The following is a 113,700-nucleotide window of genomic DNA, read 5'->3' on the forward strand; positions in this document are numbered from 1 at the left end:
CCGCTACCATCAGGTCTGGACCTGAACACTACCAGACAGCTAAGTCATTGATTTACAAGACTTTTTGCCGTTCCGTTGCAGCGGAAGTGGGCGCATTATAGGCCCCTGAAGCAGCAGGTCAAGCTTTATTTGAAACATTTCAGTAACTTAAGCTTTATTGGCCTTTATACAGCTCAACAGGAGCGAGATAGTAGCCTTGCTCGCTCTGAACGACGCGATACTGCTTTATTTCGCCAGGTGTAAGCAGCAACGACTGGCTTTTTGTTGAAGCCATTGGTGTGGAGCAATAGCCAGCCCCTAACGAACGTAGCGCAACGGTGGTTTCGCCAGGCGGAAGGTTAAAGGAAACGCTTTCCCCAGCCATTAAGCGTGCCGCCAGCTCATTCTTTAGATAAATACCTACATCACATGCAGATGTAGTAGCAGTATCACCTCGTGTAATCATCAACACGGAAGGAGAACTGCCTGCCACGCCTGGGTTATTGATTATCTGGGCACAGGCGAAGCTGGCATAAAGGGCTAAAGTGCCTGTTAACAACTTTAGTGGACGCCGCATATTGGTTTCTCCTGCTCACCCTTGGTCATGACTTTTATTGCTCTGCTCAGGCTTGGAACAGAGCTTTCCCTATATATCGACAGATTGCCTGAGTTCTGATTACCCACAAGCATGTTTTTCCATTTCGATAAGCGCGCTTGTCTATCTTACCTACCGCCTACCTGATTAATTTAAAAAGCCCTTTTGCTTGGCTTTTACCTCTGTAGAATGCCGCCGCCCAAACCTTGGCTCTGTTCTTGCTCAATGGGAAAAAGCCTGACCGAGCGGACAGGTTTGGAGCATTTATTAATACAAAACGATTACTCTCTAGGAGCAGACAATGAGCCGCGCCCTTTCTTCCTTTGTATTAGCCAGCGGCCTGTTGTTAACAGGAAACGCCATGGCTGATGGCATGCTGCAGTGGCAGGACAACAGCCTGACCTATCTTTATGGACAAAATTACAAGGTCGATCCTGATACACAGCAGACCATTACCTTCGAACATGCCAGTGCCTGGTCGTGGGGCGATCTCTGGTTCTTTGTGGATAACAGTTGGTACAACGGAGTAGGCGGCTCCAATGCTAACGGTCATCATAGCTATTATGGTGAATTCAGCCCTCGCCTTTCGCTAGGCAAGCTGACGGGTACTAAGTTTGAATTTGGCCCGATTACTGACGTGCTGTTGGCAACCACTTATGAGTTTGGTGAGGGTGATGTTGACAGCTACCTGATCGGCCCTGGCTTCGATCTCAAGGTGCCTGGCTTCAACTTCTTTACTTTAAACTTCTATTATCGCAAAGCTGAGGGTAATCGAGTTCGCTCTGGAGCCTGGCAGGTTACCCCTGCATGGTCCATTACGTTCCCAGCAGGTAGATCGGATATTTTGTTCGACGGCTATATCGACTGGGTCGTTAATAACAGAAACGATAACAACAATCCCAGTCGTAGTTATCACGCCAACTTTCACTTTAATCCGCAGATCAAATATGACCTTGGCAAAGCGATGGGTTACGAAGCCAAGCATATGTATGTAGGCGTGGAATACGACTATTGGTCCGACAAATACGGTATCAAAGACAGTCAAGCCTTTAGAACAGATCAGAATACCTTTAGCGTAATCGCTAAATACCACTTCTGATGACTCAGGCGCGGCGCATATCTAGTGCGCCACGCCTGCTTGTGGTGCATCCTGGGCTTATCTAGCTGTATATAAGTGCCATAAGATCCAGCATTTCTCTCTCGCCTGCCATTCCTGAACATATGGTCAGCTTTTTGCACTCAAGCGTTACAGAGCCTAGCCTTGAGAATGATGCCATGCCTTCAGACAAGCCGAACGACCTGCTCTATGGTCTTGAAGACCACCCTTCCCCTCTCATTGCTTTTTGTGCAGCTTTTCAGCATGTACTGGCTAGCTTTGTAGGGATTATTACGCCTCCGTTAATCATTGGTAGCGCACTTGGTCTGCAGGAGCATTTACCCTATTTGATCAGCATGGGGCTTATGGTTTCAGGCGTAGGTACTGTTCTACAGGCACGAGGGGCACTTGGCATAGGTGCGGGAATGCTATGTCTTCAGGGAACAAGCTTTGCATTTCTTTCTGCCGTGTTGGCTGCGGGCATGCTCGTAAAGCAGCGAGGCGGCACGCCAGAAGACATTCTTGCCATGATCTTTGGTGTGTGCTTTTTCGGCGCCTTCATCCAGTTATTTCTCAGCCGCTGTATAGGCTTATTGCGTAAGGTCATTACGCCACTGATAACAGGTATCGTCATTACCCTGATAGGCGTCAGTCTGATACGTGTGGGCATTACCGATTTTGGTGGAGGCGCACAGTCGAGTAATTTCGGCGCTCCTATCCATTTGGCTCTAGGGACGCTGGTGCTGGGCGTAGTTATTGCGTTGAATCGTTCGACTCAACCATGGTTACGCCTATCCGCTGTGATTATTAGTCTTGCCATAGGGAAATTAGCTGCCTGGCTGAGTGGCGTTTTAGATCCGAAGCCTTTGCCTGCGCTTCCCTTGATCAGCATACCGGAGCCCTTTCGCTTCGGTTTTTCTTTCGATTGGACAGCCTTCTTACCAATAGCGTTGATCTATCTGATCAGCACTATCGAGACCACCGGCGATTTGACTGCCAACTGCATGTTGTCGCGACAGCCTATCGAAGGATCTTCTTATATGACGCGTATTCGGGGAGGGATTCTGGGCGATGGCGTAGCGTGTCTGCTCGCTTCCGTCTTTAATACGTTTCCTAATACAACCTTTGCTCAAAATAATGGGGTTATTCAGCTTTCCGGCGTGGCCAGCCGTTATGTCGGTTATTACATCGGCGGCATACTTATCCTGCTCGGACTCTTCCCAATACTGGGCGCCATTTTCCAGCAAATACCCAAGCCCGTACTAGGAGGAGCAACCCTGGTGCTTTTTGGAAGCGTAGCTGCTTCGGGAATTCGATTATTGGCACACTGCTCATTGGATCGGCGCAGCCTATTGATTATCGCGACTTCATTAGGTGTAGGTCTTGGCATAGCTAATCAACCCACTTTGCTCGACCAACTACCTCATCTCGTGAAAAGCCTGTTTGACAGCGCTATTACTAGCGGCGGAGTCACGGCTATCATCTTGAACCTGATACTTCCTGACGATAAGCCAACACTGGCAAGCACAACACAGCATGCAGATGCCTATCTTGAGAGCAAGACGCGTCCTTAGAATGCATTTTTCCTGTAGTGCTTGTTTCAGGCGGAACAGTGCGTTATTGAAGACTCAATACGACAACAAACGATCCCTCCATGAACCTGCTAGTACCTGCGCACCATCCAAGCGGCGAAAAGCCCGCCGGCCGAATACGCCAGAAGAACGAAGAGCTGATTCTGGCAGCAGCTGAAGAAGAGTTTGCTCGGCATGGCTTCAAAGGCACCAGCATGAATACGATTGCTCAGCGAGTCGGCTTACCCAAAGCTAATTTGCATTATTACTTCAATAACAAGTTAGGCCTTTATATGGCTGTGCTGGGCAATATTCTTGAACTTTGGGACAGCACATTCAATACGCTTACCGTTGAAGATGACCCTGCCGAAGCGCTGGCTCGTTATATTCGAGCCAAGATGGACTTCTCTCGGCAGTACCCTTTGGCCTCGCGTATTTTTGCCATGGAGATCATTGCTGGAGGTACGTGCCTGTATGAGTATTTTGATCAGGACTATCAGCACTGGTTTCGGCAACGTGCGGCTGTCTTTGAAGCCTGGATTAAACACGGCAAAATGGATCCCGTGGACCCTGTACACCTTATTTTTCTGCTATGGGGCAGTACTCAGCACTATGCTGACTTTTCCAGCCAAATCTGCCATGTAACAGGACGCGAGCAATTGACTGACCCGGATTTTGAAGCGGCGACACAAACGCTGACTCACATTATATTGAAAGGCTGTGGCTTGCAGCCGCCAACCCGGACATGAGCGAAACATTAGCTGTTGAAACGGAGTTTCAGGAAGAGATACGCAAAAGCCGCTTTCTAGCCTTTGCCGCGCCCATTTCAAACGCTGCCGAAGCACAGACATTTATCAATCGGGTGAGCAATCCTGGCGCTACTCATAATTGCTGGGCCTGGAAGCTTGGGCAGCAGTATCGCTTTAATGATGATGGCGAGCCAGGCGGGACTGCTGGCCGGCCAATTTTAGCGGCCATCGAAGGGCAAAATTGCGACCGCATCGTTGTGGTAGTAACGCGCTGGTTTGGTGGTATCAAGCTGGGTACCGGTGGGTTAGTACGTGCTTACGGAGGCTGCGCTGCCAAATGCCTCCAACAGGCTGAGCGCGTAGAGTTGGTACCGCGGATCTTGGTGGCCTGCCAGTGCAGTTACTCTGAACTGCCACTTCTCAAATCCAGGCTACATGATTTTGAAGCCCTCTTAGAAGACGAAGCGTTCGGTGCCTCGGGCGTTGATATTCGCTTGGCACTACCAGAAGGCTATCTGCCTACACTGGAACGCTTTTTGGCTGACATCAGTAGAGGTCGAATTTCATTAAGCCGTCTCCATGAATAAGCCTTACCTGAGCGAACCTTGCTTCATCCTTATAGCCCGAGCGGCACAGGAATTGCTTTGTGATGGTGCGTACGAGCGAGGCCTCGCGCCATAAGCGTGCAGTTACTGCTTAAGGGTCTGCCTCCTATGCCATAAAGCCTACGCACTAAAAATCCAATCTGGGTTGATAGCACCAGGTGAAATGCACTTTTTCAGTGCACATCTATCGACCGCTGACTATTTTTGGTGCTGCCATTTATTCTTGTGTAACTACCGATCATGAATGAACTGCAAAGTGCTGTAAGCCTCTTGGTCCATGGGTCCAATACATTATTTATTCTGGTAGGCGCTGTTATGGTTTTGGCCATGCACGCTGGTTTCGCTTTTTTAGAAGTAGGCACAGTTCGCCAGAAGAATCAGGTAAATGCGCTATCGAAAATTCTGGCCGACTTTGCTATTTCAACCTTGGCCTATTTCTTTATCGGATATTGGGTAGCCTACGGCATCAACTTCTTTGGGCCAGCTGAAGCACTGATGGCGGACAACGGCTACGCGTTAGTGAAGTTCTTCTTCCTGCTGACCTTTGCGGCAGCTATTCCAGCCATTATCTCTGGCGGCATTGCCGAGCGTGCCCGCTTTGCACCACAGCTATGCGCAACTGCACTTATTGTGGCCTTTATCTATCCTTTTTTCGAAGGGATCGTCTGGAACAATAATCACGGCATACAAGCCTGGCTTGAAGCATCATTTGGCGCCAAGTTTCATGACTTTGCCGGATCGGTCGTAGTACATGCCGTTGGAGGCTGGCTTGCACTGGGAGCTGTCCTTTTGTTAGGGCAGCGTAACGGACGCTATCGCGATGGAAGATTGGTGGCTTTCCCCCCATCCAATATTCCTTTTCTCGCACTAGGCTCGTGGATTCTGATCATTGGCTGGTTTGGCTTTAACGTCATGAGTGCTCAGACTTTGGATGGCGTCAGCGGCTTGGTTGCCGTGAACTCACTGATGGCAATGGTTGGCGGCGTAGTGGCTTCGCTTATCTTTGGCCGCAATGATCCAGGCTTCCTGCATAACGGTCCGCTGGCGGGATTGGTTGCTGTGTGTGCGGGCTCGGACCTCATGCATCCCATTGGTGCGTTGATGACAGGCTTAGTTGCCGGTGGGCTCTTTGTATGGGCATTCACCGCAACTCAAGTGAAGTGGAAAATCGACGATGTATTGGGTGTCTGGCCACTGCATGGCCTGTGTGGTGTTTGGGGCGGTATCGCCTGTGGCATCTTTGGACAGACTCTATTTGAAGGCCGTGGCGGTGTCAGCTTTATGAGTCAGCTAGTAGGAACGTTCATGGGTGTAGCGATAGCACTGGTAGGCGGACTGATCATCTATGGCGTAATCAAGAAAGCACTTGGACTGCGTCTGACCCAAGAAGAGGAATACTATGGGGCGGATCTGTCCATCCACAGGATTTCTGCCACTAATCAAGAATAAGTGCTTGATTTACAAGTGCATGTAGAGCCTATGTGTGCTTTTTAATGTTCGGTTTGCTCACACTTAGCGTGGATGGGGCTGTGGATAAGCCAAGGATATGTACCTCAAAGGCTTATACCGTATGGCTTGCAGAGAACTGATCAAAAAACGATCAACTCGCTACTATTCCCCTTCCCTTTAGCTCCCTTCGAATCTTTAACTGTCTTTGTATGTAGCACATACGGCAAACCAGGTGATGGAAGGCGAGCCTCAAGCGGCTCGCCCTTATCCATTAAAGGCCGATTACTGTCAGCATGATAAAGGTCAGGAATAGGACAAAATGCGTCATGCCCTCAATGGCATTGGTCTCGCCGTCATTGAGGTTAATGGCGGCGATGATCAAGGTGACTCCCATCATTACAGTTTGCACCGGCGTCATGGCCATCTGTATAGATTGCCCGGTGTAAAGCGCAATGGCCTCAACAACCGGTACGGTTAGAATTACCGTAGAGAGCGATGCACCCAGGGCAATATTGATGACTGATTGCATACGGTTAGCCATGGCCGCACGCAAAGCCGTGAGAATTTCCGGACTCGCTGAGATAACTGCAACTACAAGCGCAGACACCATTGGCGGAACTGGTAGGCCTTCAAGACCAGCGCCCAGGGACTTGGACATCACCTCGGCTAAAGCTCCTGTTACCACAACCCCTGCGATTAAAAGGCCAACCGATAGGGCTGTACTTGTCGGAGCGTCGTGCTCAATGGCAGTGGCCTCGCCTGCTGGCTTCTTTTTCTTCTTTTCCGGGTAGTTGTAGCTAAAGAAATAGCTGTGCGGCCCGGTTTGCATGCGCAAGAACAAGCCGTACATCATCACCATGACCACAATGGTGAACCCGGAGTACAGGTGCCAATGCTGGACTGGGATGAACTCCGGCACCAGCATGGAAATACTCACCGCGGTGAGAATCATCACCCCATAGCTGCGGCTGGAGTCATCGTTGTAGCGCTGCTCACCGTGCTTGAGCCCTCCTAATAGCGCAGCCAGGCCAATCAGACCATTGATATCAAGAATAACTGCCGCGTAAATCGTATCCCGTGCCAGGGTTGGCGAATGATCATGACCCATCATGATGGCCAGAATGATGACCTCTACCAACACGGCAGACAGTGTCAGGATCATCGTGCCATAAGGATCGCCGACCTTTTCAGCCAGTACCTCGGCATGGTGCGCGACACGCATCGCTGCGCAGATGATGGCAGCAATCAGAGCGGCTGCCCCAACCAGAGCAATCGTCTGGCCACTTCCCACCAGCTGATGTTCGAAGATGTAAGCCAGCACACCAGCTACGATGGCGATAAGCAGAAACGCTTCGCCTTTGAGTGTTGAAATCATGTAAGTCGTATCCTTTAAGGGCTCGCTCGATACGGCGAATGGCCAGTCAATTGACGGCATGTTTTTTACGACATGTTTCAGCACGTAGTTTCGCCAGACATTTTGAAAAATCTTCACACTGCTTTTGCGGTATCTCACAAGCCCATCTACACCGTTTGGCTTCATTGTGATATCGATCCAACAGCACTTATGCCGTATTTGAACCATTCGGAGGATGTTGTCTGCTTAATCAGCTTTTTATTTGCACACTGTCTTTGGCAGGACCAAAAGACAGAACCCTTACAGAAGCACTCTCAAAATACTGACTTGCGGTGTTGTCGCCGCTTTAGGGTTGGTCGCCACCCTGAGTGCTCGTGTAGCCGATCTGCTCAAGGTCGGATTTGTCTATGCCCTACGTTGGGCCGGTAGGTGATCACAGCTGGACATACCCACAGCAAGGGGTAAAAAGAACGGGTTACTCGCAATATGGCTATGTCGAAAGCCAGCACAGGTATAAGCCACTAGATTGCTGACGTGGCAGTAGGTCATCGGCTCGCGTTTCCTGGCGCTTGCGTTAATAGCGTTTTGCCTGCTTCAAATCCCCGTTCAGGCAGTAAAGGCCTGCGCAACGCCAGAGGGCATGACATAATTCCAGCAAATCGCTGTTAATGAGTAACTCCACCATGTACGACTGGCTCAATGCCCTCCCCAAAGCCGAACTTCATCTTCACCTGGAGGGCACGCTCGAGCCCGAGCTCATGTTCAAGCTGGCCGAGCGCCATGGCATTCAGCTGCCCTTCGAGAATGTCGAGGCGCTGCGCAAAGCCTACTCCTTCAACAATCTTCAGGAATTCCTGGATCTGTACTACCAGGGCGCAAACGTTCTGCGTACAGAAGAAGATTTCTATGATTTGACCTGGGCCTACCTGCTCAAGTGCAAGGAGCAGAACGTCATTCATACCGAGCCGTTTTTTGACCCGCAGACACACACGGACCGTGGTATTCCATTCGAAGTGGTCCTGCGTGGTATCCAGCAGGCGCTTAAAGATGGCGAGCAAAAGCTGGGCGTAACCAGCGGCTTGATCCTGAGTTTCCTGCGTCATCTGTCCGAAGACGAAGCCCAGAAGACTTTAGACCAGGCACTGCCATTCCGTGATGCATTCATTGCCGTAGGCCTGGATAGCTCGGAAATGGGCCATCCGCCAAGCAAGTTCAAACGCGTCTTTGACCGTGCACGCAGCGAAGGCTTTGTTGCCGTGGCACATGCCGGCGAGGAAGGCCCACCCGAATACATCTGGGAGGCTCTGGATTTGCTGAATGTAGTCCGTATTGACCATGGCGTACGAGCAGCCGAGGATGAGCGCCTGCTGCACCGCCTGATTGACCAGCAGATTCCGCTAACGGTCTGTCCGCTGTCTAATACCAAGCTGTGCGTGTTTGATGACATGAGCCAGCACAACATTCTCAAGCTGCTTGAGCGTGGTTTGAAAGTCACTGTGAACTCAGACGATCCCGCCTATTTTGGCGGCTACGTCACCGAGAACTTCATGGCCCTGCATGAAAGTCTGGGCATGACTCAAGACCAGGCTAAGCGCCTGGCTCAAAATAGTCTGGACGCCCGTCTGGTCTAATAGATACCACCGGCCGCTTCTATGCGGCCGGTTTTCATTGTGTTATCCGTAATGGCTACCGAGAACCTCAATGCCCTTGAATGCCGCTGAAATAACCCAGTATCAATACTTTGCCGAGCGCCTTGCAGATGCCGCCGCCGTGGCCATCAAACCTTATTTTCGCTCTCAGCTTCAGGTGGACGATAAAGGCGGACGGCTGTTTGACCCTGTCACGCTAGCCGATAAAGCCGCCGAGCGTGCCATGCGTGAGTTGATCCTGAGCGAGTTTCCTGAGCACGGTATTCTGGGTGAAGAAGAAGATGCGGTCGCCGGCAGTGTTCCGCTGACCTGGGTACTAGACCCTATCGACGGCACGCGTGCATTCATCACCGGACTACCGCTCTGGGGTACGCTGATCGCATTGAACGATGGGGCTCGCCCCGTCATTGGCGTGATGAACCAGCCCTTTACCGGTGAACGGTTTGTTGGTACGCCAGAAGGTGCCTGGCTTAACGGGGCACCCTTGAAAACCCGAGCCTGCGCCAGCCTTTCCAAGGCCCGCGTGATGTGTACGAGCCCACAGATTCTCGATACACCAGAGCGCCTGGCCGCGTTCGAACGAATTGCCGAACAGGCCCAGCTGGTTCGATTCGGTGGGGACTGTTACGCCTATTGCATGCTGGCGTCAGGTTTTGTCGACGTGATCATCGAGGCGAGCCTGCAACCTTACGATGTGCAGGCGTTGATTCCGATCATCGAAGGGGCTGGCGGTGTCATAACAAGCTGGAACGGCGGTGACGCACAGAACGGCGGCGCAATCATCGCGTGCGGCGATAAGGCATTGCATGCCCAGCTCATTCAGCAGCTCGCCCCCTACGCCTGATCTATATCCCTTTCAGTGCTGCCAGGGCGCCTTTTCAAGGAGCTTCTGGCAATGCTGACGAACCAGATCCCGCAGCTGTGTAACTGCGCTGGATAGTTGAGCACGGTGCGGACAGAGCAGGTTAAGCGGTGTTACCTCGCCCTGCCATTCAGGTAGCGCCAGCTCTAATCGTCCCGCTTCAACGTCGCTTGCTACATCCAGCCACGATTTATAGACCAGCCCCTGCCCTGCAACAGCCCAGCGCCGAATGACATCGGCATCATCGCTCACCCGATCTCCTTGTACAGTTACCATCACCTGTCGTTTGCCATCGTCGAATGCCCATCGGTCATGGACCTTGGAACCACGCATGTAACACAGGCAGTTATGCTGGCGCAGCTCATCTGGCTGCTGGGGGCGCCCCCGTCTTGTGAAGTACTCAGGCGAGGCACACAGTACACGACGGTTAAGCGGTGCCAATGACAACGCTACCAGGCTGGAATCTTCAGGCGCGCCATACCGGATAGCAATGTCTACGGACTCGCGAAACAGATCATTCAGATGATCAGACAGGAGCAGACGAAAACTCACTTCAGGGTGTAGAGCCTGAAACTCATCAAGCCATCCCAACAGATGATTACGCCCTAGATCCGAAGGTGCTGACAGGTGCAGCACGCCTTTGATCCCAGCCTTGCCGCTCTCCAGAAGACGCTTTCCTTCCTCCAGATTCAGTAAAGCTTGCCGTGCATGCTCCAAGTACATTTGCCCCTCGGGGGTCAGCCGAAGACTTCGAGTCGAGCGGGCCAGGAGCCGAGTATCGAGCGTGTCCTCCAACCGTTTTAATGCCGCGCTTGCCACCGCAGGCGACAGGCCCAATTCTCGTGCTGCTGCGGAAAGACTGGCGCATTCCACAGTCCTAACAAACAGTTGTAAGTCAGCTAGACGGATCATTTTCAATATTTTATTGAAAGAGCCTTGCTTTATAACGGCTTTTATCGCCTGCCGAAAGAGAACACTATTATTTCACTTCACAGGAGAAATACGATGACTACTCCCTTGACCCTGGTTGCTACCCTAGTTGCCAAAGAAGGTTCCGAAGCTGAACTGGAGCAAACTCTTCGTGGGTTGCAGCCCCAGAGCCGTGCCGAAGACGCCTGTATCCAGTATGACTTCCATCGCGATGCCGAGCAGCCCCGCACTTTCCATATGATCGAGCAATGGCGTGACGAAGCGGCCTTGTCTGAACATGAGGCTACGCCCCATTTTCAGGCTGCATTACCCGTTATCGAGCGTACCGCTGAAAAATTCAGCGTAACCAAGATGTACCGAATCTCTTGAGGAATAGCGCATGAAAGCGGTCGCACATTATAAATGCCTGCCTGTCGATAATCCCGACAGCTTGCAAGACATCGAACTGCCTGAGCCAACACCAGGCCCGCGTGATCTGCTGGTTGAAGTCAAAGCGGTCTCGGTCAACCCAGTAGATACCAAGGTTCGCCAGGGCTATGTACCGCATGCCGACGAGTCTCAGCCGCGTATTCTCGGCTGGGATGCTACAGGTGTAGTTAAATCGGTAGGCAGCGACGTCAGCCTGTTTAAACCGGGCGATAAGGTCTGGTATGCCGGATCACTGGTACGCCCAGGCAGCAATAGTGAGTTACAACTGGTTGACGAGCGCATCGTGGGCCGTATGCCTGAGTCGCTTGAGTTCGCCCAGGCTGCTGCTCTGCCATTGACATCCATCACTGCCTGGGAGCTGCTGTTTGATCGCCTAGGTGTTGCACGCGACAAGACCGACCGGGGTGAAACCCTGCTGATCGTGGGCGCGGCAGGTGGCGTGGGTTCGATCCTGACTCAGCTAGCTCGCCAACTGACTGGAGTGACCGTCATCGGTACGGCTTCTCGCCCTGAAACCCAGGCATGGGTGACTGAGCTTGGTGCACACCATGTAATCGACCACAGCAAACCGCTGAGTGAAGAACTCAAGCGTATTGGCATTCCACAGGTTACTTATGTGGCCAGCCTGACCCAGACGGATCGTCATTATGAGCAGATCGTCGAATCCCTGATGCCCCAAGGTAAGCTCGGCCTCATAGACGATCCGGAAACCCTGGATGCCGTACCGCTCAAACGCAAAAGCCTATCGCTGCATTGGGAGCTGATGTACACCCGCTCGCTGTACGAGACGCCGGATATGCAGGAACAACACAACCTGCTCAACGACGTTGCCCAGCTGATCGATAGCGGTGTGCTACGTACAACCTTCGGAGAGCATTACGGAAAGATCAACGCCGAAAATCTTCGTCGCGCCCATGCCCTTCTGGAAAGCGGCAAGGCTAAAGGCAAGCTTGTGCTAGAAGGCTTCTAATCGCTGGGGGCCCGGTATCAATGCCATTGCCGGGCCCGCTTCCATTGGCAATTAAGGCCATGACCAATGGAGTGACAGTGAACCTCGTCACACCCTGCCCTGTCCACTGTGAATATCAGCTTTCGCTGTACGCGAACGATGGGGACACGGATGCGGACATTTCATCCATTTCGCTTGGCTGGTCTGTATGCCCTGATCGGCATTGCGTGGGTAGGTGTTACCGACTACCTTCTGGATCATGCGTCACTTAGTACCAGTACGCTGAGTGCCCTGCAAACAGTCAAAGGCATCGTCTTTGTTTGCGGCATTGCCGTTCTGCTCTATTTTCATATTCGTCGAGAGCAACGGGCGCGCCAGCAGCTGATTGATGAGCTGCAACGGCATGTAGAGCAATTGCAGCAAACGCTAGGCACGACCGCACAGACGACTAATGAACAACCGCCACTGCAGCCACCCATTCAAACGGAGGCTGAGGCACCTCATTATCAAGACATTCTTGATCATCTACCTCTAGTAGCCTTTCTCATCGACCTGGATGGTCATTGGCGCTTTCTCAGCTCTGCCTGGGAGAGACTGACCCAAAAGGCTATTTCGCAGACCGTAGGCGGCTCGGTTTTCCAATGCTTCCACAGTCAGGAAAATCAATCTATCCAACAGATGCTCAACGAGTTTCGTGATGGCACACGGCATGACTGGTCAGCAACGCTGCGCCTCTGTCAGGTAGACGGCTCGCATCGTTGGATCTCGTTCAAGATCCATAAGGTTATCGATGAAGGCCTGCAAGGAACCATTACCGACATTCACCATCAGTTCCAAGCCGATGAGCTGCAGCGTGCGCGCAATGCTGTGCTTGATGAGTTACTGCAGGGACACACTAAAAGCAGCATTCTTACGGGTATCGCCAAGCGCCTGGAGGGTATCTTTCCAGAGATGCGTGTCATCATTCAGCTAGCTGATGGCTCGCGTAAAAAGCTATCCGTCAGCGCTGCGCCAAGCTTGCCTGATACCTATATCAAGGCCATCGAAGACTCACCCATTGCGCCAGACTCAGGCACGTGTGGCGCAGCGGTCTATCGTAACGGGCTCGTCGTTAGCGAGGACATAGAACAAGATCCCAACTGGATAGGTCTGCGTGAAGCCGCTTTGCAAGCCGATATCCGCTCTGGCTGGTCTTTGCCGATTCGCGATGAAACCGAAAGCGCCGTTGGGGTGTTCGGTATCTACTATTACACGCGCACCTCACCGGAGCAGGCCACCATTGCACTGGTCAATGAGTTCACCCGACTGGCAGCACTGGCTATCCGGCAACAACGCTACACGCAGGAACGGGATGAGATCGAACATCGATTCCGCGCAACATTCGAGCATGCTGCTATCGGTATTGCTCTAGTAGGGCTGGACTACAAATGGATGCGAGCCAACCGATATTTTTGCCAGATGGTGGGATATGCCCATGATGACTTACAGAACTTAACCATTCATGACATTACTTACCCTGAGGACTTGCCCCTAGGAGCCAAGCAGGTCGAAGAGCTGCTTGCGGGGAAAAGGGACAGTTACGAGCTTGAAAAACGTTATGCCCGGCAGGATGGACGCGTCATCTGGGCAGATTTGAACGTAACGCTGATTCGAAGTACGCAAGGTGAGCCGCAATACTTCATTGCGGTAATCGAAGACATTACCTTGCGTAAAGCGCAGCAAGAGTCGTTGCGCCAAGCAGCGGCGCTGTTCGAGAACAGCCGTGACAGCATTGTAGTGCTCGACCAGCAGCGCCGTATCCTGTTGGCCAATCCAACTTTTCAGGCACTATGCAACCGCTCCATTGCAGACTTGCAGGGCCAGCAACTGCCACTGCCGCAAGGTGGTCGTCAGGATCATAACTTCTACCGCACCCTATGGCGCACGCTGTTACGGGAAGGCCATTGGGAGGGTGAAGTGCTATGGCGCCGCCCTAATGGCATGAACTTCCCTGGCTGGCTTACCATCAGCCAGATCTGGCAGCAGGATCAGCGCCAGTTTGTCATGGTGTTAAGCGATACCAGCCAGCTTAAAGAAAGCGAAGCACGACTGGCACACCTTGCCCACTTCGATCCACTGACGGACCTGCCTAATCGCCTGCTTGCCCGTACCCGCCTTGACCACGCCTTGAAACGCTTACAGGGCGAAGGCCAATTGGCTGTATTGCTACTCGATCTTGATCACTTCCGTACGATCAATGAAAGCTATGGTCATCCGGCTGGAGATGATTTGATCAATGCGGTAGCAGACACTCTCAGATCCGGTCTGAGGCCAGAAGACACTCTGGCGCGTATCGGCGGAGATGAATTCCTTGTCATCCTCGAGCAATTCGAGCGGCTCGATGAAGTGGCAACGCTCGCACAGAATTTACGTCAGCTTTTCGAAGCGCCTTTGCGTCTGGCAGATGGCCAGGAAGTGTTCCTTAGCCTGAGCCTCGGCATTAGTGTCCATCCCAGCGATGGCGCCACTGCCGATGAATTGATACGTAACGCGGACGCGGCCATGCATCTGGCAAAAAACCAAGGCCGTAACACCTATCGCTTCTATACGCAGGCATTAACGGATCAGGCTCGCCGACGGTTAAGTATGGAGTCTCGTCTACGCGTAGCACTACAGCGTTGCGATTTCGTGCTGTATTACCAACCCCTTATTGATGTGGCGACAGGCCAACCCATTGGCGCAGAAGCCTTGGTACGTTGGCGCGATCCGGAGTTCGGGATGATATCCCCGGCCGACTTCATTCCCCTGGCAGAAGAAACCGGACTGATCATACCGCTGGGTTTCTGGATCCTGGAGCAGGCCTGTCATCAGATCCGCGAGTGGCTCGACAAAGGGCTTGAGCTCGACATTATGGCCGTCAACCTCTCTCCCCGGCAGTTTGCTCAAGCAGATCTTGCCGAACGTATTACCAAAGCCCTGAATCGGCAACGCCTTCCTGCCAATAAATTGGAGTTGGAGATCACCGAAGGCACACTCATGGAAAATGTGGAAATGGCATTGACCAGTCTGGCGGCCTTAAAAACGCTTGGAGTACGCATCGCCGTTGATGACTTTGGCACCGGATACTCATCTCTTGCCTATCTGCGCCGCTTTCCGCTGGATAAACTCAAGATCGACCAGAGCTTTATGCGTGATATCCGCACTGATAATGGCGAGCATGGCAATCAGGCCATTGCATCCGCCATTATTGCCTTGGGGCACAGCCTGCATCTGGATGTTCTAGCTGAAGGCGTCGAAACCGACGAACAGTTGGAAGTTATCCGTAAACTGGGTTGTCAACAATGCCAGGGTTATCTGTTCAGCCCTCCGCTTCCACCGGAAGCCTTCGAGAAATGGTATTACGATTACCACCGATCACTAACTTGATCCAAGTCACGCTTCTGTAACCTAATTGAGGTCTACACTAAGCGCCCACCGACAACCGAAGAAAGGGGGAATATGCAATGAAAGTTGAAGTCCGCCCGTTGACGCGCTCGCCTCAGAGCAGTTGGCAAGTTCGTCTGGATGATCAAGCCATCATCTTTAAAACCGAGGCCGAAGCGCGTACGTACGTTGATAAACTTAATGCTCGATTAAAAGCCCCTCATAAACTTCCGGAAAGCCTTCCAGCCTGATCGAATCAGTAGGGTACTGGCCTTGTGCGCGTTGTCAGCCAGGCCAGTACCGCTGCTGCTACACCACAGATCATAATGATGCCTGCCATTGGCCGGGCTGTATCGTCATGCAGCATACCTACCGCCGCCGAAGAAAAGGCCGCGATGGAAAACTGAAGGCAGCCCAGTAGTGCTGAGGCACTGCCAGCATTGCTACCTTGACCAGCCATTGCACAGGCAGAAGCGTTGGGAATGATGCCGCCTAGCGAAGCAATGCAGCAAAACAGCGGAACCCCGATCCACCACAGCGTAGCCGGTTGAAACGCAGCTACGATCAAGAGCAATACCCCTGCCAGACCATAGAAACGTGTCGCCCGCGCCAGTAGCCAAGAGGGCCCATGCCGGCTCAAAAGACGCGCATTAATCTGACTAAATAGAATAAAGCCCGCCGCATTGCTGCCAAAGACCCAACCGAAATGCTCTGCCGGTACGCCATAAAGATTAATGAACACAAACGGCGAGCCTGCGATATACGCGAACATGCCTGCCATGGAAATGCCGCCAATCAAGGCAAACCCCATGAAGGTCTTATCACCCAGCATGCGCCAGTACTGACGCAGCGCGTTGCGCAAAAGAGGACGCGGCGCTTCAGGCGGCAGGGTTTCCGGTAACCACCGGGCAACTGCACTGCCACAGAGTATGGCAAAGACCACCAGACTGATAAAAATGGCTTGCCAACCTACATGGTTGAGCAGGAACCCTCCGCCAATGGGCGCCAAAATCGGCGCAACGCCGGTCACCAGGACGATCTGGGAAAAGGCCTTGGCCGCGTGAATGGGATCGCACAGGTCACGAACCACTGCCCGCGAAATTACCATGCCTGCGCAGCCGCCCAGCGCCTGAACAAAACGTGCTGCAATCAACCACTCCAACGTAGGTGCCATGGCGCACGCCAGCGAAGCGATCGTAAATAGAGCGATACCGGTCAACAGCGGTATCCGCCGACCAAACCGATCCGCCAGCGGTCCATAAAACAACTGGCCAATGGACAAGCCTGCAAAGTAAGCCGAAAGGCTCAATTGGACATGCTCTATGTCTGTCGAAAAGGCCTGAGCCAATGCTGGGAACGACGGCAGATACATATCGATAGCAAAAGGAGCAAACGCGCTGAGCGCGCCCAACATCAACAAAATATGAAATGTCATTGAGCAAATCCGGAGAGGCCTGCGGCCCAAATGCGATGAACTGTCATGTAGTTACATACAACAATGTTTGTAAATACATAACCAACCGTTAAACTATTGTTTTGAACTCTGATTTCCTACGAAACTTATGCGCAGAACGAAAGAAGAAGCCGAGCAGACGCGACGCGACATTATCGAAGCCGCTGAACAGCTCTTTCTCGCCAATGGCGTGGCGCATACAAGTCTTGAGATGATAGCTCGTGAATGCGGAGTCACACGAGGAGCGGTGTATTGGCATTTTCAGAACAAGGCGCACTTGTTTTATGAAATGCTCAATGAAGTTCGTACCCCCATGGAAGTGTTGACCCAGCAACTCTGTAGCTGCCAGGGACGGGACCCTATCGTCTCCCTGAGAGATCTATGTGTGAATGGTATGATGCGGATGACGCAGGACGAGCGTACCCGCCGGATCATGACCATCCTGCTGCACCGCTGCGAATTCACGGAGGAGTTGCGCGAAGCGGAAGAGCGCAATAACGTTTTTATTTCCCAGTTTATCGAGCTGTGTGAAAAGATCTGGATGGATCAGAAGAGTCGCTTGCAACCGGGTGTCACACCACGTTTGGCCGCCCAGGCTGTTCACTCGATGTTTATTGGCTTGATCAGCGACTGGCTTCGTGATCCTAAGCTGTTTGATCCCACTAAAGAATTAGAGATCCTGATCGACGCCACCTTCCGTGGTTTGGCACGAGATTGGGATCAGGCGATGTCTGCGGTATAGCCTTCTTCGCGAATAGCCTCGAGCAGCGGTTCGGGTGCTTCACGACTGTCTACAGTAACCTTGCCGTTTTGCAGGTCCACATCGACTTTGGCCGCTTCGTCTATTGCTGTAACCGCCTGGGTAACCGCCTTGACACAGTGGCCACAGCTCATGCCTTGTACGTTAAAGGTATGCATGGTGTCTCTCCTTACCAGAAAATTTCATTTTCAACCTTTCCACGAGGTCAAGGTCAAGCGCGGCGACTAATGTTGATTTGGATCACCCGAGCATGATGGTCTGGCATGCTGCCGTTAGCTAAATAACATTAATGGGCGGCAGCGCTTGACCTTAACACAAGGTCAAGGTTGATCCTCTACGCTGAGACGAGGAGATTAACCATGACCGAATTCGACCTACCCGTACACGGCATGACCTGCGCCGCCTGCGCCGGTCGGGTGGAGCGCGCCCTAAAGAAAGTCGAAGGTGTAGAGAGCGCCAGCGTCAACCTGGCCAGTGAGCGTGTCCGGGTCAAAGCGCCTGACGGCTTGCTTCCCACACTGCAGCAAGCCATTGCCCGCGCCGGCTACAGCGTTCCTACCGAGTCACTCGAACTTGCCGTTACCGGCATGACCTGCGCCAGCTGCGTCAACCGAGTAGAGCGCGCACTGCGCAAGGTCTCAGGCGTCAATAACGTAAGCGTAAATCTGGCTTCCGAGCGGGCTCATGTTGAGCTGTTACCTGGAACGGATTCAAGCCTGCTTCTGGCCGCGATAAACAAGGCGGGTTACACGGCCAACCTTGCCAACGAGCACAATACCGCCTCGCCTGACCAACGTCTGGCTCGAGAGCGAGGCGCCTTGATTCTCGCGCTACTGCTGGCCTTCCCTCTTGTTGTGCCCATGCTACTGCAGCCGCTGGGCATTCACGTCATGTTGCCGCCTTGGGCGCAATTTGCACTGGCTACACCCGTACAGTTCCTGCTGGGGGCTCGCTTTTATGTTGCCGCCTGGAGAGCCATACGTGCTCGCTCCGGCAATATGGATTTGCTGGTTGCCCTCGGGACCAGTGCCGCCTATGGCCTTAGCCTGTATCAATGGTGGAGCGCGCCACAAGGCAGCATGCCGCACCTGTATTTCGAGGCGGCAGCCGTGGTCATTGCGCTGGTTCGCCTGGGTAAATACCTGGAAAGTCGAGCCAAGCAACAGACCGGCGATGCCATCCGAGCTCTGCAAGCACTGCGACCGGAGCGGGCCTTAAGGCTATCCGCAGACGGTCAGGAGCATGACGTCAGTCTGGCTGAGCTCAAGATAGATGATCGGGTACGTATCCGCCCGGGTGAGCGGATTCCGGTAGACGGCCTCGTTGAATCAGGCGATAGCCATGCCGACGAAGCGTTGATCAGCGGAGAAAGCCGTCCGGTGCCCAAGGGGCCAGGTGATCATGTAACCGGCGGCGCTATTAATGGCGAAGGTGTACTGACCGTTCGCGTTACGGCGCTGGGTAGTGAAAGTGTATTGGCGCGGATCATTCGGTTAGTGGAAGACGCACAAGCGGCCAAGGCTCCAATCCAGCGTCTGGTTGACCGTGTGAGTGAGGTCTTTGTCCCTGTTGTGCTGGGAATCGCCGTACTGACGTTAGTCGGCTGGCTGTTGGCAGAAGCAGGTTGGGAAACATCGCTCATCAATGCTGTTGCTGTGCTGGTTATTGCCTGTCCCTGTGCCCTGGGGCTGGCGACACCAACTGCGATTATGGCAGGCACAGGAGTCGCAGCCCGTCACGGCATTCTGATCAAGGACGCCATGACGCTGGAGGTCGCTCATGCGGTCGATACCGTCGCGTTCGACAAGACTGGAACATTGACTTCCGGACAGCCTCGCCTGATTCATCTGGCACCTAACGGCATCAGCGAGCAAGAGGCGCTGATGCTGTCGGCCCGATTACAGCGAGGCAGCGAGCACCCCCTGGCCCAAGCAGTTCTTGAAGCTTGTAATCAAAATCAGCGGGATGCTCCAGTCGCTGACAATGTCCGCGCTTTGCCAGGACGAGGCATTCAAGGTCATATCGAAAATCGGCTATTGGCATTGGCCAATGGTCGGCTACTCAATGAACTAGGGCTTGATAAGGGCACCTTAACAGCACAGGCCAGTGCCTGGGAAAAGGAAGGCCGTACCTTGTCCTGGTTGATCGAGCAGCAACCCGAACCAAAGATATTGGCACTCCTGGCCTTTGGCGATGAGCTCAAACCCGGGGCTAGCCATGCTATTGCCACGCTTGAAAAGCATCACGTTAGCAGCCATCTGATCACAGGCGATAGTGAGGGCAGCGCGCGAGCGGTCGCCCAGCAGACCGGCATCCGAGACGTCTATGCGCAGGTTCTGCCAGCCGACAAGGCCGCCGTGGTGCAGCAGCTTAGATCGCAGGGTCGCTGCGTAGCCATGGTGGGTGATGGAGTTAATGATGCACCAGCGCTGGCCGCAGCCGATGTAGGCATTGCAATGGGCAGCGGGACCGATGTGGCGATGCATGCTGCCGGGATTACCCTGTTGCGCGGTGACCCCGCGCTGGTGCCGGGCGCGCTGGATATCTGCCGCCGTACGTATCGCAAGATCCGCCAGAACCTATTCTGGGCTTTTATCTACAATGTCATCGGCATTCCGCTGGCAGCGTTTGGACTGCTCGACCCTGTTTTTGCCGGGGCTGCCATGGCCTTTTCCAGCGTGAGCGTAGTCAGCAACGCCCTGCTGCTCAAACGTTGGCAACCGGAGAACATAAGCCTGTCATGAATATCAGCCAAGCAGCCCGTGAAAGCGGGCTTACCCCCAAGATGCTTCGCTATTACGAAAATATCGGACTGCTCGACCCTGCCGGACGCAGCGCGAGTGGCTATCGACAGTACCGCACCAGTGACTTGGATACACTGGCTTTCATCAAGCGCTCCCGCGATCTGGGTTTTTCGCTTGAGGAAGTCGGCAAACTGTTGGGGTTATGGCGTGATCGCCACCGTTCCAGTGCCGAGGTAAAGGCCCTGGCCAGCGCGCATGTGGAGGAGTTGAATCGTAAGATTGCCGAACTGGCCAGCCTGCGCGATACCCTGCAGCAGTTGGTCGATCAATGCCCGGGCAATGAGCATCCTGAATGCGCGATTCTGGACTCGTTGGACAAAGCTCCCTGTCGCCATTGCAGTTCCTGACCTGAGGCTAGTAGTCCTGAAGGGCGACGCCCTCTCTCATGCTAGAGCTCGTGGTTGTGCTTGGTTGGAGTAAGGCGTTCAGCTGCATGCTAGACGCTAATCACAAACTAGCCTTACCCGCGTCTGATCCAGCCTTCTGTGGAACTAACGAAATCGCCTGCGTTCAGGACATTACGCCTAGTTACATGAGGAGCAATGCGAATGTACGGAAGATTCAGTGTATCGGACATTCCGATTCACGAACCCATTATCATGGGAGCCATTGGCTTTATTATTCTGGTGGCCCTCTCCTCCCTTGGTGCCCTTACCTACTTTCGCAAGTGGCGCTGGTTGTGGTCGGAATGGCTGACATCGGTCGACCACAAGCGAATTGGCGTGATGTACATCATCGTTGCCATGGTAATGCTGCTTCGAGGGTTCTCGGATGCGCTCATGATGCGCGCCCAGCAGGCCATTGCTGCAGGTGGTGCAGAAGGCTACCTGCCGCCACACCACTATGATCAGATCTTTACCGCTCACGGCGTGATCATGATTTTTTTCGTGGCCATGCCGTTGGTGGTCGGCCTGATGAATGTCGTCGTACCGCTGCAGATTGGAACGCGTGACGTGGCCTTTCCGTTTCTCAACTCGCTCAGCTTCTGGCTGTTCGTTGTTGGAGCGTTGCTGGTCAACCTGTCGCTCGGCCTGGGAGAGTTTGCCAAAACAGGCTGGGTTGCGTACCCACCGTTGTCCGGGATCGAGCACAGCCCTGGCGTTGGCGTGGATTACTATATCTGGAGCCTGCAGGTTTCAGGGCTTGGCACGCTGCTGACAGGCCTCAACTTCTTTGTCACGATCCTGAAGATGCGTACCACCGGCATGACGCTGATGAAGATGCCGATCTTTACCTGGACGGCCTTTTGTACCAGCGTACTGATTCTGGCAGCCTTTCCGATCCTGACGGTAACCTTGGGCCTTCTAAGCCTGGACCGCTACCTGGGGATGCACTTCTTTACCAATGAGCTGGGCGGCAACGCCATGATGTACGTAAACCTCATCTGGGCCTGGGGCCACCCTGAGGTGTACATCCTCATTCTGCCTGCATTTGGAGTGTTCTCCGAGGTAACCGCAACGTTTACCCGCAAGCGTCTGTTCAGCTACAACATGATGATTTGGGCAACGGTTGCGATTACGGTTCTTTCGTTCCTTGTGTGGTTACATCACTTCTTCACGATGGGTTCGGGCGCCAACGTCAATGCATTCTTCGGGATTGCCACCAGCATCATTGCCATCCCAACGGGCGTGAAGATCTTTACCTGGTTGTTCACCATGTATAAGGGGCGGATTCAATTCACCACGCCTATGCTATGGACGGTCGCCTTCATTGTGACCTTTACCATTGGTGGTATGACCGGTGTGCTACTGGCCGTACCGGGTGCCGATTTCGTATTGCACAACAGCCTGTTCCTGGTAGCGCACTTCCATAATGTGATCATTGGCGGAGCCTTGTTTGGCTATTTTGCCGGTATCACGTACTGGTTCCCGAAGATGTTTGGCTTCACGCTGAACGAGCGGCTTGGCCGCTACGCGATGGGCTTCTGGGTGGTCGGCTTCTACCTGGCCTTTATGCCGCTATATGTGCTGGGCTTTATGGGCATGACACGCCGCCTGAATCATTATGCCAACCCGGACTGGCACCCTTGGCTCATTGTGGCCGCTATCGGCGCACTGACGATCCTGTGCGGCATCATCTGTCAGATTGCACAACTGTTCGTCAGCATTCACCAGCGCGCCCACAACCGGGACCTGACCGGTGATCCCTGGGATGCCCGGACGCTGGAATGGTCAACGTCCTCTCCTCCGGCGCCCTATAATTTTGCCGAGCTTCCGGAAGTTCAGGGGATCGATGCTTATCTGGACATGAAGGAACATGGCGTCAGGGAAAAGCACCAGGCGGATTACAAGGATATCCATATGCCGAGTAATACCGGCGCTGGACTGATCATTGCCGGCTTCAGCTTTTTGATGAGCTTCGGCTTGATCTGGTACATCTGGTGGATGGCTATTCTGGGACTCCTCGGCATGATCGTCACGGCCATCCTGCATAGCTTCAAGGACGATAATGGTTACTACATTCCTGCACAGGAAGTGGCCCGTATAGAAGAGGCGCACAAGGCGCAGCGGGAACAGTGTACGGGCGTGAGCCAGGATGATGCAGCGTCATCCAAGGCATATACGATGGTTTAAGCGGCCCGCCTGCTGAGTGGAGTTTCTCCGTTCAGCAGGCAGTTGGGCTCACTGGAGTCTGACGCGTAGAAGCGTCTTACTCTTCCACGTTCATGTAGTCACGTGCCCAGACACGGTACTCATCAAGCGTGGAGTACTTCGTCGAAAGCTCAGAAGCGCTCAGGTCGGAAGCGTGGATACCACGTTGCTCACGCAGGCAGTCGTAAGTGGCCTTGATAGCCGCAAAATAGGCTGCATGACCATTTAGAACAATGCGCACGCCCAGGCTGGCCAAACGCTCGAAATCCCGCAACTCGGGATTCCCATAGGCAACCAGCATCAGCGGTACGTTCAGGTGTCTGGAAATCTGCTCCAGATGATCAAAGTTCTTGATCCCTACCATGCAGATGCCATCGGCTCCTGCCTCTTGATAAGCCTGGGCGCGCTCAATGGTTTGCTCAACGTTCAGCACGCCTGCGTTGGTTCGGGCAAAGACACTTAGTGCAGGATCAATACGGGCTGCCAGAGCGGCCTGGATCTTGCCAACAGCTTCATCCAACGGAATCAGGTCAGTAGACTTGCGACCATACTGAGCGGGCAGCAGAGTGTCTTCGATGGTCAACGCCGCAACACCGGCGCGTTCGAGTTCAACAATGGTACGCATGACGTTGAGAGCATTACCGTAGCCATGATCGGCGTCGGCAATGATAGGCAGTGTCGCAACACGACCGATACGGGTCGCCTGCTCAACGAATTCGCTTAAGGTAATGAGGGAAAAGTCAGGCGCTGCCAGAACCTGTAGCGACGCAACCGATCCACCCAAAATGCCCATTTCGAAGCCTAAGTCGGCCGCGATACGGGCAGACATCGGGTCGAATACCGAGCCAACGTCATAACACTTATTAGATTCAAGCAATGCACGAAACTGCTTTCGCAACTCATGCTGCGAAGGTGTGGCCATAAGACCTCCATAGGACAGGACTGATGGATTCGAAGCAGATGATGAAGCATGAGTGCAACACCTATACCTCTATGACAACTGCGCTAGAAAAGATTGCTTCATGGCAGTTGCCACTCCTCGGGCGCATCATCATACACCCTACTAAGGTCTAATCGCCTATTGGCTTAACACCTGCGCGCTGATGGGCACGTGTATAGGGGTTTGCGCCGTTGGCCAGTTTGGTCGCCACATCCTCCATGAAGTGCTGGGTCGGTGCATTGAGCCCATAAAGTACCAGCAGAGGTGCCAGAAGGCTTGCAATGACTGCCAGGTTGGATTTTACCTCTACCGTGCCATCACGCATAAACCAAAGAAAGGCGCCGCTGGCGGCCAGGCCGATCGGAACCCCGGTAATCACCTCAGAGACCGAATGAAACCCCAACTTGATTCGAGTGATGGCAATAACCAGTGCGAACAGCGCCCCTGCACTGGCACACGCCCAGCGGGCCACAGGCCGAGCCTTGGCCGCCAGCAACCAGAACAATACAGGTATCACACTACAGGCCAGCATGGAGTGACCGCTAAAACCGGTAAAGTCATAAGCCCGAATACCAATGCCCCAGCCAAAAAAGGCCATCTTGGAAACGGCTACCAGCAGACAGGCACCGCCGACCAGCGACAACCAGAGCAATGCAGTACGGCGCGAAGCGCCAAGCCACAACCATATGGCAATAATGAATGCACATGGCAACATGACCGAGGAATCACCAAAGTTGGTAATGGTTGTCAACGCATGCATCGTTCAATCCCTTCAATTACAAAAACAATCCTCAGACACCCTAGGATAACGAGATGCCGTCACGCTTTCCTGCCAGATGGCCAAGGTGTGTTTTTCTGCAAATAACAGACATTGCATTACGGTAAAGACGAGACGTGGATCAACACTCACTACTTGAGGCTGACCTCTCACGGTTTGTTCTGGAGGGTAAGCAGAGCTCTACTTACTGTGCCTTCCTGCTCAAGCTGCTTAAAGGCAGTACGCGTCTTTTCGACTACAGCATCATCTGTCGACACGCTATAGGCCATGTACAGTTCCGCTTCCATAAACCCTAGAGCCTCAATCCGTTCCAGCTTGGTACAGTCGAACTGTTGTCTGGCACATTCATGAGCCACGCTACTGTCTGTCATAGGGATTAGCTGCACTTTTTCATTGAGCAGCTTCTGGAAGTTTTCCTCTATGCCAGCAGAGAGAACCAGCCGGGAAAAATCATGGTGCAGCAGGTAATGATGCCGAAAGTCATTACGCATGACGCCAATACTATACTGCCGCGCATCATCCAAATTCTGAGGGTTGATATCCGTACGAGCCCTCAGCTTGTAAAAGTAATATTGCGCAGCCGCTACCCGCCCTACCCACTTGAACAGAGCTTCACGCTCTGGAGTTCGAGCAACCAGGTAGATCAGAACATTTGGCTGGTTAGTTGCAATGTCATAGGCGCGAGCCCAAGGGTAAAGGTTTATTTTATAATCCGTTTGCCCGGCCCGGTTCAGCGTAAGCTCAACCACCTCGGTTGCGGCACCGCCAATGCGCCCATTTCTTAGCGTAATAAACTGACTTTCCTCGGTAACTACCTGGATCGGCTCAGCCATGACCTGAGCAGTCACCATCCCCAACAGCAGTACCATCCATTTTCTGGCTTTCATGATTAATCCTTGAGTGTCGCGCTTACAACGCGGTTACGCCCATCTCCTTTGGCCTGATACAAAGAGCGATCAGCCAGTTCGAGCAATTCATGGAAAGTTGTGGAGGCGCCTGTCTCGAATGTGGCCGATCCAATGCTTAGCGTGACGACAGACGCTACAGAGGATCCGCTATGCGAAATGGCCAGGTCATAAACCGCCTGGCGCAGTCGCTCTGCCAGCAAGTGAGCCATAGCCCTGTCCGTAGCAGGCAACAGAACAGCAAACTCCTCACCACCTAAGCGAGCTACCAGGTCGCCTGCTCGCGCAATGCTGCCTCTCATGGCCGAGGCCACCAGACGCAGGCACTCGTCCCCCTGGGCATGTCCGTAGGTGTCGTTGTAGCGCTTGAAGAAATCGATATCGCACATCAACACAGACAACGGTTGACCTGAGCGCTGGGCGCGGCTGAACTCGATATTCTTTACTTCATCGAAGTGCCGTCGATTGGGTAACCCTGTCAGTGGGTCGCTCCGGGACAACTCCTTCAATTGAGCATTGGCTTCTCGTAACGCCTCCTGGGTTTGCATGATGTCGCCCAGCTGCACCCGATGCCGGGTACTGTGCAGGAGCATTTGAGCGGTCATGGCCAGCAGGGCGTGTTCATCGGGCCGCCAGACGTCAGCGACTTCCTTACGAATAAACACCAGAAAGCCCAGTTGCTCGTCACCTGCGCCTACCGGAACAAACGCAGTGGCTTCGGCATCCAGTAATTGGAAGGTGGCAGCACCATAGGCTGAAAGTACTTCACTCAGCGCCTTGCCCGAGGTAAAGGTGACCGGCCCGCCCTGATCCAGAAGCACGTCCAGATGCGCCAGTTGTGCAGCGTTGATCTGGCTTTCCGGGGCGATGCATGTTTCACAGCGCCAGTGCATGGCCAGACGAAAGTAAATGCCTGACTCCTCGCGCACATACCAGAGGGCATAACAAGCGCCCAAACGCTGAGCAACCTCACTCAGACAAGACTGTTGATAGAGCTCCAGCCGCTCATAGGGCGCGCGGATCAGTCGGTTGGAAAGCAGCAAAACCATTTGCTGCGCCTCGGTCAGGCTTTGCAGCTCAGCCGTACGGACCTGTACACGCTCAGCCAACTGATCGCGGTGCGCAGCAAGCTCCTTTTCGTACATATGCTGCCGCCCCAGATACCCGGAGAGGTTGCTTTGCAGTTGATTGATGCCCTGAACAAGCAGGGTCAACTCATCCTCGCGCTTGGCGGACCGGGAAAGCCGTAGAGGAAGGTCAAGCCGTTCGGGCGTCAACTCCGTCAGATGAAGCGCAATCCGCCGGATATGCACAGTAACCAGACGACTGAACATGAGGATGATCAAGCCGGCCAGCAAGATCGATTGCAGGAGCTGAAACCCGACGATTGAGACCACGACCGATCTCATTTCAGACCAGAGCAGGTCTTCATTGCCATACAGTATCAACTCACCGACGGTTTCCTTACTGCCGGCGTACGGAGAAAAGACCAACGGAACACGGCGGACCGGAGCCAGGTTCGAATCTACCCACCCTGTGCGGGAACGAACCTGAACCACTGGAATGTGCTGAGCTGAAAGCACAGTCAATTGAACACGCGCCACGGACTCGATATGAACAGCACTGTCCAAATGTGCTTCGACCGCGTCCTGGTCCATATCCCAAACGGCCTTGGTTAGCGTGCGTCGGTAAACCTGCTCGATCAATCCCAGTTCGATGTCCATCTGCTGGACATGCTCATGCCACACCGCCCAGGTACGAACCCCTACGGTAACCAGCGTGAAAAAAAAGCAGAATCCCAGCGTGACAATCACTAAACGCCAACCTAGCGAATGGCGACCCTGTGGCCAGCGCTCCAGCAACTCCACATGAGCGTTATCCGTTTCTACAGCCATTTCTTTTTCAAGGCCTCATAGATACCGTTACGCTTGATCTGCTCCAGTCCCTCACGAGCACGGGCCACCACTTCATCGGACGTTTGGTTGCTGAAGGCCATGTACAGTCCTTCGTTGCGTCCGAAATCGGTAAGCGGATAGGCGAGGGTCATGACATCATTCCAGTCTTCCCCTGCCTGACGGGCCAAATATTTCCCCATGACAGCATTGGCAATCCACAAATCCACTCGTCCATGCTTGAGCTTCCGGTAATTCTGCTCATAGGTGTTGCTGGACTGAAGGTTCAAACCAGTAGAGAAACCCTGTGACTGCAAATATTGCTCGCCTACATCGCCAAGAACCGTAGCGATCTGGTAAGACCTGGCCTCTTCGAGCGTACGAAGAGAGATGTCCCGAGCGCGAGTGCTGAACAGCCCCCACTCGGCTGGCGCAATCACGCCGACCCATTTGAACAGCAGGTCTCGCTGGGGGATGCGTGCAATGGAATAAATCAGCACATTCTCATCGTGCAGTGCCGTGTCGTAAGCCCGAGCCCAAGGCATTGACTGAAACGTGCCCTTGAGCCCCGCCTGGGCCAATACAGCTTCTACAACCTCTGTACTAAAGCCGGTCAGCTTGCCGGAAACAGTCATGTTGTAGGGAGGCAGCTCTTCCGTGACGACGCGCAGCGATACCTCTTCGGCATGAAGAGGCTGCAGACCGCCTATGAGAAGCGTCAGCAAAAATAATACGGTCTTTATTTGGCTCATCGCCCGGTTCCAGGAAGCACAAAGGCTTGTCACGTTTTGTCTAATAGTATTTATCGCTCAGGCGATACAAATCTTTACTGGGCCCGGACGGAGCGCTAGTGGAGTTTGAAAGCGCGAAGTGGATTGCTTGCCTTTGCTCACAGGTCGACAATCACATAAACCCTGATGAGATCACTGCCATGCTCGACATCGACCTCTGCTGGAGCGCCGTCTGTGCTCGTGATGCGACCCATGACGACCGATTCGTGTTTGCAGTCAAGACCACGGGTATTTATTGCCGTCCCTCCTGCCCTGCCCGCCGCCCACTTAAGGAACGCGTGGCGTTTTACACTTCACCACACGAAGCAGAAAAAGCCGGCTATCGCGCCTGCAAGCGTTGCCTCCCGAACCGGGAAAGTCCCGACAAGCAGCAAGATGCCTTGATTCAGGCAGCGTGTACTCTGCTTGACCAAGCTGAGCAGCCCCTACCCTTGGAGCAACTGGCCGCTCGCATTGGGCTTTCGCCTTCACATTTGGCCCGGTTATTCAAACAGCGTACCGGACTTACGCCCCGTGCCTGGGCTGAGGCCCGCCGCCAGCAGCGCCTGCAAGCCAATCTGCCCAAGTCGGACACCGTCCTGGAGGCCGCACTGGCCAGTGGATATGGCAGCAGCCGCGCCGTCTATGAACATCCCCATGCACTGGCCCTGGCGCAACGTCGACGCAAGGGTGCAGGTGAACACATTCGTTATGGTATCGCGGCATGTACGCTTGGGCAGGTATTGGTCGCCAAGACTTCTCGCGGTCTCTGCGCTGTATTGTTTGGAGATGAGCTACCCGCCCTGGAGCAGGAATTAACGGAACGCTTCGCCGCTGCCCATTGCGAACGTGATGACGCAGCCCTGGCCGATGAGCTTGTGCATGTTCATGCACAGCTTGATGAGCCGACCCACTTAAGCGCGCTACCCCTGGATATGCAAGGCAGTGCTTTCCAGCAGCGCGTCTGGCATGCCCTCATGAAGATTCCGCCCGGAGAGACGCGCCGCTACGGAGAGCTGGCCGTAGAGCTGGACAGTCATCCACGCGCTATCGCTCGAGCCTGCGCCAGTAATCCCCTAGGGCTGCTGGTGCCCTGTCACCGTGTGGTCGGGGCTACTGGAGCCCTTACCGGATACCGCTGGGGGATTGCACGCAAGGAAGCACTACTCAAACGCGAGGCAGAAGTGATTGAAACGAGTAGAGAGCGGTCGCGGTCCATCTAGATAACAGGAACATCCAAGGAGACCGTTATGCACAACCTGCATCGCTATGCCATTCGTTATCGCTTCAATGGCGAGCCGCTTGAAGAACAGATGGAAAGTTTCGAACCTATTACTCAGGAGCAAGCCATCATGCAGCTGCTGATCAAGCATGTCCCTGAACCCACGGGTGTGGTGGATGCGCCCTGGGAGCTACATGCCCAACCTAGCATCGAGCGGCGTGCCGTTGAGGTCGGGCTGAGTGATGTCTGTATCCAGGAAGTAGCCTGAGGCGCCAGGCGGCGCCTCGAACCCGATGCCTTATACGGTCTCGGAAGGCTCCACGGCCTTCATCTGGGATTGTAAATAATTTTCCAGTCCCAGCTTATCGATCAGGCGCAGTTGCTGTTCCAGCCAATAGGCGTGGTCTTCCTCGGTATCCTCAAGCTGTACTACCAGGATTTCGCGGCTGACAAAATCGCCTACGCTGTTGCATAACTCGATGCCCTTGGCCAAGGCTTCGCGCACCTCATATTCCAGCGCCAGATCGCTACGCAGCATGTCCGGCACCGTATGGCCCACGTTAATCTCCTTGGGGCGCATGTCAGGTTGCCCTTCCAGAAAAAGAATGCGGCGCAGTAGGGCATCTGCGTGTTGGGTTTCCTCTTCCATCTCATGGTTGATGCGCGCATACAGGCGCTGATAACCCCAGTCTTCATACATTCGGGAATGAATGAAGTACTGGTCGCGCGCGGCCAGCTCGCCACGGAGCAGGTCCTTCAGATAATCGATAACGTGCGTGTGACCTTTCATGGGTTACTACCTAATCAAATAGTCGCACCGGGCCGAGTATTGGGGTCAACTCAGCCATGGCGGTGGTGGAGGCTCATCATTGGACGAAGGGGCATCAGCCTCCTTGCGAGCGGCCTGACGACGTGCTTCTTCGCGGCGAGCATCTTCGATCTCGCGCATGACGGACGAAACATCGGTCTGTCCTTCCGGTTCAGCATAGACGCCTGTAAGTGGCGTATCGGGATGCAACTCGCCCTTTTGATAAAGCGCCCACATCTCCGGTGCATACCGGGTCTGCTTCAGCTCAGGTGCGAAGCGTCCAAAATACTGAGCCATGTTTTCTACATCCCGGGCCAACATACGGAAGGCATGGTTGTTGCCTGCCGCATCGATGGCCTGTGGAAGGTCGATAATCATGGGGCCATCAGTTGCCAGCAGTACGTTGAACTCAGACAGGTCACCATGTACCAACCCGGCACATAGCATAAGTACAACCTGCCTGATCATTAGCTCATGATATTCCAGAGCTTCATCGGGCGTCAGGGTCACGTCGTTCAGACGCGGAGCAGCATCTCCCCGCTCATCTGTCACGAGATCCATCAGCAGGACGCCATCCAGGAAATCATGCGGCTTCGGCACGCGAACGCCAGCGCCCGCCAGCCGGTACAGGGCGGCAACCTCGGCATTCTGCCAGGCCTCCTCCCGCTCTTTCTTGCCATACTTGGTGCTCTTGGCCATGGCGCGTGCCTGACGGCTATTACGCACCTTGCGGCCTTCCTGGTACTCGGACGCCTGACGAAAGCTGCGCTTGTTAGCTTCCTTGTAGACCTTGGCGCAACGAACCTCGTCGCCACACCGGACTACATATACGGATGCCTCCTTGCCGCTCATCAGCGGGCGCAGCACCTCATCAATCAGGCCGTCCTCGACCAGAGATTCCATGCGCTTGGGTGTTTTCATCTGTTTGTACGTTGATCACTTCTGGCCATACTTACATAACGTTATACGTCATGACGCACCGCTCAGCAAAAATCGCTCGCACAAGCGGCGCCCTCTAGTCCGCGCATAGGTTCATTTCATGGTTCTTGAAAAACCGATAAAACCGCTTGAGATCGCTCTGGGCCTCCTCCAGCTCGATCGGCGCGAAGCGCACCTCATGGTAGGCAGGACACTGCGCCAGGCGGCATAGATCCACCGGATGCACAAAGCCAAGGACCGGATACCCTCCCATTGTCTGGCAGTCTGCCATCAACACAATAGGTTGGCCTTCCGGTGGAACCTGAACGGCACCGGCCAGAACACCCAGCGACCATTGGCGGACGGGCGGTTCCAACGAGGCATCTCCCTGTAGGCGAATGCCCATGCGATCTGCCTGGGGACTGACCTGCCAGGGTGAGCTGAAAAAACGCTCCCGCTGCTCTTTTGCAAAGGCTTCGCCATCACCGCCCATGACCAGACGCAGCGTAGGAGATTCACGGTAGTCTGGAATGAAACGGCTCGCAGCCCCCAAGGCCTTGTCAAAGGCATTGAGTCCGGGGCTACAGCCTAAAACGTCATCAACCCGTAGCGCCTGCCCATCACCGCCCAGACCGCCCAGCCCCTCCCGACGGTGCGTCGCCACACTGCCCAGAATAGTCTTAGCTACAAAGCCACCAACCACGCCCAGATACGCGCGCTGTCCAGCCTGGGCAAATCCGAGTTGCAACCGTTGTCCGGTCTTCATGCAGAACCGCGACCAGGCTGGAACTGCCTGCCCGTCTACCGTCGCGCCTAATGGAGCACCCGTCAATGCCAGCCAGGTATCCACTTGTGCCTCCAGCTCTACCCCGCCGAGGGCAATTTCCACAACCGCGCTGCCATAGGGGTTTTCAAGCAAGTGATTGGCCCAAGCCGCTGCCTGCCGATCCATTGGGCCCGACGTGGATACGCCCAAATGACGCCAACCATAGCGGCCAGCGTCCTGCAATAGACTCAGCGGCCCCGGTTTAATGACCTTCAGCCCTCTCATACCTGACCTCCTGCGGCGCGATACGTGGCCTCATCAACCGCGACGAAGCGGACCCGATCACCCACGGCAAGCGGGCATGGCGGTTCAGCCTGCGGATCGAACAGCGGCCAGGCACTCAGTCCGAGAATGTGCCAGCCAGCCGGCGATGCCTGGGGGTAGATCGCTGTCATGCGCTCGGCAATCGCCACACTACCAGCCTCCACGCGCGGCCGCGGGGATGCCAGCCGGGGCAGCACAATCTGCTCATCCAGCTCTCCCATGTAGGCGAAACCAGGCGCAAATCCGATGGCGCCAACCAGATAGTCGCGCCCGCAATGCAAGGCGATAACGGCATCGACCGTTAATGAGCAGGCGGCAGCCACTGACTCTAGATCCGATCCACAGTACCAGACAGGCACTTCATGCCGGCGCGAAGGGCTCTGGACGGCCTCCGGCTCCTGACGCCATACCTCGACGATAGGCGTGACGCGGGCCTGGATATCCGCCAGGTCATAGCGCAGCAGATCATAATGAATGAGCAGCGTGTTCCAGCCGGGCACCAGATCGATAACAGCATCACCCAACGCCTGCTGAACCAGATCAGCCAGACGCGCAATACGACCGGGTAAATCCGGGCTGGGCGTCTGAGCCAGTGTCAGAAGTAGCGCCTCGGCGCCATAAGGCTCAATCCGAATCATGCGGCATCCAGAGCCGCCCGCAGGCGACGTAACACAGCGAGGGATTCGGCATTATCACCATGAACACACAGGCTGTCTGCCGTCAGGCGCATGGGCTGGCCATTGAAGCCTGGAAATGCCTCCCCGCGAGAAATGGCCACCGCCTGCGTCAGGATACGTTCAGGGTCATGATGCACCGCACCTGCTTCGCGGCGAGGCGCCAACTGCCCGTCGGGCAAATAGGCCCGATCAGCAAAGGCCTCTCGCAGCAGCGGAACACCCGCTTGCTCCGCCAGTTGCTGTTCGCGAGTGTTGTCCGTCTTGGCAAGCACCATCAGCGGAAGCCCTTCGCGAAAACTCGCACAGGCCTCAAGCACAGCCTTGAGCAGGGTATCGTCACGCACCAGATCGTTATACAAGGCGCCATGGGGCTTTACATACTGCACGGTAGTCCCTGCCACACGGCAGAAGGCTTCCAGAGCACCTATCTGATAGAGCACCAGCGCTTTTACTTCCTCAGGTGAACAGGCCAGGTGTCGACGCCCAAAGCCCACCAGATCCGGATAAGCGGGATGTGCGCCAATCCGAACCCCATGCCTGACAGCCAAGGCCACGGTTTTCTGCATCGTCAGCGGGTCTGAGGCATGAAAGCCACACGCCAGGTTGGCTTGGTCCACCAAGGGCATGGCATGGGCATCGTCCCCCATTGTCCACGCCCCGAAGCTTTCGCCCATATCGCAGTTCAAAAGGATACGCGTGCTCATATCAGGATTCCCTTGATGCGGAAAAACCAGTCTTTGGGGAATTGTGTTAGCTGTCCAACAAAACTTTCCTACCCCCGGCGATAAGGCTTTATTGCGTCAGGCCGGCAAAGCCTGTTCGGGTCCGACCTGTGTACAAAAGCTGCCCACTACCTGTTGGCTGAGTGCCACAATGGCCTCGTTCAAGGCAAGCCCGACGCCTGTACGCCAGCTGGCATACACCGCAAACGAAGGCGGCGCCTCGAACGGCAGAAGCGTCAGTGCTCCGCGCCTCAACGCCTCGCTGACCAACGCCGGCGGCAGCGCGGCAATACCAAAGCCGTCGCTGACCAGCTGGATAATCGCCGCCGCCGAGTTGACGCAGGAGATTCGTGGCGTCGAGCTGCCCTGCTGATGCAGAAAGTTAAGCAGGTCCTGATGAGGACGCGAATTACGTGAGAAGGTAATCAGTCGTTCGCAAGCCAGCTCACCCAGGCTGCTGTACACACGATTGAGTGGTGAGTCGGTTGCGACCACCCAGCGGATGGGATAACTGGCAAGCCTCAGATTCCGTACGCTCTCGGCTCGCAGAAGATCAGTCTGGAATACCAGGTCGAGCTGACCTTTCAGCAGCTGGTCGCTCAGATTGAGCGCCGTATCTGCCAGCAATTCGATTTCTACGTTCGGATGGGCCTCGGAGATACACGTGAACAAGGCGCTCAACCAGCTATGGATAACCGTATCCATGGCGCCGATGCGCACGCGTCCGTTCAACCGTGTTTCCTGTCCAAGCACTTTGCGCAGGTCATGCCAGGTATCAATCATCTGCTCGGCATAACTCAAGACTCTCTGACCGTCGGCCGTCAGCGTCACACCCCGTGGGTCACGCAGAAATAGCTGGACACCCAGCTCGCCCTCCAGCACAGCGATACGGCTGGAGATGGCCGCCTGGGTGCTGGACAGTTTTTCAGCCGTCAACCGAAAGCTGCCCAGACGCGCCACCCAGACAAATGTTTCGAGAAAGCGAAGGTTCATGCTGGCTTACCATTCTCGTGGAGCAGTTCACTCTACCCCCTTTACGCGGCTTCCTACTACGGGTTCCCAGTTACCACGCCCTCGCAAAGGCACACTTTTTATCAATCAGCAGTGAACACTTTTATTTGTTGGACGTTATCAACTATCCATATAAAAAATGGGGACGCTTGCCTTGAGCAAGCAGCTGCACGCATCCGGCATTGTCTGGTCGATACCTGTAGCGCTATCGCTTTGGATGCAGCCATAACAAGAATTGGCGCCGGCTCGGGCGGCGTAAACCATCAAAGGAGGCGTTCCCGATCGCCTCCACACAGCCGTGAAACCCACCTGCCTGGGCGTAACCGGCGAGGGAGACTCCCCCATGCAAACCACAGTCAACCTGTGGCCGCTGATCGGTGTGCTGGTCATCGTCATCGGCTTTGTGCTGCGCTTCAACCCTATGCTGGTCGTAGCACTGGCAGCATTGGTGACTGGTTTTGCGGCCTTCATGCCGTTTGAAACCATTCTTGCCACGATTGGTGAAGGTTTTGTCAAAACCCGTGCCCTTCCCCTCATCATCCTCCTGCCGCTCGCCGTTATTGGCCTTCTTGAACGGCATGGCCTGCGTGAGCATGCACAGAACTGGATCGCCAAAATCCGCACGGCCACGGTAGGCCGACTCCTGATCTTCTACTTGTTTGTACGGGAGCTGACAGCTGCGCTGGGACTGACCAGTCTAGGAGGGCACCCGCAGATGGTGCGTCCGCTGCTTGCGCCGATGGCCGAAGGGGCGGCGGAAAACCGCTACGGCAAGCTGCCTGAGAAAATCCGCTACAAACTGCTCGCCCTATGTGCCGCCACCGATAACATCGGTCTGTTTTTTGGCGAAGACATCTTTGTCGCCTTTGGCGCCATCGCCCTGATGCATACCTTCCTGCTCGGCTCCAATATCGACGTAGAGCCGCTGCACATTGCGGTATGGGGCATTCCTACCGCGATCTGTGCGTTCATCATCCATGCCATTCGCCTCAAGCGCTTCAATAGCCAGCTGGAGCGCGAGCTGGGCGGAAAACGTCTGGACGCCGACCATACGCCTATCGGCCGTCAGGAGTGATGCCATGATCCTCTCGATTCAATACCTTTACTGGCTGGCCGGTATCATTCTGGCAATCACTGCGATCATGACGTTTGCTGACCGCCAACACCCCAAACGCTGGACAACCGGTGTGTTCTGGGCGCTGTTCAGCCTTGTCTTCTTGGTAGGCGATCTATTGCCGCCCGCCTGGGTAGGCGTAGGCGTGCTGGTCATGGCAGTCATTGCAGGCACGGGTGGCGTCGGGCTTGGCAAACATGGTGAGCTGCCGGCGGAAAAACGTCAGGCCAGTGCGCTGCGCCTCAAGAACAAGTTGTTCATCCCTGCGCTGGCCATTCCGCTAGTAACCGTGATCGGCTCGGTGGTGGTTAAGGACCTGCACATAGGCGGTCTTCCACTGCTGGATCCCAAGAACACCACCTTCGTCTCCCTTGGCGTAGGTTGTCTGGTTTCCCTCGCCCTCGCCTGCTGGTTGACTCGCGATACTCCCGTGCAATCCATGCGCGAATCGCGCCGCCTGACCGAAGCCTTGGGCTGGGCCATGGTGCTGCCGCAAATGCTCGCCATGCTGGGGCTCCTGTTCAACGACGCGGGCGTTGGCAAGGCTGTCGCACACCTCACTACGGCTTATATCAACATGGACTTCCGCTTCGTGGCCGTGACCGTGTATGTCGTGGGCATGGCGCTGTTCACCATTATCATGGGCAACGGCTTTGCAGCCTTCCCGGTGATGACCGGTGGCGTGGGCGTCCCGATTCTGGTCGGGCAGTACGATGCCAACCCCGCCGTCATGGCAGCTATCGGCATGTTTTCGGGTTATTGCGGTACGCTGATGACGCCTATGGCAGCCAATTTCAACATCGTGCCTGCCGCCCTGCTGAATTTGCCGGATAAGAATAGTGTCATCAAGGCACAAATCCCCACCGCCTTGAGTCTATTGGCAGTTAATATCATGCTGCTATACATCCTGATGTGAGGACTGCCATGACCACCATCCTGTTGACCGGATTCGAACCGTTCGAAAACGAGCCCGTGAATCCTTCCTGGGAGGCCGTGCGCCAACTGGATGGCTTGAACCTGGGCGATGCTTACATCATCACGCGCCAGCTACCTTGCGTCTTCGGTGCGGCGCTGGTGTCGCTGGATCACATACTGGCAGCGCATCGGCCAGCACTGGTCATTGGCGTAGGGCAGGCTGGCGGACGTACAGACCTGAGCATCGAGCGCGTTGCCATTAATATCAACGATGCGCGTATCCCCGATAATAATGGCCAGCAACCCATCGATACACCTGTGGTGCCTGGCGGCCCGGCTGCATACTTTTCAACGTTGCCTATCAAGGCCATCGTGCGGGCGCTCAGAGATGCCGGTATTCCTGCCTCCGTATCGCAGACGGCTGGCACATTCGTCTGCAACCATGTTTTCTATGGGCTGATGCATCGCCTTGCAGGTACGAATGTACGTGGCGGCTTTATTCACATTCCTTACCTGCCCGAGCAGGCTGCCCGGCATCCCGGCCAGCCGTCCATGGCGCTGGAAACATTGGTCGCGGGCCTGGGCATTGCGGTGAAGGCCGCCATGATGACGCCCACTGATCTCAAGGAAACCGGCGGGCAGTTGAATTAACTGTCTTTAGCCAAGACCGTGGAGGAACAATCCGTACGTCCACAGTCGCACTCATGGGCTAGTCATATCGATCCCATGCGGGGGGGACCAACTTCAGGCCGTGGTTTCCCTTGTAGTTCGCTCGCTCAGGGGATGACCAGCCCGCGAGCAAACTGTTATCCAGTGAATAGATTTCAACGCCCAGCGGGCGACAGACTGATAATGGATCCCGGGCATCCGGCCCCCATAGCGCAACGGAAAGATCGCCGCCCGGGCAGGTCGACAAGGCGCACAGCACATCGATCTCGGTAAAGAACTCCAGATAATCCCCCTGCTTCGCCGGACAAGTCTTCATGAAGTACATGTCCTCATCATTGAGGCCAGTAACCTGAAAGATATTCAATACATCATGCACATCGAATTCGGTTAGCCCGTAAGGCAGCACTGCACGCGTCAGGTTTGAATGGCAATGATGATGAAAATCCTCGCCGGTCAGCAGCTTGTTGACATAAGGGTCGCAGCGAGTCCCAAGAAGATCATGAACACGCCCGCCATGTTCATCGATACCATAATTGGCCAGGGTATCGTCCGTGATGGTGACCATAGGCCGTAGAAAGGGAAGGTTCGACCACAACCGGTCATAGGTAGAGACATGAGCGCCCTGTAGTTGACGCGTCCGGGCTGCCCATAGCCGCTCCCGTGGATCATGGGCATTCCAGATATTAAAATCGCCCACCTGTGGCCCTACGGGTGTCGTAATGCGGAACAGGTGTCCGGCGGGCACTCGCCACGCCCGCCCCGTGCGGATTGGAACCTCGAAGGACTCAATAAGCATCCGTTTGTCCTTGGCCTCACGGATACGCTCATAAAACGCCGTGTCCACGGACAGGGCCGAACCTTTGCTCGCTTGATAAGCAGCAGGATAATGCTTGTACATGTCAGCTCCTTTCCTAGAGAAAATCCGCCATACACAGGTGATGCAGTACCGCTAGCACAATCCAACACTAACCGTGCCTCCCGTTGCAGGCCAGAACTGTTTTTATCCGCAGAGAAACAGGCTGCTTGGTAAGCCTTTACACTAGGGGTCCTGCTGACTGGAGCCGTTGATGTCTACCCTGCTTGCCGATTGGCGTTACCGCCCCATGCACCGTCGCGTCTGGGTGCTGGCTGGCCCGATGATTCTGTCTAACCTGACTGTACCGCTTGTGACCCTGGTCGATACCGCCATTGCTGGCCACCTGCCGGACGTACACGATCTGGGCGCCGTGGCAGTGGGCGGCAGTCTCTACACGACAATGGTGGCGGTGCTGGGCTTTCTACGCATGGGAACGACGGGTTTCGCTGCGCAGGCAAGCGGCCGTGCGGATGGCAGTGCGCTTCGGCAGATTCTTTTGCAAGGTCTACTGCTGGCGTTTGCCCTGGCGCTTGGTTTGATGGGCCTTTCGCTGATGGGCCTTCCTGTGTTGCTGAATAGCATGACGTCGTCTCCTGCCCTAAGCGAGGCAACCGCGAGCTTTTTCCAGATTCGCCTGCTGGGCCTGCCTGCTGCTTTGTCCAGCTACGCGCTGATTGGCTGGCTACTAGGTACCCAAAACGCTCGCGCACCACTGGCGATGCTGCTGACCACCAATATCGTCAATCTATTGCTCGAAGTGCTGTTCGTGTTTGGCCTTGAATGGGGGATTCGCGGGATTGCAGCAGCGACAGTTTTAGCCGAGTGGATAGGCGTAGGGCTTGGGCTGTGGCTGGCGCGCCAGACGTTGCACCATATGGCAGGCTCGATTCGGATCGACTTGCTTAAGCGCTGGTCTACCTGGCGATCCCTACTAGCCGTTAACCGCGACATCTTTATCCGCTCATTGGCCTTGCAAGGTGTTTTCTTCCTGATTACTTTTCAGGGTGCGCGTCTGGGCGATGCTACCGTGGCCGCCAATGCCTTACTCCTTAATGGCCTGATGGTGACAGCCTTTGCCCTGGATGGGCTTGCCCATGCAGTAGAAGCCTTGGCAGGGCATGCTATTGGTGCCCGTGATCGAACAGCACTCCGGCAGACGCTTGTCATTGCAGCCGGCTGGTCACTGCTGGCCAGCCTGGTATTTGCCATAGGGTTTGCCCTGTTCGGCACGCGCTTCATCGACCTGCAAAGCGATATTCCAGCGGTCCGGGAAGCGGCGTATACGTACCTTCCCTACTTGGCCGTGCTGCCGGTCATCGCCATGAGCAGTTACCTGCTGGATGGTTTATTTATTGGAGCAACCCGCGCGCGCGAAATGCGTAATGCCATGCTTATTGCCGCGCTGCTTGCCTTGCCCTTAGGGGTATTGCTCAAAGACTTTGGCAATCATGGGCTATGGCTATCGTTTCTGAGCTTTATGGCGCTACGGGGCCTTGTACAAGGCCTTCAGGCTTGGCGAATGGCCAAGCAAAACGCCTGGATACCCGTTCCGCTGAATCAGGACCTATCGTAATGCACAAAAGTTCGGTAATGGCTTGGCTGAGAGCGGCAGGGTTTAAGCCAACGGACAATGCAATCAATCCTTATCTCGTTGGCAACGCACCGCCTCTCCGAAGGTCATAACAAACGAAGCGTCCCCTGAGATAACGTGATTGCATCACCTGCACAGGATTCATCATGCACGCTGCGCCTGCACATCCTCGTGAAGCCGAGCGCCAAAAAGCGCTGGAATCACTTGAAATACTCGACACTCCAGCTGATGCCTATATGGATGCGCTGGTGCGAATCGCCCGTGATCTGTTCAAGGTCGAGTGGGTGCTTATCAGCCTGATCGATTGCGAACAGCAACGCATCAAGGCTAGCTGTGGAAAGCCATTTAGCGCCACATCACGCAGTATTGCCTTTTGTGCACATGCCCTGATTGATACTCATCGCCCTCTGATCGTGCCAGATGCCTTGAGCGATGAACGCTTTGCGTCCAATCCTCTGGTGATCGAGCCTCCTTACATACGCTTTTATGCAGGGCACCCCTTGATCGCGCCCTCAGGCCTGCCAATCGGCACCCTGTGCCTGATGCACTCCGAACCCAAGCAGCTGACCGCTCAGGAGCGTTGCCGCCTGAGAGACCTTGCTCAGATGGCCGACGGGTATTTGAAGCTGCGCAGTTTTTCAGAGCAGACCCGATACTTGCGTACCGTCATCTCACGCGAACGGCGCCGTGCGATGCTCGATCCTCTAACCCAGTTATGGAATCGCGCTGCGCTGGAACATTTCTACCCGATTGAGCAAGCGGCAGCCCGACGGGATGGTGAACGAATCAGCGCCCTCTTCATCGATCTGGATCACTTCAAGGTGGTTAACGATCAGCATGGTCATGCCATAGGCGATCAAGTCCTGGTCGAAACCGCGCATCGGATCGCCATGACGCTTCGCCCCCACGATTTATTGCTCAGGCTGGGTGGCGAAGAGTTTGTAGTCATTGCAAGAATCGACAAAGCGGAGCAGCTGGACGGCATTGCCGAGCGTATACGTCTTGCCATTGCCGAAGATCCGTTTGTCACTGCTAACGGACCTGTTGCCGTTACAACCAGCATTGGTGGCGCCGAAGGTGATGCGGAGGAGCCTGCCGAATCGCTGTTACAGCGTGCTGACACAGCGCTTTACCAAGCGAAGCACGAGGGCCGTAACCGCGTTGTATTGGCCTTGAAATAAAAACAATCAAGGAACCTCGGAAGCATTTACCAGCCCAAACAGATGTGACCCCTATTCACTGGAGGACGCCTGTATGCCTGAAGCCGATGACTACCCCAAGGAAGATCGCCAGTCCGAGACCCTGGATGACAAGACGCCGGAACATAGCAAGAAAGAAAACATCGACAAGATCAAATACGATTCCGACGACATCATTCCCCCTGGCGTCTGGTAAACCCCTCATTGATGGGTAGGCCTGAAATGCCATCCAGGCCTACCCGAACGCCAGATCCTGCCTCCAATCCTCTAATTCAACGCTACTGACATGCGGTATGATGCGCTCTGCCATCATTCGCCCCTCACATCGAGATGTCATGAAATGCGAAAGTCAGGGTATCTGCTAGGCGCTATTGTTGCGCTGCATGCAGGCGCTTCCCAAGCGGTAGACGGCTATAAGAATTTGCACTTTGGTGATAGCAGGCAGACGGTCCTTGAGAGCAAGATCTGTACTTTAACTCCACGTACTGCGCCTATCGAAGGACTGGAATACTACAGCTGTCCTGACCTCAAGTTGGGCAAGGACAGCCTTGAGGCCGGCCTGTTTTTTATTGACAACCGTTTTTTACGGATCTCGATCGTTACACCGGTGGAAAAGAGCTTTCTGATTGCTCAAGGGTTAACGGAGAAATACGGACCGCCCTCCTCTCAATCCCCCTCGGATCACTTCATCAAGCTGGACAACCAACCTAACAGCCACGCGTTCATGGCGTTCGACAACAACACAGTGTTCTATAAGTTTTCGACCAACGCAGACATGAAGCGGCAAGCGCTCCTGATCTATACCTCACCTGATTACGAAAAAATTCTGGTCAAAAAGCAGCTTAAGGGCATCAATCCTGATCTTTAGACGGCCACTGACAAGCACTACACGTTGAGGACGTCTAGCCTCAAATGCCAGCTTGGCGAGCTGTCCTACAAAACAGTGAAATATTTTCGAAATACCATGGAACAATAGCACATGGCCAGTGTCTGACCCCGACGTCAGAGTTGTGATGGTTTCGTAAATACGGTTTTATTCTATCTCAAACTCTTTTTACGTAGAGTCGTTATTAGCTTTTTAGTTTTGGTCAGTAACAAACAGCATGCTCATGCTTAATAATCTTTAAAGTGAATCCTTGTTTTGGATTAACTTTTTAGAACTTTCACTGTGCGTACAGCAACCATAAATCATGAAGGACTTATGATCTCTCGTTGTTATTAAAGCGGCTTAGCCTGAGCAAGGAAGCAGGACCCGACAGGCATAGGGACGAGCAGTTAGCTCCCAACTTGTTACCTCTAAAAATTCGTCTTAGTTTCAACTTTTGAATCAAGGATAGTTCAATGAATAGTAGAAATGTTTGGGTTGATTATGCCAAGGCTATTGGCATAATCCTGGTTGTCTATGGCCATGTACTCCGTGGACTTTTGAATGCCGACATCATCAAAGCCGGTGTCGAGACGCACATGCTTGTGGATAGCATCATCTATAGCTTCCACATGCCATTATTCTTCTTTCTGTCTGGCCTGTTTTTCTTCAAATCGCTAACGAGCCGCGGCGGCAAGGGAGTGTTCGTCAACAAGCTAGATACCGTGGTGTATCCCTTCCTTGTCTGGTCAATCCTGCAAGGCCTGATCGAAGCCTTCCTATCGCGCTATACCAATGGCGACGTTACGCTGGGTGAGGTCTTTTCTCTGCTGTGGCAGCCAAGAGCGCAGTTTTGGTTCCTGTACGCACTGTTCTTTGTATTCGCCCTTTCTATCGTGCTGTATGGCAGCAAGTCGAAGAAGGTCTTTTTGCCCATCTTCCTGCTATCCGCTGTAGCCTATGGGCTTCAGGAATATGCACCTCGCCAGATGCTGGTTGATTTCCTGATCCAGAACTTTGTCTTCTTCGCCTTTGGCGTGTGGTTCACGAATATCGCTGCCGCTATTGAGTCACAGCCGGGCCGGATTGCAATCTTTACGCTTTTGGTTACAGCCGGATTGGAATATCAATTCCATATTATCTCGCATCACACCTATATCGATCGCGGCTGGATGTCATTGATGGTGGCCCTATCAGCCATTCTGCTGGTAACAAGCGTGTCTATGGTGCTGGCTCGCAAACCGGTCCAATGGTTCATTACCATCGGGACCCTGTCCATGCCGATCTACCTGATGCACATCCTGGCCGGCAGTGGTGTACGAGTCATCCTGAGCAAGTTTTTGCATGTGGATAATGTCTATTTGCATATTTTTGCAGCTTGCGTCGTTGGTATTATCGTACCGATCATTGCCGCTAAGATCATGCTGAAACTTCGTATGGACTATATGTTCCAAGCGCCCAAGTTAAACTTCTTAAAAAAGCAACCAAAGCATTCGAGTAACGATACACCCCCGGTTGCTTCCTAACCGCTTCATTAAAAGCCCTGCCAATCTTACTGGCAGGGCTTTATTTTTATTATTAACCGATTATTATCCAAGCACCGTTAAATTCTTAAAATAAAAGTAGCGAGCGGATAGTTAATGCCTGTTGACTTGGAATCTTTATTAAAAGAACTGGAAGCGTTCGGGGAAGTTAACGATAGTCGTATCCATGAGCGCTCTGGCCGGATGCTCAATATCACACGTAACACAGGTGAGTTTCTTTACGTGATGGTGCAGGCTGCAAATGCTAAGCGTGTACTGGAGATTGGAACATCCAACGGGTATTCCACCCTATGGTTGGCAAGAGCCGCTCAAATGATCGGCGGGGCTATCCGCACAGTGGAGCTCTCCGAGACCAAAATCGAGTTGGCCAGGCAGAATTTCAAGCGCTCTGGGCTAGACGCTCTGATTACACAAATTCACAGTGACGGCGGCTCGGTGTTGGCTGCACAGGATAACAATTCGTTGGATCTCGTATTCCTTGACTCCGAGCGCCATGAATACTGTGGTTGGTGGTCCGATCTCAAAAGAGCCCTGCGCCCTGGCGGCCTTTTGATTGTGGACAATGCACTATCCCATGTCGACGAAATGGCTGTATTCAAGGCGCTTGTTGAGCATGATCCAGACTTTTCGACCTGCCTTGTGCCGGTAGGTAAAGGCGAATTCCTCGCCACCCGCAGATCCTGAACATAGCCCTGCACGGGAATGAACTTATTCCTGCGTAGGGCTTTAGCTTTATTTTGCTAGATCGCGTCTTTCTCGGGCGAATAGTGCGTCAACGGGTGGATTGGTGCCGCCTGCTCGATGTGCGGCACATCGAAGGTTACCCGGCCTGACCCACTGGAGCGGGCTGCGGCAGACACGCTTGAATAATGTCCTGAGAGGTTATACGGCTCAAGCCTATTTCCGTTAAAGCGTCCGGTCGTCATTATATAACCATGACCTGAGCGCCCTAAGCGTTGACTCCACTGTGGGTATTGGGAGCGCCCATCATTGGCATCGGATTCGTTGGCTATATGCAGCAGGTCACGGGTGTCCGCAATACCGTCGCTCATAGAGCCACTCGTGTTTTCGAAAGATGTATCGCGATCCGCTGCCAGGGCGGTGTAGCTTACGGTATTGATTACTGCAAACGCTGCGATTTTCTGAAAGAGATTCATCACACTGTCCTCGCTGGCTATGGATGAGCAAGCACGGTCAGGTTAGAAAAACAGCACTTAACAGCGTCTGAATCGGGACTTAATACAGGCTGAACAAAGCCCATACCAGAAGAAAGGTAAAACTGGCCAACGGTGGGAGACCATTGGCCAGTGGATTATCAGGCGTCCTGATGGTAACGGGTAACACGCTCGACTTCGTCTTTCGAGCCAAGGAATACCGCTACGCGCTGGTGCAAACCTTCCGGCTGGACTTCCAGAATACGCTGATAACCATTAGTAGCGGCACCGCCTGCCTGCTCGACCAGCATGGCCATCGGGTTGGCTTCGTACATCAGACGCAGCTTGCCGGGCTTTTCCGGTTCACGGGCATCACGTGGGTACATGAAGATACCACCACGGGTGAGAATACGATGCACATCGGCCACCATGGAGGCGATCCAACGCATGTTGTAGTTCTTCTCCAGCGGACCTTCCTTGCCAGCCAGCAGCTCGCTTACGTAACGCTGTACCGGCGGCTCCCAGTGACGCTGGTTGGACATGTTGATGGCGAACTCAGCGGTTGTCTCCGGAATGGAGATGTCCTCATGCGTCAATACGAAGCTGCCCAGTTCACGGTCCAGGGTAAAGCCTTTGACGCCATCACCCAGGGTCAGAATGAACATGGTCTGGGGACCGTAAATCGCATAGCCTGCAGCGACCTGCTCAGTGCCCTTTTGCATGAAGGCTTCTTCAGTGGTATCACCGTAGGTGGCACCTCCATGATCCTTACGCAGCACAGAGAAGATGGTACCGACCGAAACGTTTACGTCGATATTGGACGAGCCATCCAGCGGATCGAACATCAGCAGATAAGCGCCCTTTGGGTACTCACCTGGAATCTGGTGAACCTGATCCATCTCTTCGGAGGCCATGCCCGCCAGGGTGCCGCCCCACTCGTTGGCTTCCAACAGGATTTCGTTGGACAGTACGTCCAGCTTCTTCTGAACTTCGCCCTGAACGTTTTCGGTGCCCATACTGCCTAGTACGCCACCTAGCGCACCCTTGGATACCTCATAGCTGATTCGCTTGCAGGCACGGCCTACGACTTCGATCAGAAAACGCAGATCGGCTGGAGTTTTATGACTACGGGTCTGTTCGATCAGATAGCGGCTCAGCGTAATACGGGACATGTGACGCTCCGGTAGAAAAGGTTCGCGCAGTGTAGCGCGGATGCTCAAGCTCCGTCTCAAGCGAAGCGGCCTACAAGCCCCACCCAACGTTCTGATTGTTCGATAGACAAGGTCTGCACGCCGCTATGGACGCAGCAACTCCACGGCTATGCTAACACCGCGGCCGAGCGCTAGGCTTTCGGCGCTGGAATAGACTGCGTGACCCGCTTCCAGTTCAGGACGCGCACTATCTAGAATGAGCGACCAGTGATGGCCGTCACGAGATAGCGCTAACCGACACGTCTGGGGATGGTTTAACGGCTGAAAACAAAGCCATAACCGCTCCGCCCTCAAGTGGCCAGCCCCGTTCATGGGCGACAGCACCAGCGCCAACGGTGAAGGTTCAGGCTTATTCCAGCCAGCTTCGTCCAATGGCTCACCTTCTGCGTCGAGCCACTGCACACTGATCCAGTCTCCATGGGCAGGACGCCCTATAAAGTGCTCCGCCTGTAACGCCTTGTACTGACGTCGCAGTGCACTCAGCCGGGCGACAAAATCAATCTGTCGCTTACCCGCTGGATTATTGGCAAGTGTCCAGTCGAGCCATGACAGGGGATTATCCTGGACATAAGCATTGTTATTACCGTGTTGGCTACGGCCAAATTCATCACCGGCAGTAAGCATCGGTGTGCCGCCTGCCAGTAGGACTGTAGCCAGTAATGCGCGCTGATCGGCAGCACGCTGCTCATGGATGTGGGGATCGTCAGTTGGTCCTTCAGTTCCGTTGTTCCAGCTGTGGTTGTCCTGCGTCCCGTCACGGTTCTCTTCACCATTGGCTTCGTTATGCTTGTGCGCATAGGTCACAAGGTCCGCCAGGGTAAAGCCGTCGTGAGCTGTCACGAAATTGATGCTGGCATCAATATTCCGACCGTTTCGGTCATAGAGATCAGCACTTCCTGACAGTCGGGTCGCCAAGGCACCGCGCAGGCCGTTATCGCCCCGCCAGAACTTGCGCACATCATCGCGGAAGTCATCATTCCATTCCGCCCAAGGGCTGCGGAATTGCCCAACCTGATAGCCGCCAGGGCCGATATCCCAAGGCTCAGCAATCAGCTTGACCTGTTTTAGGATCGGATCTTGGGCAATGGCCAGCATGAGTGGCGCGTCGACACTAAAGCCGGTCTCTAGCCGGCCCAGGGCAGGCGCGAGGTCAAACCGGAAGCCATCGACGCCTGCGGCCTCCACCCAGTAGCGTAGGGAGTCCATCGTAAGACGTAACCCCGGCTCGCGTTGCAATGCCAGGCAATTACCGCAGCCTGCATCGTTGATATAGATCGAAGGATCATCTGGATGCAGCCTGTAATATCCACGATTATCCAGGCCTCGCATACAGAAGGTTGGGCCCAGTTCGTCACCCTCCCCCGTATGATTGAACACCACATCAAGAATGACTTCGAACCCTGCGGCATGCAGAGCAGCCACGGTTTCGCGTAACTCCAGGATGGCATCGCGTCCGGCCAGACGCGGATCGACGGCCATCATGGTGACAGGGTTATAGCCCCAGTAATTGCCCAGGCCCAGCTTAGGTAAATGGCGGTCATCAGCCCATGCCGCAATGGGGAGCAGCTCCAGCGTAGTCACGCCCAGCTTTTGCAGATACTCGATCACGGCGGGTTGCCGAAGTCCGGCCAACTTGCCGCGCATGGCTTTGGGTACTTTGGGGTGCTGCATGGTCATGCCGCGTACATGCAGCTCGTAAATCAGGCTTTGACTGCCCCTGTAACGCGGCCCTTCAGGGTCAATAGGCTCCAGCGGTGCCTGAACAATGGCCTTGGGAACATGGGCTGCACTGTCGCGATGGTCTGGACGATCATGATGATCAGGATCGAAACCATAGACACTGGGATGCAGAACGAACTGGCGGTCCACTGCTTTGGCGTAGGGGTCAACCAAGAGCTTATGCGGGTTGAAATAAAGGCCTTGGGATGGCTGATACGCACCATAAGCACGCAGACCATAACGCTGTCCTGCCCTACCTCCTGGAAGATACCCATGCCAGACACTGCCCGTTTTCTCGTGAAATACGAGCCGATGGGTTTCAAGGTCACCTTTGCCGTCATACAGGCAGAGCTCCACACGCTCGGCCTCCGGCGCCCATACGGCAAAGTTGATTCCATCGCCGACAAGGGTCGCGCCCAGTTCGGCAGGGTTTCCAGTTTCGAGATGAGTGATATGGCGGGGCACAGAGGATCTCCGTAAAGCAGGACAAAGCCGGCACTCGAAAGGTGCCGGCTATTGAGACTTACAAGACTTGCCAGATGTCCGTAGCGTATTCGCGAATGGTCCGATCCGAAGAGAACCAGCCCATGCTGGCCGTGTTAATGACCGCCGAACGCCACCACTCATCTGGCTGATTCCAGCGCTGCTCGACAGCCACCTGTGCATCCCAATACGCATCGAAGTCAGCACATACCAGGAAGCGGTCATGCCAGGTCAGCACATCCAGCAGACCGTTGTAACGCGACGGGTCATCTGGGGAAAACTGTCCACTGCGGATGGCTGAAAGCACAGCAGACAACCGCGGCGAGCGGTTAATGATGTCTGAAGAGTTACCGCCCATGCGCTGGCGCTCCTCGACTTCCGCTGCCTTGAGCCCAAAAATGAACATGTGCTCCTGGCCAACGAACTCACTCATCTCAACATTCGCGCCATCTAGCGTGCCAATGGTAAGCGCGCCGTTCAGACCAAACTTCATGTTGCTGGTGCCTGATGCCTCAAGTCCGGCTGTAGAAATCTGCTCGGAAAGGTCCGCCGCCGGGATGATCACCTCTGCAAGGCTCACATTGTAATTAGGCAGGAACACTACCTTGAGCAGGTCACGAATGGCAGGATCATTATTCACCACCCTGGCAACATCGTTGGCCAACTTGATGATGAGCTTGGCCTGGTGGTAGCTGGCAGCCGCTTTGCCTGCAAAGATCTTTACGCGAGGCGTCCAGTTACCGTTGGGGTTGTCCTTGATAGCCTGATACAGCGCAATGGTCTGCAGCAGATTCATCAGTTGCCGCTTGTATTCATGGATACGCTTGATCTGCACATCGAATATCGCGTCGGTACTGAGGGTGACGTCCAGATTCTTCTTTACCAGTTCGGCAAAGCTGTTTTTGTTATGTAGCCGCTGACGGGCAAAACGATCCCGGAAATTGGCATCGTTGGCATAGGGCTTGAGCCGGGGGAGCGCTTTTTCAGGATCATGCTGTACCTCGTCCCCCAGCACATCTACCAATAGGTCAGTCAGCGCAGGGTTGGCCTGGTAGAGCCAGCGGCGGAATGTAATGCCGTTGGTTTTGTTGTTGATCCGATTGGGAAAGAGCCTGTGCATGGAGCGGAATACTGTCTTGCGCATCAGCTCGGTATGAAGCGCCGATACACCATTAACCTTATGCGAACCGATAAAGGCCAGATTGCCCATGCGTACCCGACGCCCATGGCTTTCGTCGATCAAGGACACATAAGACAGCATGGAACCATCGGTCTCGCCCCGCGCCCGGAGCGAGTCGAGGAATTGTGCATTGATCATGTAGATGATCTGCATGTGGCGCGGCAGCAGGCGCTCCATGAGATAGACCGACCAGGTCTCCAATGCCTCAGGCAGGAGCGTGTGGTTGGTATAGGACAGAGTATTGACCGTCGTACTCCAGGCTGCATCCCATGGCAGGCCATATACATCCACCAACAGGCGCATCAGCTCAGCTACAGCAATGGCTGGGTGGGTATCGTTGAGCTGGATAGCCGCATGCTCGGGCAGGCTCATGATGTCGCCGTGCTGCTTGATATGGCGACGGGTCAGATCAGCCAGCGAAGCCGCAACAAAGAAATACTCCTGGCGCAGGCGCAATTCCTGACCTGCCTCGGTGCTGTCAGCCGGATACAATACGCGGGAGATGCTTTCAGCACGGGCCTGATCGGCTACGGCACCCACGTGATCCCCTGCGTTGAAGGTGTCCAGCTTGATGTTCTCTACCGGACGGGAGCGCCACAGGCGCAGCGTATTGGCCCCTTCCCCGCCCCAGCCCATGATGGGCGTGTCGTAAGCTACAGCGCGAACCTTCTCACCCGGTGTCCACACCTGGCGCAATGAATCGCCCTCATAAGGTGTGACATGGCCGCCAAACCCAATCTCGTACACTACCTCGGCACGTTCGAACTCCCAAGGATTACCGAAATCGAGCCAATTCTCTGGCTGCTCTTGCTGGAAGCCATCAACAATGACCTGACGGAACAACCCGTGTTCGTAACGAATACCGTACCCATGGGAGGGAATGCCCAGCGTAGCCATGCTTTCCATGAAGCAGGCCGCCAGGCGTCCCAAGCCCCCATTACCCAAAGCAGCATCAGACTCCAGCCCCCGGATACGTTCAAGATCTACACCCAGGTCCGCCAGCGCGCGGCGTGTTTCCTCAAGAATGCCCAGGTTGGACAAGCTGTCGATCAACAGGCGGCCAATTAGAAACTCCAGGGAGAGGTAGTAGACACGCTTCTGGTTGGTCCGATAGGCCTCTCGCGTACGGCTCATCCAGCGATCAACAATATAGTCGCGTGTCGCCAGGGCAGTTGCCATGAACCAGTCATGGTCCAGAGCATGCTCAGGGTCCTTGCCTACGTCATAGGTCAGCTTGGAAAGGATGTTGGAACGCAGAGCTGCAACTTCGTTAGGCGAAATGAAACGGGCTCTCGTCATCTAGTAACAACCTCGGTATAACGAACACTGATAGGCTGACCGGCAGGGGCGCCTGAAACCCTTTGGCGAGACGCATCGACCGGCCCATGATTAAGGATGCATACCTATCTTTGTAGGTCGAAACGGCAAATAGGTCCAAGGAATCGACGACTTTTTTATGCGTCGATTCCCACTTCGGGCCTTCTTTACCACTGCCACGACACGCCGAGACCAACAGACTGCTGGACATCATCCTCACGGCTCTTGCGGTAGGAGTAGCTCGCACGCAGTACCACGTCGTCGGTCAGCTGCTGGCTAATTCCTACCGACGCACGATCCAGCCGATCAGAGGGGGTATAGCCCTGCAATGTATAGCTCAGCCCAGGCAGATCAACTTGTGACATCGTAAGATCCTGGGTGCCATCCTCGAACTCCTTTTCCCGGGCGACCTCTGCAAAGACCTGTGTTCTGGTCGTCAGCTCGAATTGGCCCTGCAAGCCAGCACCCAGACGGCGTGAACGACGCTTCTGATCATCGACATTCAGTGCTGTCGCCCGATTGCTCTTTTCTGAATAGCTATCCACCGTGATCCGGGCATAATCGGCACTGATGAACGGCGACAGATGCCAAGCGCTTTGTGGCTGAGCCAAGTCAAAGCCCAGCCGCCCACTCAGTGCCCAAAGATGGCCATTGGTATCGCCTTTTTCGCTGCGCTCGGCCGAGCCCAGGGCAAAGGTACGTTTGAGGTCATTGTAGTCCAGCCGCCCACCCGTTAAGGCCAGGTCAGCCCACCAATGGTTTTGCTGATATTGCGCGAAGGCCGTAGCGAAGTAACTGCGCAGATCATATCGAGAGTCGGCAGCACCCACTTCCAAATCCTGCTTGTAAACGCCTGCTGCCACACCCACTCGCCAACTGTCATTCAGGCGGTAACTTCCCCCTAGATCCAGGCTGTAGCCTTTCCCATCACCACTGACGCTGCTGGATTGCCCATCAAAATCCTGGCTTAACCCACCAGGGGATACAAAGGAATTCCATGTTCCGACCGCCTGCCAATGATTGCGGTCGCTTAGCCATTGCGAATACAGCTGGCCTTGATGAGCCGTTAGCGAGCCGTAAGCCATTTCTGGAAGCAATGTCAGCTCCCATGGTGCTGTCAGAATTGAATAGCCATAGTCCGCGATCAGCCGCTGTCCGGTGATCGTGGGGTGTACGCGATCGTTATAGAGCAGCTGTGTCGGATCAGGATTGGCGCTGTCAATGCCATATGTAGCGTTCTGCTGTGTGCACTCATCGAAACAGGTCGCCGTCAGGTTCTGGTTCGCAGCCAGGCCATAAGGGGCGGGATTTGCCAACACTTCGCTCAAAAGCCGCGGCACGTTTAAGGGGATAATTTGCGCATCAATGGTCGAAAGCTGCGATACAAGCTGATTATTGAACACCGTGCTCAGCTGTGAAGCCCCTGCTTGCTGTGCGGTTCCGCTCAAGGCAGGCGTCAGTCCGATATCAGGCAGTAGCCAGACCATAATGTAGCGAGCGCCAGCCTGCTGCAAAGCACTGGCACTGGCAGCCAACTGATTAGCAGCAGCCTGGGCTGTAGCAGGCGATGTAACTACGCCCTGAAGGAAGTCATTGCCGCCCCCCGTCAAATAAAACAGTGCGTTGGCATCCAGACGTTCGCCCCTATTCGCCAAGTCGACCAGATAGCCATCCCGGCTACGAAGCGTCAGGCCGTTGGTGGCGACGACCGAGCCGTTCTCTTCGGTGATAGACGCCAGGATCTGATCGGTTCGATAGCCGCCTACGGCCCAGTTGTTACCCTCTGGAAGGCCGAGGATAGAATTGATGAGCGACGTAGAAGGCCCTAGCTCCTGGCTGGAAAAACCTAGCCTGCCGCCTAGTAGCATGACACTGGTCGGTCCGACTGGCTCACCACTGCCCGGCTGGTAGGTGGGCCCTACCCGGTTGGTAAAGCGCAGCGAAGAGCCCAGCGGGCCGTTGAGGTCAGGAAACTGCCCTGAATCGCTCAGGCTATCGCCAAAGACGACCAGATGACTGTAGGGGTTAGGTGCAGCGTGAGCCGCGCTCGCAAGAGAAATTGCGGCGCATAGGGAAGCAAGAGCGAGACGACGGACTGACATGGCTTATCCTTAATCTTGTGAGGTCAGTTCTGCTGTTTTGCAAGCGACCACAGCCTAGACCAGGATTTAACGCCATGCAGCCCGCTCATTAACACGCGGACTGCAGAAAGAGAATTAGCTCACGTGAAGTCACTCAACGCTGGCATTTACCGCAATAGACACTGGCGCGCTGGCCCAACCGTATCTCGCGCAGGCCAGAGCCACAGTTCTTGCAGAACTCACCCGCCCGGCCATAGACAAACAGCTCTTGCTTGAAATAGCCCGGCTTGCCGTCGCCGCCCACGAAGTCCCGCAAGGTCGTACCGCCTGACTCGATAGCGAGTGCCAGAATGCGTTTGATCTCCTGAGCCAAGCAGTCATAGCGCGCGCGGGAAATACTGCCCGCCGCCCGACGCGGATCAATACCCGCTGCAAAGAGAGCTTCAGTCGCATAGATGTTGCCAACGCCCACCACAATGGCGTTATCCATGATAAAGGGCTTTACCGCCATAGAGCGGCCACGGGACATCTCATAAAGCCGGCTGCCATCGAAAGCATCGGTCAGCGGCTCCGGCCCTAATGACTTGAGCAACACATGGTCCAGCGGTTCATGGGACCACAACATGGCGCCGAAGCGACGTGGGTCGGTGTAACGTAGCGAAAGGCCTGATTCCAGCTCGATATCCACATGCTCGTGCTTAACCGGAGGCGTACCAACCGGCACCATTCTCAGGCTGCCCGACATGCCAAGGTGGGCAATCAGCGTACCCGCTTCGGCACGAATCAAAAGGTACTTGGCGCGCCGCTCGACCGCCTCGATTTTCTGGCCGGACAGGCGAATATCCAGATCTTCCGGAATCGGCCAACGCAGTCTGGCATCACGAATGATAACGCGGGAGACGCGCTGTCCTACCAGATGTGGGGCAATACCACGCCGGGTCGTTTCGACTTCAGGTAATTCAGGCATTCAGCCCTCGACAGAAAAAACAGTCCAGCCTTAGAAATGGATGTGCCCTAGCCCCATTTCAAGGATGTTGTTCTTGAGCATATCGAAGTCATACTCGGACAGGCCGATATAGTCCAGCACCTGACTGCTGACCAGATTCCATTCGGCATCCTGAGCCTGGTTACCCAGCACGCGATAGCAGCCACAGATATGCTCGGCCATTTTCAGGATGGCTAGCAGGTTTTTCATCGGCACAGTGCCAATATCACCTTCGACAAACACCCGATGGGCATTGTGATGATTGGAAATAGTATCTGCGACATGTGCCGGTAAACGCCATGAGCGCGCCGTGAAATAACCGACAACCGCATGATTGGTGCTGAAGTATCGATTTTCCGTATCCACAACGCGCATCTCAGGCCCAACCCGTCCATAGGCCTCCTCTAACACTTCCATGTAATCCGGGAAGCGTCTCAGCATCAGCGGTATGCCGCAGTTATGAAAGAGCCCAAGGGCGTATGCTTCATCCGGCGCCTGGTATCCCGTCCGCTTGGCCAGCGTCAGGCAGGTTTCCGCCACATCCTGAGCGGTGTCCCAAAATCGATTGAGCGTCACAATGGTCTCATCGCTCATCTCGCTCTTGATGGACTGAGCATTAATGAGATTGACGACGGAATTGATCCCCAAGAGGTTGACTGCCCGCTGGATGGAGGTGATCCGATTGGCCAGGCCAAAACAAGGCGCATTGACAAGTTTGAGCAGCGCACCTGCCAAACCAGGATCCTGGCTTATCAGTTGAGCAATGACTTTAAGACTGGGGTCAGGAGTAAGCTGCTCAAGCTGCAAATCAACCATGATCTGTGGTTGAGGCGGGATGGTTATTCCCTGAAGGGCTTGGCGAATCTGCTCGGGTTGAAGCTCTAGCGACATGAATCAGGCACCTGTGAAGGACCTCACATTTTAGCCCACCCTTCATCGGGCAACCACTCATCGCAGGCGGAACTTGCCTGTTCTCAGGGGTTCGACTGATACAGAAGCAGTGGATACGTATCTCCACTTATCCTAGATCACATCCCTTATGGAGGTTCCATGATGGCATCGTTAGAGGGCAAAAAAGTAGCAATTCTGGTAACTGACGGTTTTGAGCAGGCTGAGCTGACCGGCCCCAAGGAAGCCCTTGAGAAGGTAGGCGCCAAGACTCACATTATTTCTGCCAAGTCAGGCACTGTACAGGGCTGGAACCATACCGATCCGGCGGATACGTTCAAGGTTGACCTGACATTCGATGCCGCCAACATGGGCGACTATGACGCAGTTGTTCTGCCAGGCGGCGTCGTTAATTCAGACACCATCCGCACCGACGCCCGTGCCCAGGCCCTTGTCAAAGAAGCGAGCACCAGCGGCAAACCGATCGCCGTTATTTGCCACGGCGCCTGGCTTCTGGTGTCTGCCGGCCTGGTCGAAGGTAAGACCATGACCAGCTGGCCCTCACTCACGGACGACCTGAAAAACGCAGGCGCCCAATGGATTGATAAAGAGGTCGTCGTGGACGGTAAGCTCGTCAGCAGCCGTAAGCCCGACGATATCCCCGCCTTTAATCGCGAGCTGATCAACATGATCGCTGCCTGATCTCCAGCCTGCCGGCTCATGGCCCGCGCTGCTTCAGCCGGGCCGCTTTTTTATCCGTACGTCTTCTTTCTTTCTATCCTTAAGGGTTGACCTTCAAGCGTGAAGGCGCCTTGCCGCCAAGGCAGGTATACTTCGCCCCTTTTTCTTGGAGTCCCTCAAATGACCATGCCCAGCCTGCGACTGAAAGCCAATGCCGAGCGCCGTCTGCGCGCCGGGCACCTTTGGGTCTACAGCAATGAAATCGACGTGGCAGCGACTCCGCTGACCAACTTTCAGGCCGGTGATCAAGCCATTCTCGAAGCAGCGGGTGGCAAGCCGGTCGGTATCGTTGCCCTGTCTCCGCACAATCTGATCTGTGCACGCCTGATTTCGCGCGATACCAAGCATGTATTGGACAAGTCCTTGCTCGTTCATCGTCTGAAAGTGGCCCTGAGCCTGCGCGAGCGTCTGTTCGACAAGCCCTTTTACCGTCTTGTCTACGGTGATTCGGACTTGCTACCAGGTCTGGTGGTAGATCGCTTCGGCGATGTCATCGTCGCGCAACTGGCATCAGCCACCATGGAGCGCCACAAGGATGACGTGCTGGCGGCCCTGCTTCAGGTGCTCAAGCCGGCGGCAGTGCTGTGGAAAAATAATTCCAGCGCTCGGGAAGCCGAGGGCCTGCCCCGCTACGTTGAGTCCGCCTACGGTGACGTACCGGAATGGGCTGCACTGGAAGAAAACGGCGTGAAGTTTGAGGCCCCTATTGTTGAGGGCCAGAAGACTGGCTGGTTCTATGATCACCGCATGAACCGCGCCCGCCTTGCGCCCTATGTTCAGGGCAAGCGCGTACTGGACCTGTTTAGTTATATCGGCGGCTGGGGCGTGCAGGCAGCTGTCTTCGGCGCCAGTGAAGTCATGTGCGTAGATGCCTCTGGCTTTGCCCTGGATGGCGTAGAGCGCAACGCAGCCTTGAACGGCGTTGCCGAAAAGATGGCCTGTGTAGAAGGTGACGTGTTTGAAGCCCTCAAAGAGCTCAAGGCAGCCGACGAGCGCTTTGATGTGATCGTGGCCGACCCGCCCGCCTTTATCAAGCGCAAGAAGGACCTGAAAAACGGCGAGGCTGCCTACCGCCGCCTTAATGAACAGGCCATGCGTTTGCTGAATAAGGACGGCATTCTGGTCAGCGCGTCCTGCTCGATGCATTTGGCCGAGGATAACCTGCAGGAAATGCTGCTAAGCAGCGCGCGGCATCTGGACCGTCATATTCAGATGATCGAGCGTGGCGCTCAAGGGCCTGACCATCCAGTCCATCCGGCTATCCCTGAGACCCGCTACATCAAGAGCCTGACCTGCCGCATTCTGCCAAGCTGATCAAGCCTCTTGGCCGTCCGGTCTTTCCGGGCGGCCATTCACTTATTCAGCCCAACCAGTCCCATCCACAACGGTACGGTAATCACAGCCAGAACCGTTGAAAGAAACACCGTCGAACTCACAACCCGACTCTCTTCAGGCGTCCGGGCAAAGGCCAATACATTAACCCCGCTCGGGCAAGCGGCCATCAGCATCAGCACACTGCGCGCTGCACCGTTGAGACCCGGAAGCCACAGGCACAAAGCCCAGACCACGAAGGGAAAGATCAACAATTTGGTTGCCGTCAGGCCCAGCACCGTGAGGCTCGGCCGCAGCCGGTAACGGGACAGGTTCACGCCCAGCACGATCAGAGCACATGGCAAGCCTGCCTGCGCAAGCCATATGGCAATTTGCCATAAAGGATCAGGCAAAGTCAGGCCTGATACGTTTAGAGCAGCACCTAGCATAAGCCCTATGATCAGCGGATTGGCAAGGCTCATTAAAAGCTCGTTTGTGCTGACCTTCTCTGTTCCGCCAAAGGCTGTATAAAAGCTCTGCATGGCAAACAGAGTCAGGCTATGCAAGGCCAGGATGGCAAATACATAGACCAGGTTTTCCGCGCCCATCAGATTGACGACCAAAGGAATACCGATCAGTACATTGTTCGAGTAGCTGGCGGTCAGCCCAAATGCTGTAGGCTCGCGCTTACGCCAATGTACGAACAGATTGACCAGCAAAAAGACCAGTAATACTGGGCCGAAATACCCGAGTAGCAACATGGGCGACAAGCCATGGCGCAAGTCCGCCTTGGCAATTCCTGTGAACAGCACCGCTGGCATGAATACCTTGAACGCCAACTGAGTCAGCCCGCCCATGGACTCTGGTGTCAGCCATCGTCTCCACCCCAATATGTAACCCAGCACAATCAGCCCGAAGACCGGCATGATTGCCAGGACAACCACCATGTACGTCTACTCCTTGCCTCAAACCATTGGGACGCCGGTTTCAGACGCCATAAGAAACCCGCAACAAGCAGGTTAGGACAATCGCAGCGGGAAGCTGAACAGCAGAACATGCAGCACATCAACAGCCAAATGCAAGGCTATGGCCATCAAGAGTCCTTTAAGCAAATCGCGTAGCTTTCCAGCATGATGCTTCCTCCAGAAAGCTACCGCTGTACAGCCCGCTAACAGAACCTTTTGCCTGACCAGGCGGACAGGTCAGGCAAGTCGCGATAAACTGTGCGGCTGCTTCTGGATGGACCAGCACCATGACTATCGCTTTACCCGCACGTGCCTGCGGTATCGACTTTGGCACGTCGAACTCCACAGTTGGCTGGCTGCGGCCCGACTCGGATATTCTTATTCCTCTGGAAGACGGCAAGGTGACCCTTCCGTCAGTCATTTTCTTCAACATAGAAGAACGCCGTCCCGTTTATGGCCGCCTGGCGCTTCACGAGTATCTGGAAGGGTATGAAGGCCGCCTCATGCGCTCGCTCAAAAGCCTGCTTGGCTCCAAGTTGCTCAAGAGCGAGACCAGCGTTTTGGGCAGTGCCCTGCCCTTCAAGGACCTGCTTGGCCTGTTCCTCGGCACACTGAAAAGCCGTGCCGAAGCCACCGCTGGGCGCGAGTTCGACAGCGTCGTGCTGGGTCGCCCTGTCTACTTTGTGGATGATGATGAAGTAGCCGACCGCGAAGCCCAGGACACGCTGGTTGCCGTGGCGCAAAAACTGGGCTTCAAGGATATTTCCTTTCAGTTCGAGCCCATCGCTGCCGCATTCGACTACGAGCGGACATTGGACCAGGAAGAGCTCGTACTGATCGTTGATATTGGGGGCGGTACGTCGGATTTCTCCTTAGTACGTCTCTCTCCCGAGCGCCGACAACTGGCGGATCGCCAATCAGATATCCTGTCAACCGGTGGCGTACACATTGGTGGTACTGACTTTGACAAGCAGCTAAGCCTTCAAGGCGTCATGCCCCTGTTCGGTTATGGCAGCCTGATGAAAAGCCAGGCGCTGATGCCAACCAGCCATTTCATCAATCTGGCAACCTGGCACACCATTAACAGCGTATACAGTCAAAAGGCTCAGCTCGCCTTGAAAGACATGCGTTACGATGCCCAGGATACAGTCGGGATGGATCGGCTATTCAAGCTGATCGAGCAGCGCGCCGGGCACTGGCTGGCTATTCAGGTGGAAAACTGCAAGATAGAGCTGACTCATGCCGACCAGTTGAGCCTGGACCTGTCGCATATCGAAAAAGACCTTTCTGCTGAACTGACCCGTCCCCTGTTCGAGGACGCTATCGCGCAGCTACTTGAGCGTATCCAGGCAAGCGTTAATCAACTGCTGGCCTCGGCTGGCGTTGCCCATGAGCAGATCAATACGGTCTTTTACACAGGTGGCTCAAGCGGTATTCCGGCGCTTCGCCAGAGTATTGATCACCTCCTGCCCCAGGCACGGAAAGCAGAGGGCGATCAGTTTGGTAGCATTGGCAGTGGCCTTGCGATTGAGGCCTTCAAACGCTACGGCTAGTCTTGCCCAGTGTTCTGCTTGAACAAGGCGGTTGAACTAGACGAATCGAAACAGGCTCAACTGGAGACTTTTCTCATGAGCCTGTTCGAGCGAGACCGCTTTTGCATACAAGGAGCACACCATGCCACTCAGCATTACCGAACTGCCAGCATTCACAGTAGTTGGCCTGGAGTACACCGGCGATGGCCAGAGTGGCAGCATCGCCCAGCTCTGGCATAACTTCACACATCGAATAACCGAACTGCAACTACCCAATACGCCCGAGCAGTGGTTTGGTCTGACGCTTAGCCCCCCGCCAGGGGTACTGCGTTATATGGCCGGCATAAAGGTCAATGAGAGCACCCCTGTACCAGAAGGCATGCGTCGCTGTGACGTGCCTGCGCAGAAATACCTGCAGTTTACGCATATCGGAACCGCCGACACGCTTCCAGAGACCTACGAATACCTTTATACCCGTGTCCTGCCTGAACGTGGCCTGGAGCCAAAGAATGCCATCAGTTTCGAACGGTACGATGAGCGCTCCAAAGGCCCGGACGACTCCAGCTCCGAAATCAACGTGTACATACCGATTTATTAAGGCTTTCGGTCAGCCCGTCACTACGTCGCCGGAGCCTGTAATAATGACACCGCCATGGGCAGTTGCGCTGCCCAGGTATGCCAGCGGTTGGCCATTGATGAAAACCGTAGCGCTACCCACAGCTACCGTGTCACCACAGGCACTGGCATCGCCAACACGTAAGGCAGGCAGGGAATTGATCAGGACATCGGGTGAGCCGGTTACGGTCGGATTAGGACCGTGGCCCGTCATGGGGCAGGCATTAACGTCAGAGAGACGAGCAGCGGGGTTGGCCATGTGCGCTTTCCTTGTGGACATGAAAGCGCACATTTTACCGCGGTTTTAGAAAAAATACCGTGCTTGCGCCTGTAAACCTGAGCGCCCTCTTAGCCGGTAGCCTGCTCCTTGATACTGGACAGGTAAGTACCTGTTGGCGGACGCTCACTGAAGTAACTGTGGATGCCGCCAAAAATGGATTGGGCCAGCGCTCTCTGATGACGCGGGTCCAGAAGCTTCTGGCTGTCCCGATCATTCGACATAAAGCCGGTCTCTACCAGAATCGACGGGATATCTGGGGACTTGAGCACTGCAAAACCCGCCTGCTCGACGCGCTTCAAATGCAGCCCTGTAACATTGGATAGACTATTTAGGACACGGTCTCCCAGATCAAGACTCGACGAAATCGTGGCATTCATGGACATGTCCAGCAGTACGCCTGCCAAGACCGGATCCTTGTTTTTCAGGATCTCGTTCGCACCGATCAGGTCAACATCGTTTTCCTTGTTGGCCAACCAGCGTGCCGTAGTCGAAGTAGCGCCATGCTCGGACAAGGCATACACCGAAGCACCTGACGCCGTACGGCGCGGCGCAGCATCGGCATGAACAGAAATGAACATGTCTGCATTGTATTTGCGCGCAACGTCCACCCGCTTGCGCAGCGGAACGAAGAAATCGTCGTTGCGCACCAGCTTGGCCTTGTATCCCTTCTGCTGATTGATCATACGAGCCAGGTTTTGCGCAATGATCAGAGCAACATCTTTTTCGCGATCGCCACGCTGGCTCAGCGCGCCAGGATCTTTTCCGCCATGACCCGCGTCGACAACCACGATGATGTCCCGCCCTTTGCCAGCGCGTGTCACAACCGGCGCGGAAGCCAGTACCGTTTCAGGCTGTAGGACTGGAATGCTGGGTACTTGAGCAGGCTTGAGATCCAGCACCAGGCGATGGCCTGCATTATTAGCAGGTCCCAGCAGAAAGCTGTCCATTGTGACGGGTTGTGAAAGCTCAAGTACGACACGAGTATCGGATGAGCCGAAAGGCGCGCTTCGAATGGAGCGCACCGGCGTGTTCTTGAGCGGCACCTTATCAAGCGCTGCCACTTGTTGCGTGTTGGCCAGATCTACAATGATCCGGTCGGGTGCGCTGAGCCTGAACGTCTTGAACTGGACAGGACCACTCAGATCAAGGACCAGGCGAAATTTATCCGAATCCAACCAGGCACGGGCGCTGGTTAGACGCTGAGGAAGCGCCAGCACTGGAAAAGCAGCGGGTAATGTCAGGCTGGCCAGGAGCAGGTTAAGCAAGCGGCGGCGATTCATGCGACCCTCTGACGTAGCAAGTGATATTTTGAAATATTATAACGACACCAATGCTGCGTATTTTTATATAACCCACGCAACATTTAAATAACTGTTTCTTCCTTTTAAATCGGAAGGATAGGCACTTTTTTTAATGTCATCTATAGATAGGCAAACAAGCCGACAGGGGGTCATTTCAACCTTTAAATGGCACTGACGAGCGTACCGAAACAAGGCGATGAAATAGCCAACAGAGATCGAATGCCCTACACGTTTAGCATCACGACCTGAGCGCAACAGGCAAGCTATTGAGTAAGCACAAGATTTAGGAAAGCGCCGTCAAAGGCCGTCGGCTTTCAGGCGAAACGCATGCTCGGTATAAAGCGCTACCGGATTGACGCCATGCCCTAGCGCTCCTGCCAGCTGATTGATGATATCGAGGTGATCAAGCGGATAATCGGACCGGATGACTTTGCCCAAATGTGAACTGAATCGCCCTACGAACCCATCATTCTGATCTGCCTCCAGCTCAAAACAGCGCGACAGCCGAACACACATGCTATGGGTAGGATCAAGCCGATTAGCGCCTCGATCCGTTAGCTCCGGCACCAGAATGCCGGACCAGGAATAGTAATGGACGTCATTAACGACAGGGGCACCCTCCCCGCCCCAGGTAGAGGGCAGGCCCTGTGGGTATTTATCGTTGAACGCGGCCATGCCTTCCGTGGTGAGCGAATCATGGCTGGCAATAGCGCTCTGCGGATAACCATTGCTACGATCCAGAAAAGCCATGAATTTAGCCATGCACTGCACATACTCAGCTGCCATATGTGCCTTCAGGCTACTGGTACGCATGGAGTACTGAAGCATATCGGCCAGTTCTGACCCGTGATTCGGACCGGCTACAGATGTGACTGATGCTACGCGCTCAGGGCGAATGGCAGCGGCGTACCGTGCGGTCAGAGCACCCTGGCTGTGGCCGATCAGATTGACTCTTTCGGCTCCGCTATCGCGAACGATATCCTCTATAAGTGCGAGAAGCTGCTCTCCCTTTACTTCATTGCTATGGGCCCCAGAGAGCCGTACTGGGTAGACCCTGACGCCAATGGATTCCAGCGCTGAAACAATACCGTACCAGTACGGATAACCTGCAATCTCCACGAAACCCAGCAGGCCATGGACCAGCACTAGAGGATAGCGGGTCAGGTGTTGATGCTCGCTCATGACACTCCCAAGGTTGCTCACTGACCAGTCAACCGTTGGACCCTGAAGGTTACGGTTGTTTCGCTTAGGGTACGCCTCTTTATTTACTACCGTTTCGTTGAACGTCACGAATTCAGTGAATTTCTGGGCAACGCCATGCTCAAAGAGGTAACCGGTCATTAACGACCTTTTAGGAGAATCATATGTATAAGAAGACGCTTGCCGTTGTTGCTCTCGCTGCCATGGCCGCTGGTTGTAGCTCAGTCAAGGAACAGGTCGATACCGCTAAGGATCGAGTTCAATACCGTGAGCAGCCTTTGGTTAGTGATGTGAAGACAGGCATGACCAAGGAGCAGGTACTGCAAATCGGCGGCACACCTTCCACACTGTATACGCGTAAGGTCAAGCCAGGCTCCTGCAACAACTATGTGCTCAACAGAGATGGCAAAGAACAGGTGTATTCCGTGGGCTTTGACAGCGCTGGTCGTGTTGACAGCAAAGGTTTCGAAACATGCGAATCGGCCGATCATTATTGATTAGACGCTTCACGTTTTCGGTACCGACCGCTTCCGGTCGTGTCATTTCTGATACGACCGGATTGCACACATGAGCAACGCCACTTTTCGTTTTTACGCACGCCTCAACAGCTTTTTACCTCCTGCTCGCCGCCAGCGGAGCTTCGCGGTGAATTGCACGCCAAATGCTACCGTCAAGCATATGATTGAGGCCCTGGGCGCTCCTCATACAGAGATCGAATTCATTCTGGTCAATGGTAAATCCGTCGGGTTCGAGTACCTGATCCAACCTGATGACCGAATAGCCGTTTACCCTCCTTTTTATCGCCTGAAACCGGATGACGCGGTTCCTTTGCGCGCTTCTCTGACAGCATTCCGCTTTATTGCAGATGCCCATATGGGAGCATTAGCTCGACTGTTACGGCTGGCTGGCTTCGATACGCTTTATTACCCAGCCATCCATGATGATGAGATTGCCAATTACTGCGCCCACGAGCCTTACATCGTCCTGACACGTGACCGTGAATTGCTCAAGCGAAGCCAGATTATCTATGGCTGTTATATCCGCCCGAATAAACCTGACCTACAGCTGCGTGAAGTGTTTGAGCGCTACAGTTTGGCCGAACACGTCGCCCCATTTAGCCGGTGTCTGGTCTGTAACGGTACCCTTCATTCTGTTGATAAAAACATCGTACTCGACCGCCTGCCGCCACTCGTACGCGAACGGCACAGTTATTTTTTGAAATGCTCCGGCTGTGATCGTGTCTATTGGGAAGGTACTCACTGGGACAATCTTCGCGCCCAGTTAAACAGCCTGCTTACCCCGACGTCCGATAACTGAGTAAGGAATCCCTATGCGCCTGCTAACGCTGCTGGCTGCTGGTCTGCTTGCATTTATGGCCAAGCCTGGACAAGCCGCTGACTGGAAGACAGCCTGGGCAGCCCCTGTACAGGCGGCTTACCCCAACGGCTCACCTATTGCTCAACCCAAGCTCGACGATATTCTTTCGGCCAGCGGGGCTCAGGATCAGAGTATCCGGCAAATCATTCGACCTAGCATATGGGGCAGCCAGGTGCGCCTGCGCTTCTCGAATACATTTGGTACACAGCCCATTACATTGCGTAGTGTCTACATCGGTCAGCCGCTGGGTGGCGCTGCCCTGATACCGGGCAGTAATCGCCAGGTCAGCTTTGACGGTCAAAAAGAGATTCAATTACAACCTGGCGAGACGCGTTGGACTGACCCGATCCCGTTACCGGAGACCCCCTCCCAAACCCTGGCGGTAAGCTTTCATATTGTGGGAAATAGTGGCCCGTTGAGCTGGCATGCTACAGCGCTGACCACGTCCTACCTGGGTGCTCGTGGCGAAGACCATGCCGCTGAGGATCAGGAAAACGCCTGGCCCTTTTCTACAACCTCAACATTTCTACTCGATGCCGTTGATGTTGGGGCACCCGATGTCAGACGTGTCATCGTAGCCTTAGGCGACTCCATTACCGATGGCACAGGTTCGACGCCTAATGGATATGACAGCTGGCCGGACATCCTTAACCGCCGTCTCGCACAACAGGCTCCAGGCCACTACTCAGTGGTGAACGCCGGAATTTCCGGTAATGAGGTCGCAGGTCCTCTGGATTACAACAGCAAACAGGGCTATGGCGGCGGCCCGCCCATTATAGAGCGCCTGGAAAGAGACGTATTAAGTCTGTCTGGTGTAACAGATATTATCTGGATGGAGGGCATCAACGACTTTTCGCCTGGCACCAGAGCCTCTGTCGAAGTAGTCGAGACGACAATGCGCCATGCCATTGAGCGGATACGCAAAGCGTTGCCCGGCGTACGTATCCATGGCGCCACATTGACCAGCAGCCTGGCCTCGGGACCTGAAGATCCTGCCATTCAGGAGCAGGACCAAAAGCGTCTGGCCCTAAACCGCTTTATCAAGGAAAGCGGTCTGTTCGACTCTGTTATCGATTTCGACGCTGCCACGCTTGATCCGGCTACAGGCGGTCTGCGTGCTGAGTTCATCCCCAGTAGCGCAGGTGGCCCTGGAGATGGCCTACACCCTAACCGGGCAGGATATGTTGCAATGGCAAGCGTCATCGACCCAGAAATATTCGCCCTACACAAAAAGTAATTACTACCTCTTGAGCCCAGAGGGCGCAAGCCAGGCACACCACTTGTCTTGCGCTTTCCCCTTTGAGGGAATGCAGAGTAGAATCAAGCGATTCCCTCGCCATTATCCCCGGCGGGTCTGTGAGCCCAAGCCAGTCACGTGGAGATCCCGCGTTATTCGACTGGCCCAGAGCCGGCATTCGGTCCACTTCCGTTTGCTTTGCGCTCCGTCCACGCTCACGATAGCCCTGAGCCTATTCAATGCTCGCGTGCCTCAAGCGTCCGCTGCTACCTTTACAGTTATACGGTCGATATGCCGCAGTGTTTGAACAGATTACCGTGATAAGCAAAGCCGCCCCGGAGAGCAGCCTCCATGCCTGATTACCGCTCGAAAACCTCTACCCACGGCCGCAATATGGCTGGTGCTCGTGCCCTTTGGCGTGCCACTGGCATGAAAGACGAAGACTTCAAGAAGCCCATTATTGCGATCGCCAATTCCTTTACCCAGTTCGTACCGGGCCATGTCCACCTGAAGGACTTAGGCCAGCTAGTTGCCCGCGAGATCGAAAAAGCCGGTGGCGTTGCAAAGGAATTCAATACCATCGCTGTGGATGACGGCATCGCCATGGGCCACGATGGCATGCTTTATTCACTGCCGTCCCGCGAGATCATCGCTGACGCCGTGGAATACATGGTCAATGCTCACTGCGCCGATGCCCTGGTGTGCATTTCCAACTGCGATAAGATCACCCCCGGGATGCTGATGGCGGCACTGCGCCTGAATATTCCCGTAGTGTTCGTATCCGGTGGTCCCATGGAGGCTGGCAAGACCAAATTGGCCAGTCATGGCCTGGATCTGGTCGACGCCATGGTGATCGCTGCTGACAGCAACGCCTCTGATGAAAAAGTTGCCGAATACGAACGCAGCGCCTGCCCTACCTGTGGCAGTTGCTCAGGCATGTTTACCGCCAACTCAATGAATTGCCTGACTGAGGCACTGGGCTTGGCCTTGCCGGGTAACGGCTCTCTGCTGGCGACTCACGCCGACCGTAGAGAGCTGTTTCTGCAAGCTGGCCGTACAGTGGTTGAACTGTGCAAACGCTATTACCAAGAGAACGATGCTTCCGTGTTGCCGCGTAATATCGCGTCCTATAAGGCGTTTGAGAATGCGATGACACTGGACATTGCCATGGGTGGCTCCACCAATACCATCCTGCACTTGCTGGCAGCCGCTCAGGAGGCTGAGGTCGACTTCGACCTGCGCGCCATTGATGCCCTGTCCCGTAACGTTCCCCAATTGTGCAAGGTGGCGCCAAACATCCAGAAGTACCACATGGAAGACGTGCACCGCGCAGGTGGCATCATGAGCATTCTGGGCTCACTGGCTCGTGGCGGTCTGCTGAATACCGACCTGCCGACCGTACATAGCAGAACCCTGGGCGAAGCCATCGAAAAGTGGGATATCACCCTCACTCAGGATGAAGCCGTGAAGACCTTCTTCCGCGCTGGCCCTGCCGGTATTCCGACCCAGGAAGCCTTCAGTCAGGCGACCCGTTGGGACACCCTGGACGATGACCGCGCAGAAGGTTGTATTCGCAGCGTCGAGCATGCCTACTCCCAGGAAGGTGGCCTAGCCGTACTGTATGGCAACATCGCCCTGGACGGCTGCGTTGTAAAAACAGCTGGTGTGGATGAATCCATCCATGTATTCGAAGGCTCGGCCAAGATCTTTGAAAGCCAGGATGCTGCCGTTAAAGGCATCCTGAATGATGACGTAAAAGCTGGCGATATCGTAATCATTCGTTACGAAGGTCCTAAAGGCGGCCCGGGCATGCAGGAAATGCTCTATCCCACCAGCTATTTGAAGTCCAAGGGACTGGGCAAGCAGTGTGCCCTGCTCACTGATGGTCGCTTCTCCGGCGGCACCTCAGGTCTTTCCATCGGCCATGCTTCGCCAGAAGCTGCTGCTGGCGGTGCAATCGGCCTGGTGAAGGACGGGGACAAGGTTCTAATCGATATCCCCAACCGCAGTATCAACCTGTTGGTTAGCGATGAGGAACTGTCCCACCGCCGCATTGAGCAGGACAAAAAGGGTTGGAAGCCCGTCGCGCCACGCGCACGTCGCGTAACAACCGCACTCAAGGCCTACGCTTTGCTGGCAACCAGTGCTGACAAGGGAGCCGTACGCAACAAGGCGATGCTCGAAGACTGACCCAAACCGTATTGAACACGCCGCCTTCGGGCGGCGTTTTTGTTTTTGCTCTTACAAAAAAGTGAAACGTGTCAGCTACCCAAGGCTTTGTCATGGACTATTGCACTATTGGCAAAGTATCTCTTTCAGGCAAGATGATTCCTTCTACAGGATTGCCTTAGGCCTGCAGCTGATAGCCCTTTGCTAGCAGAGCAAGTCGATATCCTCGTGCCTTACGAACAATTATAAAGTGGGCCCTTAGCCAGAACGACTATGCATCTTATAGATACTCGTTCTAGACGTGCTGCTGTCTTGTTAAGCCGTTATACCTATGCAGATGGACCGATAGTTGGAAACTTCGAGGGAGTCATATGCCGGACACCAATGCTGAGCCCCGGGTCAAAAAGGATGTCACTGCTCCCCGATCCTCTTCCATTGCTGAACTTGAGGCACGTCTGCAGTTTGCGCTCGATGTGGCTGATCTGGGTGAGTGGGAACTTGACGTCAACAGCGGAACGCTGACTTGCCTGCTCAGAAACGGACCGGATTTCGGCACCGCGCTACAGCCGGATGAATGGGCACTTGAGGCGTTTCTCGAACGCATCCACGCGGATGACCAAGGTAGGGTGCAAAGGGTCATTGAAACCGCGCTGGAAAATACCGAGCACTGGCAGTTCGATTGCAGATTATTACTCTCAGACGGCCGCACTCGATGGATCAGCGTCAAGGGCAAGGTGCTGGGCAACGCTGATAACAATCCACGCCTACGCGGCATTGCATCAGACATCAGCGAGCTAAAACGCAGCGAGGCCCTGGCCAAAGGACAGCAACAGGCATTGGCACAGGCGGTAGCAGGTGCTCCGCTCAAGCAGATTCTCGATACCCTCACGCGCTCTGCTGAAGAACAAGCTGGCGGCAATATATGGGCGTCAGTCATGCTGATGGATACTGATGGCCAGCACCTTCGGTTCGGCTCAGCCCCCACACTTCCCGAGTCATTCAATCAGACAGTAGAACGTATTCCCATTGGTCCCCTGGCAGGCTCCTGTGGTACTGCTGCTTATACAGGCAGCCCCGTTATTGTTAGCGATGTCGAGAGCGACCCACGCTGGGTTGAGGCCAAGTCGGCCATACTCACCTATGGTTTCCGCGCCTGCTGGTCACGCCCGATCCTGTCATCCTCTGGAAAGGTGCTAGGAACACTGGCTTATTATTGCAGGGAGGCACGTAAGCCAAGCGCCTTCGAACTGGAGTCCATGCGGCTGCTGGTCAATACAGCGGCATTGGTCATCGAGCGGGACCTGGAAACCACTGAGCGCAAAGCAGCGGAGCAGGCTCTTCAAGCAAGCGAGCAGCGCTTTCGCTCATTGGTAAATGCCACAGGCGCAATCGTGTGGACGGCCTCTCCCACTTTGGAGATCGTCTCGCCACAGCCAGACTGGAGCGCCTTTACCGGTCAGACACAGGAAGAAATGCAGGGCTTTGGCTGGATGAAGGCTGTTCACCCGGATGATCAGGAGCCAACCGCTGCGCTGGGAGCAAAAATGCTACAGGACCGCCAGTCTGTGTATGCCCAGTACCGCCTCCGCCGTGCCGATGGCCAATACCGGCATGTAAGTGGCTATGCTGTTCCCATCCTCGACATGGAAGGCAAGCTTATCGAGTGGGCAGGCAGTTATACGGATGTCACCGAACAAAAGCTGGCCGAGAGCCGTTTGCATCAGTTGGCTAACCACGACATGCTGACTGGCCTGCCTAATCGTGCCTATCTAAACGAACATCTGCAGGCCTTAATTAATTTCACCCCCCTTAATAACCTCATCGCGATTATGCTGATCGACCTTGACCGCTTCAAGCAGGTCAACGACTCGATGGGGCACGATGCAGGCGATACGATGCTGCGTGAGGTTGCTAAGCGATTGAGAGCCGCCGTCCCTCAAGGGGATCTAGTCGCTCGCCTGGGTGGCGATGAGTTTGTCGTGATTGCCCATGCACCGGAAGGCAAAACCTCTGCTCAGACAATAGCTGACGACATTATTCGAGCGGTTGCTGCTCCGATCGAGATCAATGGCAGCCGCGTTTTTTCTGGCGCATCTGTAGGGATCGGACTTTATCCGCAACATGGCCGCACGAAGGAAGAACTGGTTCAGCATGCCGATATCGCGATGTATCGCGCCAAGGCTGCAGGGGGCCACTGCTATCGCATCTTCTCAGACGAGATGAGCATCGAAGCCAAGAGCCGAATGGTACTGGAGACTGCGCTGCATCAGGCACTGGAACAGAACGAGTTTTCACTTTGCTATCAACCCCGGATGCAGTTACCTGAAGGTAAGCCCAAGGGCGTTGAAGTTTTGATCCGCTGGAATCATCCAGAGCAAGGGTGGATTTCACCGGTGGACTTCATTCCGATTGCCGAGGAAATTGGGATGATTGACGAATTGGGGCTATGGGTTCTGCACAAGGCCTGTCGAGAAATTCATGACCTCTCCAGGCGACTTGGGCAAGTGCTGGAATTGTCCGTAAACCTGTCGCCGTATCAACTAAAGTCTCCTAACCTGAAAGACAAGATAGAAGCGATCCTCGAGGAGACCGAACTGGAGCCCTGTCATCTCGAACTTGAGCTTACGGAAGGTGCCTTCATCGAGGATATGGATGCCTCCAATCAGGCACTTAGGGCGCTCAAAACGCTGGGTATCCAGCTAGCGGTAGATGACCTTGGAACGCGCTACTCGGGTATCTCCTACCTCAGGCGCTTTCCTATCGACACCGTCAAGCTCGACCGCACCCTTATTACCCATCCTGCCGAAGGCCTGGATCGCTATGTATTCATCAAGGCCATCACTGACATGGCTCACGCGCTGAACCTTGTGGTTGTAGCAGAAGGCGTGGAGGACGCGGAGACACTCGAACTTCTCAAGCGGGCTCGCTGTGATGAAGCGCAAGGGTATTTTTTGGCCGGACCTCTTACTCTGGAGGACTTGTTCGCGTTTCTGTCAGCGCCCCAGCGCATTACCTAACACGCCCCTTAAGCGCTTTCTTCAGGAGTCATTTAGATAGCCCAACCTGCAAGGTGCTAGACTGGCAGCCAGGTATGTTGGGAGGGATCGCTGTGAAATGGGCAATTCTGGCGGTTACGGTATCAGGCCTAAGCGGCTTTGCTCAGGCAGATACCATCCTTAAATGCGTCGACAAGGCAGGACAGATCACCTTTACACAAGGCCGCTGCCCGTCTGGCCAGTCCCTGGCTGACCGCATAGAAGTTGATAACCCTCCACCCAGTGGGAGCGGGCCAGTGACTCGCATGGCTGCTCCGATGCCGCCACCAGAGGCCGAGCAGCCCAAGGTGGAACCTCAAGCTAAAACGCCCAAGTCAACTAGTCGCTCAACCTCAGACTCTGACGAGTATTATGAGCGCGACGATGAGTATGATTACGACGCCTCTCCACCCATTCGGCAAGACCGCTACTACCCTTATCCGGAGCCTTATTACGGTGGGCATCGTCCACCCTGGCACCACTATCCCAGGCCAAACCCGCCAGCGCCTCAGCCGACCCCCGAGCCCGCGCCCCGGCCCAGCGTAACAGAACGCGGACGAGCAGCAATCGAGCAGAAAAAAGCACAGGTAGAAGCACAAAAAGCCGAGCGTAGGCGCCTGATGGACCAACGCTAGCGTTCCCTGATTTGGCGTTGTTTTGCGCAGCATCAGCCCTTCGCCTAGCCCTGTCTATATTCTTTTCTGCCACTCGTTCTCAGCAGGCGATATAGGTAAATAAGCACGATTACCGCCAGCACAATCTTGGAGGCCGGATCCAGAAATGTTGCAACACGTTCATATTCGGCGTTCAGCAGGTAACCTGCCAAGGTCAAAACTGTCGTCCAGATCAGCGAGCCCGCTAACGTGTAACCTGCAAACCGACGAAATGGCATGTGGGCAATACCGGCCGGAACGGAGATCAGTGTGCGGATTGCAGGCACCAGGCGACCAAAGAACACCGCCTTGCTGCCGTGCGCCCTAAACCACACAGAAGCCTCGCCCACATCGTTGGGAGAAATGGTCAACCAGCGGCCATAGCGTTGCGCCAGCCTGCGCATGCGCGCCTCTCCCCATACCGCACCCGCGTAGTACCACGGTAGCGCTCCCAGGAAAGACCCAAGCGTTCCTGCAAGTACGACGCCGATAAAGCTCAATTCGCCCCTTGCTGCCAGGAAGCCTGCCAATGGCATGATGACCTCTGATGGAATAGGTGGGAATACGTTTTCCAGAAACATGAGCAAGAGAATGCCCAGGTACCCCCCCTGCTGGATTAGTCCTGTAATAGCGTCAAACACGCAAAAGCCCTCAGTAGAAGAATAAGTTGGGGCAGCCTGGCTGCACGGACTGCATAACAGCACCATTGACGTACCTGTCATGAAGCCTGGCGGGATTGGAGTAATACGTGCTCAGGTGCCCTTCTGTCAGAACAAGGCCTAAGACCGTGAATACTGGCAAAGTTAGGGCATCAGGCTTTTGTCTTTATTACTGAACGTTAACGCCTTGTCCAAGGCGCATGGCAATGATGCGCCGGCCTATCGTCTGTCTCTTTTGCACGACAGAGACTGTGCGGCGCATCACTGGAACAGTACACTTGCCGCCTTTTGCGGAACCGCAACATGAGCCAGCCGGACTCCTCTCCCTCCCGTCATGAACTGGTCTACGGTCTCGACGATCAGCCTCGTTTGCCTATTGCCCTGCTTGCTGCGCTGCAGCACCTGCTGGCAATCATTGTTCCGATCGTCACACCTGGGCTTTTAATCTGTCAGGCACTGGGTGTTTCACCACGGGATACCAACCTGATCGTTTCCATGTCACTGGTAATTTCAGGTATTGCCACATTCATTCAATGTCGCCGGTTCGGCCCATTTGGTGCAGGACTCCTGATCGTTCAGGGTACCAGTTTCAATTTTGTGGGCCCGCTAATTGCCGGCGGTGCGCTGATGGTCAAACAGGGCACACCGGTCGAAGCGGTCATGGCAGCCATTTTCGGGGTTGTCATGGCAGGCTCCTTCGTTGAAATGGGTATTTCCCGCATCCTGCCTTTTGTAAAACGTCTGATCACTCCACTTGTGACTGGTATCGTAGTGCTCATGATTGGTCTCACCCTTATTAAGGTCGGTCTGATCAGCATGGGGGGCGGCTTTTCAGCCATGGGCCAGGGCACTTTTGCCAACGGCGAGAACTTGCTGCTATCCGGCGTGGTATTGGCAATCATCGTTGTGCTCAACCGCGTTCGGGTGGTGTGGGTCCGCAGCGCAGCCATTGTCATTGCACTACTGGCCGGGTATGGCTTGGCGGCTTACCTGGGGCGCCTGGACTTTACCGGCATGCATGAAGCCCCCTTGCTCCAGGTACCGGTTCCTCTTCACTTCGGCCTGGGTTTTTCATGGGCGCTGTTCGTTCCCATGCTGGTGATTTATCTCGTCACATCATTGGAAGCGATTGGCGACGTAACAGCGACCAGTAAAGTCTCTCGCCAGCCGGTAGAGGGCCCTCTCTGGATGGCTCGAATCAAGGGCGGGGTATTAGTCAATGGTGCCAACTCCTTGCTGGCAGGCCTGTTCAACAGCTTTCCAAGCTCGATCTTTGCACAGAATAACGGTGTCATTCAGCTGACCGGCATTGCCAGCCGACACGTCGGTTTGTGGATTGCAGTCTTTCTGATTCTGCTCGGGCTGTTCCCGGCCGTTGCAGGCATAATCCAGGCGGTTCCAGAGCCGGTACTGGGTGGTGCTGCGCTTGTCATGTTTGGTGCGGTCGCAGCCTCAGGTATCAACATTCTGGCTGGCATTGAACTGGATCGCCGTGCCCTGCTCATTATTGCTGTTTCCCTGGCGCTGGGTTTGGGTGTATCCCAGGTTCCCGAGTTCCTTGCGCATATGCCGGCAGCACTACGGGATGTACTGAACTCGGGTGTAGCCACTGGTGGCCTTTGCGCGCTGATCATGAACTGGTTTTTGCCAGAAGGCGTCAAGGAAGTAGAGCAGGAATAAAGCCACTGTTATCGACATCTGCAACGGATGTCGATAACCCCCGCTCAACCCTTACGCACTTCATTGGTCAGAGGTTATATCGACCTTGCCTGCATACGGGAGAACCATGTCCGCCGCCTCCGACCACTCGATCGTACGTATCGGGGTCATTGCCGATACGCATAATCTTCTGCGCCCCGCCGCCTTGAGTGCTCTCCAGGGCAGTGACCACATTATCCATGCCGGTGATATTGGCAAACCCGAGATTCTCGAACGCCTTCGAGAGATTGCACCACTCACGGTTGTCCGCGGCAACAACGATACGGACGATTGGGCACAAGCCATACCGGAAACAGCCGAGCTTCGCTTTGGGGACGTACATGTCTACCTGATCCACATCCTTAAAGATCTGATGATTGATCCGGCTGCGGAAGGTATCCGCGTTGTTATCTGCGGACACTCGCACAAGCCAAAGCTGGAAGAGCGTGGAGGCGTACTGTATTTCAATCCAGGCAGCCCCGGTCCGCGACGTTTCAAACTGCCCCTATCTCTGGGACGTCTGACCATTCAGGGTTCAGAGATCAACGCTGAACTCATCACCCTGGACGTCTAGCAAAAGGCCTTCATAGCGAAGGCCTTGCCAGCGGTATCGGGCTGCGCTGACGCTGCCCTGCACAGGCAAAGTAGATAACGCCGCCGAGCGCCGATCCGGTAAACCAGCCATAGTTATAAAACCAGGTCATGACGCCTGTCGTTAAGGCAATCAGCGTCAGCACTACCGGAATACCGAATGCGACGAACCCCGCCACGTTATAGGCCGGATAGTGATCATCACGGTATAACCCGGCCAGATCGAGTTGCTGTTTTTTTACAATGAAGTAATCCACCACCATGATGCCGGCAATCGGGCCCAAGAGGCTGGAGTACCCCAGCAACCAATTTGAATAGACACTTTCCAGGCTTACGTCTGAGACAATCCAGCCCAACTTCTTTAACAGTTCATGAGCCATCAGCGCCAGGCCGACAACCCCTGTGAGCAACACGGCTCTGGTCCGGTTGATGTATCGGGGCGCCAGGTTTTGAAAGTCATTCGTGGGTGACACGATGTTTGCTGCCGTATTGGTCGACAGCGTTGCAACTACGATGAGGGCCATCGCCAACGCCACCCATACCGGATTCTGAATATGACCGATAAGCGAAACCGGATCAGAGACTGTCTCGCCGACCAGAGAGGCTGAAGCCGCTGTCATCACAACGCCCAGGGAGGCAAACAGGAACATGGTTACCGGCAGACCAATCACCTGTCCCACGATCTGATCTTTTTGGCTTCTGGCATAACGGCTGAAGTCTGGAATGTTCAGCGAAAGGGTCGCCCAAAACCCCACCATGGCAGTAAGCCCTGCCAGAAAATACGTGGTAACGCCCTCGCCTGCCGGACGCTTGGCCGGTTGAGCCAAAAGCTCTGTCATCGAGACATGGGGCATCGCCCACATCAGCAGGCCTATCCCGACAAACAATAGAAGCGGTGCCGACAGTGTTTCCAGCCATTTGATTGATTCGGCGCCACGGATTACCACCCATAGGTTAGCCGTCCAGAACAACATGAAGCCAATCACCTCCCCTGTACCACCCAGGGCCTTCCATCCGTCAAAGATCGAACCGAGAAACAGATGAATTGCCAGCCCGCCAAACAGAGTTTGGATACCAAACCAGCCACAGGCGACTACAGCACGGATCAGGCAGGGCACGTTTGAACCCAGGATGCCGAAGGCGCTGCGCAGGAGTACCGGGAAAGGAATACCGTACTTGGTGCCAGGAAAAGCATTTAACGTCAGCGGGATTAACACAATCAGATTAGCCAACAGAATGGTAACGAGAGCTTCACCCACCGATAGCCCAAAATAAGCCGTCAGTACGCCACCCAGCGTATAGGTCGGAACACAGACTGCCATGCCTACCCACAGCGCCGCGATATGCCATTTGTTCCAGGAGCGCTCCTCTATCCGGGTGGGTGCCATGTCATGGTTATAGCGCGGGCTATTCAAGACATCCGGGCCGGCATAGAGCTCATACAGGCCATCGCGGACAATCACCTCTGATCTGTTATGTGGCATGGCACGCTCTCCCTGATTCCTGTCGTAGGGGTGAGTAAGTCCTGCTAGCAGGCTGATGGACCCTCCTCTCAATAAGCGTGCCTAAATCCTTTCGAAACTATCTGGAGACGCCAGGCTTTCGTTAAGTGCTTGATATTAAAAGAACAATACTTGCCTACACTCTGCAGCAATAACACCTGCTCAAAAAAGCGAAGCCTCCTAAAAGCGTTATCAGGAATCAAACTGGTGCAGAGAAAAGTTAGCGTAATCGCTTCCAAACATTACACAGCGGGCAACCTGTTGATTGGGTTAAGAAAAACAGGACATCAACACGTGCAACAATTTGGTGAGCCACTGCTACTAAGGCAGTACCTAATACCTTTTTATTGATGCCAGCAAGGCCAGGAATATTGAGCGCTCTAGGCCCAACACACCCTAAAATAACAGCCGTTACTGTCTGCACAGCTTGTTCAAGCTGCCGGTCGCTCAGGGGCGTACGATCGTTAATGAGGCCAATCTGCTAATTGAATTCTGCATAATGCTGGGTCGAAGCTCAGACCATGTAGAGCAGATAAGCTGGCAGGATGCGCTTGTCACTTCCCCGTTGCCTGATGTTGACCTGCCTGCCGCTGGTCCATTCTGCCGGAGGCTCATCAAACGCTTCGCCCAGCAACGGAGCACCATGCATGGTCTCATTAGCCGCAGGAACAAGCACGGGCCTGATGCATCTTGGCGGGAATATAGCTCGTCAGCACTATACGAGGATCATCAAATCGCTCGAAGCAGAGCGTGTCCTTGGTCGAGAAGTGATGGTGCATATTTGAGCGAGGCAGCTCCGCCTCATGGGCGATATCCCCATGGAGGCTGCGCCAAAGCTCTTTTCAGCAAAGACCTTTTCGACAGCCGCAATATAGCCCTCACGTTCCTGCGGCGGATCTCGATCCTGTGATTAGCCATGACCTATCTGATACAAGCAGTAGATGCCAGGGCTATTCCAAGATCGTTTGCGAACCTAGAGCGACTCAGGCTCCCTTTTCTTCATCCTTGAACTGATCTTCGATATAGGTGATCTTCGTCTTGCCATGGGGAGCAGGATTACCCTCCTCGTCCAGATTGACGAAGACGATCTTGTCGATGGTCAGAATGCTCTTGCGGGTAATTTTGTTGCGAACCTCACACCGTAGCGTAATGGAGCTGCGACCAAATTCGGTAGCCGTGATACCCAGCTCGATGATGTCACCAATGCGCGACGCACTGACAAAGTTGATCTCGGAGATGTATTTGGTAACGACGCGTTGATTGCCTAGCTGAACGATGGCGTAGATCGCAGCCTCTTCATCTATCCACTTCAACAGACTGCCGCCGAACAGCGTGTTGTTGGCGTTCAAGTCCTCAGGCTTTACCCACTTACGTGTATGGAAATTCATGGTCCATCGTCTCCTTGAGTGATAGCAGTCCACAAGCTTAAACCCTTTCGCCCGTTAGAGAGGCCATCGAAGCGGTCGTTCCTCTCTATGCAGTCGATTACTGATCATCATGAATCCGGTACACCTACAAAGCTTGAGGATTGCCCGCTATACTTCGAGCCCGTGGCGATTTTCAAATCACCACCCGCCATCCTACCGAGGGGCGCTGCAGCAGGGCTTACCCTGTCAGGCTCGGAGGAGCGTAGCCGCAGGCCTGGCCTGCACACGCATCAACGGCGCCCATTCGCATTTATGGCTGTCCTGTAGCGGCATGTTAACGCCGGGGCAGCTAACAATTTCGAACGAATGGAGAGCTTAATGAGCGCTGTTATGACGCCTGCCGGTTTCAACGATTACAAGGTTGCTGATATTTCCCTGGCCGACTGGGGCCGTCGCGAAATCATCATCGCCGAGTCCGAAATGCCTGCCCTGATGGCCCTGCGCCGCAAATATGCCGGTGAGCAACCGCTAAAGGGTGCCAAGATCCTGGGCTGCATCCACATGACCATTCAGACTGCCGTGCTGATCGAGACGCTGGTATCGCTGGGTGCTGAGGTACGCTGGTCCTCCTGCAACATCTTCTCTACTCAGGATCAGGCAGCCGCTGCCATTGCCGCTGCCGGCATTCCTGTTTTCGCATGGAAAGGCGAAACCGAAGAAGAATATGAGTGGTGCATTGAGCAGACTATCCTCAAGGATGGCCAGCCCTGGGACGCCAACATGATCCTGGACGACGGCGGCGACCTGACCCAGATCCTGCATGACAAGTATCCGCAGGCTCTGGAGAAGATTCACGGCGTTACTGAAGAGACCACCACTGGCGTACACCGCCTGCAGGACATGCTCAAGAAAGGCACCCTGAAGATTCCGGCGATCAACGTCAATGATTCGGTTACCAAGAGCAAGAACGACAACAAGTACGGCTGCCGTCACAGCCTGAACGACGCCATCAAGCGCGCTACTGACCACTTGCTGTCCGGTAAGCAGGCCCTGGTTGTCGGCTATGGTGACGTGGGTAAGGGTTCTGCAGCCTCCCTGCGCCAGGAAGGCATGATCGTGAAGGTTTCCGAAGTGGACCCGATTTGCGCCATGCAGGCCTGCATGGACGGTTACGAAGTCGTTTCGCCGTACAAGAGCGGCCTGAACGATGGTACAGAAGCAAGTGTTGATGCCGACCTGCTGGGCAAGATTGACTTGATCGTCACCACAACCGGCAATGCTAACGTCTGTGACGCCAATATGCTCAAGAAGCTGAAGAAGCGCGCTGTAGTCTGTAACATCGGCCACTTCGACAATGAGATCGACACAGCCTTCATGCGCAAGAATTGGAGCTGGGAAGAAGTGAAGCCTCAGGTTCACAAGATTCACCGTACCGGCAAGGACATCGACCCTGCCAATGATGATTACCTTATCCTGCTGGCTGAAGGCCGTCTGGTAAACCTGGGTAATGCTACTGGTCACCCTAGCCGCATCATGGATGGCTCCTTTGCCAACCAGGTGCTAGCGCAAATGCACCTGTTCAATGAGAAGTTTGCAGACCTGCCAGTGGTCGAGAAGACCAAGAACGTAACGGTCATGGTTCTGCCCAAGAAGCTTGACGAAGAAGTGGCGCTGGAAATGGTCAAGGGCTTTGGCGGCGTCGTAACTCGTCTGACTCCAGAGCAGGCTGCTTATATCGGTGTAGAGCAGGACGGTCCGTTCAAGCCGGAAACCTACCGCTACTAAGCGCCAATAATGACTCCACAGGGAGAGGGTCACCCTTCTCCCTAGCAGTTCAGGAAAGCACCGCCCGAGTGGCGGTGTTTCTTGAGGAAGCGTCAACGCGCTCCAGGGATTACCAATGACTCGTACCACACCCAATGTCAGTTTCGAGTTCTTCCCAACGAAGACTGAAGCCGGCCACGAAAAATTGCTAAACACTGCTCGCCAGTTGGCCGGCTACTCTCCAGAATTCTTTTCCTGTACCTATGGTGCTGGCGGCTCTACCCGGGACCGCACCCTTACCACTGTTCTCCAACTCGACAGTGAAGTTCGTATTCCGACGGCTCCTCATCTCTCCTGCGTAGGCGACTCGAAGGCTGAATTGCGGGATCTGCTTATTCAATACCGCGACTCGGGCATCAAGCGTATCGTAGCCTTGCGCGGAGACCTGCCCTCGGGCATGGGTATTTCAGGCGGTGAACTGCGTTACGCCAATGAACTGGTCAGCTTTATTCGAGAAGAAACCGGCGATCATTTTCACATCGAAGTTGCCGCTTATCCGGAAGTTCACCCCCAAGCCCGTAACTTCGAAGCCGATCTTGCCAATTTTGTTCGCAAAATCAAGGCGGGAGCCAACGGCGCAATCACACAATACTTCTTTAATGCCGACAGCTACTTTCATTTTGTCGACAGAGCGTGCAAGCTAGGCGTAGATGCACCCATCATTCCTGGCATCATGCCGATTACCAACTACAGCAGCCTGGCTCGTTTTTCCGAAGCCTGTGGCGCCGAAATCCCACGCTGGATTCGTAAGCAGTTGGAAGCGTATGCTGACGATGTCAAAAGCATTCAGGCGTTTGGCCAGGAAATTGTGACAGACATGTGTGAACGCTTGTTGGCTGGCGGAGCGCCTGCCCTGCACTTCTACACATTGAATCAGGCTGAACCCAGCTTGGCTATTTGGAATAACCTCGGCTTCAAAAGCTGAAAAATCATCGCCTGGAGCCATTTTCCAGCCTTCCACCCAGCGCAGGGCGGCAGTGTGTGGAGAAGACGAGCAAATCAATATCGTCAGTTCCAGGCGAAACCGCGCCCCAACGTCGGCGGGACGCCGACTTAGTAGACAGGAACCCCGCATGTCCTTCACTTCCCTCGGGCTCTCCGAGGCCCTATCCCGCGCAGTAAATGACGCGGGTTATGTCAATCCGACTCCCGTTCAACAACGGGCCATTCCCGCTGTACTGCAAGGCCGTGACCTGATGGTTGCTGCCCAGACCGGTACCGGCAAGACAGGTGGATTTGCTCTGCCTGTTCTTGAGCGGCTCTTTCCGAACGGACAACCCGATGGCAAGAAAGCCGGCCCACGCCAGGCTCGTGTACTGGTGTTGACCCCTACACGAGAATTGGCTGCCCAGGTGCACGATAGCTTCAAGATCTATGCACGCGATCTTTCCATGCGTAGCACCTGCATTTTTGGCGGTGTTGGCATGAAACCTCAGGTTACTGCGCTATCCAAAGGACTTGATGTCCTGGTTGCCTGCCCTGGTCGCCTTCTAGACCTTGCCGGTCAGAATACTGTCGATCTGTCAGCCGTTGAAATTCTTGTGCTAGACGAAGCCGACCGCATGCTCGACATGGGTTTCATCCATGACGTCAAGAAAGTCCTTGCCCTGCTTCCAAAGCAGCGGCAGAACCTGCTGTTCTCGGCAACGTTCTCCAAGGACATTACTGACCTGGCCGACAAGCTTCTGCGTAACCCCGAGCGTATCGAGGTTACACCGCCGAACACGACGGTCGAGCGTATCGAGCAGCGCGTGTTCCGTATTGCAGCCACTCAAAAACGTGCGCTGCTGGCCCATTTGATTACCGTTGGTTCCTGGGAACAGGTACTGGTTTTCACGCGGACCAAGCACGGAGCTAATCGCCTGGCTGAATACCTGAACAAGAATGGCTTACCAGCCGCTCCGATTCATGGCAACAAGAGCCAGAACGCTCGTACCAAAGCGCTGGCTGACTTCAAGGACAACGGCATTCGTGTACTTGTGGCAACTGATATTGCTGCCCGCGGCCTCGATATCGACCAGCTTCCCCATGTGGTCAACTTCGAGTTGCCGAACGTGGAAGAAGATTATGTACACCGCATCGGTCGTACAGGCCGCGCCGGCCGTAGCGGCGAAGCCATTTCCCTGGTATCCCCCGATGAAGAGAAACTGCTGCGCGCTATCGAGCGCTTGACCAAGCAGAATATCCTTGAGGGTGACATGCTAGGTTTTGATCCAGCCAGTGCGCCGGTGGAGAAAGTTGAATCTCGGGAGCCGCAAGAGCCTCGCCGTCAGGCACGCCCGCCGCGCGCACCGCGTAAGCAACAGCCTGCCAGAACAGCGGGAGGCGAATCCCCAGTTGAAAGCGCAGCACCGCAGCAGGAGGAACGTCAGCCACGCCGCGGTCGCCACCAGAGTCAAACGCAAGGTCAAGATCAAGGTCAGGCTCGCGGAGGCAGAAACAAGCCACGCCAAGAGCGTGGCGGCGAACGGGAGCGTGGTAGCGAACGTCAGCCGCAACAAGCGACTCAACGTCCTCAAAGCCGCGACCCGGAAGTCTTCCTGGATGACGATTTTGACAACTTTGGTAACCGGGTCGATTACGTCAGCCCTTATCAGGGCAAGAATCGTCGTAACGGCAACGGTAACGGTCCGCGCCGGCCAGGCCAGGGGCAAACACCCCGAACCCACACTCAAGGCACAACGGCTCCAGGCGTTACGGCTCAGGCACGTCCGCCCCGTCCAAGACAAGGGCCTGCGAGTGACAGCAGCATGCCTGCAGCGGATAGCCGTGGACCGCAAAACAAACGTCGCAATAAACCGGCAGGACAGCGCCCTCGTCAGGAGAACCGCCCGTACCAGCCGCGTGAGCCTCGCGAACCGCGTCCAGCCACGGCAGAAGAGCGCTCGTCTCACAAGCCACAGCCGCGCATTCTGCACAAGCCTTCCCGTGCAGATCGTGCACTAACACCTGAACAACTGGACTCGCTACAGGTTCGACCAAAAAGCGAAAAGCCAGCCTTGTTGACACGTAACCGCTCGGCTGACGCCGACGCTTAACGTGCGTTCCATCCGGCATAGCCCGGATGGAAGCAGGCATAAAAAAAGCCGACTCAATTGAGTCGGCTTTTTCATGCTCCTGATTAACGCTAACGCTTAGGCGTTTGTGTCGGAGTCGCGCTGACGTTGTTATCCGTCGTACGTTCCAGCCACCCACCACCCAGTGCTTTATACAGGGTCACGCTACTGCTGAGCTGATTGAGACGGTCCGCCAGGAGCTGTTCCTGAGCGGAATATAACGAGCGCTGCGCATCCAACACGGTCAGGTAGTTATCAATTCCCTGACGATAGCGCTTTTCAGCCAAGTCATAGTATTCCTGACTTGCCTTCACCAGATCCCGCTGGGCCTGGAGCTGGTCATCGTAGGTTCCTTGAGCCGCAAGAGAGTCAGACACCTCCTGGAAGGCTGTCTGTATCGCTTTCTCATAAGCAGCGATGTTGATGTCCTTCTGGATCTTGGCCGCATCCAGGCTTGCTTTCAGACTGCCTGCGGTAAAGATCGGGATATTGATGCTGGGCGCAAACGTCCAGTATCCCGAATGGGCATCAAACAAGCCGGAAAGCTCTCGACTGCCTGTTCCGCCTTGGGCCGTCAGGCTGATGCTGGGAAAGAAAGCGGCACGGGCTGCACCGATATTGGCATTGGCTGCCTTGAGGTTAAGCTCGGCCTGTAGCACATCCGGGCGGCGTTGCAACAGCTGTGAGGGCAAGCCGGCTGGCAGCTTGGCCAGCAGGTTATTGTCATCAAGGCTCTTACCGGTAGGCAGATCAGCTGGCAAAGGAGCGCCTAGCAGCAGACCTAATGCGTTACGGTCCTGTGCCTCCTGACGGGTGTACTGCGCAAGGCTCGCACGAGCGCCTTCCAGCGCGGTGCGAGACTGACGCAGATCCAGACCACTACCAACCCCGTTATCCAGCAGACGCTTGGTCAGATCAAAGGAGCGCTGATAAGCATCCAGCGTGTCGCGGGTAAGCTGGAGCAGCTTCTGATCGGTTTTCCAGGTGAAGTAGGCATTGGCCACTTCGGAAATCAAACTGATCTGCGTGCTGCGACGAGCCTCGACAGTTGCAAAATAACTCTGCAGAGCCTGCTCATTCAAGCTGCGCAACCGACCGAAGAGGTCTAGCTCATAGGCTGACATACCGAGGGTTACCGTGTACTGGCTATTGATCGAGCCACTACTTGAACCACCCGCTCCGGCTGCACCGGTGCTTTGCAACAGTTCTTGAATGGCTGCAGCCGAACTCATGTCCGCCGGTGTGCGCGTCCGTGAGCCATTGGCATTGACGCCAATGGTTGGGAACAGCTCTGCACGCTGGATACGGTACTGCGCCTGATACAGGCGAACATTCAGAGCTGCCTGGCGCAGGTCACGGTTGTTATCCAGAGCCACCTGAATCAAACGCTGCAACTGCGGATCGCTATAGAACTCACGCCAGCCGATATCGGCCGTAAACTCGGTGCCACTGCTGGTCGGATTATCCTTGTACGCATCGCCTTGCGGCCAGGCATTTTCAACGGGCGACGCCGGTCGCTCGTAATCGGGAATCAAGGTACAGCCTGAAAGCAGTACTGCACCTATTGCAATGGATAAAAGAGACTTCTTCATACTCAATGTCTTCCCTCGGCGCCTGATTCCTGCTCACGCGAGGCCTTGTCTTTGAACAGACTGCTAACCACGACGTAGAACATCGGAATCCAGAAGATCGCCAAAACGGTTGCGGTCACCATCCCGCCAATTACACCCGTACCTACCGCGTGCTGGCTACCGGAGCTGGCACCATTGGAAATGGCCAGCGGAATCACACCCAGGATAAAGGCCATGGAGGTCATGATGATCGGACGCAGACGCATCCGGGCAGCTTCTACGGCAGCATCAACGATATTCTTGCCGCCCTCATGCAGCTCCTTGGCAAACTCAACGATCAGAATCGCGTTCTTGGCCGACAGACCGATGGTGGTCAACAGACCCACCTGGAAGAATACGTCGTTCGCCAGCCCCCGGAAGTAAGTTGCCAGAAGCGCACCGATTATCCCGAGCGGTACTACGAGAATAACTGCGATCGGAATCGACCAGCTCTCATACAGCGCTGCCAGACAAAGGAAGACTACAACCAGGGACAGGGCATACAGCGCAGGCGCCTGCGATCCTGAGAGTCGCTCTTCATATGACATGCCGGTCCAAGCGATACCAAAGCCCTGAGGCAGCTCCTTGGCCATATTCTCGATCTCATCCATGGCATTACCGGTACTGTTACCCGGCGCCGGTGCACCCTGGATCTCGACAGACGAGACACCGTTATAGCGCTCAAGCTTGGGCGAGCCGTAGACCCACTCACCGTGAGCAAAGGCTGACATGGGCACCATTTCGCCGCTACCGTTACGTACATACCACTTACCCAGATCTTCCGGATTCATCCGGGAGTTGGCCTCGCCCTGTATATACACACGCTTGACTCGGCCACGGTCGATAAAGTCATTGACGTAGCTGGATGCCCAGGCAATCGACAAGGTCTGATTGATATCAGTTTGAGACACACCCAGTGCCCGTGCTTTTTCATCGTCGATGATCAGCTTGTACTGTGCTTCATCATTCAAACCATTCGGACGCGTCTGGGTCAGCTTTGGATTCTGCGCCGCCATACCCAAGAGTTGGTTACGCGCCTCCATCAGCTTCTCGTGGCCTAGGCCTGAGTTGTCCTGAAGGTAGAAGTCGAAACCAGTGGCATTACCCAGCTCTAGTACCGCTGGCGGAACGATAGCAAAGATCATCGCGTCCTTGATCTGCGACAGATATCCCATCGCACGGCCGGCTACCGCGCTGGCACGATCATTGGCGTCGGGACGATCTTCCCACGGCTTAAGCTGAACGAACGCAAGGCCCGAGCTCTGACCTCGGCCAGCAAAGCTGAAACCGTTTACCGTAAACATGGAGCTGACCGCCGAGGCGTCATTCTTCATCATCATTTCACGCATCTGATCCAGTGCAGCCTGGGTCCGAGCGGCTGAAGAACCTGTTGGTGTCGTTACCTGCACAAAGATGACACCCTGGTCTTCCTCAGGCAGGAAGGATGAAGCAATGCGGGTAAACATGAACGCCATACCAGCCAGGATAACGACGTAAACCAGCAGGAACGGCACCTTATGGCGAATAACCGCAGCAACACTACGCTCGTAACGATTAACGCCACTATCGAATTTGCGGTTGAACCAGCCAAAGAAACCGCGTTTCTCGTGATGGTTCTTGTCGATCGGCTTAAGGATCGTCGCGCATAGGGCCGGTGTCAGGATCAATGCTACCAGTACCGACAGGGCCATGGCCGAGACAATAGTGATCGAGAACTGTCTGTAGATCACCCCTGTCGAGCCGCCAAAGAAGGCCATCGGCACAAATACGGCAGAGAGAACCAGGGCGATACCGACCAGCGCACCCTGGATCTGATCCATGGATTTGCGGGTTGCTTCCTTGGGACTAAGCCCCTCCTCAGCCATTACCCGCTCGACGTTTTCCACCACAACGATGGCATCGTCCACCAGCAGGCCAATCGCCAACACCATCCCGAACATGGTCAGGATGTTGATGGTAAAGCCCGACGCGAACAGGATACCGAACGTACCCAGCAGGACGACCGGAACCGCAATGGTAGGAATCAAGGTAGCCCGGAAGTTCTGCAGGAACAGGTACATCACGAGGAATACGAGCAGAATCGCCTCGCCCAGCGTCTTGACTACCTCATGAATCGAGGCAGTTACAACAGGCGTGGTGTCATACGGGTACACCACCTCCATGCCTTCGGGCATGAAGGGTTTGAGTTGCTCGATGGTCGCACGAACGGCCTTGGACGTGTCCAGAAGGTTGGCACCGGTGGCCAGACGCAGCGCCATACCCGACGCTGGCTTACCGTTAAACTGCGCGTCAATCGAATAACTCTCTCCGCCTAGCTCAATACGTGCGACATCTCGCAGGCGCACTTGGGAGCCATCAGGATTGACCTTGAGGAAGATATCCCCGAACTGCTCCGGTGTTTCCAGACGGGTACGCCCGATAATAGTAGCGGTGAGCTGCTGGTGCTCAACGGCAGGCAAACCACCCAGCGAACCGGAGGCCAGCTGAACGTTCTGGCTCTGGATAGCACTGGAAACATCACTGGGAATGAGCTGATATTTAGTCAGTTTGGCCGGATCCAGCCAGATACGCATGGCGTATTGCGAGCCGAAGACCTGGAAGTCGCCTACACCTGGGGTCCGCGCGATCGGGTCGCGCATATTGGAGACGATGTAGTTAGACAGGTCTTCACGGGTCAGGGAGTCATTGTTTGACACCAAGCCCACCACCAGCATGAAGTTACGCTGGTACTTGGCAACCCGAAGACCCTGCTGCTGTACTTCCTGCGGCAGGAGTGGCGTTGCCAGCTGCAGCTTGTTCTGTACCTGTACCTGCGCAATGTCGGGATCAGTGCCCTGATTGAAGGTCACGATAATGCTCATGCTACCGTCAGAGTTGGACTCTGACGACATGTAGCGCAGATTATCGATCCCGTTCATCTGCTGCTCGATGACCTGGACGACCGTATCCTGAACGGTCTGTGCCGACGCGCCTGGATAGCTCACCTGGATCGAAACAGCCGGTGCCGCAATGTTGGGGTACTGGTTGATCGGTAGGTTAAGAATGGCGAGACCGCCCGCCAGCATGATCACCAGGGCAAGTACCCAGGCAAAAATGGGGCGGTCAATAAAGAATCTTGACATCGACAGCGGCTCCCTTATTGCTGCTTATCGGCATTGCCCTGCTGTGCAGGTTGTGCCGAGTCGCCGGGCATGGCTACGTTGGTAGCCGGCTTGGTCGTAACCGAAGCGCCGGGTCGAATACGCTGCAGGTTTTCAGTAATCAATTGGTCGCCTGCCTTCAAACCGTTAGAAATCAGCCAGTTGGTGCCAATGGTGCGCTCGGTCTTCACAATACGCTGCTCGACTTTGTTGTCTGGCGTCACGACCATAGCAATGGCGTTACCCTTGAGGTCACGGGAAATACCCTGCTGAGGCGCCAGAATGGCCGTTTGACGGACCCCTTCCTGCAGTTGTGCACGCACGAACATGCCTGGCAGCAGCAAACGATCAGGGTTGGGGAATTCAGCGCGAATGGTAACCGAGCCTGTCCCCTGATCTACGGAAACTTCCGAGAATTGCAGCTTGCCTGGATGCTTGTATTCAGAGCCATCCTCCAGCATCAGCTTGACTTGGGCAGCGTCTTCACCCACACGCTTGATCAGACCACTGTCCAGCTCACGACGCAGGCGCAGCATATCGGTGCTGGACTGAGTCACATCCACATAAATAGGATCGAGCTGGTTGATTGTTGCTAACGCCGTGGTCTGGTCAGCGGTAACCAATGCGCCTTCCGTTACCAGCGAACGGCTGATCTGACCTGAAATCGGGGCAGTTACCTTGGTGTACGCCAAGTTGATTTCAGCAGTACGCAGGTCAGCCCTGGCTGTTTCTACCTGGGCCTCGTTCTGTTTGAGAGTAGATTGGGCATCGTCCGCTTCCTGGCGGCTGATCGCTTCGTCCTTTACCAGGGCCGCATAGCGCTGGGCCTTGAGTCGGTTGGATGCCATGCTCGCCTGCGCCTGGGCCAGCGTAGCCTTGGCTGCATTCAAGTTAGCCTGATACGTACGGGGATCGATCTGATAAAGCTGCTGACCAGCCTTAACCTCAGACCCTTCTTTGAAGAAACGCTTCTGGAGAATGCCGCCGACCTGTGGTCTGACTTCCGCTACACGGAATGCCGAGGTTCGGCCAGGCAATTCGGTAGTCAGGGTAACAGGCTGCTCCTTGAGCGTAACCACACCTACTTCAACCGCTTGTGGCTGTTGCTGCTGAGCCTGCTGCGCCTGATCCTGCTTATCGCATCCATTGAGCGTCAGCGTCGCCAGCAGTAAAACCGGGACAAAATAAGCATGCGCCGACTTGATGTGCATATCGGAGTCCTTGAACAAAACCTTTGAATAGGGGGCTAGGCAACGCGACGCTATGCGATCGCATCATTCTTGGCAGATTCTTGTGATTACCCAATATACTTACGTACATGGTTGTTTGTAAACAGGAACACGTCGACTACAGGACTTATCCAAGTGATTGAAACAATCACTTGGCATCTTGCTCCTGAACTTTAAGCAGACCCGCATTCAATGTGATGTGTTTCATGGCTAATAGGCTAAATCACAGTTGAACCTGAATATTTAGCCTATACAGTGTGCAAAAGTTGTGAAGATTTAAGGGCCATCATCACTTTTGCCATACTAGGCCCATAAAAAAAGCGCAGCCCTTGTAGAGCTGCGCTTTATGTATCGAAATATTATTTACTGACGCACACCTTCCAGCGACAGTGTCAGTTCAACTTCCTGGGAAGCTGGGCCTAGGTCACGCTGGATGTTGAAATCCTTGAGTTTCAGCTTGGTCGAACCCTCAAAGCCGGCACGGTAGCCGCCCCATGGATCGTCACCCTGCCCCATCACCTTGGCCTTGATCACTACAGGCTTGGTTACGCCGTTAAGTGTCAAATTACCTTCGATATCAGCAGCGTTGTCACCGGTTGGCGTTACCTTCGTCGACTCGAAGGTTGCCGTCGGATGAGCCGATGCATTCAGAAAGTCTGCACTACGCAGGTGCTTGTCGCGCTCGGCATGATTAGTATCAACGCTATCGGTCTTGATCGTGACGCTCACCTTATCTGCGGCAGGATTCTTTTCGTCATAGATGAAATTGCCGTCAAAATCCTTGAACGTCCCGTAGAGCCAGCTGTAGCCCAAGTGCTGAATACGGAACTGGATAAAGGCATGCTGCCCTTCCTTATCGATCTTGTAGTCAGCAGCCATAGCATGGCCGGCCGTCAACAATGCGGTTCCCAGTGCCAGAGCAGCAAAGCTTTTCTTCAACATCATGGTATCTCCCTTCTGAAATAGGTCACGTTATGCCCGGCGTCGGCCAAACATACGCAACAACGTGGCATCGTGATCGATAAAGTGGTGCTTGAGCGCAGCGAGCACATGTAGTCCACTCAAAATAATCAGTGTCCAGGCCAGCCAGAGATGGATCGCGCCGGCCCAGTCGGCCTGATCGCGTAATCCACTGACGGTCGCCGGCACACTGAACCAGCCAAATACATTGATCGGCTGACCTTCAGCCGTCGAGATAAAATAGCCTGCAACCATGACACTCAGCATGAGCGCATAAAGCGTCAGATGGCCAAACTTGGCAGCCAGCTGAGTAAACTGACTCCCTGTAACCGCAGGCGGGCGACTAACGAAGCGCCAGACGATGCGCATGACCAGTGCGATCAACAGCAGGATACCAATGCCTTTATGAATCTCTGGGGCGCGGTGATACCAAGGACTGTAATAGTCCAACTCACGCATCCACAACCCAAGCCAGAACAAAGCAACAATTGCAATGGCCATCGCCCAGTGCAGGGTTACACTAACCAGCCCATAGCAATGCGGATCGTTACGCCAATTCATCATGAATCTCCTTGTCCATGCAGATAGCAAGCCTAGCGGTAAACGTATCGAAATGAAGCGGAAAAACTTGCTTTAATCGATCGTTTTATTAGATGTAACGAGTCGTTAGGTCTGGTGTGAAGGAGAATATAGACGCTAGAGGGGATAACGCTAGAAAACCGCCTGGTAAGACACCAGGCGGTGAAACATGCTGTAAATCAGTGTATCCAAGAAAACATGCGAGAAAAGAATCCCTTCTTTTCATCGGTTGCCTTGGGCGTCACCTCGGGCATGCTGCTGGCAGGTTTGGTTTCCGCCTGCTTGGCTTCAGGCGCAGCGGACTTACCTGCCGCAAGATCTTCGACCTGCCGAGCTGCCCGCTGGCCACTAACCAAGGCGCCCTCCAACGTACCTGGATGCAACGCATCGGTATGCTCGCCAGCAAAGACGACCCGCCCTTGGGGCTGTTCCCATACACGCCAGTAACGACTTACCTGACCTGGCCCGTATGCCAAATAGGATCCACCTACACCCGGATCGGTACTATAGCGCCGGACTTCATAGCCCGAAAATGCACCACGCGCCTTTGGATAAAATGCATTCAGGCGAATCAGGACCTGATCAGCCAATTGGCGATCCCCGAAAGCCTGCATCACTCGGGCATTGTCGCCGGACAGGTTGATCAGAACATTAGCCCCACCCTTGATGGCTGGCTCGATCCACAACATGCCTAGTCCCTGATCACTATAGATTTCGCCGGAGAGACGAGATTTGCTATCCCAGACCGGAGTCTTGAACTTCAGGAGAATCTGGTCCCTCCATCCATAGTTGGTCCCTTTGAGAGCAGCACGCTGTGCCTCGGTCAACTCCGGCGTCATTTGAATTGAGCTTAAGGCACGCAGCGGTACAGCCATGACGACGTAATCGGCGTGATAGCCGGTCGGTCCTACCTTGACGGTCACACCATCCTTTTCCTGATTAATGGCTGAGACTTTGGAGTTGGGCCTGAGCGTCTTGATCTGCTTGACGAATGCCTGCGCCAGCACAGTGCTGCCACCAGGCAAGCGGGCCGCGCGTAAATCAGCGTCACTCACATCACGATAGGCACGGGTCTGCTGGGCCAGATACAGCAATGAAAGGCGCGATGGCTCATCGTAGCGGCTGCGGATCCTCTGATTGATCAACTTGCGAGCCAGGGGCGGCAGGTTTTGTTTATCCAGCCAATTGGATACGTTTGTCTGATCCAACGCAAACAACCCTTTACCCGCGGTTGGTTTAAGCGGATCACTAATGGATGCGGCAAGACCCTCCAGCGCCTTATCGACACGCTTGAGCGCAGCACTCACGTCGGGCATCTTTTGGGCGAGGTCGTCGGGAGAGTAATACTGCCCTTCGATCAGATAACCTGGTGTGCGTACGTAGCTGGGCGCATCGACCGTCTTGATCTTGAAGGTATCCAGATAATTATTGAGAGCTGGCTGCGCCTTGGCATTACCGATCCACTCACTGGTTGCCAACGCCGAACGCCCGCCAACACTGGGCTTGGCCTCTAGTAGAGTGACTTGCCATCCCGCTTTTTGCAGTTCATAAGCCGAGGCCAGACCTGCCATGCCAGCGCCAATAACAATGGCCGAACGGCCATTTCCTTTAGCGGCAGGCTGCTCCGCTTCTTTCGTCGCCGGCTTTTCTGCATGCCTCTCGACATGCTTTTCAGTATGCCCTTGAGCATGCTTTTCCACCTTGCCTGAGGCAAGAGCAGATACACTGAACAACCCATAAACAGCCAGCGCTCCAAGGCGCGCTATATATACCGACATCTTTCAGACTCCTCAGCCCCAACGGCGGTGCGCAGCATACGCCAGCGAAGCGGCGTCCACTAGAGACGCCTTGCTACCGTTCGGAGCATTGCATAGGCTTGCCAGCACAATGTGTTTGGAGGGCGACCTTTATGGGCTTAAATGCCGAGTGGATGCAGCGCGATTTGAATGTGCTGTGGCATCCCTGTACCCAGATGAAAGACCATGAGCGTTTGCCAGTCATCCCGATCAAATCCGGTCGTGGCGTGTGGTTAGAAGATTTTGAAGGTAACCGCTACCTCGATGCGGTCAGCTCTTGGTGGGTCAATGTATTTGGCCATGCCAACCCACGTATCAACCAGCGGATCAAGGATCAGGTCGACCAACTGGAACATGTGATTCTGGCTGGCTTCAGCCATCAGCCTGTGATTGAGCTATCCGAGCGGTTGGTACAGATGGCACCGGCGGGGCTTGATCGTGTCTTCTATGCTGACAACGGCTCGTCCTGTATCGAAGTTGCGCTGAAGATGAGCTATCACTACTGGCTTAACAGCGGAAGGCCGGAAAAGAAGAAGTTTGTCACCCTGACCAACAGTTACCACGGCGAAACGGTAGCCGCCATGTCGGTAGGTGACGTAGCGCTTTTTACCGAAACCTATAAGTCTCTTTTACTGGATACTTTCAAGGTGCCCAGTCCCGACTGTTATTACCGTCCAGAAGGTGTGGATTGGGAGACACACTCCCGCACCCTGTTTGCGCACATGGAACAGACCCTGGCGGAGCATCATCAGGAAGTAGCAGCCGTTATCATTGAGCCGCTGATTCAGGGAGCCGGTGGTATGCGCATGTACCACCCGGTCTATCTCAAGCTCTTACGTGAAGCTTGTGATCGCTACGGTGTACACCTGATTCATGACGAGATCGCCGTTGGGTTTGGCCGCACAGGTACCATGTTTGCCTGCGAACAGGCAGGTATCCGCCCAGACTTTCTGTGCTTATCCAAGGCTCTGACAGGTGGCTATCTGCCTCTTGCAGCCTGCCTGACGACAGATGAGGTCTACCAAGCGTTTTACGATGAGTACGACACCCTGCGCGCGTTCCTGCATTCTCACAGCTATACAGGCAACCCGCTTGCCTGTGCAGCGGCCCTGGCAACACTGGATATCTTTGCAGAAGACAAGGTAATCGAAGCCAACAAGGCGCTTGCATTACGGATGCACCAGGCGACCCGGCATCTGGTGGATCATCCCCATGTCGCCGAGGTTCGCCAGACCGGCATGGCCCTGGCTATTGAAATGGTACAGGACAAGGCCAGCAAGACTCCCTTCCCCTGGCAGGAGCGCCGCGGCCTGAAAGTCTTTCAGCATGGGCTGACCCGGGGAGCCCTGCTCCGTCCGCTAGGCAATGTGGTTTACTTTTTGCCACCGTACATCATTACACCTGAAGAGATTGATTTCCTTGCAACAGTTGCCAGCGAAGGAATCGATCTGGCCACATGTGAAAAGGTGCAAGTACCCGTCACCGGGTTTCATCCCAACCATCGTGATCCGGGTTAACCTCAGCTCAATAAAAAGCCCCGCTCATGCGGGGCTTTTTATGAAGTAATAAGGCTTATTACCAGAGATTGTCGCCCAGCCCGTCCAGGTAACGCTCGACATCCAGCGCAGCCATGCAACCAGCACCCGCCGAGGTAATTGCCTGGCGATAGGTATGGTCAGCAATATCACCGGCAGCAAAGACGCCCTCGATGCTTGTCGCGGTGGCATTGGACTCGCGGCCACCCTTGACCACTACATAGCCGTCCTTCAGCTCCAATTGGCCTTCGAACAGCGATGAATTGGGAGTATGACCAATTGCAACGAAAAGACCGGCTACCTGAATATCATCAGTGCTGCCATCGTTGTTCTTCAGGCGGACACCTGTAACGCCCAGGTTGTCACCCAACACTTCGTCTACAGCTGCATTAAGCTTCAGCTCAATCTTGCCTTCAGCTACACGGGACTTCAGCTTGTCCTGCAGGATCTTTTCAGCGCGGAACGTATCACGGCGATGAATAAGCGTAACCTTGCTCGCGATGTTGGCCAGGTAAAGCGCTTCTTCGACCGCTGTATTACCACCGCCGACTACAGCCACTTCACGATTGCGATAGAAGAAGCCGTCACAGGTAGCGCAGGCAGACACGCCCTTGCCCATGAAGCTTTCTTCGCTGCTCAAGCCCAGATAACGTGCACTGGCGCCTGTAGCGATAATCAGTGCATCACAGGTATAGGTGTTGCTATCACCCTTCAGGGTGAAAGGCTTATTGGCCAGATCGACGCCATTGATATGGTCGAAAACGATCTCGGTTTCGAAACGCTGGGCATGCTCGCGCATACGCTCCATCAGCGCAGGACCCGTCAGGTCATGGGGGTCTCCCGGCCAGTTGTCTACTTCAGTCGTGGTAGTGAGCTGTCCACCCATCTGCATGCCGGTGATCAGTAACGGCTTTAGGTTGGCGCGTGCAGCATAGACTGCCGCGGTATATCCAGCAGGGCCGGAACCGAGAATGATGACTCGAGCATGACGAACTTCAGACATGTTTGTCTCCATGCCGCGCATGAGGCGTCGGCACACGTGCTAATAAAAAGGGCTGTCGAAGCACCAGGGGAAGGCTTACAAAGTCGACAGCCCGCGAACCGTGCGGGATTTACCGCTTATTGTCCAGAAGATTATCTGGATGACTGGTCAATGTCTGACCAGTCTGCTCAATTCTTACAAATTGTGAGCGTTTTCAGCCAGATAGTTGGCGACGCCCTCTGCATCGGCTTTCATGCCTTTCTGCCCCTTACGCCAGCCAGCCGGGCAGACTTCGCCATTTTCTTCCGTAAATTGCAGCGCCTCAACCAGACGCACCATCTCATCCACTTCCCGGCCTAGTGGCAGGTTGTTTACCACTTGATGCTGTACAACACCTTCCTTGTCGATCAGGAAGGACGCTCGCAAGGCCACGCCGTCTGAGTGCTCGATACCATAGGCACGGACGACTTCGTGCTTGACGTCAGCTACCATAGTGAACTCGACCGGGCCGATACCGCCTTTCTCGACAGGCGTATTGCGCCACGCATAATGCGTATAGGTAGAGTCGATGGAGACACCAACAACCTCTACACCCAGCTCACGAAATTTAGCGATTCGGTTATTGTGGGCAATGATTTCTGACGGGCAAACAAAGGTAAAATCCAGCGGCCAGAAGAACAACACAACATACTTGCCACGCAATGTGGACAGCTGGAAATTCTCGACGATAGTGCCGTTAGCTAGAACAGCAGGCGCTGTAAAATCTGGGGCCTGCTTGTTTACCAGAACGCTCATTAGCCTCTCCTTAACACGATAAGGCAGCAGCCTACGCGGCTTGCCGCTTTGAATAAAATGACGAGTTTCAATCCAAATCATAGGCATAGCCTATGCGGATCTGCCGAATAGTGGACACTATGGTACGCCACAACGCACAACCCTAGAATCGCGTCACGGCTGTTTACAGGTCACTATTGGCATTCGACCGTGAGAAGGCTTCATTATTGCGCTCTCACTTGCTACCGGAGTTTTGAATGAGCAAGCCTCTGTCTGGCCCTCTGTATTTCAGTGAGGGCTTGAAACTGATCGTACGCCCTGGCCTGCGACGCTTCGTCGTATTGCCCTTATCAATCAACCTTATCCTGTTCATCGCAACGATCAGCTTTGCTCTAAGCAAATTCAATGGCTGGGTTAATCATCTGATGCCCTCCATCCCGTCATACCTGAGCTTTCTGGATTATGTACTGGTGCCCTTGCTGTACGTTTTTTTCTTCGTACTTGTTCTCTTCATGATCTATTTCACGTTCACCCTGGTAGCCAACATCATTGCAGCACCTTTCAACGGATTTCTATCTGAGAAAGTGGAAGTCGTGGTGCGCAGTCAGGATAGTTTTCCGCCGTTCAGCGTGGCCGAACTGGTTGCCATGATTCCCAGGACAATGGTGCGAGAATTCAAGAAGCTGCGGTATTACCTGCCTCGCGCACTGGGATTACTGGTGCTTTCATTTATTCCAGGCCTGAATCTGATTGCCCCACCACTATGGCTGCTCTTTGGCATATGGATGATGGCAGTGCAATACATTGACTACCCGGCAGATAACCACAAGTTGGGCTTTACCGAAATGCTGGCGTGGTTGCGCAGCAAGCGCACACGCTGCCTGGGGTTTGGCGGGATTACTTACCTGGCCCTGTTGGTACCTGTGCTGAATGTCGTGTTCATGCCTGCTGCTGTTGCTGGCGCGACACTATTCTGGGTCAGAGAGGGGGGCATAAAGGCATTGCCTGCAGCGGGAGAGCCTCGATAATCAGGCGGCTCGCCACCGCTGCATATGGCGCTAGGGAAGCGCTTTCTCGATGGCCTGGATCAGGTTTGGATCATCCGGCGTAGTACGCGGGTTGAAACGAGCCAGAACACGGCCATCAGGACCTACCAGGAATTTTTCAAAATTCCAGGTGACTTCGCCAGGAAACTCTGCACCCTCGCCGGCTAACTGCCGATACAGGGTATGGCGTGTCGGACCATTGACATCGATCTTGCTCGATAGAGGAAAGGACACGCCATAGTTCGTGCTGCAGAACTGCTGAATATCCGCATCGCTTCCAGGCTCCTGGCCTGCAAACTGATTGCATGGAATACCCAGGATGACCAGCCCGCGCTCACGGTAGGTCTGATACAGCGCTTCCAGGCCCGCATATTGCGGTGTTAGTCCGCATTTGGATGCCACATTAACCACCAACACCACCTTGCCTTTGTAAGGCGCCAGGGGGAGTTCCTTCCCATCCAGGCCTTGCAGGGTGAGATCGTGGAACGCACTCATGATGTGCTCCTTGTGAATACAGTAGGCGTAAAAAAAGCGTCCGACCGGGCTGTTCCCTTTCGGACGCTCTCGCTTGGACATTCTAGTGTGGGTTCGTTCCCGCCACACCAAGATTTCCGTTGCGTTTTAGTGCTGGTGACCACCTTCGCCATGCACGTGACCATGGGCAACTTCTTCAGAAGAAGCATCACGGACGTTCACGACCTTGACCTTGAAGTTCAGGCGCTGACCTGCCAGCGGATGGTTACCATCGACAGTCACATCATCGCCATCGATGTCGCGCACGGTAACGATCTGCATGCCGCCATCTGGGCCGGACGCATGAAACTGCATACCCACTTCCAGTTCGTCCACACCCTCGAACATGCTGCGGTTCAGGGTAGCGACCAGCTCAGGGCTATATTCGCCGTATGCATCTTCTGGTTCGATGGCAACATCGAGCTCATCGCCAGCCTGCTTGCCTTCGAGCGAACGCTCAAGGCCCGGAATGATGTTGCCTGCACCGTGCAGGTATACCAGCGGGGCGCCGCCAGCGGAACTGTCGATAACCTCACCGCCGTCGTTGGTCAGGGTATAGTCGATGGAGACCGCTTTGTTGGCCGCAATCTGCATGGTAAAAACCTTTGAATAAAATGAATGAAAGATCAAGTGTACGCGGCAATCGTCCCGATTGCGACCCACCGCCATCAAAGCAGACGAGTGTCATTCTGGATTTTTATCAGGATGAGGAAGACCATTGGGTCGTTTTATTAAGCTGCGGACACACCCAGCACCTTCGGCACAATCCGCCTTGGCAAACCCGTGCCTGGATAATAGATGAAGCGCAACGCCTCACGCAGATTGGGAAGCCATTTCCATGTGGCTGGTGTGCTAACGGTTAAGCCTGGGGGAGTCGACCGGTCTTTTATCCAGCGCTGAGTGCTTTTGAAGCATGTTTCCTGAGGCAAGCTTGTTTTATGATTCGTCGCCTTTTTGCTGTCGGGAACGTTTGATGCTTCATTATTTGCCTACTTTGGTTCGCGGTCTTGTGGGCGGCCTGCTATTAGCAGCCAACACCTTGTTCTGGTGCTGGCCTTTATTCGCAGTCACTTTGCTCAAACTGTGTCTGCCCTTCCCAACGGCACAACGGCTATCTAGACGCCTCATGAATGCCATCCATGAGGCGTGGATCAGCGGCAATCACCTCTGGATTCGCCTGACTGGTCGTATTCATTGGGATGTGCGTGGGCTTGCCAGCCTTGACTACAAACACTCTTATCTGGTTACCAGCAATCATCAAAGCTGGGTCGATATTTTTGCACTTCAGTACCTGATGAATCGTCACATTCGTCCACTCAAGTTTTTTCTCAAACAAGAGTTGATCTGGGTACCTGTCATTGGTTTGTGCTGGTGGGCGCTCGATTTTCCCTTCATGAAGCGCTACTCGAAAGCGTACCTGGCACGCCACCCTGAAAAGCGCGGCAAAGACCTGGAAACCACACGCAAGGCCTGCTCGCGCTTTCGTGATACCGCTGTAGGGATCTTTAATTTTCTGGAAGGTACTCGGTTCACCCAGGCCAAGCACGATGCTCAGCACGCACCTTACCGCTACTTGTTAAGTCCACGTGCTGGCGGTATTGCCTTTGTTCTGGATGCCATGGGAGAGCAGTTGCATTCGCTGGTCAACGTAACCATTCACTACCCCAATGGAACACCTAGCTGCTGGGACCTGCTCTCCGGGCGCATTGCAGCCATTGTCGTTCGCGTTGAAGAGATCGCCATACCCGCAGCCTTCCTGGGCAAGAGTTACGATCAGGACAGCGAATATCGCGCAGCCTTTCAGGCCTGGGTCAATCAGCTCTGGACGGCTAAAGATGAACTGCTGGAACAGCTACATCAGGAATACCCGCCCAAGCATTACTTTCATACAGGTAAACGCTAGCCCTCCTGCTGAGCTTGGCGGACAAATTCGAGCAGCTCGGGATAAAAATCGAAAAAGTCCTGCTCAAGTACGGCATAACGCGCCTCCACCTCGGCAAAGGCACCTTCAAAGAGCGCGGGCCGGGACAGCCGGCTCGCCATACCGCTGATGACTTGCTCTACAACCTCGAACGCCTGGTAGCTGCCCAACCAATCTTGGGCGGCCATACGCGGCGCAATCCGCGCTAACCGTGGAGGCAAATCAGGTTCGGCCAGCAGGATGCGATAGAACCGTGCAATGAAGTCTTCCAATGGCTGATCAGCGTAAACATCCCAATGCCGGCTCAGGCAGTGGTCAAAAAAGACATCCATCAAAATGCCGCTGACGCGCCGACGCGCCCCGGGAAAGCGTGCGCGGGCACGGTCGATTATGGGATGACGATCGGTAAAGGCATCGATACGGCGATGCAGGCGAATAGCCTGCTCAATGGCCGAGGGCCAACGGTTGTCGAGAGGCCCTTTGACAAAATCGCCATAAAGACTTCCCAGTAACTGTTCGCGGCCTGAACCGCCAAGATGAAGGTGAGCGAGATAATTCATGCCTGTCAGTTCACTACCCTGCCCCTGCGCCAGGGGCTTCTGCTAGGCTGGCAATTCCGGCCAATAATCATAAGGACACCCCATGAGCTCAGCCCGCCGTGCCGCCTTTCTGGATTATGCCTCATTGGACCTGGGAGATTTGGATCCAGCTCCGTTGAAAGCTGTCTTCAGCGAATTCCAGGCCTATCCAGCCACTGCGCCCGAACAGATCATCGAGCGTTTGCAAGCGGTAGAGGTGGCTATCGTAAACAAGGTAAGGCTGACTGCTGAATGCTTTGCTGCATGTCCATCGCTCAAGCTGGTATTGGTCAGTGCCACCGGCACTAATAATGTGGACCTGGACGCGGCACACCAGCAGGGTATCACTGTGTGCAATTGTCAGGGTTACGGCACTCCCTCGGTTGCTCAGCATACACTTACGCTTCTGCTCGCACTGGCCACACGACTGCCGGATTACCAGCGCGATATCCAGGCCGGACGCTGGCAGGCAGCCAGTCAGTTCTGCCTGCTGGATTACCCCGTTATGGAGCTTGAAGGCAAAACGCTTGGCATTTTGGGACATGGTGAGCTTGGCAGTGCGGTTGCTCGCCTGGCTGAGGCATTTGGCATGCGTATCCTGTTGGGACAGCTACCGGGTCGGCCACTACGCAAAGGCTATCTGTCGTTAGAAGAACTCCTCCCACAGGTCGACGCCCTGAGCCTGCATTGCCCCCTGACTGACGCCACGCGCAACCTGATCGATGCACCCCAGCTGGCCGCCATGAAGCCCACCGCGTTTTTGATCAATACCGCCCGTGGCGGCATCGTGAATGAACAGGCACTGGCCGATTGTCTTCGGAGCGGCCATCTGGGAGGCGCCGCGACGGACGTATTGACGCAGGAGCCGCCAAAAGACGGCAACCCCCTGCTTGCCCATGACATTCCAAGGCTTATCGTAACCCCTCATAGTGCCTGGGGTAGCCGGGAGGCACGCCAGCGAATCATTGGCCAGCTGACTGAGAATGCGACCGCGTTTTTTGCTGGCGCGCCGACTCGAACGGTCTGCTAAGCTGCGCGCTTTTTTACCGAGGACGCCATGGATCCACGCAGCGAAGTCCTGCTCCGTCAGCCCGAGCATTTTAACGGCCGAACTCTGCTGGCTGGATTACCTGCAGACGATCTGCTGACTCATTTTCCAGACGCACGCGGCTGGACCTGGCATGCGGGCGATGATGCCTATTTTCAGGCCCGCTTCCCAGGGAGAGTCGACTTCGGAACCTCTGCGCCTGCCCAACCATACGATACGGCTGTATTGTTTCTGCCTAAATCCAGAGAGCTGACTGACTATCTGCTAAACGTCCTGGCCGCCTTGGTTCCTCATGGAACACTCTACGTCGTAGGCGAGAAGCGTGGCGGAGTCGAGCGCGCTGCCAAGCAGCTGACCTTGCTTGGCACAGCCAGCAAACTGGACAATGCACGCCACTGCCAACTATGGAAAGTCTCACAGCCTTCAGCAACACCCGTCAGGCTGCATGAGCGGGCCGAGTGTTTTGAGCTAAACGTGGCGGGGTCAACGCTACAGGTGACCAGCCTGCCAGGTGTGTTCAGCCATGGCAGGCTCGACAAAGGCAGTGCTCTTCTGCTTGAGCATCTTGACCATTTGCCCTCTGGTCCTCTGTTGGACTTCGGGTGCGGCGCAGGCGTCGTGGGTGCAACACTCAAGCAACGCTACCCTGAGAGTAACATTCACATGCTCGACGTGGATGCCTTTGCGTTAGAGAGCAGCCGTATGACTTTGACTGCCAACAGACTGGAAGGTCATGTGTTTGCCGGTGACGGCATCGCTGCGGCGCCCATTGGCTTAGGCGCCATTATCAGTAACCCACCGTTCCACCAGGGTGTACACACTCATTATCAGGCCAGCGAAACATTATTACGCGAGGCGGCTCACCACCTGCGGCCAGGCGGTGAATTACGTATTGTTGCCAACAGCTTTCTCAAATATCCCCCGTTGATCGAGCAGCATCTGGGACCCTGCAGGATCCTGGCAGAGCGTGACGGCTTTCGTATCTACCAGGCTATCCGCCGCTAATAGAGACGGCATATCAACCTTTTGAATTGCACCTTCCCTGATCTTTGGGCAGAATGCGCGCCGTCTTAGGGGAGTAGTCTCTAGCTATCAGTGCTAGGCGTTCGTCAACATACTTGGTCCTCGACCATGGCGTTCGCGACCTTCGGGTTTGACAAGACCTATGACATGTAGCCTTTACCCGGGGTGGGAAGGCATGCATGTCATTCGTCTAATTAATACCCACCCCTTTTGGAAGCCTGATGGAATCCCTGTTAGTCCCTACGCTGGTCGTTGCCCTCGCAGAGATAGGCGACAAGACCCAGCTGCTTGCCCTTCTCTTGGCCGCCCGATTTCGTAAACCCTGGCCAATTATCATGGGAATGGTTGCTTCAACGCTGGCCAATCATTTTGTGGCTGGAGCAGTAGGCAATTGGGTCAGCCGTTTCTTCAACGAGACGACCTTAAGCTGGATTCTGGCAATTTCATTTGTGGCCGTAGCCCTTTGGACGCTGATCCCAGACAAACTGGACGAAGACGAGACCTCAGGCCTCAAGAAAAGCTATGGGCCGTTTTTAACAACACTGATTGCATTCTTTCTGGCAGAAATGGGTGATAAGACTCAGGTCGCCACCGTGATGCTGGCAGCCCAATATCCCCATTTCATCCTGGTTGTTATAGGCACCACACTGGGTATGCTCATCGCTAACGTTCCCGTCGTATTGGCAGGCAACTTTGCTGCTGAGCGTCTTCCGCTGGCCTTGATCCGCAAACTTGCAGCTACCGCATTCGGCATTCTGGCCTTGGCTGCGGCCTATCATGCGTTTCAATTGAGCGGCATGTTTTAGCCGCTACCCTGAATGCAAAAAGCCCCGACTACTCCAGTAGTCGGGGCTTTTTTATTATCGTTGGCCTGCCTGTTATGACTTGCGGCTGGCCTCATAGAGCGGCATGACTTTTGGAATAGCCGCTTCTAGATTTGCCATACGCTTATTATCAGACGGGTGAGTACTGAGTATCTCAGGCGACTGATTACCGTTGCTTAACTTGGCCATTTTCTGCCAGAGCGTAACGGCAGCATTAGGGTTATAGCCTGAACGCGCAGCCAGTTCGAGGCCAATCAGATCAGCTTCGTTTTCATTGGAGCGGCTGAACGGCAGGCTCAGGCTAACTTGAGTCACCTGATCCGCCAATTGTCTACCGCCCTGACCAATACCGAGAAGCGCACCACCAATGTTCTGTCCCATCTCGATAGCATAAGCACGGGACATCTGCTCACGGCTGTGCTCACGCAGCGCATGGGCAATTTCGTGTCCAATAATGGCCGCCAGTTCATCATCCGTAGGATTGAGCTGATCAAGCAGCCCTGTATAAACAAAGATCTTTCCGCCAGGGCCACAGTTGGCATTCACGTCGTTATTCTGGACGACGTTAACTTGCCAGTCCCAATTGGCTGAGTCAGCACGCAGCGCAGACGTATGGGCAATCAGCCGCTTGGCAATTGCCTGCACTCGCTTGCCCTGAGCTGTATTGTTGGCCAGCTTGCCAGCATTTTTTGCTTCGGTAACCGTCTTCTGATACGACTGTGCGTACATCTGGTTGACCTGATCAGCCGATAGCATGCTGAACATATATTGCTTACGTTCAACCCCAACAGCATTCCCGCTGGTGGTGTTCACCGCCTGGCATGCGCTGAGCAGTACTGAAAGCGAAAGACCGACGATGGGTAAAGCACGACGCATGACACTCTCCTAGTTGCGTGACTGCGCGAATGGTAGGGTGCCTCGTTAGCCTCGACAACTCTTGCCGACCAAGCGACGAGTGACACAGCTAGCACTTCGGTATAAGACCTTACCTTTACAACGGTGTCAGGCACTCCGGCCCGTCTACAGCAGGGTCATTCACAATACCGGCAAGTACTCGTTCGCGCAGTGGCATCGATGGCCTGAGCAGGATCTCATGCAGGACCCGGGCCTCAGTTGCGGATGATAGCCAGGCGTCCCGTTCCGCTTCAGCCAGCACCAGAGGACGCCTAAGCCCTCCAGCAGGCTGAGTCAGCATCGCTACACTCAAGTAGACCTGCCCCATCACGGGATAGGCCTCCCAGACACCCGCAAAAAAGGCTAATGGCTCACCGTTGATCATCCAGAATGCCCGCTTGCGCGAAGTCCCTCGCCATTCATAAAACCCGTTAGCCAACAACAGGCAACGACGCTGAGCGAAGGCCTCACGAAACATAGGCTGATCCGCCACCGTTTCGGCGCGGGCATGGGTCGGCGTGCGCGAGAGGTCAGTCAACCAGGCGGGCGTAAGGCCCCACCGGCCACTGTCGATACGGCGCTCATCCTCATGGTGCCGCATGAACAGCACTTGGGAGTGGGGGGAAATATTCCAGCGCGGCTGATAGTCCGCTGGAAAACCGGTCATCCGAGTTACCTCGGGAGGCCAGCGAAACAGAGCGTAGCGTCCAGACATATACAACCAGGCAAAAAAACAAACAGAGCGGCTCGATAGCCCTCCTCGATAAGAAAGCCGATTACCGCCTCAGCACAATAACACGGCTGGCCCGCTGTCCGGGTCCTCATAGGGTAATGGCTGAGCGGTGTTGTAATCGGCAATCAGCTCACGGGCGCGCAAAGCATCCTCGTCGCGAACGGCAATACCTAGCAGCCCGATGGCAGGCAACTCGCCAATGGCGCCCATCAAATGGCGGCCTGCGAGATGCGCCTCAATACCTTCACTGTCCAGCATAGCCAATAGCACTTCTGCTTCCAGAAGATCTCGCGGCTCATAGATTCTGTGCATTATTCATCCTCTCGCCGGCTCTCAAGAGACCATGTCGTACCCTCTGTGTGTAAGATAAAAAGGATTGGCCTGCAGCAGACAGGACAATCTTCGTAGTACGACTGATCGCCACCCGACAGGTCTACTACTGCCTCGGCAGGCTCCCCACAGTACGGGCACTCATACGGTTGGCTTTCCAGCATAATGGGCTCCGGTGCAGTATTTTTGCGATGATTGGAGTTGCCAGAGGCAACATTAACGCCGTATTCGGCTTGCATCTCTCGCTGTGCGCTCTACTATGGCCGCCACTTTGCGACACGTGTCGCCACTTGTTATTAAAAAGAGAACGATATGGGCGAGTTCGAAGCCATTCGACCCTTCAACGATACAGAAGTCCCTGCCGTATTGGCCCGACTCATCAATGATGAGCACTTCCTCGACATCCTGACCCGCTACCGTTTCCCCAAGTTGTCCAGCCCGCTTGGCTGGCTGCTCAAGCCGCTGCTGCGCCATCGGCTACGTCAGGAAGTGTCAGGCATTACCAGCGTAAGCATGCTTCAGGACAAGCTGGAGCCTTATGTCGATCGAACGATCGAGAAAGCTACCGATGGCGTGACCTATTCGGGATTAGACAATCTGCGTAGCGGCTGTGCCTACCTGTTCATGGCCAATCACCGTGACATCGTCATGGATCCGGCCTTTGTAAATTACGCCGTGTACCACGCCGGGCTGCCAACACCACGCATCGCCATTGGCGATAACCTGTTGCAGAAGCCCTTTGTCAGCGACCTGATGCGCCTGAACAAAAGTTTTATCGTGCACCGTTCCATTACCGGACGGCGTGAGAAGCTTGCGGCCTACCAGATGCTGTCGGCCTATATCAATCATTCGATCCGTCAGGACAGTCAATCCATCTGGATCGCCCAGGCTGAAGGCCGAGCCAAGGATGGAGATGATCGCACTGATTCAGCCATCCTCAAGATGTTCCACATGGGCTGCAAGGACGAGTCCTTTGCCGACATGGTAAAGGCGCTTCACATCGTGCCGGTATCGATCAGCTATGAGTACGACCCCTGCGACCTGGCAAAGGCGCGTGAACTCTATACACGTGAGACCACCGGAACCTATACCAAGGCCCCCGGTGAGGACGACGTCAGCATTGCCTTGGGCATCACGGGTTACAAGGGTCGCGTACATGTGGAGTTTGGCGAGATGCTGACGGGCGAGTTCAGTGACGCCAGGCAGCTGGCGACCGAAATGGATCGCCGTATCCTAACCAACTACCACCTGTTCCCTTCTAACCATCTGGCTTACGAGCGATGGGACGGTCGTGACGAAACACTGGCTGTGCCGCCAGCAGAAAGCCTTTTTACTGCCGATGAATTGGAAGAGGCTCGGCAAAAGTGGCAGGACCGATTAAACAACTGCCCTGCGGAGTATCGTCTTCAGATGATTCGCCAATATGCTCAGCCTGTACTGAACAAGTACAGGCTTCTGGCAGGACGGCCACTGGATTGAACCCACCAAACAAAAAGCCCCGATAAGGGGCTTTTTAGTGCAAGGGATTATTGCCCGTTGAGCACCTGACCAATTGTCTGGTCTTTGAAGACCCGGGTCAGCGCATCGCTCAGCACATCGCTGACCAGCTTGGTATTGGTCGCCGTGTTGGGCGCCATGCCAAAGCGCTGCTCCAACGAGGCACCATAGCGGCCAGTGTAACTGCGCACACTGTTACGCACGTCAACCTTGAACGTGGCACCGATATTGGCGGAGGTCACGTACAGCTCCTTGGGCGATTGATACTTCAGTTCAGCCAAGGTCAGTGTCAACTGGGGAGCATTGTAGGCATTGGGCGTAGGCGTGAAGCCCAGCAGACGAACCGCTGACTCCGCTTCAGCCTGAAGCTTTGGAATGACATCGTTGCTCTGGACCGACACGGTACTGGTTTCAGGATATAAACCGCCCCGGGTTCCGAGCGAGAATGACGAGCGACCGTCCACGACACGTACTGAAACAGGCTGCCCATGCCCTACTGCAGCCATTGGCGCTGTCAGTTTGGGTTGCGGACTCAATTGCTGTGGACTGCTGGCACAGCCGGCGATAGCCAGCCCGGCAACAGCGATCAGACCAAGCAACAAGCGATTGCGCATGTTCTACTCCATCTTAATGTAGGTCGTTGATGGCAGGCAGTATACCCAGCCTATGGGTGCCTGACAGCACTGTGTAAGCCACTGCGAGCGAAACGCTGCAGGCGGCTTAGCCCTGTGCTCAAATAAGCGCATCAATTCGCCCGTGAGACGCACCATGCCGATAAGACGCGCAACGCCCAAGGACATTCCCTTGCTGGTCGAAATCTGGGAACGAGCCGTCAGGGCAACTCATTATTTTCTAGCGGAAGATGACATCGACTTTTTCCGCCCCCTGATCCAGGACAGCTATCTGCCCAGCCTGGAAACCTGGATTAGCGTCTCCGATGATAATCAGCCTGTCGGGTTCATCGCACTTACCCAGTCATGTGTGGACATGCTCTTTATCGAGCCAGCTCGTCATGGACAGGGTTATGGGAAACGCCTTTTACACCATGCCTTCACGCTGTATGGGCACCTGACGGTAGACGTCAACGAGCAGAACAATGCAGCCACAGGCTTCTACTTGGCACAGGGATTCATCATTACAGGACGCTCTGACATCGATAGCCAGGGCAAGCCCTACCCTATTCTGCATCTTAGACAGCAGGTATGAAAAAGCCCGCGTCTTTTTCAAGAGGCGGGCTTTTCTAGAGCAGGTACTCAGGCATGTACGCCGCGTACCGCATCCACATATGGCTCAGCTTTGCGATGAGCGCGGATCAGATCGATGAAGTCTTGACCCTCTGCATCACGAGCGTCCAGGTCATAACCCGCTTCAACGAAGAAACCAACGAAACGTTCGAAGTCGTCAGCTCTCAACCCACGGTATGCCTTTACCAACTTATGCAGGGAAGGCGGCGTATCATCGGCCGGTTCGACTGCGAGAAACAGCTTGATCTTATCATCGCTGATTTCCTCGCCGATTACCTGCTTTTTGTCCTTACGCATCGCAAAGTACCTGTGCGGAAAACGAGAGTGCCGCATATTACTCCGGCCCACCCCGTCACTCAACGCCCAAAATAATGCTCAGCCGAGCGGTCAGGACTCGAAGCGGGCCGCCATCCAGTCTCGATAGGCCTGGGTTCCCGGCTCGCCCTCACGCGGCGCCCAGGGACCATACTCGTTATCCTGCAAGGCCTGGAAAGGCCCTGCCTTGCATTCAAAGATAACCGTATCCGGCTCAAGGACCACCAGGGAGTGATAGAGCCCTGGCGGAAAATCGACCCCCACACAATCCCCACCCGCTTCAAGCAGGCGCTGGCCGGTAAGACCGCCCTGTTCATCAAAGAACAGAACACCAATACGTCCTTTAAGCACCAGCAGGGTTTCAGCCTTGGTCAGATCCAGATGCCGATGAGGCGCAATGTAGGTATCAGGCTGCATGCCGATCGACAGGCGATGACACGGCTCGTCCATGGTGTGAAAACCATGATGATGACGCAGGCGTGGGCTATTCGCCGCCTGCTGAGTAAGGCCGGCGAACAGAGCGTGGTCAATGAACGCCGGACCTCGCATATCAGAGACCTTTGACCGCGTAGATACCGGGCGCGTTACGCCAGTAGCCCTTGTAGTCCATGCCGTAGCCAAAGATGTAACGATCAATGCAGGACAGCCCGGCATAAGTCGCTTTCAAGCCAGGAACAGCCTTACGATCGTGATCCTTGTCGATCAATACCGCGGTATGAACGGCCTTGGCGCCAGCATGTTTACAGAATTCGATGATGGCATTAAGCGTATGCCCTTCGTCGAGAATGTCATCGACGATCAGCACATCGCGATCAATAAAGGAGATTTCCGGCTTGGCCTTCCAGAATAGCTCACCGCCGGTCGTCTGATTACGATAACGGGTTGCATGCAGATAAGACATTTCCAATGGGAAATGAAGCTTGGTTGCCAGCTTGCCGGCAAAGATCAGACCGCCATTCATCACGCAGAATACAACAGGATTGCGGTCAGCCAAATCAGCCGTAATCGCCTCGGCCACCTTGCCAATCGCAGCTTCTACCTGACTTTCGTCAAACAGGCAGTCAGCCTCCGTCATGACGTTACGGATATGATCGAGATCGGCGGACATACGGGACTCTCCAGACATGATACGCACCTGCCTGCAGGGCAGGCTTGGGTAAAAGGCGGCAAAGTTACCGGGCTAACCGTCGGCGAGCAAGCCAATCGTGACAAAACATCTGCCCGAAACAGACCCTAATGATTTAATCTAGCGTAATTTTGCCAGTACGCCGGAGACCATTCCCATGCCCATTCATGAAATTCGACATCCGCTGATCCGCCATAAACTTGGATTAATGCGGCGGGCTGATATTAGTACCAAAAATTTTCGGGAATTGGCACAAGAAGTCAGCGCCCTGCTCACCTATGAGGCCACCAAAGACCTGCCTGTCGAAAACGTTGATATCGAAGGCTGGTGTGGCACCGTAGCGGTCGAGAAGATTTCTGGCAAGAAGGTAACCGTTGTTCCTATCCTGCGCGCGGGTATCGGCATGCTGGATGGTGTGCTCAGCCTCATTCCCAGTGCAAAGGTCAGCGTAATCGGTCTGGCTCGTAATGAGGAGACCCTGGAAGCCCATACATACCTGGAAAAGCTCGTGGGTGAGCTAGATCGCCGCCTGGCACTGATCATCGATCCGATGCTGGCGACTGGCGGTTCCCTGATTGCCACCATCGATATGCTCAAGAAAGCAGGCGCCAAAGAAGTACGTGCCCTGGTCCTTGTAGCGGCACCGGAAGGCATTGCCGCAGTCGAGAAGGCGCATCCCGATGTCAGCATCTATACAGCGTCTATAGATCAGCGCCTGGATGAGCATGGCTACATCCTGCCTGGACTTGGCGATGCCGGTGACAAGATTTTTGGCACCAAGCAAAAGGACACCTGATCGTGCAGTCTCATAACGATCCGCTATGGCGACAGATCTTGTCTGGCGCACAAATGCTATTTGTCGCCTTTGGCGCACTGGTTCTGATGCCGCTCATTACCGGCATGGATCCAAACGTTGCGCTATTTACTGCCGGATTGGGTACGCTCTTGTTCCACCTTGTGACAGGCCGGCAGGTGCCGGTCTTCCTGGCATCAAGTTTTGCATTTATCGCACCAATCATCGCGGCCAAGGCCGAGTTCGGGCTGCCTTCCGTACTCGGCGGGGTCGTAGCGGCAGGTTTTGTGTATACCTTCCTGGGTGTGGCCGTTAAGCTCAAAGGCATCGGCTTTATTGATCGGCTTCTGCCTCCGGTCGTAATCGCACCGGTCATTATCTCCATCGGTCTTGGTATGTCTCCTGTCGCAGCCAATATGGCCATGGGCAAGGCCGGCGATGGCAGCGCACAACTGGTCCCCTACGCTACCGCCATGCTGGTTTCGATGCCTGCGCTGATAACCACGCTGATTGTGGCTATCTACGGTCGCGGCATTTTCAAGCTGGTGCCAATCCTGGCAGGCATTATCGTAGGTTACATCCTCGCGTTCGTGTTTGGTCTGGTGCACACCGACACCATTGCTGCTGCACCTTGGCTGGCTGTTCCCAACTTCGTCGCACCTGAATTCCACTGGGGCGCAATTCTGTTCATGGTGCCGGTTGCCTTGGCACCGGCTATTGAGCATGTAGGGGGTGTGATTGCCGTAGGCGGCGTCACTGGCAACAACTACCTGAAAAAGCCTGGCCTGCACCGCACCCTGCTGGGGGACGGGATCGCCACTTCCTCGGCGGGCTTGCTGGGTGGACCACCCAACACTACCTATGCCGAAGTAACCGGCGCAGTCATGCTAACCAAGAACTACAATCCCAAGATCATGCTATGGGCAGCTGGCTTCGCTATGTCCCTGGCCTTTGTTGGTAAGTTTGGCGCTGCCTTGCAGAGTATTCCTGTGCCCGTCATGGGCGGCATTCTCTGCCTGCTGTTCGGTTCGATTGCCGTGGTCGGTCTGAATACCTTGATTCGCCATCAGGTTGATCTGTCCGAGGCACGTAATCTTGTGATCGTGTCGGTCACGCTAGTGTTCGGTATCGGTGGTATCGTGATCGGCAACGGCGAGGTAGGCCTGAAAGGCATTTCGCTATGCGGTATCGTGGCTATTGGACTGAACCTGCTTTTACCTGGGCATAACCACTGGCGTAAAGATGCACCGCCGCCGGATAGCCTTCTGTAATACTAAAAAGCCCCGCTAGAGCGGGGCTTTTTAGCTTCAGATCTTTGGCTCAAACCGCACGGGGTACACGCTCACACAAGGTAGTAAGTGCATCAACCCAGGCGGGATGGTCATTCAGGCACGGCACCAGGACCAACTCCTGACCGCCAGCCTCCTCAAATTGCTCCTTACCACGCATGCCAATTTCTTCCAGCGTCTCGATACAGTCCGCCACAAACGCCGGGCACATTACCAAAAGGCGTTTTACACCCTTGGCGGCCAGCTCATCGAGACGCACCTCGGTATAAGGCTCTATCCACTTGGCGCGCCCAAGACGCGACTGGAACGAGAAAGACCACTGGTCCGGCTTTAGCCCTGCTTCGCGAGCGAACCCTTCTGCGGTACGAATACATTGGGCCCGGTAGCAGCTTTCCAAAACCGCGCCCTTGGCATTCTGACAGCAATCAGCACCTTTCAGGCAATGAGTGCCGCTTGGATCGGATTTGTGCAAATGCCGCTCCGGCAGGCCATGAAAGCTCATCAACACGTGATCAAACGGCTGCTGGAAATAGGATTTGGTACTTTCGACCAGCGCCTCAAGGTATTCAGGCTGGTCGTAAAACGGTGGCAGCACATGCATCTTCAATTTCAGCTGCTGCTCCAGAATGACCTTGCGTGCCATTTCCAAGGCTGTCGTAACAGTGCTATCTGCAAACTGGGGATAAAGCGGTACGAATGTGACCTGAGTAACGCCCTGCTTTGCCAGCTTGACCAACGCGGACTCGATGGAAGGCTCGCCATACCGCATCGCCAGCTCTACCGGACCGTGATCCCACTTGGGACGCATAGCTTCCTGCAAGCGACGACTAAGCACGACCAGTGGAGAGCCCTCCTCCCACCAGATGGACGAATAGGCATGGGCTGAGGCTGCCGGGCGCTTTGCCAGGATCAAGGAGACCAGCAGACGGCGCATGGGCCATGGCAGGTCTATTACATAGGGATCCATCAGGAACTGGTTGAGATAACGCCGCACATCAGGCACCGACGTCGAAGCCGGAGAGCCGAGGTTGACAAGCAGTAATGCGTGATCAGTCATGAATCATCCTTATCGCGCAGCAGGTCATTCAATGCCGCGTCCAAATCGGTAAAGCGGAAGGTATAGCCTGCATCCAGCAGTCGCTGAGGCAAGGCTCTCTGCCCACCCAGCAGCAGACTCGACATCTCTCCCATCAGGCGCAAGGCAAATGCGGGAACAGGTATCCGGGCAGGACGGTGCAGTACCCGTCCTAGAGCCTGTGCAAAGTCGGCATTACGTACCGGTTGTGGTGAGCACAGATTATAAGGGCCATTAGCCGACGCCTGGTTCAGAAGAAAATCGATAGCCCCGATTTGATCTTTCAAATGAATCCAGGGCATCCACTGCCGTCCACTCCCCAGGCGCCCACCCAGCCCCAGGCGGAACATCGGTAAAAGACGCTGCATGAAACCATCATCTGACGCCAGCACCAGTCCCGTTCGAAGGCTGACAACACGCACCCCCAGGGCCTTCGCCTCGTTGGCAATCTGCTCCCAGGCCAGGCACAGCTCACTGGCAAAATCATGTCCTGGAACGGCGCCCTCTTCCTTGAGTGGCTTCTCGCCTCCATCGCCATACCATCCCACAGCAGAACCGGAGAGCAATACCCGAGGCGGCTGTGGCTGCGCGCCCATCCAGTCCACCAGCGACTCGGTCAGGGCAATCCGGCTTCGCCACAATTCGGCTTTACGCGACGAAGTCCAGGGCTTATCTGCAATAGGGGCGCCAGCCAAGTTGACAATAGCATCGACCGGCTCGCCATTGATCTCGTCCAAGCGGGCTACTCCGCGTACAGCGGCACCACATTCGCGCGTTACTTTATCGGGCGAACGGCTTAGCACGGTCAGACTGTGCCCTTTCGTCAGCCAGTCATGGCACAGCGCCCGACCAATCAAGCCTGTACCGCCGGTCAGCACTATATGCATGTCGTCGTTCCTTCTTCATTTGGGGCTACATTAACGCGTCGCGCTGAAGACCTCTTCAGGTTTGTTTGTTAAGGTCATAGTGCAACTGGATCAGCTTTGTCACAGTCGTATTCGTAGAGCCTGCTTAATTGCAAAACGTTCGTCGACAGGTTCTGCCAAGACAAGCGAGGCCTTTCATGACAGCACCCATCGCCATCATCGGCGCCGGCATCGCCGGGCTTTCCGCCGCTCATGTTCTCAACACGGCAGGACATGAGGTTCATCTGTTCGAAAAAAGCCGTGGAAGTGGAGGCCGTATGGCCAGCAAGCGGAGCGATGTCGGCTCGCTTGACCTGGGGGCCCAATATTTCACCGCCCGTGACCGTCGCTTCATTGATGCGGTCAATCAGTGGCGCGCCAAAGGCTGCGTTGCAGAATGGGACCCAGCCCTGTACCAGTACCGCGCAGGCGCACTTACGCCCTCTCAGGATGAGCAACCGCGCTGGGTGGGTACGCCCCGCATGAGCGCCATTACGCGCGCCATGGTCGGCGACCTGCCGGTATCGTTTGGCTGTCGAATTACAGAGGCGTTCCGTGGCCCCCAACATTGGTCCCTGCAGGATGCAGAAGGACACAATCACGGGCCTTTCAGTCACGTGATAATCGCAATCCCCGCTCCTCAAGCGACGCCGCTGTTGGCAACGGCACCCAAGCTTGCAGCAGTCGCCGCTGGTGTCGTGATGGATCCAACCTGGTCGGCTGCATTGGCTTTCAAGACGCCTCTTGAGACGCGCGTTGAAGGCTGCTTCGTCCAAGAAGGCGAGCTTGACTGGTTTGCCCGCAACCGCTGTAAGCCCGGTCGAGAGGCGGACTATGACACCTGGGTTCTCCACGGAACTAGTGCCTGGAGCCGAGCGCACCTGGATGCCTCCAAGGAGCAGGTTATCGAACAGCTTCATGGAGCGTTCGCGGAAATCATTGGCTGCGCAGTTCCTGAACCGGCGTTTACGCTGGCCCATCGCTGGTTGTATGCACGTCCGGCGCAAAGCCATCAGTGGGGCGCGCTGGCTGATGCCGATTTGGGCATTTATGCCTGTGGAGACTGGTGTGGTACAGGTCGTGTAGAAGGTGCGTGGCTGAGCGGCTTCGACGCGGCCAGTCGCTTGCTTGATCATCTGCAATGAGCTCATCCAGCGCCGCGCAAGGCTCGCGGCGCTCTGTATCCTGCCTACCTTGCGTCTGATTTGTCGAATTATCACGACCACCTCTGGTCAATAATCATATTGAACTTGTACAAGAATAATAGTTTGTATAAGTTTTGTACGTTCAATTTTGGAGGTGGCGCATGCCTTTTCGCCAATCGACGTCATTACCTCGCCCTAAACTAGGGATCAGCGCCTGTCTATTAGGGGAGCCGGTTCGCTATAACGGCGGGCATAAAGAATCCCGTTTATGCAGTCATACCTTTGCTGAGCATTTTGATTTCGTGCATGTCTGCCCGGAAATGGCAATTGGCCTGGGGACGCCTCGTGAGCCGATTCGCCTGGTGGGTACGCCCGAGCAGACTCGAGCTGTAGGGACGGTCAATCGAGAACTGGATGTCACTGACGCGCTTGCAGATTATGGCAGGAAAATGGCTGCTGAACTGGATGACCTCTCCGGTTTTATCTTTATGCAAAAGTCTCCTTCCTGCGGGGTAGAACGCGTAAAAATCTATTCGGAACATGGCATGCCTAGTCAGCCTGAAGGCCAGGGCGTATTCGCCCGCGTCTTTTGTGAGCTGCGCCCAGAGCTGCCTGTTGAAGAAGCAGGCCGACTAAACGACCCGGTTCTTCGAGAAAACTTTGTCACACGGGTATTTGCCTATGCCCAGTGGCAGCAGTTATTGCAGGAAGGGCTGACGCGAAAAGCAATTTTAAGTTTTCATTCCCGCTATAAGTATCAGCTGATGGCCAACCATCCTGAGCAGTTCAGAACGTTAGGACGCATGCTGGGTGAGATTGGACTGCATGATCCGAATGAACTGGGGCCGCGCTACTTCAAGGGCGTCATGAGCGCGCTCAAGCGCTGTGCTACCCGAGGCACGCATTGCAACGTGCTCTATCACCTGTTCGGGTATCTGAGAAATGCGCTTAG

General features: G+C 54.8%; 105 protein-coding genes, 2 pseudogenes and 2 riboswitches (1 of these 109 only partly in view). Of the genes and pseudogenes, 54 read left to right on the plus strand and 53 right to left on the minus strand.

The genetic code is table 11. The annotated features are described in order from the left end of the window. Window positions 1-154 precede the first annotated feature (154 nt). Window positions 155-556 (minus strand): hypothetical protein, encoded by a 402-nt coding sequence (locus tag IEX86_RS11935; RefSeq protein WP_188866361.1) that lies wholly within the window; start codon window positions 554-556, stop codon window positions 155-157. Between the two features lie 319 nt (window positions 557-875). Here IEX86_RS11935 and IEX86_RS11940 point away from each other — a divergent pair, with 319 nt between their 5' ends. From IEX86_RS11940 to IEX86_RS11960, 5 genes are all read left to right on the plus strand, one after another. Beyond that, window positions 876-1,673: an outer membrane protein OmpK gene (locus IEX86_RS11940; protein ID WP_188866362.1), complete on the plus strand. Its 798-nt coding sequence runs from the start codon at window positions 876-878 to the stop codon at window positions 1,671-1,673. A 176-nt stretch (window positions 1,674-1,849) separates the two neighbouring features. Then, the gene (locus tag IEX86_RS11945; protein WP_188866363.1) at window positions 1,850-3,244 is read left to right on the plus strand and encodes a uracil-xanthine permease family protein; all 1,395 of its coding nucleotides are present in this window, start codon (window positions 1,850-1,852) and stop codon (window positions 3,242-3,244) included. An 80-nt stretch (window positions 3,245-3,324) separates the two neighbouring features. Next, window positions 3,325-3,990, plus strand: coding sequence for a TetR/AcrR family transcriptional regulator (locus IEX86_RS11950; RefSeq protein ID WP_188866364.1), 666 nt, complete (start codon window positions 3,325-3,327; stop codon window positions 3,988-3,990). Beyond that, on the plus strand, window positions 3,987-4,577 hold the full coding sequence (locus tag IEX86_RS11955; RefSeq protein ID WP_188866365.1) for an IMPACT family protein: 591 nt from the start codon (window positions 3,987-3,989) through the stop codon (window positions 4,575-4,577). The genes IEX86_RS11950 and IEX86_RS11955 overlap by 4 nt, the downstream gene beginning before the upstream one ends. Window positions 4,578-4,835: 258 nt before the next feature. Next, complete coding sequence (locus IEX86_RS11960; protein ID WP_188866366.1) at window positions 4,836-6,044, plus strand: ammonium transporter; 1,209 nt, start codon at window positions 4,836-4,838, stop codon at window positions 6,042-6,044. Between the two features lie 271 nt (window positions 6,045-6,315). Here IEX86_RS11960 and IEX86_RS11965 read toward each other — a convergent pair whose 3' ends face one another. Then, window positions 6,316-7,419, minus strand: a complete 1,104-nt coding sequence (locus IEX86_RS11965; protein WP_188866367.1) for a calcium:cation antiporter — start codon at window positions 7,417-7,419, stop codon at window positions 6,316-6,318. A 662-nt stretch (window positions 7,420-8,081) separates the two neighbouring features. Between IEX86_RS11965 and IEX86_RS11970 the strand changes: the two genes are divergently transcribed. Together IEX86_RS11970 and hisN are read left to right on the plus strand one after the other, a co-directional pair. Continuing rightward, complete coding sequence (locus IEX86_RS11970; protein WP_188866733.1) at window positions 8,082-9,029, plus strand: adenosine deaminase; 948 nt, start codon at window positions 8,082-8,084, stop codon at window positions 9,027-9,029. Between the two features lie 70 nt (window positions 9,030-9,099). Further along, entirely contained in the window at window positions 9,100-9,891 is a 792-nt protein-coding gene (gene hisN, locus IEX86_RS11975; protein WP_188866368.1) for a histidinol-phosphatase, read from the plus strand. Window positions 9,892-9,903: 12 nt separating this feature from the next. Here the strand turns inward: hisN and IEX86_RS11980 are convergent, their stop codons facing one another. Continuing rightward, a complete protein-coding gene (locus tag IEX86_RS11980; protein WP_188866369.1) occupies window positions 9,904-10,821 on the minus strand; it encodes a LysR family transcriptional regulator in 918 nt (305 codons plus the stop codon). A 93-nt stretch (window positions 10,822-10,914) separates the two neighbouring features. Between IEX86_RS11980 and IEX86_RS11985 the strand changes: the two genes are divergently transcribed. From IEX86_RS11985 to IEX86_RS12000, 4 genes are all read left to right on the plus strand, one after another. Continuing rightward, window positions 10,915-11,208, plus strand: a complete 294-nt coding sequence (locus IEX86_RS11985) for a putative quinol monooxygenase (RefSeq protein ID WP_188866370.1) — start codon at window positions 10,915-10,917, stop codon at window positions 11,206-11,208. A gap of 10 nt (window positions 11,209-11,218) precedes the next feature. Then, entirely contained in the window at window positions 11,219-12,238 is a 1,020-nt protein-coding gene (locus IEX86_RS11990) for a zinc-binding alcohol dehydrogenase family protein (protein WP_188866371.1), read from the plus strand. 150 nt (window positions 12,239-12,388) lie between these two features. Further along, window positions 12,389-15,622, plus strand: a complete 3,234-nt coding sequence (locus tag IEX86_RS11995; protein WP_188866372.1) for a bifunctional diguanylate cyclase/phosphodiesterase — start codon at window positions 12,389-12,391, stop codon at window positions 15,620-15,622. 77 nt (window positions 15,623-15,699) lie between these two features. Further along, window positions 15,700-15,870: a hypothetical protein gene (locus tag IEX86_RS12000; protein ID WP_188866373.1), complete on the plus strand. Its 171-nt coding sequence runs from the start codon at window positions 15,700-15,702 to the stop codon at window positions 15,868-15,870. Window positions 15,871-15,875: 5 nt separating this feature from the next. Here the strand turns inward: IEX86_RS12000 and IEX86_RS12005 are convergent, their stop codons facing one another. Next, window positions 15,876-17,054 (minus strand): Bcr/CflA family multidrug efflux MFS transporter, encoded by a 1,179-nt coding sequence (locus tag IEX86_RS12005; protein WP_188866374.1) that lies wholly within the window; start codon window positions 17,052-17,054, stop codon window positions 15,876-15,878. Window positions 17,055-17,181: 127 nt separating this feature from the next. On the opposite strand from IEX86_RS12005, the gene IEX86_RS12010 reads away from it, so the two are divergent. After that, entirely contained in the window at window positions 17,182-17,814 is a 633-nt protein-coding gene (locus IEX86_RS12010) for a TetR family transcriptional regulator (RefSeq protein WP_188866375.1), read from the plus strand. Here the strand turns inward: IEX86_RS12010 and IEX86_RS12015 are convergent. Then, entirely contained in the window at window positions 17,793-17,990 is a 198-nt protein-coding gene (locus IEX86_RS12015) for a heavy-metal-associated domain-containing protein (protein WP_188866376.1), read from the minus strand. The genes IEX86_RS12010 and IEX86_RS12015 overlap by 22 nt on opposite strands. Before the next feature lie 201 nt (window positions 17,991-18,191). Between IEX86_RS12015 and IEX86_RS12020 the strand changes: the two genes are divergently transcribed. The 3 genes from IEX86_RS12020 to cyoB all read left to right on the plus strand — a co-directional run bounded on the left by IEX86_RS12020 (window position 18,192) and on the right by cyoB (window position 23,209). Further along, window positions 18,192-20,576 (plus strand): heavy metal translocating P-type ATPase, encoded by a 2,385-nt coding sequence (locus IEX86_RS12020; RefSeq protein WP_188866377.1) that lies wholly within the window; start codon window positions 18,192-18,194, stop codon window positions 20,574-20,576. Continuing rightward, window positions 20,573-20,983, plus strand: coding sequence for a Cu(I)-responsive transcriptional regulator (gene cueR, locus IEX86_RS12025; RefSeq protein ID WP_188866378.1), 411 nt, complete (start codon window positions 20,573-20,575; stop codon window positions 20,981-20,983). Before IEX86_RS12020 ends, cueR begins: the two co-directional genes overlap by 4 nt. A gap of 201 nt (window positions 20,984-21,184) precedes the next feature. Then, entirely contained in the window at window positions 21,185-23,209 is a 2,025-nt protein-coding gene (gene cyoB / locus IEX86_RS12030) for a cytochrome o ubiquinol oxidase subunit I (RefSeq protein ID WP_188866379.1), read from the plus strand. Between the two features lie 76 nt (window positions 23,210-23,285). On the opposite strand, the gene IEX86_RS12035 is transcribed toward cyoB, so the two are convergent. The 5 genes from IEX86_RS12035 to IEX86_RS12055 all read right to left on the minus strand — a co-directional run bounded on the left by IEX86_RS12035 (window position 23,286) and on the right by IEX86_RS12055 (window position 28,494). Continuing rightward, a complete protein-coding gene (locus tag IEX86_RS12035; RefSeq protein WP_188866380.1) occupies window positions 23,286-24,149 on the minus strand; it encodes an oxaloacetate decarboxylase in 864 nt (287 codons plus the stop codon). 148 nt (window positions 24,150-24,297) lie between these two features. Continuing rightward, a complete protein-coding gene (locus IEX86_RS12040; protein WP_188866381.1) occupies window positions 24,298-24,927 on the minus strand; it encodes a phosphatase PAP2 family protein in 630 nt (209 codons plus the stop codon). Between the two features lie 167 nt (window positions 24,928-25,094). Next, window positions 25,095-25,832: a substrate-binding periplasmic protein gene (locus IEX86_RS12045; RefSeq protein ID WP_188866382.1), complete on the minus strand. Its 738-nt coding sequence runs from the start codon at window positions 25,830-25,832 to the stop codon at window positions 25,095-25,097. Window positions 25,833-25,834: 2 nt separating this feature from the next. Next, window positions 25,835-27,745, minus strand: a complete 1,911-nt coding sequence (locus IEX86_RS12050) for a diguanylate cyclase (protein WP_188866383.1) — start codon at window positions 27,743-27,745, stop codon at window positions 25,835-25,837. After that, entirely contained in the window at window positions 27,736-28,494 is a 759-nt protein-coding gene (locus tag IEX86_RS12055; RefSeq protein ID WP_188866384.1) for a substrate-binding periplasmic protein, read from the minus strand. Before IEX86_RS12055 ends, IEX86_RS12050 begins: the two co-directional genes overlap by 10 nt. Window positions 28,495-28,673: 179 nt before the next feature. On the opposite strand from IEX86_RS12055, the gene ada reads away from it, so the two are divergent. Together ada and IEX86_RS12065 are read left to right on the plus strand one after the other, a co-directional pair. Further along, complete coding sequence (gene ada / locus IEX86_RS12060; protein WP_188866385.1) at window positions 28,674-29,735, plus strand: bifunctional DNA-binding transcriptional regulator/O6-methylguanine-DNA methyltransferase Ada; 1,062 nt, start codon at window positions 28,674-28,676, stop codon at window positions 29,733-29,735. A 27-nt stretch (window positions 29,736-29,762) separates the two neighbouring features. After that, complete coding sequence (locus IEX86_RS12065; protein ID WP_188866386.1) at window positions 29,763-30,002, plus strand: hypothetical protein; 240 nt, start codon at window positions 29,763-29,765, stop codon at window positions 30,000-30,002. A 30-nt stretch (window positions 30,003-30,032) separates the two neighbouring features. Here the strand turns inward: IEX86_RS12065 and bfr are convergent, their stop codons facing one another. The 6 genes from bfr to IEX86_RS12095 form a co-directional block, all read right to left on the minus strand. Next, window positions 30,033-30,524 (minus strand): bacterioferritin, encoded by a 492-nt coding sequence (bfr, locus tag IEX86_RS12070; protein WP_188866387.1) that lies wholly within the window; start codon window positions 30,522-30,524, stop codon window positions 30,033-30,035. Between the two features lie 45 nt (window positions 30,525-30,569). Then, the gene (locus IEX86_RS12075) at window positions 30,570-31,463 is read right to left on the minus strand and encodes a PA4780 family RIO1-like protein kinase (protein ID WP_188866388.1); all 894 of its coding nucleotides are present in this window, start codon (window positions 31,461-31,463) and stop codon (window positions 30,570-30,572) included. A gap of 94 nt (window positions 31,464-31,557) precedes the next feature. Next, window positions 31,558-32,511 (minus strand): 5-oxoprolinase subunit C family protein, encoded by a 954-nt coding sequence (locus IEX86_RS12080; RefSeq protein ID WP_188866389.1) that lies wholly within the window; start codon window positions 32,509-32,511, stop codon window positions 31,558-31,560. Then, the gene (locus tag IEX86_RS12085) at window positions 32,508-33,188 is read right to left on the minus strand and encodes a 5-oxoprolinase subunit B family protein (RefSeq protein ID WP_188866390.1); all 681 of its coding nucleotides are present in this window, start codon (window positions 33,186-33,188) and stop codon (window positions 32,508-32,510) included. Before IEX86_RS12085 ends, IEX86_RS12080 begins: the two co-directional genes overlap by 4 nt. Then, on the minus strand, window positions 33,185-33,931 hold the full coding sequence (locus IEX86_RS12090; protein ID WP_188866391.1) for a 5-oxoprolinase subunit PxpA: 747 nt from the start codon (window positions 33,929-33,931) through the stop codon (window positions 33,185-33,187). Before IEX86_RS12090 ends, IEX86_RS12085 begins: the two co-directional genes overlap by 4 nt. Before the next feature lie 96 nt (window positions 33,932-34,027). After that, the gene (locus IEX86_RS12095; RefSeq protein ID WP_188866392.1) at window positions 34,028-34,942 is read right to left on the minus strand and encodes a LysR family transcriptional regulator; all 915 of its coding nucleotides are present in this window, start codon (window positions 34,940-34,942) and stop codon (window positions 34,028-34,030) included. A 361-nt stretch (window positions 34,943-35,303) separates the two neighbouring features. Here IEX86_RS12095 and IEX86_RS12100 point away from each other — a divergent pair, with 361 nt between their 5' ends. From IEX86_RS12100 to pcp, 3 genes are read left to right on the plus strand one after another with little or no spacing between them, the layout of a single operon-like run. Beyond that, window positions 35,304-36,035, plus strand: coding sequence for a DUF969 domain-containing protein (locus IEX86_RS12100; RefSeq protein ID WP_188866393.1), 732 nt, complete (start codon window positions 35,304-35,306; stop codon window positions 36,033-36,035). Between the two features lie 4 nt (window positions 36,036-36,039). After that, window positions 36,040-36,990, plus strand: a complete 951-nt coding sequence (locus IEX86_RS12105; protein WP_188866394.1) for a DUF979 domain-containing protein — start codon at window positions 36,040-36,042, stop codon at window positions 36,988-36,990. An 8-nt stretch (window positions 36,991-36,998) separates the two neighbouring features. Further along, window positions 36,999-37,640, plus strand: a complete 642-nt coding sequence (pcp, locus tag IEX86_RS12110; RefSeq protein WP_188866395.1) for a pyroglutamyl-peptidase I — start codon at window positions 36,999-37,001, stop codon at window positions 37,638-37,640. A gap of 58 nt (window positions 37,641-37,698) precedes the next feature. Here the strand turns inward: pcp and IEX86_RS12115 are convergent, their stop codons facing one another. After that, window positions 37,699-38,556: an urea carboxylase-associated family protein gene (locus IEX86_RS12115; RefSeq protein WP_188866396.1), complete on the minus strand. Its 858-nt coding sequence runs from the start codon at window positions 38,554-38,556 to the stop codon at window positions 37,699-37,701. Window positions 38,557-38,725: 169 nt separating this feature from the next. On the opposite strand from IEX86_RS12115, the gene IEX86_RS12120 reads away from it, so the two are divergent. From IEX86_RS12120 to IEX86_RS12145, 6 genes are all read left to right on the plus strand, one after another. Continuing rightward, complete coding sequence (locus IEX86_RS12120; protein ID WP_188866397.1) at window positions 38,726-40,087, plus strand: MATE family efflux transporter; 1,362 nt, start codon at window positions 38,726-38,728, stop codon at window positions 40,085-40,087. Window positions 40,088-40,251: 164 nt separating this feature from the next. After that, window positions 40,252-41,286 carry a sensor domain-containing diguanylate cyclase gene (locus IEX86_RS12125; protein WP_188866398.1) on the plus strand — a complete coding sequence of 345 codons (1,035 nt, stop codon included), beginning with the start codon at window positions 40,252-40,254 and terminating at the stop codon, window positions 41,284-41,286. Between the two features lie 73 nt (window positions 41,287-41,359). Further along, window positions 41,360-41,500 (plus strand): hypothetical protein, encoded by a 141-nt coding sequence (locus tag IEX86_RS12130; RefSeq protein ID WP_188866759.1) that lies wholly within the window; start codon window positions 41,360-41,362, stop codon window positions 41,498-41,500. Window positions 41,501-41,644: 144 nt separating this feature from the next. Then, window positions 41,645-42,172: an HI_1492 family protein gene (locus IEX86_RS12135; protein WP_188866399.1), complete on the plus strand. Its 528-nt coding sequence runs from the start codon at window positions 41,645-41,647 to the stop codon at window positions 42,170-42,172. A gap of 473 nt (window positions 42,173-42,645) precedes the next feature. Next, window positions 42,646-43,695 carry an acyltransferase family protein gene (locus tag IEX86_RS12140; RefSeq protein ID WP_188866400.1) on the plus strand — a complete coding sequence of 350 codons (1,050 nt, stop codon included), beginning with the start codon at window positions 42,646-42,648 and terminating at the stop codon, window positions 43,693-43,695. A 114-nt stretch (window positions 43,696-43,809) separates the two neighbouring features. Then, entirely contained in the window at window positions 43,810-44,397 is a 588-nt protein-coding gene (locus IEX86_RS12145) for an O-methyltransferase (RefSeq protein ID WP_188866401.1), read from the plus strand. Between the two features lie 56 nt (window positions 44,398-44,453). On the opposite strand, the gene IEX86_RS12150 is transcribed toward IEX86_RS12145, so the two are convergent. From IEX86_RS12150 to IEX86_RS12180, 7 genes are all read right to left on the minus strand, one after another. Then, entirely contained in the window at window positions 44,454-44,870 is a 417-nt protein-coding gene (locus IEX86_RS12150; RefSeq protein WP_188866402.1) for a hypothetical protein, read from the minus strand. Window positions 44,871-45,028: 158 nt separating this feature from the next. Next, window positions 45,029-46,039 carry a class 1 fructose-bisphosphatase gene (locus tag IEX86_RS12155; RefSeq protein ID WP_188866403.1) on the minus strand — a complete coding sequence of 337 codons (1,011 nt, stop codon included), beginning with the start codon at window positions 46,037-46,039 and terminating at the stop codon, window positions 45,029-45,031. A 123-nt stretch (window positions 46,040-46,162) separates the two neighbouring features. Continuing rightward, on the minus strand, window positions 46,163-48,262 hold the full coding sequence (glgX, locus tag IEX86_RS12160) for a glycogen debranching protein GlgX (RefSeq protein WP_188866404.1): 2,100 nt from the start codon (window positions 48,260-48,262) through the stop codon (window positions 46,163-46,165). 58 nt (window positions 48,263-48,320) lie between these two features. Beyond that, the gene (locus IEX86_RS12165; protein WP_188866405.1) at window positions 48,321-50,759 is read right to left on the minus strand and encodes a glycogen/starch/alpha-glucan phosphorylase; all 2,439 of its coding nucleotides are present in this window, start codon (window positions 50,757-50,759) and stop codon (window positions 48,321-48,323) included. A gap of 185 nt (window positions 50,760-50,944) precedes the next feature. Further along, entirely contained in the window at window positions 50,945-52,879 is a 1,935-nt protein-coding gene (estP, locus tag IEX86_RS12170; RefSeq protein ID WP_188866406.1) for an esterase EstP, read from the minus strand. A 133-nt stretch (window positions 52,880-53,012) separates the two neighbouring features. Beyond that, the gene (gene mutM / locus IEX86_RS12175) at window positions 53,013-53,825 is read right to left on the minus strand and encodes a bifunctional DNA-formamidopyrimidine glycosylase/DNA-(apurinic or apyrimidinic site) lyase (protein ID WP_188866407.1); all 813 of its coding nucleotides are present in this window, start codon (window positions 53,823-53,825) and stop codon (window positions 53,013-53,015) included. 30 nt (window positions 53,826-53,855) lie between these two features. After that, the gene (locus IEX86_RS12180) at window positions 53,856-54,734 is read right to left on the minus strand and encodes an HDOD domain-containing protein (RefSeq protein WP_188866408.1); all 879 of its coding nucleotides are present in this window, start codon (window positions 54,732-54,734) and stop codon (window positions 53,856-53,858) included. Between the two features lie 159 nt (window positions 54,735-54,893). On the opposite strand from IEX86_RS12180, the gene IEX86_RS12185 reads away from it, so the two are divergent. Next, a complete protein-coding gene (locus IEX86_RS12185) occupies window positions 54,894-55,433 on the plus strand; it encodes a type 1 glutamine amidotransferase domain-containing protein (RefSeq protein WP_188866409.1) in 540 nt (179 codons plus the stop codon). A gap of 159 nt (window positions 55,434-55,592) precedes the next feature. Beyond that, entirely contained in the window at window positions 55,593-56,786 is a 1,194-nt protein-coding gene (locus tag IEX86_RS12190) for a class I SAM-dependent rRNA methyltransferase (RefSeq protein ID WP_188866410.1), read from the plus strand. Window positions 56,787-56,824: 38 nt separating this feature from the next. Here IEX86_RS12190 and IEX86_RS12195 read toward each other — a convergent pair whose 3' ends face one another. Continuing rightward, window positions 56,825-57,730: an AEC family transporter gene (locus IEX86_RS12195; RefSeq protein ID WP_188866411.1), complete on the minus strand. Its 906-nt coding sequence runs from the start codon at window positions 57,728-57,730 to the stop codon at window positions 56,825-56,827. 305 nt (window positions 57,731-58,035) lie between these two features. Between IEX86_RS12195 and IEX86_RS12200 the strand changes: the two genes are divergently transcribed. Continuing rightward, window positions 58,036-59,301, plus strand: a complete 1,266-nt coding sequence (locus IEX86_RS12200; RefSeq protein WP_188866412.1) for an Hsp70 family protein — start codon at window positions 58,036-58,038, stop codon at window positions 59,299-59,301. Window positions 59,302-59,422: 121 nt separating this feature from the next. Then, window positions 59,423-59,878 carry a GyrI-like domain-containing protein gene (locus IEX86_RS12205; RefSeq protein WP_188866413.1) on the plus strand — a complete coding sequence of 152 codons (456 nt, stop codon included), beginning with the start codon at window positions 59,423-59,425 and terminating at the stop codon, window positions 59,876-59,878. Between the two features lie 9 nt (window positions 59,879-59,887). On the opposite strand, the gene IEX86_RS12210 is transcribed toward IEX86_RS12205, so the two are convergent. The 3 genes from IEX86_RS12210 to IEX86_RS12220 form a co-directional block, all read right to left on the minus strand. Next, window positions 59,888-60,154, minus strand: coding sequence for a PAAR domain-containing protein (locus tag IEX86_RS12210; RefSeq protein WP_188866414.1), 267 nt, complete (start codon window positions 60,152-60,154; stop codon window positions 59,888-59,890). An 89-nt stretch (window positions 60,155-60,243) separates the two neighbouring features. Further along, window positions 60,244-61,455: an N-acetylmuramoyl-L-alanine amidase gene (locus tag IEX86_RS12215; protein ID WP_188866415.1), complete on the minus strand. Its 1,212-nt coding sequence runs from the start codon at window positions 61,453-61,455 to the stop codon at window positions 60,244-60,246. Window positions 61,456-61,773: 318 nt separating this feature from the next. Beyond that, complete coding sequence (locus tag IEX86_RS12220; RefSeq protein ID WP_188866734.1) at window positions 61,774-62,658, minus strand: esterase/lipase family protein; 885 nt, start codon at window positions 62,656-62,658, stop codon at window positions 61,774-61,776. A gap of 182 nt (window positions 62,659-62,840) precedes the next feature. Between IEX86_RS12220 and osmE the strand changes: the two genes are divergently transcribed. From osmE to IEX86_RS12250, 6 genes are all read left to right on the plus strand, one after another. After that, window positions 62,841-63,173: an osmotically-inducible lipoprotein OsmE gene (gene osmE, locus IEX86_RS12225; RefSeq protein ID WP_188866416.1), complete on the plus strand. Its 333-nt coding sequence runs from the start codon at window positions 62,841-62,843 to the stop codon at window positions 63,171-63,173. A gap of 70 nt (window positions 63,174-63,243) precedes the next feature. Continuing rightward, a complete protein-coding gene (locus tag IEX86_RS12230; RefSeq protein WP_188866417.1) occupies window positions 63,244-63,993 on the plus strand; it encodes a Mut7-C RNAse domain-containing protein in 750 nt (249 codons plus the stop codon). A gap of 13 nt (window positions 63,994-64,006) precedes the next feature. After that, window positions 64,007-65,290 carry a GDSL-type esterase/lipase family protein gene (locus IEX86_RS12235; RefSeq protein ID WP_188866418.1) on the plus strand — a complete coding sequence of 428 codons (1,284 nt, stop codon included), beginning with the start codon at window positions 64,007-64,009 and terminating at the stop codon, window positions 65,288-65,290. Window positions 65,291-65,641: 351 nt separating this feature from the next. Continuing rightward, complete coding sequence (ilvD, locus tag IEX86_RS12240) at window positions 65,642-67,480, plus strand: dihydroxy-acid dehydratase (protein ID WP_188866419.1); 1,839 nt, start codon at window positions 65,642-65,644, stop codon at window positions 67,478-67,480. Between the two features lie 350 nt (window positions 67,481-67,830). Continuing rightward, entirely contained in the window at window positions 67,831-70,476 is a 2,646-nt protein-coding gene (locus tag IEX86_RS12245; RefSeq protein WP_188866420.1) for a bifunctional diguanylate cyclase/phosphodiesterase, read from the plus strand. Between the two features lie 92 nt (window positions 70,477-70,568). Then, the gene (locus IEX86_RS12250) at window positions 70,569-71,129 is read left to right on the plus strand and encodes a DUF4124 domain-containing protein (RefSeq protein WP_188866421.1); all 561 of its coding nucleotides are present in this window, start codon (window positions 70,569-70,571) and stop codon (window positions 71,127-71,129) included. A gap of 44 nt (window positions 71,130-71,173) precedes the next feature. Here IEX86_RS12250 and IEX86_RS12255 read toward each other — a convergent pair whose 3' ends face one another. After that, a complete protein-coding gene (locus IEX86_RS12255) occupies window positions 71,174-71,788 on the minus strand; it encodes a DedA family protein (RefSeq protein ID WP_188866422.1) in 615 nt (204 codons plus the stop codon). 321 nt (window positions 71,789-72,109) lie between these two features. Between IEX86_RS12255 and IEX86_RS12260 the strand changes: the two genes are divergently transcribed. After that, window positions 72,110-73,486, plus strand: a complete 1,377-nt coding sequence (locus tag IEX86_RS12260) for a nucleobase:cation symporter-2 family protein (RefSeq protein ID WP_188866423.1) — start codon at window positions 72,110-72,112, stop codon at window positions 73,484-73,486. A 106-nt stretch (window positions 73,487-73,592) separates the two neighbouring features. Then, a complete protein-coding gene (locus tag IEX86_RS12265; RefSeq protein WP_188866424.1) occupies window positions 73,593-74,078 on the plus strand; it encodes a metallophosphoesterase family protein in 486 nt (161 codons plus the stop codon). 10 nt (window positions 74,079-74,088) lie between these two features. Here IEX86_RS12265 and IEX86_RS12270 read toward each other — a convergent pair whose 3' ends face one another. The 3 genes and pseudogenes from IEX86_RS12270 to IEX86_RS12280 all read right to left on the minus strand — a co-directional run bounded on the left by IEX86_RS12270 (window position 74,089) and on the right by IEX86_RS12280 (window position 76,985). After that, complete coding sequence (locus IEX86_RS12270) at window positions 74,089-75,579, minus strand: NCS1 family nucleobase:cation symporter-1 (protein WP_188866425.1); 1,491 nt, start codon at window positions 75,577-75,579, stop codon at window positions 74,089-74,091. Between the two features lie 403 nt (window positions 75,580-75,982). Continuing rightward, a pseudogene (locus tag IEX86_RS12275) lies at window positions 75,983-76,515 on the minus strand (TetR/AcrR family transcriptional regulator); the annotation flags it as partial. A gap of 65 nt (window positions 76,516-76,580) precedes the next feature. After that, window positions 76,581-76,985, minus strand: a complete 405-nt coding sequence (locus IEX86_RS12280) for an acyl-CoA thioesterase (protein ID WP_188866426.1) — start codon at window positions 76,983-76,985, stop codon at window positions 76,581-76,583. 191 nt (window positions 76,986-77,176) lie between these two features. Next, a riboswitch (S-adenosyl-L-homocysteine riboswitch) is annotated at window positions 77,177-77,273 on the plus strand. Window positions 77,274-77,342: 69 nt separating this feature from the next. On the opposite strand from IEX86_RS12280, the gene ahcY reads away from it, so the two are divergent. The 3 genes from ahcY (at window position 77,343) to rhlE2 (ending at window position 81,826) form a co-directional block, all read left to right on the plus strand. Continuing rightward, window positions 77,343-78,749: an adenosylhomocysteinase gene (gene ahcY, locus IEX86_RS12285; protein WP_188866427.1), complete on the plus strand. Its 1,407-nt coding sequence runs from the start codon at window positions 77,343-77,345 to the stop codon at window positions 78,747-78,749. Between the two features lie 115 nt (window positions 78,750-78,864). After that, on the plus strand, window positions 78,865-79,713 hold the full coding sequence (metF, locus tag IEX86_RS12290) for a methylenetetrahydrofolate reductase [NAD(P)H] (protein ID WP_188866428.1): 849 nt from the start codon (window positions 78,865-78,867) through the stop codon (window positions 79,711-79,713). 148 nt (window positions 79,714-79,861) lie between these two features. Further along, complete coding sequence (rhlE2, locus tag IEX86_RS12295; protein ID WP_188866429.1) at window positions 79,862-81,826, plus strand: RNA helicase RhlE2; 1,965 nt, start codon at window positions 79,862-79,864, stop codon at window positions 81,824-81,826. A gap of 89 nt (window positions 81,827-81,915) precedes the next feature. Here rhlE2 and adeC read toward each other — a convergent pair whose 3' ends face one another. From adeC to IEX86_RS12325, 6 genes are all read right to left on the minus strand, one after another. Beyond that, entirely contained in the window at window positions 81,916-83,436 is a 1,521-nt protein-coding gene (adeC, locus tag IEX86_RS12300) for an AdeC/AdeK/OprM family multidrug efflux complex outer membrane factor (RefSeq protein WP_188866430.1), read from the minus strand. Window positions 83,437-83,438: 2 nt separating this feature from the next. Next, window positions 83,439-86,576 carry an efflux RND transporter permease subunit gene (locus IEX86_RS12305; protein WP_188866431.1) on the minus strand — a complete coding sequence of 1,046 codons (3,138 nt, stop codon included), beginning with the start codon at window positions 86,574-86,576 and terminating at the stop codon, window positions 83,439-83,441. A 14-nt stretch (window positions 86,577-86,590) separates the two neighbouring features. After that, window positions 86,591-87,805, minus strand: a complete 1,215-nt coding sequence (locus tag IEX86_RS12310) for an efflux RND transporter periplasmic adaptor subunit (protein ID WP_188866432.1) — start codon at window positions 87,803-87,805, stop codon at window positions 86,591-86,593. Window positions 87,806-88,186: 381 nt separating this feature from the next. Continuing rightward, a complete protein-coding gene (locus tag IEX86_RS12315; protein WP_188866735.1) occupies window positions 88,187-88,765 on the minus strand; it encodes a YceI family protein in 579 nt (192 codons plus the stop codon). Window positions 88,766-88,795: 30 nt separating this feature from the next. Beyond that, a complete protein-coding gene (locus IEX86_RS12320; RefSeq protein ID WP_188866736.1) occupies window positions 88,796-89,344 on the minus strand; it encodes a cytochrome b in 549 nt (182 codons plus the stop codon). 197 nt (window positions 89,345-89,541) lie between these two features. After that, window positions 89,542-91,140 (minus strand): flavin monoamine oxidase family protein, encoded by a 1,599-nt coding sequence (locus IEX86_RS12325; RefSeq protein WP_229685324.1) that lies wholly within the window; start codon window positions 91,138-91,140, stop codon window positions 89,542-89,544. Between the two features lie 131 nt (window positions 91,141-91,271). Here IEX86_RS12325 and IEX86_RS12330 point away from each other — a divergent pair, with 131 nt between their 5' ends. Further along, window positions 91,272-92,675: an adenosylmethionine--8-amino-7-oxononanoate transaminase gene (locus tag IEX86_RS12330; RefSeq protein WP_188866433.1), complete on the plus strand. Its 1,404-nt coding sequence runs from the start codon at window positions 91,272-91,274 to the stop codon at window positions 92,673-92,675. A 58-nt stretch (window positions 92,676-92,733) separates the two neighbouring features. On the opposite strand, the gene trxB is transcribed toward IEX86_RS12330, so the two are convergent. Together trxB and IEX86_RS12340 are read right to left on the minus strand one after the other, a co-directional pair. After that, on the minus strand, window positions 92,734-93,696 hold the full coding sequence (gene trxB / locus IEX86_RS12335; RefSeq protein ID WP_188866434.1) for a thioredoxin-disulfide reductase: 963 nt from the start codon (window positions 93,694-93,696) through the stop codon (window positions 92,734-92,736). A gap of 174 nt (window positions 93,697-93,870) precedes the next feature. Further along, window positions 93,871-94,470 carry a peroxiredoxin gene (locus IEX86_RS12340; protein ID WP_188866435.1) on the minus strand — a complete coding sequence of 200 codons (600 nt, stop codon included), beginning with the start codon at window positions 94,468-94,470 and terminating at the stop codon, window positions 93,871-93,873. 236 nt (window positions 94,471-94,706) lie between these two features. Here IEX86_RS12340 and cysZ point away from each other — a divergent pair, with 236 nt between their 5' ends. Continuing rightward, window positions 94,707-95,477, plus strand: coding sequence for a sulfate transporter CysZ (gene cysZ, locus IEX86_RS12345; protein WP_188866436.1), 771 nt, complete (start codon window positions 94,707-94,709; stop codon window positions 95,475-95,477). A 30-nt stretch (window positions 95,478-95,507) separates the two neighbouring features. Here the strand turns inward: cysZ and IEX86_RS12350 are convergent, their stop codons facing one another. Both IEX86_RS12350 and IEX86_RS12355 read right to left on the minus strand, forming a co-directional pair. Beyond that, window positions 95,508-95,990: a glutathione peroxidase gene (locus IEX86_RS12350; RefSeq protein WP_188866437.1), complete on the minus strand. Its 483-nt coding sequence runs from the start codon at window positions 95,988-95,990 to the stop codon at window positions 95,508-95,510. Between the two features lie 126 nt (window positions 95,991-96,116). After that, complete coding sequence (locus IEX86_RS12355; RefSeq protein WP_188866438.1) at window positions 96,117-96,602, minus strand: FKBP-type peptidyl-prolyl cis-trans isomerase; 486 nt, start codon at window positions 96,600-96,602, stop codon at window positions 96,117-96,119. Here IEX86_RS12355 and IEX86_RS12360 point away from each other — a divergent pair. Together IEX86_RS12360 and yihG are read left to right on the plus strand one after the other, a co-directional pair. Next, window positions 96,571-96,871: pseudogene (locus IEX86_RS12360) on the plus strand (DUF3565 domain-containing protein). The gene IEX86_RS12355 and the pseudogene IEX86_RS12360 overlap by 32 nt on opposite strands. Window positions 96,872-96,981: 110 nt before the next feature. Continuing rightward, window positions 96,982-97,911 carry a 1-acylglycerol-3-phosphate O-acyltransferase, YihG family gene (yihG, locus tag IEX86_RS12365; RefSeq protein WP_188866440.1) on the plus strand — a complete coding sequence of 310 codons (930 nt, stop codon included), beginning with the start codon at window positions 96,982-96,984 and terminating at the stop codon, window positions 97,909-97,911. On the opposite strand, the gene IEX86_RS12370 is transcribed toward yihG, so the two are convergent. Continuing rightward, the gene (locus IEX86_RS12370) at window positions 97,908-98,489 is read right to left on the minus strand and encodes an acyl carrier protein phosphodiesterase (RefSeq protein WP_188866441.1); all 582 of its coding nucleotides are present in this window, start codon (window positions 98,487-98,489) and stop codon (window positions 97,908-97,910) included. The two genes, yihG and IEX86_RS12370, sit on opposite strands and share 4 nt — an antisense overlap. Window positions 98,490-98,571: 82 nt before the next feature. Here IEX86_RS12370 and IEX86_RS12375 point away from each other — a divergent pair, with 82 nt between their 5' ends. The 3 genes from IEX86_RS12375 (at window position 98,572) to IEX86_RS12385 (ending at window position 101,384) form a co-directional block, all read left to right on the plus strand. Further along, on the plus strand, window positions 98,572-99,537 hold the full coding sequence (locus IEX86_RS12375) for a 2-hydroxyacid dehydrogenase (RefSeq protein WP_188866442.1): 966 nt from the start codon (window positions 98,572-98,574) through the stop codon (window positions 99,535-99,537). 27 nt (window positions 99,538-99,564) lie between these two features. Next, window positions 99,565-100,560, plus strand: a complete 996-nt coding sequence (locus tag IEX86_RS12380; protein WP_188866443.1) for a methyltransferase — start codon at window positions 99,565-99,567, stop codon at window positions 100,558-100,560. A 56-nt stretch (window positions 100,561-100,616) separates the two neighbouring features. Then, window positions 100,617-100,796, plus strand: a riboswitch (yybP-ykoY riboswitch). Between the two features lie 3 nt (window positions 100,797-100,799). Continuing rightward, window positions 100,800-101,384, plus strand: a complete 585-nt coding sequence (locus tag IEX86_RS12385) for a TMEM165/GDT1 family protein (RefSeq protein WP_188866444.1) — start codon at window positions 100,800-100,802, stop codon at window positions 101,382-101,384. 72 nt (window positions 101,385-101,456) lie between these two features. On the opposite strand, the gene IEX86_RS12390 is transcribed toward IEX86_RS12385, so the two are convergent. From IEX86_RS12390 to IEX86_RS12405, 4 genes are all read right to left on the minus strand, one after another. Continuing rightward, window positions 101,457-102,278, minus strand: a complete 822-nt coding sequence (locus IEX86_RS12390; RefSeq protein ID WP_188866445.1) for a M48 family metallopeptidase — start codon at window positions 102,276-102,278, stop codon at window positions 101,457-101,459. A 115-nt stretch (window positions 102,279-102,393) separates the two neighbouring features. Beyond that, window positions 102,394-103,011, minus strand: a complete 618-nt coding sequence (locus IEX86_RS12395) for an SOS response-associated peptidase (protein WP_188866446.1) — start codon at window positions 103,009-103,011, stop codon at window positions 102,394-102,396. Between the two features lie 69 nt (window positions 103,012-103,080). Further along, window positions 103,081-103,341, minus strand: coding sequence for a putative signal transducing protein (locus IEX86_RS12400; protein ID WP_188866447.1), 261 nt, complete (start codon window positions 103,339-103,341; stop codon window positions 103,081-103,083). After that, window positions 103,341-103,523, minus strand: coding sequence for a CPXCG motif-containing cysteine-rich protein (locus IEX86_RS12405; RefSeq protein WP_188866738.1), 183 nt, complete (start codon window positions 103,521-103,523; stop codon window positions 103,341-103,343). The genes IEX86_RS12400 and IEX86_RS12405 overlap by 1 nt, the downstream gene beginning before the upstream one ends. Before the next feature lie 148 nt (window positions 103,524-103,671). On the opposite strand from IEX86_RS12405, the gene IEX86_RS12410 reads away from it, so the two are divergent. Then, the gene (locus IEX86_RS12410; protein WP_188866448.1) at window positions 103,672-104,838 is read left to right on the plus strand and encodes a 1-acyl-sn-glycerol-3-phosphate acyltransferase; all 1,167 of its coding nucleotides are present in this window, start codon (window positions 103,672-103,674) and stop codon (window positions 104,836-104,838) included. Between the two features lie 47 nt (window positions 104,839-104,885). Here IEX86_RS12410 and IEX86_RS12415 read toward each other — a convergent pair whose 3' ends face one another. After that, window positions 104,886-105,470 (minus strand): YajG family lipoprotein, encoded by a 585-nt coding sequence (locus tag IEX86_RS12415; RefSeq protein WP_188866449.1) that lies wholly within the window; start codon window positions 105,468-105,470, stop codon window positions 104,886-104,888. A 154-nt stretch (window positions 105,471-105,624) separates the two neighbouring features. Here IEX86_RS12415 and IEX86_RS12420 point away from each other — a divergent pair, with 154 nt between their 5' ends. Continuing rightward, on the plus strand, window positions 105,625-106,062 hold the full coding sequence (locus tag IEX86_RS12420) for an acetyltransferase (protein ID WP_188866450.1): 438 nt from the start codon (window positions 105,625-105,627) through the stop codon (window positions 106,060-106,062). A 47-nt stretch (window positions 106,063-106,109) separates the two neighbouring features. On the opposite strand, the gene IEX86_RS12425 is transcribed toward IEX86_RS12420, so the two are convergent. The 3 genes from IEX86_RS12425 to IEX86_RS12435 form a co-directional block, all read right to left on the minus strand. Further along, the gene (locus IEX86_RS12425; RefSeq protein WP_188866451.1) at window positions 106,110-106,397 is read right to left on the minus strand and encodes a PA4642 family protein; all 288 of its coding nucleotides are present in this window, start codon (window positions 106,395-106,397) and stop codon (window positions 106,110-106,112) included. 90 nt (window positions 106,398-106,487) lie between these two features. Next, on the minus strand, window positions 106,488-106,964 hold the full coding sequence (locus tag IEX86_RS12430) for a WbuC family cupin fold metalloprotein (RefSeq protein ID WP_188866452.1): 477 nt from the start codon (window positions 106,962-106,964) through the stop codon (window positions 106,488-106,490). A 1-nt stretch (window position 106,965) separates the two neighbouring features. Continuing rightward, window positions 106,966-107,523 (minus strand): hypoxanthine-guanine phosphoribosyltransferase, encoded by a 558-nt coding sequence (locus tag IEX86_RS12435; protein WP_188866453.1) that lies wholly within the window; start codon window positions 107,521-107,523, stop codon window positions 106,966-106,968. 175 nt (window positions 107,524-107,698) lie between these two features. Here IEX86_RS12435 and upp point away from each other — a divergent pair, with 175 nt between their 5' ends. Beyond that, window positions 107,699-108,337, plus strand: coding sequence for a uracil phosphoribosyltransferase (gene upp, locus IEX86_RS12440; protein WP_188866454.1), 639 nt, complete (start codon window positions 107,699-107,701; stop codon window positions 108,335-108,337). Between the two features lie 2 nt (window positions 108,338-108,339). Further along, window positions 108,340-109,605, plus strand: a complete 1,266-nt coding sequence (locus tag IEX86_RS12445; protein ID WP_373290432.1) for a uracil-xanthine permease family protein — start codon at window positions 108,340-108,342, stop codon at window positions 109,603-109,605. A gap of 49 nt (window positions 109,606-109,654) precedes the next feature. On the opposite strand, the gene hemH is transcribed toward IEX86_RS12445, so the two are convergent. Together hemH and IEX86_RS12455 are read right to left on the minus strand one after the other, a co-directional pair. Beyond that, a complete protein-coding gene (hemH, locus tag IEX86_RS12450) occupies window positions 109,655-110,680 on the minus strand; it encodes a ferrochelatase (RefSeq protein ID WP_188866455.1) in 1,026 nt (341 codons plus the stop codon). Continuing rightward, window positions 110,677-111,585, minus strand: a complete 909-nt coding sequence (locus IEX86_RS12455; RefSeq protein ID WP_188866456.1) for a TIGR01777 family oxidoreductase — start codon at window positions 111,583-111,585, stop codon at window positions 110,677-110,679. The genes hemH and IEX86_RS12455 overlap by 4 nt, the downstream gene beginning before the upstream one ends. A gap of 176 nt (window positions 111,586-111,761) precedes the next feature. On the opposite strand from IEX86_RS12455, the gene IEX86_RS12460 reads away from it, so the two are divergent. Both IEX86_RS12460 and IEX86_RS12465 read left to right on the plus strand, forming a co-directional pair. Continuing rightward, complete coding sequence (locus IEX86_RS12460) at window positions 111,762-112,748, plus strand: NAD(P)/FAD-dependent oxidoreductase (RefSeq protein ID WP_188866457.1); 987 nt, start codon at window positions 111,762-111,764, stop codon at window positions 112,746-112,748. A 161-nt stretch (window positions 112,749-112,909) separates the two neighbouring features. Further along, window positions 112,910-113,700: the 5' portion of a YbgA family protein gene (locus tag IEX86_RS12465; protein WP_188866458.1), read on the plus strand. It continues 181 nt past the right edge of the window; the window shows 791 of its 972 coding nt (coding positions 1-791); its start codon is at window positions 112,910-112,912; its stop codon lies off the right edge, out of view.

The sequence above is a fragment of the Pseudomonas asuensis genome (assembly GCF_014646755.1).
Taxonomy (GTDB): Bacteria; Pseudomonadota; Gammaproteobacteria; order Pseudomonadales; family Pseudomonadaceae; genus Chryseomonas; species Chryseomonas asuensis.

What these genes read in the sequence shown, in the direction of transcription:
- IEX86_RS11935 (WP_188866361.1), bottom strand. Translation starts at nt 556, where the DNA reads ATGCGGCGTCCACTAAAGTTGTTAACAGGCACTTTAGCCCTTTATGCC.
- IEX86_RS11940 (WP_188866362.1), top strand. Translation starts at nt 876, where the DNA reads ATGAGCCGCGCCCTTTCTTCCTTTGTATTAGCCAGCGGCCTGTTGTTA.
- IEX86_RS11945 (WP_188866363.1), top strand. Translation starts at nt 1,850, where the DNA reads ATGCCTTCAGACAAGCCGAACGACCTGCTCTATGGTCTTGAAGACCAC.
- IEX86_RS11950 (WP_188866364.1), top strand. Translation starts at nt 3,325, where the DNA reads ATGAACCTGCTAGTACCTGCGCACCATCCAAGCGGCGAAAAGCCCGCC.
- IEX86_RS11955 (WP_188866365.1), top strand. Translation starts at nt 3,987, where the DNA reads ATGAGCGAAACATTAGCTGTTGAAACGGAGTTTCAGGAAGAGATACGC.
- IEX86_RS11960 (WP_188866366.1), top strand. Translation starts at nt 4,836, where the DNA reads ATGAATGAACTGCAAAGTGCTGTAAGCCTCTTGGTCCATGGGTCCAAT.
- IEX86_RS11965 (WP_188866367.1), bottom strand. Translation starts at nt 7,419, where the DNA reads ATGATTTCAACACTCAAAGGCGAAGCGTTTCTGCTTATCGCCATCGTA.
- IEX86_RS11970 (WP_188866733.1), top strand. Translation starts at nt 8,082, where the DNA reads ATGTACGACTGGCTCAATGCCCTCCCCAAAGCCGAACTTCATCTTCAC.
- hisN (WP_188866368.1), top strand. Translation starts at nt 9,100, where the DNA reads ATGCCCTTGAATGCCGCTGAAATAACCCAGTATCAATACTTTGCCGAG.
- IEX86_RS11980 (WP_188866369.1), bottom strand. Translation starts at nt 10,821, where the DNA reads ATGATCCGTCTAGCTGACTTACAACTGTTTGTTAGGACTGTGGAATGC.
- IEX86_RS11985 (WP_188866370.1), top strand. Translation starts at nt 10,915, where the DNA reads ATGACTACTCCCTTGACCCTGGTTGCTACCCTAGTTGCCAAAGAAGGT.
- IEX86_RS11990 (WP_188866371.1), top strand. Translation starts at nt 11,219, where the DNA reads ATGAAAGCGGTCGCACATTATAAATGCCTGCCTGTCGATAATCCCGAC.
- IEX86_RS11995 (WP_188866372.1), top strand. Translation starts at nt 12,389, where the DNA reads ATGCGGACATTTCATCCATTTCGCTTGGCTGGTCTGTATGCCCTGATC.
- IEX86_RS12000 (WP_188866373.1), top strand. Translation starts at nt 15,700, where the DNA reads ATGAAAGTTGAAGTCCGCCCGTTGACGCGCTCGCCTCAGAGCAGTTGG.
- IEX86_RS12005 (WP_188866374.1), bottom strand. Translation starts at nt 17,054, where the DNA reads ATGACATTTCATATTTTGTTGATGTTGGGCGCGCTCAGCGCGTTTGCT.
- IEX86_RS12010 (WP_188866375.1), top strand. Translation starts at nt 17,182, where the DNA reads ATGCGCAGAACGAAAGAAGAAGCCGAGCAGACGCGACGCGACATTATC.
- IEX86_RS12015 (WP_188866376.1), bottom strand. Translation starts at nt 17,990, where the DNA reads ATGCATACCTTTAACGTACAAGGCATGAGCTGTGGCCACTGTGTCAAG.
- IEX86_RS12020 (WP_188866377.1), top strand. Translation starts at nt 18,192, where the DNA reads ATGACCGAATTCGACCTACCCGTACACGGCATGACCTGCGCCGCCTGC.
- cueR (WP_188866378.1), top strand. Translation starts at nt 20,573, where the DNA reads ATGAATATCAGCCAAGCAGCCCGTGAAAGCGGGCTTACCCCCAAGATG.
- cyoB (WP_188866379.1), top strand. Translation starts at nt 21,185, where the DNA reads ATGTACGGAAGATTCAGTGTATCGGACATTCCGATTCACGAACCCATT.
- IEX86_RS12035 (WP_188866380.1), bottom strand. Translation starts at nt 24,149, where the DNA reads ATGGCCACACCTTCGCAGCATGAGTTGCGAAAGCAGTTTCGTGCATTG.
- IEX86_RS12040 (WP_188866381.1), bottom strand. Translation starts at nt 24,927, where the DNA reads ATGCATGCGTTGACAACCATTACCAACTTTGGTGATTCCTCGGTCATG.
- IEX86_RS12045 (WP_188866382.1), bottom strand. Translation starts at nt 25,832, where the DNA reads ATGAAAGCCAGAAAATGGATGGTACTGCTGTTGGGGATGGTGACTGCT.
- IEX86_RS12050 (WP_188866383.1), bottom strand. Translation starts at nt 27,745, where the DNA reads ATGGCTGTAGAAACGGATAACGCTCATGTGGAGTTGCTGGAGCGCTGG.
- IEX86_RS12055 (WP_188866384.1), bottom strand. Translation starts at nt 28,494, where the DNA reads ATGAGCCAAATAAAGACCGTATTATTTTTGCTGACGCTTCTCATAGGC.
- ada (WP_188866385.1), top strand. Translation starts at nt 28,674, where the DNA reads ATGCTCGACATCGACCTCTGCTGGAGCGCCGTCTGTGCTCGTGATGCG.
- IEX86_RS12065 (WP_188866386.1), top strand. Translation starts at nt 29,763, where the DNA reads ATGCACAACCTGCATCGCTATGCCATTCGTTATCGCTTCAATGGCGAG.
- bfr (WP_188866387.1), bottom strand. Translation starts at nt 30,524, where the DNA reads ATGAAAGGTCACACGCACGTTATCGATTATCTGAAGGACCTGCTCCGT.
- IEX86_RS12075 (WP_188866388.1), bottom strand. Translation starts at nt 31,463, where the DNA reads ATGAAAACACCCAAGCGCATGGAATCTCTGGTCGAGGACGGCCTGATT.
- IEX86_RS12080 (WP_188866389.1), bottom strand. Translation starts at nt 32,511, where the DNA reads ATGAGAGGGCTGAAGGTCATTAAACCGGGGCCGCTGAGTCTATTGCAG.
- IEX86_RS12085 (WP_188866390.1), bottom strand. Translation starts at nt 33,188, where the DNA reads ATGATTCGGATTGAGCCTTATGGCGCCGAGGCGCTACTTCTGACACTG.
- IEX86_RS12090 (WP_188866391.1), bottom strand. Translation starts at nt 33,931, where the DNA reads ATGAGCACGCGTATCCTTTTGAACTGCGATATGGGCGAAAGCTTCGGG.
- IEX86_RS12095 (WP_188866392.1), bottom strand. Translation starts at nt 34,942, where the DNA reads ATGAACCTTCGCTTTCTCGAAACATTTGTCTGGGTGGCGCGTCTGGGC.
- IEX86_RS12100 (WP_188866393.1), top strand. Translation starts at nt 35,304, where the DNA reads ATGCAAACCACAGTCAACCTGTGGCCGCTGATCGGTGTGCTGGTCATC.
- IEX86_RS12105 (WP_188866394.1), top strand. Translation starts at nt 36,040, where the DNA reads ATGATCCTCTCGATTCAATACCTTTACTGGCTGGCCGGTATCATTCTG.
- pcp (WP_188866395.1), top strand. Translation starts at nt 36,999, where the DNA reads ATGACCACCATCCTGTTGACCGGATTCGAACCGTTCGAAAACGAGCCC.
- IEX86_RS12115 (WP_188866396.1), bottom strand. Translation starts at nt 38,556, where the DNA reads ATGTACAAGCATTATCCTGCTGCTTATCAAGCGAGCAAAGGTTCGGCC.
- IEX86_RS12120 (WP_188866397.1), top strand. Translation starts at nt 38,726, where the DNA reads ATGTCTACCCTGCTTGCCGATTGGCGTTACCGCCCCATGCACCGTCGC.
- IEX86_RS12125 (WP_188866398.1), top strand. Translation starts at nt 40,252, where the DNA reads ATGCACGCTGCGCCTGCACATCCTCGTGAAGCCGAGCGCCAAAAAGCG.
- IEX86_RS12130 (WP_188866759.1), top strand. Translation starts at nt 41,360, where the DNA reads ATGCCTGAAGCCGATGACTACCCCAAGGAAGATCGCCAGTCCGAGACC.
- IEX86_RS12135 (WP_188866399.1), top strand. Translation starts at nt 41,645, where the DNA reads ATGCGAAAGTCAGGGTATCTGCTAGGCGCTATTGTTGCGCTGCATGCA.
- IEX86_RS12140 (WP_188866400.1), top strand. Translation starts at nt 42,646, where the DNA reads ATGAATAGTAGAAATGTTTGGGTTGATTATGCCAAGGCTATTGGCATA.
- IEX86_RS12145 (WP_188866401.1), top strand. Translation starts at nt 43,810, where the DNA reads ATGCCTGTTGACTTGGAATCTTTATTAAAAGAACTGGAAGCGTTCGGG.
- IEX86_RS12150 (WP_188866402.1), bottom strand. Translation starts at nt 44,870, where the DNA reads ATGAATCTCTTTCAGAAAATCGCAGCGTTTGCAGTAATCAATACCGTA.
- IEX86_RS12155 (WP_188866403.1), bottom strand. Translation starts at nt 46,039, where the DNA reads ATGTCCCGTATTACGCTGAGCCGCTATCTGATCGAACAGACCCGTAGT.
- IEX86_RS12165 (WP_188866405.1), bottom strand. Translation starts at nt 50,759, where the DNA reads ATGACGAGAGCCCGTTTCATTTCGCCTAACGAAGTTGCAGCTCTGCGT.
- estP (WP_188866406.1), bottom strand. Translation starts at nt 52,879, where the DNA reads ATGTCAGTCCGTCGTCTCGCTCTTGCTTCCCTATGCGCCGCAATTTCT.
- mutM (WP_188866407.1), bottom strand. Translation starts at nt 53,825, where the DNA reads ATGCCTGAATTACCTGAAGTCGAAACGACCCGGCGTGGTATTGCCCCA.
- IEX86_RS12180 (WP_188866408.1), bottom strand. Translation starts at nt 54,734, where the DNA reads ATGTCGCTAGAGCTTCAACCCGAGCAGATTCGCCAAGCCCTTCAGGGA.
- IEX86_RS12185 (WP_188866409.1), top strand. Translation starts at nt 54,894, where the DNA reads ATGATGGCATCGTTAGAGGGCAAAAAAGTAGCAATTCTGGTAACTGAC.
- IEX86_RS12190 (WP_188866410.1), top strand. Translation starts at nt 55,593, where the DNA reads ATGACCATGCCCAGCCTGCGACTGAAAGCCAATGCCGAGCGCCGTCTG.
- IEX86_RS12195 (WP_188866411.1), bottom strand. Translation starts at nt 57,730, where the DNA reads ATGGTGGTTGTCCTGGCAATCATGCCGGTCTTCGGGCTGATTGTGCTG.
- IEX86_RS12200 (WP_188866412.1), top strand. Translation starts at nt 58,036, where the DNA reads ATGACTATCGCTTTACCCGCACGTGCCTGCGGTATCGACTTTGGCACG.
- IEX86_RS12205 (WP_188866413.1), top strand. Translation starts at nt 59,423, where the DNA reads ATGCCACTCAGCATTACCGAACTGCCAGCATTCACAGTAGTTGGCCTG.
- IEX86_RS12210 (WP_188866414.1), bottom strand. Translation starts at nt 60,154, where the DNA reads ATGGCCAACCCCGCTGCTCGTCTCTCTGACGTTAATGCCTGCCCCATG.
- IEX86_RS12215 (WP_188866415.1), bottom strand. Translation starts at nt 61,455, where the DNA reads ATGAATCGCCGCCGCTTGCTTAACCTGCTCCTGGCCAGCCTGACATTA.
- IEX86_RS12220 (WP_188866734.1), bottom strand. Translation starts at nt 62,658, where the DNA reads ATGAGCGAGCATCAACACCTGACCCGCTATCCTCTAGTGCTGGTCCAT.
- osmE (WP_188866416.1), top strand. Translation starts at nt 62,841, where the DNA reads ATGTATAAGAAGACGCTTGCCGTTGTTGCTCTCGCTGCCATGGCCGCT.
- IEX86_RS12230 (WP_188866417.1), top strand. Translation starts at nt 63,244, where the DNA reads ATGAGCAACGCCACTTTTCGTTTTTACGCACGCCTCAACAGCTTTTTA.
- IEX86_RS12235 (WP_188866418.1), top strand. Translation starts at nt 64,007, where the DNA reads ATGCGCCTGCTAACGCTGCTGGCTGCTGGTCTGCTTGCATTTATGGCC.
- ilvD (WP_188866419.1), top strand. Translation starts at nt 65,642, where the DNA reads ATGCCTGATTACCGCTCGAAAACCTCTACCCACGGCCGCAATATGGCT.
- IEX86_RS12245 (WP_188866420.1), top strand. Translation starts at nt 67,831, where the DNA reads ATGCCGGACACCAATGCTGAGCCCCGGGTCAAAAAGGATGTCACTGCT.
- IEX86_RS12260 (WP_188866423.1), top strand. Translation starts at nt 72,110, where the DNA reads ATGAGCCAGCCGGACTCCTCTCCCTCCCGTCATGAACTGGTCTACGGT.
- IEX86_RS12265 (WP_188866424.1), top strand. Translation starts at nt 73,593, where the DNA reads ATGTCCGCCGCCTCCGACCACTCGATCGTACGTATCGGGGTCATTGCC.
- IEX86_RS12270 (WP_188866425.1), bottom strand. Translation starts at nt 75,579, where the DNA reads ATGCCACATAACAGATCAGAGGTGATTGTCCGCGATGGCCTGTATGAG.
- IEX86_RS12280 (WP_188866426.1), bottom strand. Translation starts at nt 76,985, where the DNA reads ATGAATTTCCATACACGTAAGTGGGTAAAGCCTGAGGACTTGAACGCC.
- ahcY (WP_188866427.1), top strand. Translation starts at nt 77,343, where the DNA reads ATGAGCGCTGTTATGACGCCTGCCGGTTTCAACGATTACAAGGTTGCT.
- metF (WP_188866428.1), top strand. Translation starts at nt 78,865, where the DNA reads ATGACTCGTACCACACCCAATGTCAGTTTCGAGTTCTTCCCAACGAAG.
- rhlE2 (WP_188866429.1), top strand. Translation starts at nt 79,862, where the DNA reads ATGTCCTTCACTTCCCTCGGGCTCTCCGAGGCCCTATCCCGCGCAGTA.
- adeC (WP_188866430.1), bottom strand. Translation starts at nt 83,436, where the DNA reads ATGAAGAAGTCTCTTTTATCCATTGCAATAGGTGCAGTACTGCTTTCA.
- IEX86_RS12305 (WP_188866431.1), bottom strand. Translation starts at nt 86,576, where the DNA reads ATGTCAAGATTCTTTATTGACCGCCCCATTTTTGCCTGGGTACTTGCC.
- IEX86_RS12310 (WP_188866432.1), bottom strand. Translation starts at nt 87,805, where the DNA reads ATGCACATCAAGTCGGCGCATGCTTATTTTGTCCCGGTTTTACTGCTG.
- IEX86_RS12315 (WP_188866735.1), bottom strand. Translation starts at nt 88,765, where the DNA reads ATGTTGAAGAAAAGCTTTGCTGCTCTGGCACTGGGAACCGCATTGTTG.
- IEX86_RS12320 (WP_188866736.1), bottom strand. Translation starts at nt 89,344, where the DNA reads ATGAATTGGCGTAACGATCCGCATTGCTATGGGCTGGTTAGTGTAACC.
- IEX86_RS12325 (WP_229685324.1), bottom strand. Translation starts at nt 91,140, where the DNA reads ATGTCGGTATATATAGCGCGCCTTGGAGCGCTGGCTGTTTATGGGTTG.
- IEX86_RS12330 (WP_188866433.1), top strand. Translation starts at nt 91,272, where the DNA reads ATGGGCTTAAATGCCGAGTGGATGCAGCGCGATTTGAATGTGCTGTGG.
- trxB (WP_188866434.1), bottom strand. Translation starts at nt 93,696, where the DNA reads ATGTCTGAAGTTCGTCATGCTCGAGTCATCATTCTCGGTTCCGGCCCT.
- IEX86_RS12340 (WP_188866435.1), bottom strand. Translation starts at nt 94,470, where the DNA reads ATGAGCGTTCTGGTAAACAAGCAGGCCCCAGATTTTACAGCGCCTGCT.
- cysZ (WP_188866436.1), top strand. Translation starts at nt 94,707, where the DNA reads ATGAGCAAGCCTCTGTCTGGCCCTCTGTATTTCAGTGAGGGCTTGAAA.
- IEX86_RS12350 (WP_188866437.1), bottom strand. Translation starts at nt 95,990, where the DNA reads ATGAGTGCGTTCCACGATCTCACCCTGCAAGGCCTGGATGGGAAGGAA.
- IEX86_RS12355 (WP_188866438.1), bottom strand. Translation starts at nt 96,602, where the DNA reads ATGCAGATTGCGGCCAACAAAGCGGTCTCCATCGACTATACCCTGACC.
- yihG (WP_188866440.1), top strand. Translation starts at nt 96,982, where the DNA reads ATGCTTCATTATTTGCCTACTTTGGTTCGCGGTCTTGTGGGCGGCCTG.
- IEX86_RS12370 (WP_188866441.1), bottom strand. Translation starts at nt 98,489, where the DNA reads ATGAATTATCTCGCTCACCTTCATCTTGGCGGTTCAGGCCGCGAACAG.
- IEX86_RS12375 (WP_188866442.1), top strand. Translation starts at nt 98,572, where the DNA reads ATGAGCTCAGCCCGCCGTGCCGCCTTTCTGGATTATGCCTCATTGGAC.
- IEX86_RS12380 (WP_188866443.1), top strand. Translation starts at nt 99,565, where the DNA reads ATGGATCCACGCAGCGAAGTCCTGCTCCGTCAGCCCGAGCATTTTAAC.
- IEX86_RS12385 (WP_188866444.1), top strand. Translation starts at nt 100,800, where the DNA reads ATGGAATCCCTGTTAGTCCCTACGCTGGTCGTTGCCCTCGCAGAGATA.
- IEX86_RS12390 (WP_188866445.1), bottom strand. Translation starts at nt 102,278, where the DNA reads ATGCGTCGTGCTTTACCCATCGTCGGTCTTTCGCTTTCAGTACTGCTC.
- IEX86_RS12395 (WP_188866446.1), bottom strand. Translation starts at nt 103,011, where the DNA reads ATGTCTGGACGCTACGCTCTGTTTCGCTGGCCTCCCGAGGTAACTCGG.
- IEX86_RS12400 (WP_188866447.1), bottom strand. Translation starts at nt 103,341, where the DNA reads ATGCACAGAATCTATGAGCCGCGAGATCTTCTGGAAGCAGAAGTGCTA.
- IEX86_RS12405 (WP_188866738.1), bottom strand. Translation starts at nt 103,523, where the DNA reads ATGCTGGAAAGCCAACCGTATGAGTGCCCGTACTGTGGGGAGCCTGCC.
- IEX86_RS12410 (WP_188866448.1), top strand. Translation starts at nt 103,672, where the DNA reads ATGGGCGAGTTCGAAGCCATTCGACCCTTCAACGATACAGAAGTCCCT.
- IEX86_RS12415 (WP_188866449.1), bottom strand. Translation starts at nt 105,470, where the DNA reads ATGCGCAATCGCTTGTTGCTTGGTCTGATCGCTGTTGCCGGGCTGGCT.
- IEX86_RS12420 (WP_188866450.1), top strand. Translation starts at nt 105,625, where the DNA reads ATGCCGATAAGACGCGCAACGCCCAAGGACATTCCCTTGCTGGTCGAA.
- IEX86_RS12425 (WP_188866451.1), bottom strand. Translation starts at nt 106,397, where the DNA reads ATGCGTAAGGACAAAAAGCAGGTAATCGGCGAGGAAATCAGCGATGAT.
- IEX86_RS12430 (WP_188866452.1), bottom strand. Translation starts at nt 106,964, where the DNA reads ATGCGAGGTCCGGCGTTCATTGACCACGCTCTGTTCGCCGGCCTTACT.
- IEX86_RS12435 (WP_188866453.1), bottom strand. Translation starts at nt 107,523, where the DNA reads ATGTCCGCCGATCTCGATCATATCCGTAACGTCATGACGGAGGCTGAC.
- upp (WP_188866454.1), top strand. Translation starts at nt 107,699, where the DNA reads ATGCCCATTCATGAAATTCGACATCCGCTGATCCGCCATAAACTTGGA.
- hemH (WP_188866455.1), bottom strand. Translation starts at nt 110,680, where the DNA reads ATGACTGATCACGCATTACTGCTTGTCAACCTCGGCTCTCCGGCTTCG.
- IEX86_RS12455 (WP_188866456.1), bottom strand. Translation starts at nt 111,585, where the DNA reads ATGCATATAGTGCTGACCGGCGGTACAGGCTTGATTGGTCGGGCGCTG.
- IEX86_RS12460 (WP_188866457.1), top strand. Translation starts at nt 111,762, where the DNA reads ATGACAGCACCCATCGCCATCATCGGCGCCGGCATCGCCGGGCTTTCC.